Origin of the sequence: Corynebacterium sp., from assembly GCF_030532965.1 — a bacterium.
GTDB lineage: Bacteria > Actinomycetota > Actinomycetes > Mycobacteriales > Mycobacteriaceae > Corynebacterium.
The window spans coordinates 57,672-173,014 of sequence record NZ_JAUNKC010000003.1 but is presented as its reverse complement, the minus strand read 5'-3'; the positions used below and the strand labels follow the sequence as shown (position 1 = coordinate 173,014).

At 56.3% G+C, this 115,343-nt stretch carries 98 protein-coding genes and 1 tRNA gene (2 of these 99 cut by a window edge); 54 read left to right on the top strand and 45 right to left on the bottom strand.

All coding sequences use genetic code 11. From position 1 onward, the window contains the following. From Q4D85_RS02925 to Q4D85_RS02910, 4 genes are all read left to right on the top strand, one after another. A protein-coding gene (locus Q4D85_RS02925) for a hypothetical protein (RefSeq protein WP_303198082.1) crosses the window boundary here: on the top strand, window positions 1-1,975 show its 3' portion. Its footprint begins 533 nt before the window's first position; only the last 1,975 of its 2,508 coding nucleotides appear in the window; its start codon lies beyond the left edge, outside the window; the stop codon is at window positions 1,973-1,975. 57 nt (window positions 1,976-2,032) lie between these two features. Then, window positions 2,033-3,874 carry an HSP90 family protein gene (locus tag Q4D85_RS02920; protein WP_303198081.1) on the top strand — a complete coding sequence of 614 codons (1,842 nt, stop codon included), beginning with the start codon at window positions 2,033-2,035 and terminating at the stop codon, window positions 3,872-3,874. A 10-nt stretch (window positions 3,875-3,884) separates the two neighbouring features. Next, a complete protein-coding gene (locus tag Q4D85_RS02915) occupies window positions 3,885-5,027 on the top strand; it encodes a hypothetical protein (RefSeq protein WP_303198079.1) in 1,143 nt (380 codons plus the stop codon). Between the two features lie 168 nt (window positions 5,028-5,195). Further along, window positions 5,196-8,597: a pyruvate carboxylase gene (locus Q4D85_RS02910; protein ID WP_303198078.1), complete on the top strand. Its 3,402-nt coding sequence runs from the start codon at window positions 5,196-5,198 to the stop codon at window positions 8,595-8,597. A 368-nt stretch (window positions 8,598-8,965) separates the two neighbouring features. Here the strand turns inward: Q4D85_RS02910 and Q4D85_RS02905 are convergent, their stop codons facing one another. The 4 genes from Q4D85_RS02905 to Q4D85_RS02890 all read right to left on the bottom strand — a co-directional run bounded on the left by Q4D85_RS02905 (window position 8,966) and on the right by Q4D85_RS02890 (window position 13,897). Further along, entirely contained in the window at window positions 8,966-9,406 is a 441-nt protein-coding gene (locus Q4D85_RS02905) for a hypothetical protein (RefSeq protein WP_303198076.1), read from the bottom strand. Between the two features lie 233 nt (window positions 9,407-9,639). Next, window positions 9,640-10,281, bottom strand: a complete 642-nt coding sequence (locus tag Q4D85_RS02900; protein ID WP_303198075.1) for a TetR/AcrR family transcriptional regulator — start codon at window positions 10,279-10,281, stop codon at window positions 9,640-9,642. Further along, a complete protein-coding gene (locus tag Q4D85_RS02895; RefSeq protein WP_303198073.1) occupies window positions 10,281-12,032 on the bottom strand; it encodes an ABC transporter ATP-binding protein in 1,752 nt (583 codons plus the stop codon). Before Q4D85_RS02895 ends, Q4D85_RS02900 begins: the two co-directional genes overlap by 1 nt. A gap of 5 nt (window positions 12,033-12,037) precedes the next feature. Then, entirely contained in the window at window positions 12,038-13,897 is a 1,860-nt protein-coding gene (locus Q4D85_RS02890) for an ABC transporter ATP-binding protein (protein ID WP_303198072.1), read from the bottom strand. A 630-nt stretch (window positions 13,898-14,527) separates the two neighbouring features. On the opposite strand from Q4D85_RS02890, the gene Q4D85_RS02885 reads away from it, so the two are divergent. The 7 genes from Q4D85_RS02885 (at window position 14,528) to Q4D85_RS02855 (ending at window position 21,378) form a co-directional block, all read left to right on the top strand. After that, entirely contained in the window at window positions 14,528-15,580 is a 1,053-nt protein-coding gene (locus Q4D85_RS02885; RefSeq protein WP_303198071.1) for an SPFH domain-containing protein, read from the top strand. Between the two features lie 3 nt (window positions 15,581-15,583). After that, window positions 15,584-15,775 carry a hypothetical protein gene (locus tag Q4D85_RS02880; protein ID WP_303198070.1) on the top strand — a complete coding sequence of 64 codons (192 nt, stop codon included), beginning with the start codon at window positions 15,584-15,586 and terminating at the stop codon, window positions 15,773-15,775. A gap of 33 nt (window positions 15,776-15,808) precedes the next feature. Next, entirely contained in the window at window positions 15,809-16,849 is a 1,041-nt protein-coding gene (locus tag Q4D85_RS02875) for a hypothetical protein (protein WP_303198069.1), read from the top strand. A gap of 69 nt (window positions 16,850-16,918) precedes the next feature. Further along, complete coding sequence (locus Q4D85_RS02870) at window positions 16,919-17,461, top strand: hypothetical protein (protein WP_303198067.1); 543 nt, start codon at window positions 16,919-16,921, stop codon at window positions 17,459-17,461. A gap of 31 nt (window positions 17,462-17,492) precedes the next feature. Continuing rightward, window positions 17,493-18,695, top strand: coding sequence for a DUF6620 family protein (locus Q4D85_RS02865; RefSeq protein ID WP_303198066.1), 1,203 nt, complete (start codon window positions 17,493-17,495; stop codon window positions 18,693-18,695). A gap of 491 nt (window positions 18,696-19,186) precedes the next feature. Beyond that, the gene (locus Q4D85_RS02860) at window positions 19,187-19,708 is read left to right on the top strand and encodes a hypothetical protein (protein WP_303198065.1); all 522 of its coding nucleotides are present in this window, start codon (window positions 19,187-19,189) and stop codon (window positions 19,706-19,708) included. 152 nt (window positions 19,709-19,860) lie between these two features. Then, window positions 19,861-21,378 (top strand): hypothetical protein, encoded by a 1,518-nt coding sequence (locus Q4D85_RS02855; protein WP_303198063.1) that lies wholly within the window; start codon window positions 19,861-19,863, stop codon window positions 21,376-21,378. Between the two features lie 8 nt (window positions 21,379-21,386). On the opposite strand, the gene Q4D85_RS02850 is transcribed toward Q4D85_RS02855, so the two are convergent. After that, window positions 21,387-22,055, bottom strand: coding sequence for a hypothetical protein (locus tag Q4D85_RS02850; protein WP_303198061.1), 669 nt, complete (start codon window positions 22,053-22,055; stop codon window positions 21,387-21,389). Window positions 22,056-22,229: 174 nt separating this feature from the next. Here Q4D85_RS02850 and Q4D85_RS02845 point away from each other — a divergent pair, with 174 nt between their 5' ends. From Q4D85_RS02845 to Q4D85_RS02835, 3 genes are all read left to right on the top strand, one after another. Continuing rightward, complete coding sequence (locus Q4D85_RS02845; RefSeq protein ID WP_303198060.1) at window positions 22,230-22,415, top strand: hypothetical protein; 186 nt, start codon at window positions 22,230-22,232, stop codon at window positions 22,413-22,415. Window positions 22,416-22,488: 73 nt separating this feature from the next. Continuing rightward, complete coding sequence (locus tag Q4D85_RS02840; RefSeq protein ID WP_303198059.1) at window positions 22,489-23,154, top strand: hypothetical protein; 666 nt, start codon at window positions 22,489-22,491, stop codon at window positions 23,152-23,154. Next, on the top strand, window positions 23,139-24,296 hold the full coding sequence (locus tag Q4D85_RS02835; protein ID WP_303198057.1) for a hypothetical protein: 1,158 nt from the start codon (window positions 23,139-23,141) through the stop codon (window positions 24,294-24,296). The genes Q4D85_RS02840 and Q4D85_RS02835 overlap by 16 nt, the downstream gene beginning before the upstream one ends. 66 nt (window positions 24,297-24,362) lie before the next feature. Here the strand turns inward: Q4D85_RS02835 and Q4D85_RS02830 are convergent, their stop codons facing one another. The 9 genes from Q4D85_RS02830 to Q4D85_RS02790 all read right to left on the bottom strand — a co-directional run bounded on the left by Q4D85_RS02830 (window position 24,363) and on the right by Q4D85_RS02790 (window position 31,475). After that, complete coding sequence (locus tag Q4D85_RS02830) at window positions 24,363-24,713, bottom strand: hypothetical protein (protein WP_303198056.1); 351 nt, start codon at window positions 24,711-24,713, stop codon at window positions 24,363-24,365. A 71-nt stretch (window positions 24,714-24,784) separates the two neighbouring features. After that, a complete protein-coding gene (locus Q4D85_RS02825) occupies window positions 24,785-25,060 on the bottom strand; it encodes a winged helix-turn-helix domain-containing protein (RefSeq protein WP_047261337.1) in 276 nt (91 codons plus the stop codon). A 1-nt stretch (window position 25,061) separates the two neighbouring features. Continuing rightward, complete coding sequence (gene feoB / locus Q4D85_RS02820; RefSeq protein WP_303198054.1) at window positions 25,062-27,023, bottom strand: ferrous iron transport protein B; 1,962 nt, start codon at window positions 27,021-27,023, stop codon at window positions 25,062-25,064. A 77-nt stretch (window positions 27,024-27,100) separates the two neighbouring features. Next, window positions 27,101-27,382 carry a FeoA family protein gene (locus Q4D85_RS02815; protein ID WP_047261339.1) on the bottom strand — a complete coding sequence of 94 codons (282 nt, stop codon included), beginning with the start codon at window positions 27,380-27,382 and terminating at the stop codon, window positions 27,101-27,103. Window positions 27,383-27,627: 245 nt separating this feature from the next. After that, window positions 27,628-29,190: a polyamine aminopropyltransferase gene (locus Q4D85_RS02810; protein ID WP_303198053.1), complete on the bottom strand. Its 1,563-nt coding sequence runs from the start codon at window positions 29,188-29,190 to the stop codon at window positions 27,628-27,630. Further along, entirely contained in the window at window positions 29,178-29,678 is a 501-nt protein-coding gene (locus tag Q4D85_RS02805) for a DUF350 domain-containing protein (RefSeq protein ID WP_303198051.1), read from the bottom strand. Before Q4D85_RS02805 ends, Q4D85_RS02810 begins: the two co-directional genes overlap by 13 nt. Window positions 29,679-29,732: 54 nt before the next feature. Next, window positions 29,733-30,167, bottom strand: a complete 435-nt coding sequence (locus tag Q4D85_RS02800; protein WP_052844510.1) for a DUF4247 domain-containing protein — start codon at window positions 30,165-30,167, stop codon at window positions 29,733-29,735. Between the two features lie 34 nt (window positions 30,168-30,201). Further along, window positions 30,202-30,813: a DUF2617 family protein gene (locus Q4D85_RS02795; protein WP_303198050.1), complete on the bottom strand. Its 612-nt coding sequence runs from the start codon at window positions 30,811-30,813 to the stop codon at window positions 30,202-30,204. Next, entirely contained in the window at window positions 30,813-31,475 is a 663-nt protein-coding gene (locus Q4D85_RS02790) for a DUF4178 domain-containing protein (RefSeq protein ID WP_303198049.1), read from the bottom strand. Before Q4D85_RS02790 ends, Q4D85_RS02795 begins: the two co-directional genes overlap by 1 nt. A 347-nt stretch (window positions 31,476-31,822) precedes the next feature. On the opposite strand from Q4D85_RS02790, the gene Q4D85_RS02785 reads away from it, so the two are divergent. Next, window positions 31,823-39,223 (top strand): exonuclease domain-containing protein, encoded by a 7,401-nt coding sequence (locus Q4D85_RS02785; protein ID WP_303198048.1) that lies wholly within the window; start codon window positions 31,823-31,825, stop codon window positions 39,221-39,223. Between the two features lie 318 nt (window positions 39,224-39,541). Here Q4D85_RS02785 and Q4D85_RS02780 read toward each other — a convergent pair whose 3' ends face one another. Both Q4D85_RS02780 and Q4D85_RS02775 read right to left on the bottom strand, forming a co-directional pair. Then, window positions 39,542-41,323, bottom strand: a complete 1,782-nt coding sequence (locus tag Q4D85_RS02780; RefSeq protein WP_303198047.1) for an acetyl/propionyl/methylcrotonyl-CoA carboxylase subunit alpha — start codon at window positions 41,321-41,323, stop codon at window positions 39,542-39,544. A 209-nt stretch (window positions 41,324-41,532) separates the two neighbouring features. Then, window positions 41,533-42,483 (bottom strand): sulfurtransferase, encoded by a 951-nt coding sequence (locus Q4D85_RS02775; protein WP_303198046.1) that lies wholly within the window; start codon window positions 42,481-42,483, stop codon window positions 41,533-41,535. Window positions 42,484-43,134: 651 nt separating this feature from the next. Here Q4D85_RS02775 and Q4D85_RS02770 point away from each other — a divergent pair. Together Q4D85_RS02770 and Q4D85_RS02765 are read left to right on the top strand one after the other, a co-directional pair. Then, the gene (locus Q4D85_RS02770; protein WP_303198044.1) at window positions 43,135-44,193 is read left to right on the top strand and encodes a Cj0069 family protein; all 1,059 of its coding nucleotides are present in this window, start codon (window positions 43,135-43,137) and stop codon (window positions 44,191-44,193) included. A gap of 439 nt (window positions 44,194-44,632) precedes the next feature. Beyond that, window positions 44,633-47,008 carry an acyltransferase family protein gene (locus Q4D85_RS02765; RefSeq protein ID WP_303198043.1) on the top strand — a complete coding sequence of 792 codons (2,376 nt, stop codon included), beginning with the start codon at window positions 44,633-44,635 and terminating at the stop codon, window positions 47,006-47,008. Here the strand turns inward: Q4D85_RS02765 and Q4D85_RS02760 are convergent. From Q4D85_RS02760 to Q4D85_RS02745, 4 genes are all read right to left on the bottom strand, one after another. Further along, entirely contained in the window at window positions 47,005-47,946 is a 942-nt protein-coding gene (locus Q4D85_RS02760) for a pirin family protein (protein WP_303198042.1), read from the bottom strand. The two genes, Q4D85_RS02765 and Q4D85_RS02760, sit on opposite strands and share 4 nt — an antisense overlap. After that, window positions 47,946-48,353: a DUF3151 domain-containing protein gene (locus tag Q4D85_RS02755; protein WP_303198039.1), complete on the bottom strand. Its 408-nt coding sequence runs from the start codon at window positions 48,351-48,353 to the stop codon at window positions 47,946-47,948. Before Q4D85_RS02755 ends, Q4D85_RS02760 begins: the two co-directional genes overlap by 1 nt. Window positions 48,354-48,388: 35 nt before the next feature. Beyond that, the gene (locus Q4D85_RS02750) at window positions 48,389-49,030 is read right to left on the bottom strand and encodes a nucleoside triphosphate pyrophosphatase (RefSeq protein ID WP_303198037.1); all 642 of its coding nucleotides are present in this window, start codon (window positions 49,028-49,030) and stop codon (window positions 48,389-48,391) included. A gap of 89 nt (window positions 49,031-49,119) precedes the next feature. Next, window positions 49,120-50,103, bottom strand: coding sequence for a polysaccharide deacetylase family protein (locus tag Q4D85_RS02745; RefSeq protein ID WP_303198036.1), 984 nt, complete (start codon window positions 50,101-50,103; stop codon window positions 49,120-49,122). 324 nt (window positions 50,104-50,427) lie between these two features. Here Q4D85_RS02745 and Q4D85_RS02740 point away from each other — a divergent pair, with 324 nt between their 5' ends. After that, entirely contained in the window at window positions 50,428-51,864 is a 1,437-nt protein-coding gene (locus tag Q4D85_RS02740) for a cytosine permease (RefSeq protein WP_303198035.1), read from the top strand. A 27-nt stretch (window positions 51,865-51,891) separates the two neighbouring features. On the opposite strand, the gene Q4D85_RS02735 is transcribed toward Q4D85_RS02740, so the two are convergent. From Q4D85_RS02735 to Q4D85_RS02700, 8 genes are all read right to left on the bottom strand, one after another. Continuing rightward, on the bottom strand, window positions 51,892-52,824 hold the full coding sequence (locus Q4D85_RS02735; protein WP_303198033.1) for a ribokinase: 933 nt from the start codon (window positions 52,822-52,824) through the stop codon (window positions 51,892-51,894). A gap of 197 nt (window positions 52,825-53,021) precedes the next feature. After that, entirely contained in the window at window positions 53,022-53,966 is a 945-nt protein-coding gene (locus tag Q4D85_RS02730; RefSeq protein ID WP_303198032.1) for a D-ribose ABC transporter substrate-binding protein, read from the bottom strand. Window positions 53,967-54,200: 234 nt separating this feature from the next. After that, complete coding sequence (locus tag Q4D85_RS02725) at window positions 54,201-55,115, bottom strand: ABC transporter permease (RefSeq protein WP_303198134.1); 915 nt, start codon at window positions 55,113-55,115, stop codon at window positions 54,201-54,203. Window positions 55,116-55,195: 80 nt separating this feature from the next. Next, window positions 55,196-56,827, bottom strand: a complete 1,632-nt coding sequence (locus Q4D85_RS02720; RefSeq protein WP_303198031.1) for a sugar ABC transporter ATP-binding protein — start codon at window positions 56,825-56,827, stop codon at window positions 55,196-55,198. A gap of 5 nt (window positions 56,828-56,832) precedes the next feature. Further along, window positions 56,833-57,906, bottom strand: coding sequence for a LacI family DNA-binding transcriptional regulator (locus Q4D85_RS02715; protein ID WP_303198028.1), 1,074 nt, complete (start codon window positions 57,904-57,906; stop codon window positions 56,833-56,835). Window positions 57,907-58,863: 957 nt separating this feature from the next. Next, window positions 58,864-59,124, bottom strand: coding sequence for an acyl-CoA carboxylase subunit epsilon (locus Q4D85_RS02710; protein WP_303198026.1), 261 nt, complete (start codon window positions 59,122-59,124; stop codon window positions 58,864-58,866). A 94-nt stretch (window positions 59,125-59,218) separates the two neighbouring features. Next, window positions 59,219-60,850, bottom strand: coding sequence for an acyl-CoA carboxylase subunit beta (locus Q4D85_RS02705; RefSeq protein WP_303198025.1), 1,632 nt, complete (start codon window positions 60,848-60,850; stop codon window positions 59,219-59,221). A gap of 573 nt (window positions 60,851-61,423) precedes the next feature. Continuing rightward, window positions 61,424-63,064 (bottom strand): acyl-CoA carboxylase subunit beta, encoded by a 1,641-nt coding sequence (locus Q4D85_RS02700; RefSeq protein ID WP_303198024.1) that lies wholly within the window; start codon window positions 63,062-63,064, stop codon window positions 61,424-61,426. A gap of 297 nt (window positions 63,065-63,361) precedes the next feature. Between Q4D85_RS02700 and Q4D85_RS02695 the strand changes: the two genes are divergently transcribed. From Q4D85_RS02695 to Q4D85_RS02675, 5 genes are all read left to right on the top strand, one after another. Further along, a complete protein-coding gene (locus Q4D85_RS02695) occupies window positions 63,362-64,168 on the top strand; it encodes a biotin--[acetyl-CoA-carboxylase] ligase (RefSeq protein ID WP_303198022.1) in 807 nt (268 codons plus the stop codon). Between the two features lie 61 nt (window positions 64,169-64,229). After that, window positions 64,230-64,838, top strand: coding sequence for a PH domain-containing protein (locus Q4D85_RS02690; RefSeq protein ID WP_303198020.1), 609 nt, complete (start codon window positions 64,230-64,232; stop codon window positions 64,836-64,838). Window positions 64,839-64,952: 114 nt separating this feature from the next. Next, window positions 64,953-66,239 carry a 5-(carboxyamino)imidazole ribonucleotide synthase gene (locus Q4D85_RS02685; RefSeq protein ID WP_303198132.1) on the top strand — a complete coding sequence of 429 codons (1,287 nt, stop codon included), beginning with the start codon at window positions 64,953-64,955 and terminating at the stop codon, window positions 66,237-66,239. A 27-nt stretch (window positions 66,240-66,266) separates the two neighbouring features. Beyond that, window positions 66,267-66,767 (top strand): 5-(carboxyamino)imidazole ribonucleotide mutase, encoded by a 501-nt coding sequence (purE, locus tag Q4D85_RS02680; protein WP_303198019.1) that lies wholly within the window; start codon window positions 66,267-66,269, stop codon window positions 66,765-66,767. Window positions 66,768-66,781: 14 nt separating this feature from the next. Next, window positions 66,782-67,255, top strand: coding sequence for a YdcF family protein (locus Q4D85_RS02675; protein ID WP_303198017.1), 474 nt, complete (start codon window positions 66,782-66,784; stop codon window positions 67,253-67,255). Between the two features lie 41 nt (window positions 67,256-67,296). On the opposite strand, the gene hypD is transcribed toward Q4D85_RS02675, so the two are convergent. Further along, window positions 67,297-68,439, bottom strand: a complete 1,143-nt coding sequence (gene hypD, locus Q4D85_RS02670; RefSeq protein WP_303198015.1) for a hydrogenase formation protein HypD — start codon at window positions 68,437-68,439, stop codon at window positions 67,297-67,299. A gap of 172 nt (window positions 68,440-68,611) precedes the next feature. Beyond that, window positions 68,612-68,878 (bottom strand): HypC/HybG/HupF family hydrogenase formation chaperone, encoded by a 267-nt coding sequence (locus tag Q4D85_RS02665; protein WP_303198014.1) that lies wholly within the window; start codon window positions 68,876-68,878, stop codon window positions 68,612-68,614. A gap of 472 nt (window positions 68,879-69,350) precedes the next feature. Here Q4D85_RS02665 and Q4D85_RS02660 point away from each other — a divergent pair, with 472 nt between their 5' ends. Next, window positions 69,351-69,683: a hypothetical protein gene (locus tag Q4D85_RS02660; protein WP_303198013.1), complete on the top strand. Its 333-nt coding sequence runs from the start codon at window positions 69,351-69,353 to the stop codon at window positions 69,681-69,683. Window positions 69,684-69,988: 305 nt separating this feature from the next. Further along, window positions 69,989-71,083 (top strand): hydrogenase expression/formation protein HypE, encoded by a 1,095-nt coding sequence (hypE, locus tag Q4D85_RS02655; RefSeq protein ID WP_303198012.1) that lies wholly within the window; start codon window positions 69,989-69,991, stop codon window positions 71,081-71,083. Here the strand turns inward: hypE and Q4D85_RS02650 are convergent. Next, window positions 71,080-73,458: a carbamoyltransferase HypF gene (locus tag Q4D85_RS02650; RefSeq protein ID WP_303198011.1), complete on the bottom strand. Its 2,379-nt coding sequence runs from the start codon at window positions 73,456-73,458 to the stop codon at window positions 71,080-71,082. The two genes, hypE and Q4D85_RS02650, sit on opposite strands and share 4 nt — an antisense overlap. Window positions 73,459-73,640: 182 nt before the next feature. Between Q4D85_RS02650 and Q4D85_RS02645 the strand changes: the two genes are divergently transcribed. The 7 genes from Q4D85_RS02645 (at window position 73,641) to Q4D85_RS02615 (ending at window position 80,042) form a co-directional block, all read left to right on the top strand. Beyond that, window positions 73,641-73,994, top strand: coding sequence for a hydrogenase maturation nickel metallochaperone HypA (locus Q4D85_RS02645; protein ID WP_303198010.1), 354 nt, complete (start codon window positions 73,641-73,643; stop codon window positions 73,992-73,994). Between the two features lie 109 nt (window positions 73,995-74,103). Next, window positions 74,104-74,958, top strand: coding sequence for a hydrogenase nickel incorporation protein HypB (gene hypB, locus Q4D85_RS02640; protein ID WP_303198009.1), 855 nt, complete (start codon window positions 74,104-74,106; stop codon window positions 74,956-74,958). 48 nt (window positions 74,959-75,006) lie between these two features. Further along, window positions 75,007-75,237, top strand: coding sequence for a hypothetical protein (locus Q4D85_RS02635; RefSeq protein WP_303198008.1), 231 nt, complete (start codon window positions 75,007-75,009; stop codon window positions 75,235-75,237). A 120-nt stretch (window positions 75,238-75,357) separates the two neighbouring features. Then, complete coding sequence (locus Q4D85_RS02630) at window positions 75,358-76,554, top strand: hydrogenase small subunit (protein ID WP_303198006.1); 1,197 nt, start codon at window positions 75,358-75,360, stop codon at window positions 76,552-76,554. Between the two features lie 6 nt (window positions 76,555-76,560). Next, window positions 76,561-78,306, top strand: a complete 1,746-nt coding sequence (locus Q4D85_RS02625; protein WP_303198005.1) for a nickel-dependent hydrogenase large subunit — start codon at window positions 76,561-76,563, stop codon at window positions 78,304-78,306. Further along, complete coding sequence (gene cybH, locus Q4D85_RS02620; protein WP_303198004.1) at window positions 78,303-79,514, top strand: Ni/Fe-hydrogenase, b-type cytochrome subunit; 1,212 nt, start codon at window positions 78,303-78,305, stop codon at window positions 79,512-79,514. Before Q4D85_RS02625 ends, cybH begins: the two co-directional genes overlap by 4 nt. Continuing rightward, on the top strand, window positions 79,515-80,042 hold the full coding sequence (locus tag Q4D85_RS02615; RefSeq protein ID WP_303198003.1) for a hydrogenase maturation protease: 528 nt from the start codon (window positions 79,515-79,517) through the stop codon (window positions 80,040-80,042). It abuts the gene before it with no gap. Here the strand turns inward: Q4D85_RS02615 and Q4D85_RS02610 are convergent. Then, window positions 80,039-80,416, bottom strand: coding sequence for a hydrogenase maturation nickel metallochaperone HypA (locus tag Q4D85_RS02610; RefSeq protein WP_303198002.1), 378 nt, complete (start codon window positions 80,414-80,416; stop codon window positions 80,039-80,041). The genes Q4D85_RS02615 and Q4D85_RS02610 overlap by 4 nt on opposite strands. A gap of 59 nt (window positions 80,417-80,475) precedes the next feature. On the opposite strand from Q4D85_RS02610, the gene Q4D85_RS02605 reads away from it, so the two are divergent. Together Q4D85_RS02605 and Q4D85_RS02600 are read left to right on the top strand one after the other, a co-directional pair. Beyond that, window positions 80,476-81,645, top strand: a complete 1,170-nt coding sequence (locus tag Q4D85_RS02605; protein ID WP_303198001.1) for a nickel-dependent hydrogenase large subunit — start codon at window positions 80,476-80,478, stop codon at window positions 81,643-81,645. A 14-nt stretch (window positions 81,646-81,659) separates the two neighbouring features. Continuing rightward, window positions 81,660-81,881: a HypC/HybG/HupF family hydrogenase formation chaperone gene (locus Q4D85_RS02600; protein ID WP_303198000.1), complete on the top strand. Its 222-nt coding sequence runs from the start codon at window positions 81,660-81,662 to the stop codon at window positions 81,879-81,881. A 44-nt stretch (window positions 81,882-81,925) separates the two neighbouring features. Here the strand turns inward: Q4D85_RS02600 and Q4D85_RS02595 are convergent, their stop codons facing one another. Further along, a complete protein-coding gene (locus tag Q4D85_RS02595; RefSeq protein ID WP_303197999.1) occupies window positions 81,926-82,150 on the bottom strand; it encodes a hypothetical protein in 225 nt (74 codons plus the stop codon). Next, entirely contained in the window at window positions 82,137-82,487 is a 351-nt protein-coding gene (locus tag Q4D85_RS02590) for a hypothetical protein (protein WP_303197998.1), read from the bottom strand. Before Q4D85_RS02590 ends, Q4D85_RS02595 begins: the two co-directional genes overlap by 14 nt. Before the next feature lie 120 nt (window positions 82,488-82,607). On the opposite strand from Q4D85_RS02590, the gene Q4D85_RS02585 reads away from it, so the two are divergent. After that, window positions 82,608-83,207, top strand: a complete 600-nt coding sequence (locus Q4D85_RS02585; protein WP_303197997.1) for a hypothetical protein — start codon at window positions 82,608-82,610, stop codon at window positions 83,205-83,207. Window positions 83,208-83,220: 13 nt separating this feature from the next. Here the strand turns inward: Q4D85_RS02585 and Q4D85_RS02580 are convergent. The 8 genes from Q4D85_RS02580 to Q4D85_RS02545 all read right to left on the bottom strand — a co-directional run bounded on the left by Q4D85_RS02580 (window position 83,221) and on the right by Q4D85_RS02545 (window position 92,094). After that, a tRNA-OTHER gene (locus Q4D85_RS02580) sits at window positions 83,221-83,313 on the bottom strand. Window positions 83,314-83,364: 51 nt separating this feature from the next. Continuing rightward, on the bottom strand, window positions 83,365-85,191 hold the full coding sequence (locus tag Q4D85_RS02575; protein WP_303197995.1) for a hypothetical protein: 1,827 nt from the start codon (window positions 85,189-85,191) through the stop codon (window positions 83,365-83,367). 56 nt (window positions 85,192-85,247) lie between these two features. Beyond that, entirely contained in the window at window positions 85,248-85,886 is a 639-nt protein-coding gene (locus Q4D85_RS02570; protein ID WP_303197994.1) for a pentapeptide repeat-containing protein, read from the bottom strand. Between the two features lie 117 nt (window positions 85,887-86,003). Continuing rightward, window positions 86,004-86,828, bottom strand: coding sequence for a carbohydrate ABC transporter permease (locus Q4D85_RS02565; protein ID WP_303197993.1), 825 nt, complete (start codon window positions 86,826-86,828; stop codon window positions 86,004-86,006). Next, entirely contained in the window at window positions 86,821-87,876 is a 1,056-nt protein-coding gene (locus tag Q4D85_RS02560) for a carbohydrate ABC transporter permease (protein ID WP_303197992.1), read from the bottom strand. Before Q4D85_RS02560 ends, Q4D85_RS02565 begins: the two co-directional genes overlap by 8 nt. Window positions 87,877-87,987: 111 nt before the next feature. Further along, window positions 87,988-89,262, bottom strand: coding sequence for an ABC transporter substrate-binding protein (locus Q4D85_RS02555; RefSeq protein WP_303197991.1), 1,275 nt, complete (start codon window positions 89,260-89,262; stop codon window positions 87,988-87,990). A 94-nt stretch (window positions 89,263-89,356) separates the two neighbouring features. Then, complete coding sequence (locus tag Q4D85_RS02550) at window positions 89,357-90,370, bottom strand: ABC transporter ATP-binding protein (protein WP_303197990.1); 1,014 nt, start codon at window positions 90,368-90,370, stop codon at window positions 89,357-89,359. Window positions 90,371-90,504: 134 nt separating this feature from the next. Next, complete coding sequence (locus Q4D85_RS02545) at window positions 90,505-92,094, bottom strand: LCP family protein (protein WP_303197989.1); 1,590 nt, start codon at window positions 92,092-92,094, stop codon at window positions 90,505-90,507. A 124-nt stretch (window positions 92,095-92,218) separates the two neighbouring features. On the opposite strand from Q4D85_RS02545, the gene Q4D85_RS02540 reads away from it, so the two are divergent. The 3 genes from Q4D85_RS02540 (at window position 92,219) to Q4D85_RS02530 (ending at window position 95,070) form a co-directional block, all read left to right on the top strand. Continuing rightward, window positions 92,219-93,136: a glycosyltransferase family 2 protein gene (locus tag Q4D85_RS02540; RefSeq protein ID WP_368502242.1), complete on the top strand. Its 918-nt coding sequence runs from the start codon at window positions 92,219-92,221 to the stop codon at window positions 93,134-93,136. Between the two features lie 88 nt (window positions 93,137-93,224). Beyond that, window positions 93,225-94,298: an NDP-sugar synthase gene (locus Q4D85_RS02535; RefSeq protein ID WP_303198131.1), complete on the top strand. Its 1,074-nt coding sequence runs from the start codon at window positions 93,225-93,227 to the stop codon at window positions 94,296-94,298. Window positions 94,299-94,770: 472 nt separating this feature from the next. Next, window positions 94,771-95,070, top strand: a complete 300-nt coding sequence (locus tag Q4D85_RS02530) for a WhiB family transcriptional regulator (protein ID WP_303197987.1) — start codon at window positions 94,771-94,773, stop codon at window positions 95,068-95,070. Window positions 95,071-95,273: 203 nt separating this feature from the next. Here Q4D85_RS02530 and Q4D85_RS02525 read toward each other — a convergent pair whose 3' ends face one another. Then, a complete protein-coding gene (locus tag Q4D85_RS02525; protein WP_368502239.1) occupies window positions 95,274-95,840 on the bottom strand; it encodes a metallopeptidase family protein in 567 nt (188 codons plus the stop codon). A gap of 101 nt (window positions 95,841-95,941) precedes the next feature. Here Q4D85_RS02525 and Q4D85_RS02520 point away from each other — a divergent pair, with 101 nt between their 5' ends. The 4 genes from Q4D85_RS02520 (at window position 95,942) to manA (ending at window position 100,371) form a co-directional block, all read left to right on the top strand. Further along, window positions 95,942-96,316 carry a DUF3499 domain-containing protein gene (locus tag Q4D85_RS02520; RefSeq protein ID WP_303197986.1) on the top strand — a complete coding sequence of 125 codons (375 nt, stop codon included), beginning with the start codon at window positions 95,942-95,944 and terminating at the stop codon, window positions 96,314-96,316. Between the two features lie 296 nt (window positions 96,317-96,612). Next, the gene (locus Q4D85_RS02515; protein WP_303197985.1) at window positions 96,613-97,998 is read left to right on the top strand and encodes a phosphomannomutase/phosphoglucomutase; all 1,386 of its coding nucleotides are present in this window, start codon (window positions 96,613-96,615) and stop codon (window positions 97,996-97,998) included. 120 nt (window positions 97,999-98,118) lie between these two features. Beyond that, a complete protein-coding gene (locus Q4D85_RS02510) occupies window positions 98,119-99,135 on the top strand; it encodes a hypothetical protein (RefSeq protein ID WP_303197984.1) in 1,017 nt (338 codons plus the stop codon). Window positions 99,136-99,177: 42 nt separating this feature from the next. After that, window positions 99,178-100,371, top strand: coding sequence for a mannose-6-phosphate isomerase, class I (gene manA, locus Q4D85_RS02505; protein WP_303197983.1), 1,194 nt, complete (start codon window positions 99,178-99,180; stop codon window positions 100,369-100,371). Here manA and Q4D85_RS02500 read toward each other — a convergent pair whose 3' ends face one another. After that, window positions 100,372-101,061, bottom strand: a complete 690-nt coding sequence (locus Q4D85_RS02500; protein ID WP_303197981.1) for a hypothetical protein — start codon at window positions 101,059-101,061, stop codon at window positions 100,372-100,374. A 510-nt stretch (window positions 101,062-101,571) separates the two neighbouring features. Here Q4D85_RS02500 and Q4D85_RS02495 point away from each other — a divergent pair. The 9 genes from Q4D85_RS02495 (at window position 101,572) to secA (ending at window position 112,863) form a co-directional block, all read left to right on the top strand. Next, window positions 101,572-101,934: a DUF4259 domain-containing protein gene (locus Q4D85_RS02495; RefSeq protein ID WP_303198127.1), complete on the top strand. Its 363-nt coding sequence runs from the start codon at window positions 101,572-101,574 to the stop codon at window positions 101,932-101,934. Between the two features lie 182 nt (window positions 101,935-102,116). Beyond that, the gene (gene ahcY / locus Q4D85_RS02490; protein WP_303198125.1) at window positions 102,117-103,592 is read left to right on the top strand and encodes an adenosylhomocysteinase; all 1,476 of its coding nucleotides are present in this window, start codon (window positions 102,117-102,119) and stop codon (window positions 103,590-103,592) included. A 59-nt stretch (window positions 103,593-103,651) separates the two neighbouring features. Beyond that, window positions 103,652-104,266, top strand: coding sequence for a dTMP kinase (locus tag Q4D85_RS02485; RefSeq protein ID WP_303197979.1), 615 nt, complete (start codon window positions 103,652-103,654; stop codon window positions 104,264-104,266). A 223-nt stretch (window positions 104,267-104,489) separates the two neighbouring features. Then, window positions 104,490-105,164 carry an MtrAB system response regulator MtrA gene (gene mtrA / locus Q4D85_RS02480; RefSeq protein ID WP_047261395.1) on the top strand — a complete coding sequence of 225 codons (675 nt, stop codon included), beginning with the start codon at window positions 104,490-104,492 and terminating at the stop codon, window positions 105,162-105,164. 74 nt (window positions 105,165-105,238) lie between these two features. Continuing rightward, the gene (mtrB, locus tag Q4D85_RS02475) at window positions 105,239-106,807 is read left to right on the top strand and encodes an MtrAB system histidine kinase MtrB (protein ID WP_303197978.1); all 1,569 of its coding nucleotides are present in this window, start codon (window positions 105,239-105,241) and stop codon (window positions 106,805-106,807) included. After that, complete coding sequence (gene lpqB, locus Q4D85_RS02470) at window positions 106,807-108,549, top strand: MtrAB system accessory lipoprotein LpqB (protein ID WP_303197977.1); 1,743 nt, start codon at window positions 106,807-106,809, stop codon at window positions 108,547-108,549. Before mtrB ends, lpqB begins: the two co-directional genes overlap by 1 nt. A 30-nt stretch (window positions 108,550-108,579) precedes the next feature. Continuing rightward, window positions 108,580-109,257: a ComF family protein gene (locus tag Q4D85_RS02465; protein WP_303197976.1), complete on the top strand. Its 678-nt coding sequence runs from the start codon at window positions 108,580-108,582 to the stop codon at window positions 109,255-109,257. Window positions 109,258-109,395: 138 nt separating this feature from the next. Continuing rightward, window positions 109,396-110,052: a ribosome-associated translation inhibitor RaiA gene (gene raiA, locus Q4D85_RS02460; protein WP_303198123.1), complete on the top strand. Its 657-nt coding sequence runs from the start codon at window positions 109,396-109,398 to the stop codon at window positions 110,050-110,052. Between the two features lie 234 nt (window positions 110,053-110,286). Beyond that, on the top strand, window positions 110,287-112,863 hold the full coding sequence (gene secA, locus Q4D85_RS02455) for a preprotein translocase subunit SecA (RefSeq protein ID WP_303197975.1): 2,577 nt from the start codon (window positions 110,287-110,289) through the stop codon (window positions 112,861-112,863). A gap of 17 nt (window positions 112,864-112,880) precedes the next feature. Here secA and Q4D85_RS02450 read toward each other — a convergent pair whose 3' ends face one another. Beyond that, window positions 112,881-113,309: a hypothetical protein gene (locus tag Q4D85_RS02450; protein WP_303197973.1), complete on the bottom strand. Its 429-nt coding sequence runs from the start codon at window positions 113,307-113,309 to the stop codon at window positions 112,881-112,883. 182 nt (window positions 113,310-113,491) lie between these two features. On the opposite strand from Q4D85_RS02450, the gene Q4D85_RS02445 reads away from it, so the two are divergent. The 3 genes from Q4D85_RS02445 to Q4D85_RS02435 all read left to right on the top strand — a co-directional run. Continuing rightward, entirely contained in the window at window positions 113,492-113,902 is a 411-nt protein-coding gene (locus Q4D85_RS02445; RefSeq protein WP_303198120.1) for an HAD-IA family hydrolase, read from the top strand. After that, a complete protein-coding gene (locus Q4D85_RS02440; RefSeq protein WP_303197971.1) occupies window positions 113,902-114,408 on the top strand; it encodes a hypothetical protein in 507 nt (168 codons plus the stop codon). The genes Q4D85_RS02445 and Q4D85_RS02440 overlap by 1 nt, the downstream gene beginning before the upstream one ends. Window positions 114,409-114,557: 149 nt before the next feature. After that, window positions 114,558-115,343, top strand: partial view of a ferredoxin reductase gene (locus tag Q4D85_RS02435; protein ID WP_303197970.1) — the 5' portion only. Its footprint extends 279 nt past the window's final position; the window shows 786 of its 1,065 coding nt (coding positions 1-786); the start codon lies at window positions 114,558-114,560; its stop codon lies off the right edge, out of view.

Genomic DNA, 115,343 nt, shown 5'->3' with positions numbered 1-115,343 from the left:
TCTGGTGGAAATGTATTTTGGGCGCGGCGACATCGATGCGGCGATTAAGGCGGGGGAGCGTGGGCTTTCTGACCCGGAGAATTTCTGCGACTCGCAACCCGAAAGCCTCTATGCCAGCATGCTGGAACCATGGCTGCGAGCCGGACGCGACGATAAAGCCTGGCCAGCCTTCGTCAAAGCGATGCAGAAACACTCCCGCCGCAGCGCTTTTATCGATCATTTCCCAAATCACTTCCAATACTTAGGGTTATCGGCGATGGCGGGGCGGCCGCAGCGGTGGCAACGTGGCATGGAACTATTCACCCGATTTTTGCCGTGGTGGCGGGAAACCGAAACCCCACGCATCCTGTTAAGCGTTGCTGCGGCGGCCGCGTTTTTCTTCCGCGTGTATCCCGACCAAGACGAGGTAATACCGGTTACCTTGCCTGGCGACGATTTACGGTGGATCACGGCACCGGTCGTGGAAAACCCAACCGTGGCGCAGGTGCACCAGTGGTGCACCGACATGGCGCTGGAACTCGCTGTCCAATACGATAACCGCCCCGGCCTTGAAACCCCCTATATGGTGGAGAAAGTCCGCCGCGATATTTTCGACGTGCAGCCGGTGCCGGAGCTTGCGCCGGAAGGTGACATTCCGGATGTTTCCGGGCAGTTTGCCCCCGCCCAGATCGACTACGGATTGGCGAACCACGGTAGAAGTGTTGCCGACAGCGACCTGGTGGTTATCGACACAAATGGTCAGTGGCGCGGCTTCGACGATGCGCAACTTGCCGCAGCAGCTCAGGAATTGAATTCGAGGGTTCCGAGCATCTACACGCTGCGAACCGGCGGTTGGTTGCTTTCCCAGCGGCTATCGGCGGGTACCGAGCGGGAACCGGCGCGGGAGATGATCGCTGGCGCGTTGGCGGAATACGATGCAGGCAATATGCGGGAGGCAGCACAGCTGGCGGATACCGCCATTCATACGGAATCCAAAGAACCGATCGGGGTGCGGCTCCAAGGGTTATACATTTTGGCGCGGGCGGCACAGGCAGCTGGGTACCCGGACGAAGCCAAAGCGTCCGCTAGGCATTGCCTTAACCTCGCTGCCGCCTGCGGGTTATTGAATGTGCGGTTGCAAGCTGCGGAGATTCTCGTCGAGGTGTTGTGCTCGCAGCGGGAGTTTTCCGAAGCTGCCGAGGTGGCAGACATCGCCGTCGCGGCCGTGACCAATGCCGAAAACCACACCGTTTCCGAGGTAGAGCTTTCCTTGCGGCGCGGCCTCATCAGCGCCCTAGATGCATTAGATATGGATGCCGCGGCTGCCGAGCACGCCTTGACCTTGGCGTCGCTGACTAGCAAGCCGAAGGAGAAAATAGAGGCCATTGAATCCGCCATCCGCGGGTTCAACGCCGATGGCGAATACGATCGCGGTGCCCAATTGGCGGACTGGATCGTCGACATTGCCGCCGCCGGGCTGGAGGAAGCACAAGAAACCGACGACGCGGAAGCGGCCACAGCGGCCGCCACGGAGTACGTCGAGCGGTTAAGCAATGCGGCGTGGGTGCGGGTGAGTCGACCCGGCTACGTCTCGGACGCGGTATATGAGCAGGCGGAACGCCTGTTTGAAAGTGCATTTGAAGCGAAAAAGAATTACGGTTTGCTCGGCGATGCGCACCCGCAGGGGGTGGACGCGAAGTATTGTCACGAACGCGCCCAGGCGGCCAGTGAATGCGACCGGCATGGCGAGGCCCAAAACTGGTTCGAGCAGTCCCGCGATTTGTTTATCGAAGCAGGTGACGAATTATCAGCCGCGTATTGCAGTATTGATTTGGCCACGATGTTCGTACAAATCGGTAGGATAGCGCAGGCACGGGAGGTGGCCGTTCCGGCCTGGGAGCAGATTGCAGGCACTAAAAACCAGTTTTCGATGCGATTCCGGCACGCGAAAATGTTGATGGAATTTTTAAACACGGAAGAAACCGACGATAATTAGCGCATTGCCACTCATTGTCAATTGTGGTGATAGAAACCTTTAAGGAAGAGATTTCGAGTGTCTGAGTTTAATGCTGACCCCCACGCCGCCATCCCGCCTAGCAGCAATGGTGGTTCATTCCAGGTCGATTTGGGTGGAATCGTGGAGTTGCTCAGTAAGAACCTCTACACCAGCGCCAATGTGTACGTCCGGGAATTGTTGCAAAACGGCGTGGACGCGATCACCGCCCGACGCGACATTGACCCGGAGTTCGATACTTTCGAGCGCCCCAAAATCCGGTTCATCGTCGAACCTCGGATGCTTCGGGTGATTGACAATGGCATCGGGCTGAACTACCAGCAGGCGCAGCAATTGCTGTCGACGATCGGCGGTTCCTCCAAGCGTGACGAATTCGGATTGGGGCGAAGCGATTTTCTCGGGCAATTCGGAATCGGTTTATTGTCGTGTTTCTTAGTCTCCAACGACATTGTTGTCTACTCGGCGAGCTCGGATGCGCCCGCCATCAAGTGGCATGGAAAATCCCAAGGCACCTGGACGGTGACGGAGCATGAACCCCCAATGCTCCTGCATGGCTGCGGCACGTTGGTGGAATTGCAGGCTATTCCGGGGGAACCAGACTTCGATATGTTTAGCCTGTCGCGCACCATCGAGCACTACGCGGCGTTTTTGCCAGTAGAAATCACCATCGAACGCGCGGTCAACGGCGTGTGTTCCGGCGAGGCGACCACCTTAGGTGGGCACAAGCCCGTGTGGGAAACCCCAATCGCCGCCCAGGCCACCTGGTGTCGGGACAACTTTGGGTTCGAACCGCTGGCGGCCATTCCATTGGATGTTCCGATTGCGGGGCTCCAAGGCGTTGCGTTTGTCATGTCGGAAGGGGCGCATCCGGGGCGGACCGCCAAACACCAGCTGTATTTGCGCCGGATGTTGCTGAGCAAGAAAAACACCGACATCGTGCCGGAATGGGCGTATTTTGTGCGGATCGTGGCCGACGCGGAATTTCTGCGGCCCACCGCGTCGCGGGATGCGCTGGTGGAGGATTCGCTTTTCGACGAAACCAAAGAAGCCATCGGCCACCAAATCCGCGGCTGGATCAATAGCCTTAATGAACAGGACTTTTTACGGTTTTTGAGCCTGCACATGGCCGGGCTGAAGGCGTTGGCGGTTTCGGATAAGGAAACCCGCGAATTGGTTACCAGGTGGGTGCCGTTTGAAACCAGCACCGGGCGCAAGACCCTCGACGAGTTGTTGAAATCCGGTGGCATTCGCTACTACCGCACCGATCAGAAATACCAATCCGTGGTCCCCATCGCGCGGGCGAACGAGCTGACCGTTTTGAACGCGGGTTACGCCTACGACCAGGAGATCTTGGAGCAATTGCGGTTGGATTATCCCGATCATGTGATCGTGGAAGCCAGCGTGCACGACGTGATTGGGGTCATGGGTGTTTTGGGGCCAGACCAAGAAGCTAGCTTCTTGCCGTTGATGCGCATCGCCCAAGAGGCACTCGTGGGCCAAGACGTCTCGGTTATCGTTCGGGATTTCCAGCCCAGTACCGTTCCGGTTTTGTTCCTGCCAGCTGAGGAGGCCGACTACAGTTCGATTGAGAAGGCCGCCCGCGAGGCGGAAGGCGAAAGCTCATTGAGCGGATTGCTCGACAGCATGGATTCCATCATGCCGTTGCATGTGGTGGACAATACCGCGCAGGTGGTCTTCAACGTTCAATCGCCCCTGGTGCATCAATTGCTCGCGGCCGTTGGGATGGGCAATGACGTGCTCACTCAGGCGATCCGAGGGCTGTATGTCCAGTCGTTATTGGCTGGCCACCATGCAATGAATATCCAAGCACGAACCTGGGCGTCGGAAATGTATTCCACCCTGATCAGCAAATTACTGTAACGGGGGAAGCATGGATTATTCCGATACCGAGTTGGAGCAACTCATGGAAACCGCATGGGCGACAGACGATCCCGTGGAACGCGCAACATTATGGGAACACGCCAGCATGTGCGCTCGGTCCGACGACAACACCGATGACCTGGCAGTGTGCCTATCAGAACTGGTGGAACTATACATCGCCGACCGTCATACGCAGTTAGCCATTGGGTGCTTCGACGAACTGGTTGAGCTTTATCTCAACCAGGATGTGGAACAGCGCGTGTACTTCGCCCGAGTTATCTGCCGAAATTTCAAACACATTATCCACGGTCAGTTAGATAATCCCGACGTCTCGGTGGCGAAACTGCATATCCTGTTGGAACGCTACCGCCACATGCTAGAGCGTAGCTCTAACACCCTGTCGGACTATTACCTTCGGACATACTACGTGCGCCACTGCATTGGCGATTACGACGGCGCACTGGTGGCTTTTGAACAGTGGCGATCAAGCCAACCAGACGAGCAATTTGGGGAATGCCCCTGTTCGGCGCCGACGATTGAAGCGGAAATCCTTCATCAATTAGGTGGGGCCGATAATGCCCGCGAGGTTGGGGAGGCCGCGCTGGAAGAAAACACCAGCCGTTGCCGGGCCCACCGACGCGATTTAGAAATGACGCTGCTACCGGCATGGATTCGGTCGGGCCAACCCGATAAAGTGCGGCGAGCCCGGCGGATTCATCGCAAAGCACTCGTGCGCACGCTCAAAAGCGGAGCCACCCCACGCAGGTTCGCGCAGCATTTCGAGTACTACGCCTTGCTTATCGACGCCGGACTGTCCGCAAAACCCCGGTGCGGCCTGTGGCTGCTACCAATCATGTTGGAAGAACTTTCGGCCAACGCCTCCCAATATGAACTGATGCTGGGCTTAGCCGCCGCCGCCGGTTATCTGCATCGGGTCCCGCAACAAAACCGGAAACTGAAGTTTTCCCTCTCCGCCAATGCCTTGCCCCGGATTTTCACCCCAGCTCTGATCCAGCCCACGGTCGCCGAGGCCGCCAAGTGGTGTGCCTGCAACGCGTTGAATATTGCCAAACAATACGACCACCGACCCGGCTTGGTGCGGCCCCATACGGTCGCGGATTTACGTGATCGGATTTTTCCGCGTCCCGCATAACCCGACGATAGCGGCGAAAAAGTGAATCAAATTAGTGAAAAACACATGAATTTTGCGTGGTTTTCTGATAGCGGACTCACGGGGTATTAACATAAAGGTACATACCAAATAAGTGACTGGTGTCACTAATTTGCTGTACTGGCCCCCGCATAGGAAGAACATCCGTTTATGTCACAAACCTCACAGCTTCCAACCTTTAACAAGGTTCTTGTCGCAAACCGCGGCGAAATCGCAGTGCGTGCCTTCCGCGCCGCATACGAAATTGGAGCTAAAACGGTCGCGGTATACCCCACCGAAGACCGAAATTCATTGCACCGATCCATCGCCAATGAATCCTGCCGAATCGGTACAGAAGGCTCGCCCGTCAAAGCCTATCTTGATATCGACGAAATCCTAGCCGCAGCCGAAAAAACCGGCGCCGACGCGGTTTATCCTGGTTATGGCTTCCTCTCCGAAAACGCCCAACTCGCACGCGAATGCGCCGAGAACGGAATCGTCTTCATCGGGCCGACCCCGGATGTGCTGGAACTAACCGGAGATAAGGCAGCAGCGGTGGCCGCAGCGCGGCGCGCCGGGTTGCCTACCCTTGATGAATCCGAGGCCAGCGACGACATTGAGGTTTTGCGCGCCCAGGCCGAAGGCCAAACCTTCCCGTTGTTTGTGAAAGCGGTCGCCGGTGGTGGTGGGCGCGGCATGCGGTTTATCCCCAGCATTGAGGAATTGCCGCAGCTAGCTGCGGAGGCCTCCCGGGAAGCGCTCAGCGCTTTCGGCGACGCCCGCGTCTACCTTGAGCGCGCGGTGATTAACCCGCAGCATATTGAGGTCCAGATCTTAGGCGACCACACCGGCGACGTCATCCACCTATACGAGCGCGACTGCTCGGTGCAGCGGCGCCACCAAAAGGTCGTGGAAATCGCACCGGCTCAACACATTGACGCCGACCTTAGGGAACGCATCTGTAGCGATGCGGTGAATTTCTGCAAAGAAATCGGCTACACTGGCGCAGGCACCGTGGAATTCCTCGTGGATGAAGCCGGAAACCACGTCTTTATTGAAATGAACCCCCGCATACAGGTCGAACACACGGTTACCGAAGAAGTAACCGGGGTGGACTTGGTTAAAGCACAAATGCGGATCGCGGCGGGTGCGACCTTGAAGGAACTTGGGTTTAGCCAAGAGAACATCCACACCGAGGGCGCGGCACTCCAATGCCGCATCACCACCGAGGACCCTGCCAATGGCTTCCGGCCGGACACGGGTTTCATCACCGCTTACCGCAGCCCCGGCGGTGCGGGCGTGCGTCTGGATGGTGCCGCCCAACTGGGTGGGGAAATCACCGCCCACTTCGATTCCATGTTGGTGAAACTCACCTGCCGTGGCGCGGATTTCGCCGGTGCGGTTGCCCGTGCCCAGCGTGCGCTCGCGGAATTCACCATTTCCGGGGTGGCGACCAACGTCGGCTTCCTGCGGGCATTGCTGCGTGAACCAGACTTCCTGGATACCCGCATCGCCACCTCGTTCATCAGCGATCATCCGTGGCTGCTGTCCGCCCCGCCCGCCGACGATGAGCCGGGCCGGATCTTGGACTACCTCGCCGATGTCACTGTCAACCGGCCGCATGGGCTGCCGCCTGCGGTAGGGGCCGCCGTCGAAAAGCTCCCACCGCTAGGCACGCTGCGGCGCGGATCGCGGGATCTACTGCGCGACCTCGGGCCAAAGAAATTCGCGGAACACCTCAAGAATCAACGCGCGTTGGCCATCACCGACACCACGTTCCGGGACGCCCACCAGTCGCTTTTGGCAACCCGGGTGCGCTCCGCCGCGCTTGTCGACGCCGCCCGGCACGTCGCCCACCTGACCCCAGAGCTTTTATCTGTTGAAGCGTGGGGCGGGGCAACCTACGACGTTGCCATGCGCTTTTTGCACGAGGACCCCTGGGAGCGGCTGGACAACCTGCGCCAGGCGATGCCCAATATCAACATCCAAATGCTGCTGCGGGGTCGCAATACCGTCGGTTACACCCCGTATCCAGATTCCGTGTGCCGGGCATTCGTCGACGAAGCGGCCCGCACCGGCATCGATATTTTCCGCATTTTCGACGCGCTTAACGACGTCTCCCAGATGCGGCCTGCCATCGAAGCGGTCCTTGAGACCAATACCGCGGTGGCCGAAGTGGCAATGGCGTATTCCGGCAATCTGGTCGACCCCGGCGAAAAGCTCTACACGCTCGACTACTACCTGAAACTAGCCGAGGAGATCGTCAACTCCGGGGCGCATATCCTCGCCATCAAAGACATGGCCGGACTCATGCGGCCAGCGGCCGCGACGAAGCTGGTCACCGCGCTGCGCAAAGAATTCGACCTGCCGATCCACGTGCACACCCACGACACCGCCGGTGGGCAGCTGGCCACCTACCTAGCGGCTGCCCAGGCGGGGGCGGATGCGGTCGATGGCGCATCGGCACCGCTGTCCGGCACCACCAGCCAACCCTCCTTGTCCGCCATTGTCGCGGCGTTCGCCAATACGCCACGGGACACCGGCATTCCGTTGTCGGCCGTCACCGACATGGAACCGTATTGGGAAGCTGTGCGCCAGATGTACGCCCCATTTGAAACCGGAACGCCAGGACCGACCGGCCGGGTGTATCGCCACGAAATCCCCGGCGGCCAGCTGTCGAACCTGCGGGCCCAGGCGGTGGCGCTGGGGCTTGCCAACCGCTTCGAACTAATCGAGGAATACTACGCCGCCGTCAACGACATGTTGGGTCGCCCCACCAAGGTCACCCCGTCCTCCAAAGTTGTCGGCGACCTCGCGCTCTACCTGGTTGGCGCTGGCGTCAAACCAGAAGATTTCGCCGCCGACCCGCAAAAGTACGACATTCCGGATTCCGTCATCGCCTTCCTCAACGGTGAACTCGGCACCCCACCAGGCGGCTGGCCGGAACCACTGCGGGCTAAAGCGCTGGAGGGGCGAAGCGTCCAGCCAGCGGCCAGCGAGGTGCCGGAATCTGAGGCGGAGGCCTTGGCATCTTCCGATGCCGCGACCCGGCGGGGCGCACTGAACCGGCTTCTGTTTGCCAAGCCTGCGGCTGAATTTGCCGAGCACCGACGTCGGTTCGGCGACACCTCGGTGCTCACCGACCGGGAATTCTTCTACGGTCTGGTGGAAGGAAAAGAAACCGTCATCGACCTTAGCGATAACACCCACATGCTGGTTCGACTCGACGCGCTTTCCGAACCGGATGAAAAAGGCATGCGCACCATCGTGTGCAATGTTAACGGCCAGATTCGGCCGATGCGGGTGCGGGACCGGTCTGTTGAATCCATCGTGGCGACGGCGGAGAAAGCCGACCCGAATAACTCCGGGCATGTTGCCGCACCGTTCGCGGGTGTGGTTACGGTTACCGTCGCGGTCGGCGATACCGTGGAAGAAGGCCAGGCAGTGGCTGTTATCGAGGCGATGAAGATGGAAGCAACCATCACCACCCCGATCTCCGGCACCGTCAGCCGAGTGGTGCTAAGCCAGGCCACCAAGGTCGAAGGCGGCGACCTGCTGCTCGTGGTGGAATAACCACCCTTTAACAAAAACCGGCGCTGGGTTTTACCAACTCCGCGCCGGTTTTTATTGCCCAAGCGCTAGCCCTGTCGGTCACCATTGTGGGCAGTATCATGCGTGGCGTGTTGGCCTGGAGCTTTGGCGATTGTGGGCGGGGCTTTTTCTGCGTGATTTTTCTTGAGCTTAGGTTTCACGGCTGCGCCGCACAGTGACCGTGAACTTGGGTGGCCATGACCCAACTCGACGTATTCGTCTCCAACGCCACGAAATCAAATACCACACCGCGTAAAGGTCGAGTTGCCTTTGAAAATCTGCGCCCAATGCCCGTCTAGCTGCAAATTTTTCTGCTTAATCCCACAACATCCGCAGGAATGTGTCGTAAGTCAGGCCGGTTTTTCTTTTTGCTCAAGTGTCAGTAGACGGATGTTCTCTGGCTTGCTGATGGGGATGGCAAAGGCGAGGCCCTCATTGGCTGCGATAACGTGGTCTTGTGTCACCATCGCGTAAGTGATGGGGTTGATGACGGGGGATGCGAACAACCATTGCACCTCGTCATCTCGGTCGGCGAAATATACAACACCATCGCTTCCCCACGACCCCTCCCCGCAATAAACCGTTCCCTGATAAGACTCTAGCTGTGGTGTCGCCCAGTAATGAGCCACCCAATCGGTGACGTCCATGGCATCAATGGTTGTGGTTTTTGTGAGGGTTAATTGATTGTGGTGGAGATCATCCGCGAAAACATAGACGGTGCCATCGGCTACATACAGTGCGGTTGCGATGGGAAATTTCTCTTCCGCCACCAGCTGGTTCAGAATTGCCATCGCTGCTGATCGTAACAGATGGTGCGTGTGGAGAAGCGAGAAACCAGCACCGCCATTATGGATTGCGAAGCTAAAAATAGGGAAGAAATATGGACGACATCTAGCGGTTGTGAATGTATTTATTCCCATATGGTTGATTTTGCTACTTGCTAGATGTCGTTATGCAAAATTTCTTATATGTTGTGAGGTTGCATCTCAAGCGATTGTCGTTCGGCCGCCACACCTAAAAGCAGCTACGTTTCCAGTTCGTTGGCTAGCCCGGTGATGATGAACTCCAGCTTCTTGTCCAAAAAACCGCGATCGGCCCATCCTTCATCTGGTTGAAATACAGCGTCGTCGCTGGTGTGGGCGAAGATCGTATCCAATTCGCGCTGACCGGAATCGTTGATATTGCGCATGGCGGAGATCCCGATGTGGGTGGTAATGACAGTGTCGCCGATGAAATCAATGGCGAAGGCCGCACTCTCCTGGGGCAACCCGGCTGCGGTGAGAAACTCAACGAAACGCTTGAAATAGTCCTCCATGTGGATGACGGCGCTGGGGTGCTGCAGGATCGTCAGCGACAATCCGGGGTAACGCTCATACGTCGCCCAGCAACGGTCCGCCCACAGAAGCAAGGCTTCCTGCCAGGATAAATCAGGATCGAAGGTGGTGGCGATCTCCGCCGCAGCACGACTTAAGCACGCGTGAACCAGTTCGTCGCGGCTGTCAAAGATTCGATACACCGCCGACGTTGCCACGGAAAGTTGCTGGGCAACCTGGGCGAGGGTGAAATCCGCGATGCCCACGGCAAATGCCGCGTCGACAACGTCGGCTTTACTGAACTTTGGTTTGGGGCCGGTTTTCCGGCCGCCGCGTGCTGCAATCATAGTCATTAGGTTAATTGCCACCCTTGTGCTTGAGCACGTTTATCCCAAAAGGCGCGGTAGGTACCGTTGCGGTTAAAGAGCTCGTCGTGGGTACCGATGTCCTCCAGACTGCCGTCGGCGCGTAGCGAAATGATGCGATCCGCCTTCCGGATGGTGTCGAGTTTATGCGCGATGACCAAGACGGTTGCGGTTTCCCGCAGCTTTTCGACGGCTGCGACGACGTTTGCCTCATTCTCCGGGTCAAGCGCGCTGGTGGCTTCGTCGAAAAGCACAATCGGCGCGTTCTTGAGTAACGCCCGCGCAATAGCAACCCGCTGACGTTCCCCACCGCTTAAGGCGCTGCCGCCTTCGCCGACCGGTGTGTGCCACCCGTGCGGAAGCCGGGCGACGATTTCGGTCACACCTGCTAGCTGGGCGGCCGCGGTAATCTCCGCCTCGGAGGCGTCCGGGCGGCCGATGCGGATATTCTCGATGAGGGTGTCGTCGAAAAGGTACACATCCTGGAAGACCATGGATAATTGGTTCATCAGATCCGCCATCTTCAGGTCGCGCACATCCACCCCGCCTACTTTGACCGCGCCGGAATCGACCTCGTAGAACCGGCTCACAAGGCGCGCCACCGTGGTCTTCCCGCAGCCCGAAGGTCCCACGAGAGCCACCATGCTGCGCGGAGAAACGTCGAAACTCACGTTCCTGATAACCGGCTTGTCAGGGGCATAACCAAAGCTAACGTTGGAAAACTCGATGGCACCGGGGTTGGTATAGGGCTTGGAATCCTCCGGTTCCGGCAATGGTTGTGCCGTGAGGACTTCATCGATGGATTCCAAATACGGACGCCTGGTTTCCAATCCCACCGATGCTTCGGTGAGAAACATCAGCACCTGGGCGTACCGCAACGCCAAACCGATATAGGCTATGGCCACAATCGGCTCAATGGCGCCTGTCACCGCAAGCTGCGCTGCGACGACGATGAGCGAAATCACCACCAACTGGGTCATCGTGCCGCCGACCATATTCGCAGCCAGTTCAAACCACAACTCCGTTTTCTTCGCTTTTCGCCACTGCGCGTTCGCCGACAGCAGCGGCGGGTAGCTGGTGCTTTGGCCACAGGAACGAAGAGCGGCCTGGCAATGGGTGAACTCCACCACCCGATTACTCAGCTCCAATTCCGTGGGCTCCGAGATCCGCTTACCCTTCCGGCTCAGCGAAGCCGAGATAGACAACAAAACCAAGTACAGCGGAGTCGAAATCGCGAGAATGAGGCCGAGCCGATAATCCCAGATCACGCTCAAGACCAAAATGGTGATGCTAAATGCAATGCGGCTTAGCAGTGGGGCGAAAAGGTGGGCTATCAATTCCGCGGCAACCATTAACTCCGCCGACACCATTCGAGACAGCTGACCCGCGACCGGGCGGTGGAACCAGCCGAGCGGCAAACTGGCAACCTGATCGCCGATCTTTCGGTGGATATTTTGAATCAAATCCATCCCGGTGGCGTAGCCCTGGCGGGTATAAAAGTAGCCGAAGATGCCGGTGAAAACCGCCACCGCGATGCAGGCGAACACCCAACCTGAAATCCCCAACCCCCACACCGGTTCGTCGGTTGCCAAGGCGGTGATGGCCGGGATCAGGAGGAATAGCGAAATGGCCTCAGCAATTCCCATCACCATGCTCATCCAGATAGCGGTAGTGACCAGCGCTGGCCGGGCCAGCATATTGCGGCACATAGGAAGAAGCGAAAACAAAAGTGGTTTCATGATGATTAGTCCTTATCCGAGCGAACAAGACCACAGTGACCGCCGGTCACGTGAGATCGGGAAGCCATGAGCTGTTGGTATAGCGGTTGATCCGTAAGGTCTTCGTGGCGGCCCGCCGCAATCACCCTGCCGGTGTCAAGAATGACGATCTGATCCACGCCCAGGATTGATTCGGGCCGGTGGGCGATAACCAACACCGTGCGGCCGGAAACCAAAGTTGATAATGCGGCTTGGATCTCCGCCTCCGACTCGGGATCCGCGAATGCGGTCGCCTCATCCAAGATCAGCACTGGGGCGTCGATAAGCAATGCCCGCGCGATGGCCACCCGCTGGGCTTGCCCGCCGGAAAAATTCGTCTCCGCCCCAACGATCGTGTCGAAACCGTTTGGCAGCTTTTCAATGACATCCAGAATATGTGCGGCCCGAGCAGCTTCGATGATCTCCGCTTCGGTGGCATCTGGTTTGCCAAGCGCGATATTATCCCGCACAGAAGTGGCGGTGAGCTGGGGGTTTTGTAGAACGAACGCAACCGTTTGATAGAGCTGGCGCGCCGGGAATGTACGAATATCGACCCCGCCCACAGTGATCGTTCCGGAATCGGGGTCGTTAAACCGCGCTAATAGCATCGCCAGCGTGGATTTACCGGAACCCGATGGGCCGACCAATGCGGTCACCGTGTTTTCCCGCAGCGTCATGCTTACGCCATCAGCGGCGCGCGTTTCACCGTAGGAGAAGCTCACATTATCGAAGACAACTTCGTGGCCGTTGGGGTGTACCAGTTCATCGCCGTATTCCAGCGCCGGGGTTTTGAGCGCCGCGGTCACCCGTAACGCGGCGGCCCCCGCCACCTGGTAAGACCACACCATGCCGGTGAGAACCTCAATGGAGGACGGGACCATGAGCCCGATCAGCGTGGTCGCGAGTACTTCGATGGGGCTGACCCACCCAGCGGCGACCATCAACGCACCGCCGCCGATATTGATGGCAAGGAGGACGGGAATAGAGATAGCCGCATTCGCCATGGCCGAGCCACGCAACAGGGGAGTCACCCACGCTTCATAGAACCTGCTGAAATCGTCGGCGGCGTCCTGGTAGCGGCGGTGGGACTTACCGACGGTTCCGAATGCCTTGACCACCGAGATGCCCGTGAAGAATTCCACCATTGTGGCAGAAACTCGCGCTAGGTGGGCGTCCATGTGTGCGGTTTTTTCACCCATGCCCTGCATCATCCATACGGTTGCCGCGCCGTACAGCGGCAACGCCGCTATAGTCAACAACCCAAGCCGCCAATCGACGGTAAAAGCGTAGGCGACCAGCGCGATCGGGGTGACGATCGCTTGGGTGACGTCTACTGGCTGGTGGGCGATAAGCGTGTGAATCTGTGTGATGTCATCGTGTAATGCTTTGCGAATCTTGCCTGCATTTGTTGTGCTAAACCACCCCAGCGGTGCCTGTGCCAAGCGGGAAATGGTGAGTTCTCGGATGATGGCCGCGATTTTAATATCGGCGAAGTGGGTAACCCCTAAAGCCACGCCAACGACGAAAAGCCGCAGGCAAAACGTATTGATGAGGAGAAAAATAGCGCGCCACACTGCTGCGGAATCGATGGGGCTATCGGTGAGATACGCGGAATAGAGAAGATCGCCCACTTGCACCAACGCCACATAGGGGGCGATGGCGAGGATGCCTGCTATCACCGCTAAGAATTGCCCCACAAGCAATCGGCCACGCACCGGTTGTAAGAGCTCATTGAGAGCCTTCTTTCCCGCAACTCGGGGATCCTGCTGCGGCGGGGACATTTCGCTGGGGGCAGTTGTAACTTGAGTTGCTGGACCGTCGGAAGCCATATCGTCTCCTTCGCTCATTTGGCCGGAATGTGCGTCCTAGCTGCATCTCCCGGTGCCACCTTGTGTTTTGCCTACTAAATGACCTAATGGCCGCGACGAAGCGGGGTGTCTGTGGCCGCTTCGTGTGCCGGAACATGGTGAGTGCCGGGCCTTTTTCCGTATTGATTATATTAGGATTGGGTAACTTAATGATGAACTAAGTTTAGTATTAGTAGGGTTCGGGGGAGTGGTCAAGGGGTTCGGTCGAAAATCTGGGAATGGTGTCCGGTTGTGCGTGGCGGTTGAGGCGCTGTCGTGCCTTTGTTGGCTGGAAAAACGATGGGGGCGGCAATGGGGGTGGGAACGCTGAAAAAATAGTAATAAAAGATTGTGTACTTGGCGTGTCGACGGCTGGTGGCGCGGTGGGGCGGAATGGGTTTGGTGGCGCACGTACTTCGATGGTTAACGTTGGGTAATATTTATCGACAGGGTCGAGCAGGGGGCTTTATGCAACGGTTATGCAAAGTCAATGCAATTAAAAATCTTTGTCGTTTATAAGTTTTGGGTTATCGCGAATCGGATTTCGTCATCTGATGTCTGCCGTGGGTGCTAACGTTTTGCGCAGGCAGTCTCCGCCGTACATTTTTTCAGCAGCGTGAAAGGTGACCAGTGGCTCTCCCGTGGATAGACATTATCGAGTGTGTTGACCCAGACCCCCAATTGGTGATGTGGCAATGGCCGCCACATCAGGGTCAAATTAAAAAAGGTGCGCAAGTTATCGTCCGGGAGAATCAGGCAGCACTGATTCTGTCCCACGGCGTAGCGAGTGAAGTCTACGGCCCTGGTCGGCACACCCTTCCCAGCGAAAACGTCCCGATCTTAGACCAGCTTAAAGGCTGGAAATACGGCTTCGCCTCACCAAACGTCTACGACGTGTTCTACATGGTCACACGTCAATTCGTCGACCTCAAGTGGGGTACCCCAGCGCCGGTGATGATGGCCGATCCGAAGTTCGGACAGGTTCGGGTCCGCGCATTCGGCTCCTATAACGTCCGCATCAGCGACCCGGCGAAGTTCTTCCGGGAGTACGCCGGTTCCTTCCCGGTGCTGTGCGTGCGCGACATTGAGGTGCAATTGCGCGACTATATTGCCGCCAAGTTCGGCGAGATCATGGCAACCTCTGGCATTAGTGTCATGGACTTTGCTGCGAACCTGAGCTCGGTCAACGCCCGGCTACAGCCAGTAATCGCGCCGTACTTTGAGGATCTTGGTGTCTCGGTAACCCAATTCTCCATCGTCTCGGTCACATTGCCAGACGAGGTTAACGAGTACTACGACAAGGTCACCGGTATGAACATGATCGGCGACATGGACAAGTTCCAGCGGTTCAATACCGCGCTTGCAACCGCCGATGCCCGCAATACCGTAGGCGCCGGTGCCCAAGAAGGTATCGCGATGGGGCTTTTGGTTGGGGAAATGAACACCCAGGCGGCACAGGCACAAGCACAAGCGCAATCACAATTGGCGCAGTTGCAGGCCCAGCAGGCAATGCAGGCTATGCAGCAGCAACAGCCACCAGCTCAGCAACCACCGGCTTACCAGCCTGCGGCAGCGGTAGATCCGATGGAGAAACTCGCCAAACTGAAAAAGATGTTTGAAGCGGATCTCATCACCGAGCAAGAGTATGCCGCTAAACGCGCTGCCATCCTAGAGGAGCTTTAAGCAATGGCAAGCTCATTCGCGGAACGGCTGCGTAAGAAATCGCAGGAATCGAAGAAATCTTCAGTCGAGTTTGAAAAAGAAACCGCAGGTGCCAAAGCGCGAATCTGCCCAGGTTGTGGTGCCGGGCGCGCGCTGGATCATGGTGTCAAAGAGTGCCGCTACTGTGGATATGTATTCATTACAGCTGACATCTAATCTGCGACGGCTTTCATTATTCAAGGAGCTTTCATGACCAATGAACTACAAGAGATTCTCGCCCTGCGGGATCGTCTCGATGTGTTCCTACCCAAGCTGAAGCAACGCTGCCAAGAATTCGGTGAGGATTCTAAAAAAGAAGCTGCAGAGATGCGGGCGGATCAATCCGACGAGGGTAAACAGTCTTTCGGGGTATTTACCGCCGCCGTGATTCGGCAAATCATGGCCGTGGGCACTAAAGCGGAACGCACCTTTGCGCAGCATTTCGAGAAGTTCGAAGACACCGACAACGATGCAGTCGATGCTGAGTACAAGCGAAGCGAGCAGCGCGTCGACGCGTTTTTGACGTGGTTGGAAACCTACACGGATCACCTTTTCGACGACGGCTGCGGCGACGAAGCCGAGCAGATGTACCAGCAAGCATTGCGGGACTACGAACAGCTGAAAAACAGCTTCACCTGTTCCCAATGTGGCGCGCCGGTTCCCGTGGACAAGATGTACTACACATCGCAGTACCTCACCTGCTTAGGGTGCGAAACCCAAACGACGTTCACCCCGACCGAAGCGATGCAGTCATTGCCGCGGCTGGCGGAGGACCTGGCGGATTCCCGCACCAAGCACCTTGAAAAGGAGCTTGATGATCTCGTGCTCAAGCACAACCTGTACCACGGCGAAATACTGGTTCGCCACGTCAACTACTTGCTGGCGCAGTACCGCGTGATGCACGAAATCCTGCCGGAATACGCGGAACAAAAGCGCCACCAGTTCATCACCAGCGCGGTGGTGGAAGCGACACAAAAGGCCCACACGGATCTCGAACCAGCGGGAACCTTGATCCCGGACGTGAGCTACGTCAATGTGATCGGCGGTTTCGGCGATGGCCTTATCCTGCTGCGTCAGGACAACGACACCCTGATTGCTGCGCTCCTGGAGGACATTGTTCGTGCGTTGGCCCGCCCTGGTGACGGATTGGCTGAGGCAGTGCTGGCCAATACCTACAACAATGAGGTGTGGGAACAATACGCTGCCATTGCTCAGCAAAGCCCGCAACGCGAAAGCTATAACGGCCTTTAAAAACCGCAGTCACTCGTTCGATGCGGGTGGCTGCCATAACGTTGAACTCATAAATTAAGGATATTTTCCATGCTTGAAAAACTTCTTGCCCTACTTGGCATCAACAAGACCCCAACGGTCAACCAGAACTCCACCCCCGAGGAAATTGAGAAGGTCTTCCAACAGCGCAGCGCGCATCGGGTGGAGGAACTCAATGAGGCAATGGCTGATGAGGACACCCCGGTGGGGCACATCGCCAGCCTTATTCTTAACATAGAAATGATCCGTTACCGGGTCCTGCATGAGGCAAATCCACAGGAAACCGAGGCGCGGCGTAATGAGCTCGCTAAGGAAATCGTGCAGAAAATACGCAAGGCGCCGCGCACCACCTTGGAGCCAGCTGGTACCTACGAGCCTGATGTAACGTATGTCAACATCATGGGTAACATGGGTGACGGTTTAATCATCTTGAAGAAAGAACGCGACAAAGTAATGGTTCCGCTTTTGGAAGAGCTGGTTCGCGAGTTCGCGCGCCCAGGCGATGGGTTAGCCGCCGCCATTCTTAACGGCACCTACGATGAGGATTTGTGGGAAGAATACGCCGATAAGGCACAGGACAGCCCAGATTTCTAAAACCTTATCGTCATAGAAAAGGCATTACAGAATGTTTGACAAACTTCTTGGCATGTTCGGAAAGAAGCCAAGCGACGCTACCGCGATGGTGCAAAACGTCGCGGCCAAGGCTGGCATCAGCAACTATTCCGAAGAAGAAATTGACCGGATCGTCGCGCAGCGCTGCGAAGAGCGGGCCCAAGAGTTGCAAGAAATGATCGACAGTGGCGAGGGGTTCCACGTGGGACACCTGGCGATTGCGGTCGTTAACCTTGAGATGAAGAAACTGCGGCATACGTTCGAGCTATCGCCGGAGTTGGCTTCTGCACGGTTTAACCAGATTGTTCAGGACGCGGTGGCGAAGTACCGCACAGCGCCGCATACGGTGCTCGAACCTGCTGGTACCAACATGGCGGACGTGACGTACGTCAACATCATGGGAAGCTTCGGTGACGGTCTGATCCAATTGCGGCGTGAGGGGCCGAAAATTATCGCCGACGCGTTGACGGAAATCGTGCGGCAAGTTGGTCGCCCAAACGATCCGTTGGCTGCGGCGATCATCGATGGCACCTACAACGATGCCTTGTGGGAGCGGCATGCCGAGATCGCCCAGAGCCAGCCGGAGGATGAGTCCGCAGGCTTCGACGAGAACATGGTTTTCACTGGCCAGGAAGCGGAATTCCAGGCTTATACTCAAATGTTTGCCAGCGTTGATACCTCCGCGCCGGAATTGCAGCCGATCGCGGGTATTACGCTGCACGACTATGTTGCGGCTTCTGCTCTCATGCACGGCGGCACCTCGGCTAACACCATCGCGGAACGCTTAGGCGTGGAACGTCCCCAGTGGGATGAGGCGGCTGCTGGCTGGTTGCAGCGCATCACCGATTACCCCATGTCGGTGGGCATGCAGTACACCACGTTGATGCACGAGCCGCACCCAGTTCTCTCCGGTGACGGTGCCGGCGGCACGACATCTGGTTCGAATGCCGAGAAGCTGAATTCCGATCGGGATTTCTTCTGCGAGGTATATGCCGCGATGCTCGCCGTTGGTGAATTTGGCGAAGATGCGGACGGCTACGTTCAAGAGCACTACGGCGTGACCATGGCGGAGGCTAGCGCCGCTGGTACTCGCTGGATGTCCGATCCGCGCCACATGACCCAGGTCATGTCGATTGTGCAGCGCCGTCAGGAAGAAATCACGGAAGATCTGCGCAAGGAGTTCGGCGGCGGCATCGCCGACGACATTGAGTTCTAAAAGCACCGACAGGTGTCCTAAGGAAGGAGGATTCCGCATAGGGGTTCTCCTTTGTGCTTGTCGACGCCCCACCGTCGCAGGTAACAGCTCGTGGTAGCGGGCTGGGCGGGGTGGCGTCGATAAGCACGAAAGGTACCGGATGGGAATCGAACAATACTGTGTAGCTTTGGTCGACGCGGTGCACCGCCCGAGCTTGGTAGACGACATTTGGTCTGGTGGCGCACCAGAACATGCCGCAGCCAGCGTCACCGAACCGGCCATCGCCGATGTTCTGGCGAAAGCTACCCAGCTTAGCGAGAATCAACAGTGGGCCGAACTCTGCAGTATTGCCGAAAAGTTCTTAGCCGATGCGCCACAGCTGGCCGAGCTTACTTCGCTGAAACTGTTGTACGCCCGCGCCCTCGTGCATACCGGGCGAAGCGAGGAGGCCGGGATTACAAGCTGCGGCTGCGGCGGTAAACAGTGGCGCCGACGATGTCGTCTTTGCGGCGTTGGCTTTTGCCCAGGAATGCTTCCAGCACTACGACGACGCTGCTGCTTTCGGCTGCGCCCGGTACTACGTCGACCGCGCGGTGGTGCGGCTGCATCAAGCCCCGTCGGACCCGTCGGCGTTGGAGTTTATGGCTACCGGGTTGCGGAATCTGGCTTATGCACTCCAGGAATGCGCCGAGGACCGGATGCATCCTGGGGACGTGCCAGCGATCCTGACACTCTGGGAATGGCTTTTATGGGTTGAGCTGCGCCGCCATGAATTTTCTGGCCAGCGGTTTCCCGATATGGTCACCGATTGTGTAACCGCCCAAGCGTATTGCATGAGTTGTCTTTTGCAATATCAGTTGGCGGCTCACTTATATGTCACGGCGGCGGAATTGCACATCGAATTCGGTGATATTCCAGGAGCGATTTCCGTTTATTCCCAGTACATCGAAGCTATGGGGGAATGGCCTAAGCGCTACGATCGCCGCGTTCAGTACCAAGAAATATGCATGAAACTGTGGGAAGACCTGCGCTAACTGGTCAATAATGCATCAACGTAGCTGGTCGTGGCCAACAACACCCCGGGCCCGTTCCGGCATGGCGTATTTATGCGATACCGCCTATGACAATCAGTCCTGGGGCTACACTTGAGATAACGCCGAACAGCCACCTAAAAGGAGCAAATCACATGTCGCGCATTCGGTTTGAATTGACCGAGGACACCACCACCAATAATTTCGGGGAAACGCTCTATCGGATACGCGCGACCGAGGACATACCGGCGCGGTTCGTCGCTGCGGGCGACCTCGGCGGTTGGGTCAGCAGCACCCACACCGAGTCCGGGAAACCGCGCATTGGTAAAAACGCCTGGGTGGAAGGTGATGCTGAGGTTTTCGGTCAAGCGCGGGTGACTGGGCATGCCCGGGTGAGTGACCGCGCCCAGATTTACGGCACCGCCAGGGTCAAGGGCCGCGCCCGGGTGCAGGACGACGCCCAGGTCAAAGACGATGCCACGGTGAAGGGCAGCTGTCTAGTGCAAGGGGAGGCGCGGATCGGGGACAGCGCCACTGTTAAAGGTTCGGCCCAGGTGCTCGGCGTGGTCGAAGGTAACGCCACGGTGAGTGGCCGGGCGGTTATTTCGTCTGGCACCATCAACGACCACGCAGTGGTTACCGGTGCCGCTACCGTGAGCCGTTCCTATGTCACTGGCTCCGCCAAAGTTTCGGGAAACGCGGTGGTAGGCGCCGATAGTTTGATTTCCGAGGACGCGGTTATTGCTGGTCAAGCGAAAATTCGCTTTTCGACGATCGGAGGTACCGCCCACATCACCGCAGCGGTGCCCACCCATGCGACGGTGACCGGGAACGCAGAGATCACCAGTTCGTGGCATTGCTTCAGCTTCGGTCCGATTGGGCACACCGATAACCTCGCCACGGTGTATCGCTGCGTTGGCGATGAGATCGCGGTCGAATGCGATACCGAAGTTACCGAGGAATACCAGCCGGTTATTGATGTCGCCACCGAGCAGATTCGTCGACAAGCGGAACCGGTGGCGGACTTGTGCTTTGAATTGACCGACGAAACCAAAGAACTTGCTGATGGCACGACCGTATTCCGGATTCGGGCGACCAAAGATCTGGAAGAGCTAGGAGTTACGGTCGGCGATCTGGGCGGCTGGGTCAGCTCTCTTTTTACCGACAGCGGGCGGCCGCGCCTTACTAACGCCTGGGTAGCCGACGAAGCTATCCTGCGCGATAATGCTTTATTGGCGGATCAGGCGATCGTGGAGCACTACGCGGTGGTCAAGGATAATGCGCAGGTGACGGGCTCCAGCGTGATTAGTGGACGAGTCACACTGGCCGGGGACACGACGGTTGCCGCAATCTGCCATATCGGCGGTGACGGCGAATTGCGTGGTCGATCCTGCGTGCATCCGGTGGTGCACATCAATATTTCGGACATCATTGCCGACGCAGATTTTTATGACTCCAGCGACTACGCCTTTTTCGGCCCGCTTGACGACGGCCGCCTGGTCACGGTGGCGAAGCTGCGCGACCGCGGTTCGCTCATCACCGTGACCGAAGCAGAAACCGGAAAACACCACAGCACCACCGGGGCGAAGTTTTTAAAGAGCAATCAGCCTGATGTAGGCGATCTGCGCGCGGAGGTCATTGAACTCCTCCGCGAGTGGGAATTGGCCCGGTAATGGCGGCATTAATCGCCCAGTTCCGGTGTGGTTACATTGATAAGCCAGGTGGAGTCTAACAGCTCTTTCAGCTCCTGCTCTGAATAAGCTTCGACGGGGCACGCGTAGTTGACTGTCATGGCGCTCGGCGGATCGTCGCGGGTAAACGCCCGTACCCATGCCGTGGAGCGATAGTTGCGGTGATTGACTCCGACGTAATCAATGTCCACTCGTAGCATTTCGATGGGTTGCGATCCTGGGCCGCTGACTTCGCTGGATTTGTGGAACGTCCCCTTAGCACTAGTCATTTGTCGTTGGAAGCTAGCTATCCGGTTTTCCGCCATGTATCTCGTTTCGATATGGTCTGGTGCTGGTGTTCCGGCAGTGAGGTCAAAGATGCCTTGGGTAGTGGAATACTGGCAGCCACGGGAATTTTCGATGAGGTTTACGCCTTCTTGGTCGAATATTTGGAGACGCCAACCTTCAACATCGGTTGGAAACCCCCAAATGGCCGTTTTCCCAAAGGGGTCATTATCTGGGGTGGAGGTGGGAATGGGGGCCGCCTGACTGCTTACTTCGATGCTTGCGGTTGGGCTTGTGCGCGCTATCATGCGTGCAGGCGGCAACGGTAGAACGCATGCAGTGAGACCCACTGCGCTGATGATGAGACAAAAGGCTGCTTTAACGTGCGGTTTCATACCACTCCTACTTCCCGGTTTTGTGGCCTAATGAAAACCTGCACGTACCGATGCGAAAAGTTTTCGCCACATCGAAGATCGTCGTTTTGGGTTACTACTGATCGTAATGTAGAAGAGGGGCTAAAATCTGGGTTTTTCTATTAATTCCTCTGATTATTTTCATGCACTGTGTAGGTGTCATCGATAGCGAAACCATGGCAGGTTCCTGGGCTGAAAATCGTCGACAAGCGACAATCGAAGGATTCTGGCTCCTGGTGGTGGCTGGTTGTGGATGTGGTGCTAGATGCCGCGCACCTCGTCTCTATCCCGCTTACAGTTATTTTGACAGTGTTGGCTGTCAGAGCCGGGAAAATGCTTTAGCTTTTCGACGCGCAGCGCGGCACGACTGTGATTATTATTGATGCGACGCACCGAGCGATAAGTGGGGCACAGTATGACAACATTGCGGTTCGAGCTCACCGAAGACACGACCACGAATAGTTTTGGGGTGCCCCTGTATCGGATACGGGCTACCACCGATATCCCAGAGCAATCAGTTTCCGCAGGCGATGCCGGTGGTTGGGTGAGCTCAACTCATACCACTAACGGTATGCCGCGAATTGCAGACGACGCGTGGGTGGCGGATGAGGCCGAAGTATTCGGCGAGGCGCAGGTAGCTGGGACCGCCACGGTAAGCGGTCGCGCCCGGGTGTATGGGTATGCACAGGTGGCGGGGATGGCTTCGGTGGAAAATGATGCCCAGGTATTTGACAATGCCCGAGTATTAGACGGCGCCCTGGTATGCGGGAACGCGCAGGTAAGCGGCGACGCCACGGTTGGTGGGAATGCGATTCTCGTTGGTGCGGCCAACGTAACCGACGCCGCAGTTGTCACGGCGGGACACTTATCCGGGGTGGTCGCCGGTACCACCACGATCGACAAACCGCCCGGATCTGGCCTTGATTCAGGTCTTCTGGTGACGTTGTGTGATGATCGGTCCGTGCTAACAACGCCCATCGCCTATGAGCTGGCACGAATGCTCATGGCATCTTATCAAGCGCAGCCGGAATACATTACGGCAGTCGATTGTGGTATCTCGACGTTATGTCGGGGTTTGTAGCGGTGTATGACTATTCCCGACTGCGGAAATACGTTGAGTTTATGGCGCGGTTATACGAAAAGGCGGGTGCGCTTGATAACGCTTTCGACCTGTATTGGAACGAGGCGGATGTCTACTTCGAACTGGGGTTTGCTGCCTGCGAGGTTGGTGATACCGGCGGTATTCGGCTGGTGGAAAACCGAGTGCCGGAGCTTTTAGCCGAATGCGACAGACTGGCGCAGCGTATCGACGCACATAAGGAGGCTAATGCCACCGAATCGGCTGGGACGTGTCAATCAGAAGCGGAACGGCTGCGCGGCGTGTATGCCAATGTGCAGGCTGAAGTGGGGAAATCTACGTGGTTGAGCGGGATGATAACCGAAAAATCCCAGCCGAAAAACTATCACCTGGTAGACGGACTGCGCCCAGCGGATACACCTGTGAATCCTGAGTTTTTAGCCGCCGATGGCGAAGCGGTTACAGTTTTTGCGCTGGCAGAATATGTGCTCAACCAGCAGCCTAACGGCAGATTACTGGCACAATGGCACAGCGATAAAGAGGATTTCATCTACGCATTATGCGTTTTACAGTCTCACGAAGAGTCCGAAGGTGACGTGATGGGCAGCGTAGTGGATCCGGCGTCCTGCATTCAGTTGTGTGAGAAGTTACAGGCGGCGTTAACAGCGATGAAACCAACATGCCCGGAACTGCATGAACTCGCGATGACGTTGCTGCAGGCGCACCGTGCGCTCATCGCGGGCGACTATTCGGAGGCGATATCGCGTGCCGAGCGGGCACAACACCAGGCGGACCGCCTGGGCCTATGGAGTATTCGGGGTCTTAGCACCAGGTATCTCGCCTATGGGCTGCACAAACACGGCGCGCCGCGCGATGCGGTACGGAGCCTCGTTACCGCGTTGGCGGCAACCGGCGGCAGCTGTCAGATAGACGCCATGCGGCAGCAACTCACCTCGCTTTTAGCAAATGAGCCTGATAGCTGCGCGGGGATCATGGATGCGGTCACAATCGGAGGAACCGATAACCACGTGGTGCCGCGGATCTGCGCCATCGCTTGTAACCTGTGGCGTTCTGCGCCGCAAGAAATCCGGGAAGAACTCCACGGCAGGTGGCTTGCCGCAACCGCAGGTCACGGTGACCCTTAAGCTTCCAAACGGGACACCTCAACGCGATGCGACCAACAGGTCAGCAAGCCACCCGGTAATGGTTTGTTACAACGCCACGGCCACCCAGCGTTCGATGACTCCGCGCCCAGCCTCAGCCGCGTCGGCAACCGACTTCGGCGGGAGAACCGGGTCGTTGGGGAGGATGCGCGCCGGGTCGCCAATAGGAGTGGTGGTGATGGTCTTCGTGTCGTGGTTGTAGTGGCCTAATGCCACCATGTCGACGTTGGTTTGTTCACAAATCGCCCAGCAATAATCGCTTGTCGACGCCCGCATCGTGGCAATAAAATCTTCCGGGTCGTCGACGATCGCGGCTAGTGCGGGGCGGTCGTCGATCCGGTCGTCGTCGTGCAGCGGGCGCAGATAAAACCGACCGCCGTTTAATTCCATAACATCCATGCACTCAGCATAGAATGCGAACTTAAACGGCGTTTAATTTTGTCGGTTTTTAGTTCTGGCACCGCTAACCCTTAGCCGGTCGCATCGGTGGCGCGTCGAAAAGTAGGCGTTGCCACCAACGTCAACGTGGTAAGCCCTTGGCCGCACTGCCCAGAGGTGGTTTTACACCCCATGGAACAATTCTGGCAGGCCAACATATCATTGCTGTTTACAATCCACCCCATTCGCGTCAGGTGCTCCAAGGCGGCGGCAACCGTCGACAGTGACAACCCGGTTTCGGTGACTATCCTCGGGGCGGTGGTCGCCCCGTTTCTAATCGCTGCGGCTACTGCTGATAATGGGCGCATGCTAGAACCACAACTTCAAAACGTTGAATACTGCAACCGCCAACACCCACGCTGTTGCCAACTGTAGGCCGACACCAATCAGCGTCCACTTCAGGCCAATCTCACGCCGTTGAGCGGCAAGCGTAGCCACACACGGAGTGTATGCAAGCAGGAAAACCATAAACGCCCACACCGCTGCCAACGGATGCCCACCCGAAGTCGTGTTGAAATCTTCCCGCACCGCCTGTGCCAATTGGGAACGCCCCTGTTCCTCCGGCTCCGCATCGCTGGGGTCTTCCAAGTTATAGGTCTGCGCCCAGGTCGCAATAACCGCCTCTTTAGCTACAAAACCCGTAACCAAAGTGCCGGTAATCGACCATGAACCAAACCCGGCTGGGGCGAAAATGGGGGCAACAGCACCAGACATGACACCGTAAGCGCTTTCCTGCGGCGGGAGATTCTCGTCTGCGAAACCATACTGGCTGCTCGTTGGGGTCGATTGCAGCAAGAACACCACGGCAACCGTGATGACGATAATGCCACCGGCGGTTTGAAGGAAACCTTTAAGCCGAATCCGCATCACCGAAAACGCCAACCGTGCGCCGGGAAGCTGGTATACCGGGAGATCGATCACCAGTGGGTCGGTTCCCATTCGGCGCCATAGCGTATGCTTCATCGCGAAACCGACCAAAACAACTAGGCCGATGGAAATCAAATACATGACAAACACCACGGTGCCAGCGTTATTGGGGAAAAATGTTGCGGCCAGCATGACGTAGACAGTCAACCGGGCCGAACACGAGGTAAACGGAATCAGCAAGGCGGTAAGCAACCGTTGACGTGGCTGGCCCAGGACGCGAGTCGCCGAGATTGCCGGAACGTTGCAACCGAAACCAACAATCAGTGGGATAAACGCTTTGCCCGGAAGCCCAATGGCTTTCATTACCCGGTCAGTGACCACCGCTGCACGGGCCATATATCCAGAATCCTCCAGCACTGCTAGACACAAGAACATTAACGCCATGAGTGGTGCGAATGTGAGCACCATGCCGACGCCGCCGATGAGGCCGTCGACAAGCAAGCCGGAAAATAGTGGGTGGTTAAGACCTAGTGTCTCCAATCCGCCGCGAACGAAATCACTGATGGGGCCAGTGAACAGTCCATCCAAAAAATCTTGGAACGGCGCGGCCACTGTGGTGGTGATTTGGAAAACCAACCACATGGTCGCCAAGAACATCACTGGGCCAAAAAACGGGTGCAGCGCCACCCGGTCGATCTTCTCCGACCAAGACGTCGACATAGTGGCTTTCGTGGTAAGCGCTGCCGCAGTGGCTGATTCAATCCACGCGAATCGATCATCGGCCAGGGCAAACTCGTCATCGGTTGTAACTGCTTGTCGACGCACCGCCTTCGGTCGCTGTAATTCTTCGGCGACAACAGCAGCGACGCTATGCACATTGGAGCGGTGGCGTGGATCGACCTCTACCACTGGTGCTCGCAGCGCTTTCGATAAAGCTGCGACATCAATATTGTCGCCGTTGGTACTGGCGATATCGGATTTGGTCAAAACGATAACCAGCCGATTTTCAAGTTCGGCCAGCTGGGAAACCATATACAAGCTGCGGGATAGACTCGACGAATCAACCGCCACCATGACAAGATCTGGGCGTTCGTCCACTGCGCAGTCGATAACGAGTTGTTTCGTCAGTTCCTCATCAGGACTCATCGGATCCAATGAGTAAGCACCAGGAAAATCGATAACGTCGTAGACCGCATCCGGGGTTTTCCATGCGCCGCGACTGACTTCGACTGTGGTGCCCGGCCAGTTTCCCATTCGGGCTTTAGCGCCGGTCAAACTGTTGAATAAGGTGGATTTTCCGGCATTGGGCGCCCCGACGAGTGCGATAATGGGGGCGCCTTCCGGAGCCACTGCCTGCCCATGGGACTCGCAGTGGCATGTTGTTGGGGTTTTTGAAGTAGCCATGAGAATTACCAAACGTAGGTGAAATAGTGACGATAGCCGTGTCGCAGTTAATGACATTGAAAATCATTGCGCACAAGTTATTGCGTGGTGGTTACATGCACACTTTTTGCCGTAAGTCCATCCACTGCATAACGAGTGCCGCCAACCTTCAAAACGCGGCCACCATTAGCCGTTTTTTGGGTTACCAATACAACGATTCCCGGGCGTAATCCCAGCTCAGCCAGGCGTCTGCGCATGGGTTCAGTAATCATTGGGCCCATGAAATCACTAATTACGCACTGGTTGCCAATAGGAACGGCCGACAATGCAAAATGCTCAGGGGCAGTAGTAGTGGTTGTAATTTTCGGTAGTGTCGCCATGAGATGCAACCTCCTCGGTGGAGCGCACATAACCGTCGGCTAAATAATTAGTAAGGCCTGCTCCACAATAGTGAATTGGTTAGTCTAGCTTTAGTAATTATCAGTCGGGCTAAGCACATAACACAAGGGTAATGTGTTGCCTAACCTTAGATAGGGGTGGCGAAAGCGTGAAGTGACAAGGGGTTTTATATCCATATGTGGGAAATGCCACACGGCATAGGTGAATCCTGGAACAACCAACTCACTTATTCGCCGGCCTGCCGGTACCCACGCCTGCGGTCTGCAACTATATATTGGTGATCTAACGTGTTCGGCTCAATCCTACGAGGCAGATTATCAGCGCCGAAAACCCCAGCGGCAGCCAGAACCTCTTTGTTGAGAAACCTGGGTGGAGGTGAGATGGACTCGGGCATTGTCAGTGTGGCGTTTCGTGGTGCGCACTGATTAAACCCCCAATCCCCGAATGTGGGAACGTGCACATGGTAGGGCAAAACCACTGGGCAACCAGCAGCATAAAGGGTGGAATACACCCTGGAAAAGACATCAGGTGTGGTAAAAGCACTACCCGATTGCACGGTCATTTTGCCGCCGTCCCGTAACCGTGCCCGCAGCATGGAATAGAACTCTTCCGTGTACAACCGGCCAATGATTTCATTATCGGGATCAGGAAGGTCGACGATGATGGCATCGTAACGCTCATTATTTCCTGAATCACGAACCCAGGAAAATGCATCCTCAATCAGCACAGTAACTCGAGGATCAGTCAACGCACCGCCGTTATCTTCACGCAGCACAGTATTGGCGGCGGTAACCATATCAGAATCCAACTCCACCTGAGTGATAGCTTTAACCTGCGGAAACTTCAACAATTCCCGGGCAACCAAACCATCGCCGCCACCAACCACCAACACCTGGGACGTATCCGCAGCAATCACCGGATACGTTAATGCTTCCGTATAGCGGTACTCATCCCGGGTTGAATACTGCAGCCCACCATTGAGATATAACCTACGATCCTTACCCAATTCCGTGACAACAATTTCTTGGTAAGCACTCTGATGGAAATACACAATCGGAAATTGGTACAACCGCTGGCGGGCGGTGGTGACCAGGCCAGCACTAAAAACGAAAACGCCCAACAACACCGCCAGCACCGTCGTGAGCCCAACCGTCACCGAGAAAAACTGGCGGCGGGGTAGATCACGGCGCAACACAATCACCGCGATGACCATCGCCGCACCGATATTCAACAATCCCGCAGCAAGGGTGCCGCGCACCAACCCCAAACCCGGAAGCAGAATAAACGGCCAAGCCAACCCACCTAACAACGCGCCCAGGTAATCCGCCGCGTTTAAGGTAGCAAGAACCGAGCCGGACGTGGCGGCGTCGACAAGCTTGCCGCGCTGAAACAACGTCATCAGAAGCGGCAATTCAGCCCCCACCAACATCCCAATAACCAATGTTGCCACGCCCAACACCGCAACGGAACCACCAATGGAAGCAAAAACCCAATACAGCAGCAACGCGCTTAACCCACCAACCAGACCGAGGAGTGTTTCCACTAGCAAAAACGAAATTTCTGGACGGTTAAGCAGAGGTTTTGCTGCCAAAGCGCCCAGCCCCAACGCGGCGACGAAGCCGGAAACAATAAGGGACGTCTCCACAATCGATCCACCCGCAAGCACCGCAGACAACGAGATTAGTGCCAATTCGTACACCAAACCCGAAGCAGCGCAAATCGCGACGGAGAGCAACAAGAGGAAACGACGCGCTGGAGACATAGCTGGCTGCATAACTAGAGCAGACATGCCGCGTTAATAGCACCGACCATGATAAGGAAAACACCACCGACCAAGGCGCTGGGGCGTAATTTTGTATCTTCGAAAATATCGCGCAGTCGATTCGGGGTGAACAACTCCAACAAAACCAAAAACACTGTTTGCAGCAACAACCCCACCAGCGAATACACAAGCGTAAACAACAAACCAGGGCCGATCTCATCCGGCGACAATGCAATCGCAGTAGCAATCACTATCCCCAACGCAATGGCCTGACTGGCGGCGAGAACACATGCATTGGGCAAATTATCAATGAAAATCTGCTTCCGAAAGTGCCCGGGGGTTAACCAATCTTGGACTTTGAAACCAAGAATAAAGATTGCTAAAGCTAGCGCGAAATAGGCGATTGTAGAGATCACTCCTGACGGAAAACTGGCAGCATGCACATCAATGGCTAAAACATAGGTCGAGGTAGAATCTAATGTCGGCGTTGCTGCGAAAGTACTTACTGTAATCACGGTCACTCCTTGGTTACACATGCTTAGGATAATGCGGTTAAAAAGCTAATTGAGCTACTTCACGCCACCACCCGAACCGGAAGAACCACCACTGGAGGAACGCGGCGACGACGGGCCAAAACCCGGACCCAAGTACACGAAATGCCCACTACGCAGCCGGGAATGATCTTCAATGCTGGCCTTAGCCGTACCATCAGTATTGTCTTTGACACTGACTAGGTACTTCTTAAAACGAAAATAATAAGTTCCGGTTCCACTGTCATGGGTTGATTCTTCAACCTGCCCAGTACGGTGAAAATCGAACCAAAAGTCAGCAGCACGTTTAGAGCAGTTATACACCTCAGCAGGCCCCTCCTGCCCCTGCTTGGTACAGTGCTTCTCGATATACCACACAGGCCCCTCAGCCTCCGCCTTTGCGCCATACACGCCGAAAGCAATCCCGATGATAATCAGCAAAACCCCTACGGCAATCCAATGTTTATAGGTCATTGCGATCCCTCTATAGAATTCCTAACTAGAGCCGTTACGAAGCCCCGTCTAATACCTGGGATGGTGGTACCCACATCGATTCAGTTTGCACTATTGTCCTTTCTTGCGGATACAGATGAAAAGTAAGCCACAACCACCTATCGCCTTGCCAGCGGCCATGTAACGCGGTGATGTGAAACTCACCCTCACCCGGAAACCGGCCTACCAGCCAATCCGGGCTGAAACCCGCAACGACTTTCTCAGCTGTGCTGTCAAAACTTTTGTTCGTGAAACGCTCAGTGGACATGGAAAACCAGTAATCACCGGCAGGAAAGCTTCTATGGAACTTAAGATTTCCGTCCTCAAGCCCTAAGACAACCTGCGGGGAAGAACACCACGAAACCTTCACCGCAGCCAGATTCGATGGACAGGCCGCCAAGCACGACACCTCCTCCCGAAAAACCGGGACATCGGACATGGGTAAGGAAACATCAACCATATGCGAGGCGCCAATAATGCCCATGCTTAACGACGAATCACCCGTAACCACCGTACGCCGAGCCAGCAACGGCCGACTCGGGCCATTAAGTAGCACACCCAAAGCGTGCGCGGAAACATCAGCGGGCGGGATCATGAGATCCCGAATGAAAGAACCAGACACAGTCACTATGAACTCCCTGTTTCCGGCGGTGCTGGGTAAATGACCACCTCGCCCGGCTGGATTATCTCCCCGAGCGACACCTCCCACGGGGCATCAGGGCCAAATTGTTCCAAGGTCAATAACCGTCCGTTCGGCCCAGCGTAATCAACGTAAGTCATTTCACCGCTAGCGGGTAATCCAGTAGTGCCAATGCTTGTAAAAGATGCAGGACCGCGTTCCGTCTCCCGAAACTCCATCCCCATATACGTAATTGTGCCCATCGGCCTAAGCTGCGCCGAACGCTCGGTATGCCACAGAACCAAATTCAACTGCCCCTCATCGACCTCGACCTCAAACCAACCAGGTTTACCACCGCCATCGATAAGATGCTCATGCCACACATAGGGCCCCTGCTTACAGGTAAGAGTGCCCCGGACGACGTAGTCAACACCGCCACGACTAATGATGGCACCCGGAGCAAGCGACTCTGGACTAAACGGGCCAGCGTTAGCCACAAACGCCAACGGGTCGGAGTACTTCTTCTTTTCTTTTTTCTTTCTGTGCCCCCACGACACCGCCGCAATATAAATAATGAAAACGCCAATCATAATCAAATAAAAGGCTATCTCGTCCATGGCGCTAAACCCTTCCGGAACTACAAGATCGCGAGAAAAACCAAACGGTGGCATGGTCAAAAGTATATCCAACAGAGGTTTCACTCAATGTGGTATTGGGGTGGGGATGAAAGCAAAACTTCTGATGTTCGAATTTCGGGGCTGCTTAATATTGTGCGTTTAGATTCGTTGATTGAAATCGGAGCATGCTCTCGTTTTAGGACACCGCATTGTTTTATATTTCCCGGTTGTTGTCCATCATGCTTGACCCTGTATTGCGTTGCGATTTGGAGCTTAACAGTGTCGGGGGGATATAGGTTCCCCCTTTTTCTAAAATTCTATCGATTTACTGATGTCTATCTTAAAATCTATTTGGCAATAATTTGGATTTTATTTATGGCAACGAAAGTGAATTGGTTCGCATGACGCGGAAAACATCTCTTTTTGATTCTGTCAGTATTGAAATTGATAACTCGGTCACCATTGATATTCTGTATCTCAACGCGACCAACTTGGCTTTGGCTCACAATCGCATCCCAGTGGTTCACTTTATTCAGTGTGAGGTAAGTTCCGAAGCTGAAGATGATTTCGCTTTTTCAGGTTGTGAGGTTGTCATCCAAGCAGAGGTTGAAGGGAAGAACCTATTTGACCCAATCACAATAAGCGTTCCTCCGCTGAGCAAGAATGCTCGCCCAATCCAGCTTGATGTAACCCGTGTATCTCAAGTCGAGACAGGAAAAGTAGCCCACTATAACGAATCTGTTGATGGATCTTTGAAAATTAGGATTGATTTACGAGTCGACGGGCAATATGACAGCAAAACAGCTGTTGGTGAATTCCGGATTCTTGCTGCCGACGAATGGTTTAATTCGGCTCTCTATTACGAATCACTTGCGGCTTTTATCCAACCTAACTCGCCGGAAATCGAGCGGTTATTAGCCGAAACGTCAAAAACACTAGCTGAAGCAACTGGTAACTCAGCCATTGAAGGGTATCAACGTGGCGGCGACAGAGCCGTACAGATCGCTGCGGCAGCGTACGAAACTATGAAAAACGCTGGCCTTTTCTATTCCGAACCGCCAGCTTCTTTTGAAAATACTGGTCAGAAAATTCGTTCCAGTTCCCGCGTTTTTGAGTTTCAGACAGGTACATGCATTGATTTAGCCCTCGCTTATAGTGCTTTGGTGGAACAAGCTGGGCTAAATCCCGGTATTCTGTTGATTCAAGGACATGCTATGACGGGTATTTTCGCTACAGAAAAATCCCGATCTGAACCCGTGATCTACAACTCGCTGGAAATCCGAAACTTAATTTTGTCCGGTGAGTTTATTCCGGTTGACATCGTCGCAGCCACCGATAAGGAATCGACTTTTGCAAGCGCTGTGGCAAAAGCTCAGGCGATCATGGAAGACGCTCCTGGGTTCGGACTCGTCAGCGTTAAGGACGCGCGTCGGGACGGCATTCGTCCATTACCGTTGAAGAAATTGGCAAGTCAAGAGCTAATTTCTGTATCGGAAACTACGAGTCCACCGCAAGGCTCAAGTACGGGTGGAAAGCCTAATTTTTCTAGCATTGGCCAAATCAAAGTCAAAGATCTGATGCCATTTAGAGAATCCGAAAACGGTGAACACCAACGAATCGTTGCCGACAATACGGTACCGACGAGGATTCTAAACTGGAAACGGGAACTTCTTGATTTATCGCTGAATAACCGACTTCTCAACCTGCGTCCTGGGCCGGAGGTCCTCCCAGTGATGCTTCGGCCGGGAATGTTAAGCGAGCTTGATGATCTCATTCATGCAGGGACGTCACTGTCGTTGTATGCGCTTGATGAAGTCAGTGACAATAATAAGCTTCGTGGCATACAAAGCGTGAAAATGCTGCCGGATTCTTTCCTTATGGAAGCATTGATTGATTCAAAACGGGTGTTTATTGATCAAACAGAACGGAGTTATAAAACTTATCTCAACCGGTTAATTCGGACAACTCGAACGCTGCTGGAAGAAACTGGTGCGGCGAATCTCTACCTTGGATTAGGGACTTTCATTTATGAGCGTAACGGTGATATTAAGCTTGCTCCACTTTTCCTAGTTCCCATTAGATTGAAAAAAGCTAAGGGCAATGCACATTTCACGTTTGAAGTTGATTCTGCAACCGAGGCTAGCCCTAACTACTGTTTGGTTGAGTGGTTAAAGAACACCCATGGGCTGACGATCCCTGCCTTATCGGAGCCAAAGTTGGATTCCTCAGGCTTAGATATCAACCATGCCATAACTGAGATTTCCAGATACCTGGTCGAAGCAAATCTGCACTATACAGTGTCTGAATCAGCTCATATATTAATTACTAAATTTTCTACATACGGCATGTGGAAAGATCTAGAAAATCATTGGCAGGAATTTGAGTCAAGTCCCGTATTCCATCATATTGCGCACAATCCGGGTACCTCCTTTATTGACCCCGCTGTAGCGAATAATGACATAACAGATATTCGTGATATCAAAGTTGCTGAGGAAACTATAGCCCTGCCAATTCCCGCTGATGGTGCCCAGCTACAAGCTATTATTGCTGCAGGGGAGGGGCGTAGTTTCGTTCTTGAGGGCCCTCCTGGTACCGGAAAATCCCAAACAATTACCAATCTAATTGCTCATTGTCTCGAAAAAGGCAAGACCGTTCTTTTCGTCGCAGAAAAACAGGCTGCGTTGGAGGTAGTGAAGAAGAGACTCAAAGCAGTTGGCTTAGCTCCATTTACACTGGATCTACACGGCAAAGATCAAAGTCCAGCTAGTATCAGGCAACAGTTAAAAGAAACGATTGACGCCGATATACACTACGACGAACATCGTTGGAACGCACTCATGGCAAAGCTTGCTGATCGACTAAGGCCGTTCATTTCCTACCCTGGTGTTGTTCATACTCCTAACGGAGTAGATCAATCTCTGTGGACTGCGACGCTCACTTTGGCCGGGTTAGGTCAGGGGCCAGTTGCTGAAGTTTCTCCGAGCTACGTTAAGGAACCAGTATGTACTGCCGAGCGGTTAGAAGACGCGTTTGAACAGTGCATTCGTCTTTCCAAATCGCTTGATCCGCAACTACTAAGCGGATACGAATTCCTTGGGGTGAATTTCCTCAACACTGAAGAATCTGAATTCAAATCCGCATGGAATACGCTGGCGGATTCTTATCGAGATTTATGTGAGTACCCATCATGGCAAGAGGTTATCGAAACAGAAGACCTCCAAACAGCGGTGGATACAATATGCACTATTCCTCTGTACGACAGGCTAGATTTAGTACAGCTATCTAAAGTACGTTTCGGCATTCAGGAGCTAGAAAATCTAGCACATGAGGCATCAGCCATTTCCCGGCAAGCTGCACCGTTTTTGAAAGAATTCTCTCTTGCGTTCGTCACTAGTGGGGACATCAATCCCATCGTTGAAGCAGCACAGGGAGCAACCAGTGGAATCTTTGGTAGGGGTAAACGCCTGCGGGCTTACGAAGCGGCGTTGAGAGCGGCATTGCCGGATCCTACTGTACCTATGCTTGACCTTAATGGCGCTTATTCCCCGCAACGGGTTATGTCTTTGTTGCCAGCGCTTGTTCCGCTGCGCCAGGCAGCTGAAACATTAATGCGCAAAGTGCAGGAATCCCTATGGGCGAAGCAATTCCAGACGGGTACCCCCTTCGATTCCACGCTTGAGCATCAACTTATAGACCGGACAAAAAAGCTACAGTTCCAGTTTGAATGTGCTGAAAGCTGGCCCGTCTTATTTGGTATGGATCGAGACCAGTTGGCGCAATTGCCTCAGAAACTTGAAAACACGGAGAACGCGTGGGAACAATGGTGCAACCTTATTGATGCGCCACACGAATGGGCGCGATCCTCCTCTGGAAAAGAACAACTTGAAAGTTTTTTCGAATCGTGGAACGAGGTGTTTTCATCAAAGCCTTTTTCTCAATTGCGACTAGCTGCGCAGTTCCAACAAGCAGCATTAGTTCTTAAAGAAGCGCACTGTGAGAAACTAATTGAACAAGCAGTATCCGGCCACTTCAAGCCAGAGGATTCTCAACTTGCAATAGCACGAGGTTTAGCGACTGCGAGCGTGCATGAGCGGCTTGAGCATGCAGGATTAGAGTCATTTGACCCGGCAGAAAAGATGCTGCAACTTGAAAAACTGCAAGCGGCAATTAATGATGTTCAGGAAGAAGTGAAACTTGCGCTGCCTGCACGTCTTTTGTCCAAACGGCCTTATAAGGCGGGAAGATTAACGGGAAATGTTGCCCAATTGCGGAGGTTGCTGGACGCTCGTCGTAACGCACGGTCATTCCGGTCGTTGCTGAGCGAATATCCTTCTGAAATTACCACCGTTGCGCCATGTTTCCTTGTGAGCCCGGCATCGCTGGCGACCTATGTCGCGCCGGGTGCGGTTCAATTTGACGTGGTCGTTTTTGATGAGGCCTCCCAGGTTACTGTTGACCAAGCGATGGGCGCTCTGGGGCGCGGTACTAGTGCGGTTATCGTGGGTGACTCTAAGCAAATGCCGCCAACTCGATTTGGAAAGGCAGGTCCCCAGTCTTTCGATGATCTTGAAGATTTAGAAAACCAGCCGCAAAGTGAGGAATTAGGTCCAAATGTGGATGATTTGGAGTCTATTCTTACCGAAGCCGTAGAGTCTGGGCTGCCTCGATTATCGTTAACCTGGCATTATCGATCGCATGATGAATCGCTCATTGCGTTTTCCAACGAGAGATATTACGAAGGAAAACTCGCGAGCCTCCCATCTCCTAAGATGGGTGGGGCTCAAGGCGTAACCTTCCGTAGGGTTAGCGGACAATTTTGTCGAGAAAGAGGAAAGTATCTCCGTACGAACCTCATAGAAGCAGAAGCGATTGTCGCTGAGGTGTGTCGTCGGTTAAATGATCCTGCCACCGCCGAAGAATCGTTGGGCATTGTGACCTTTAACATTCAACAGCGAAATCTCATCCTAGACTTGCTGGAAGACTGCAAGGATCCGCTCGTTATAAGAGGTCTTGAAAGCGGCGTCGAATCGATCTTTGTCAAAAACCTGGAAAATGTTCAGGGTGACGAACGCGATACAATCTTGTTCTCGGTGGCTTTCTCCAAGAAAGAAGAAGGAGGAGCTTTACCGCTGAATTTCGGTCCATTATCAAATAATGGAGGCGAAAAGCGTCTTAATGTTGCCATTACCCGTGCGCGTAAATCTGTGGTCATTTTCTGTAGCTTTGACCCAACAGACATCGATCTTTCTCGTACAAATTCCAAAGGTACTGCTGATCTGCGTGGCTACCTAGAGCTGGCGAGTAGAAATCAGGACAACAAGGGCTTGGAATCCTCACCACGCCGCAGCGTCCACATCGAGACAAACCATGTCCGAGATGATATCGCCGCGCGACTGCGTGAACGCGGGTGGATTGTCGCCACTGACTATGGAATGTCCTCCTTCACACTCGATCTCGTAATCCGTCCGGAAGGCGACAGCCGCTGGCATGGATGTGTGCTTCTTGATGGGCCACGGTGGGCGGCTATGCCTACGGTTTCTGATCGAGATCTCACCCCTGAACTTCTGGGCCCGCTCATGAAATGGGCATCCACTATCCGGGTATGGCTACCAGAATGGATTTCCGATCCAGAATCGGTAATCAGCAGGATCGAGAAGAACTTGGGTGATGCCAGAAGCGTAATCGAAAAATGGGACCAGAATGAGCGTGAGCAGAAACAACTGGTCGCACAACGTATTGCTGACGAGCTTCACGAATCCGCTAGGAAAAAGGCAGAAGAGGATTCCATCGAAGACCTTGACATCAATTTCAATTCTTCCATATATGAACTGGAAGAACAGCTACTGCCTCCTGCTAATTTTGACCTTGGTGTAGCAACTACGACAAAGGAAAGAGCAATAGATCCTTTCGGGGCAGGCGAAAATGCTGATGTGCATTCGAAAACTCCCGATTTAGAAAATCCATGGGAAGAAGGAAGCCAACACATCCCAACGAGTGTGAAATACGTTCCATTCGAACTTCCGGCATTGGGCGAGCGAGACGAACTCGAATCACCTTTCAATCCGCAACGGAAACAAGAGCTGCAAAATATTATCGTTCAATCCGTAGGACAATACGGACCAATTTCTTTGGATAAACTGCGGATTCACATCCTTCAGGCTTTCGGACGCCAAAAGGGAAACAAACTAGTCGATGCGCAAGCAGTTTCGCTGGTTCCAGAGGACATGCTTGTGCCTGAGGGCAGCTCGCGCGTACCGTTTGTTTGGCCCCGTGGAATCGACCGACACACATGGAGTTCTTACCGTGTGCCGAGCGGTGATCGGAACGCTACCGATGTTTCGATTGTGGAGCTAGCCAACGCAATGCGAGCTCTTCCGCTTTTCGCAGAGCTTGCCGAGGATTCAGATGATGGTCTGAAAGAAGAAATCATCCGAGATACAATGAAAATCTTTGGTTTTAAGCGTCTATCAAGTAAAACGAAGTTTCACTTCCAGGAGGTTATAGATTTCCTGTTTGATGAGCCTAAGAATGTGGGCACCGTTATTGAGACATCAACGCCAGAAAACCAGGTTACTGAGGAAACTAAGTTTGTAGTTTTGGACCTCGAAACAACAGGATTCAGCCGTCACGACCGTGTGATTGAAATCGCGGCAGTTATGCTGGATTCTGGTGGCGAAATAGTAGACAAATGGACGACTCTAGTTAATCCTGATCGTGGCATTTCAAACAGCCAAATCCATGGTATTAGTTCCACTGATGTAGCGTTAGCTCCTCGTTTCGCTGAAGTAGCAGACGACCTCGCAGCTTTACTCAACGGCAAGATCATCGTTGCTCATAATGCCAGATTTGATACGCGTATGTTGGCTGCCGAATTTGAACGTGTTGGAATTGAAATAGTTGGTTTAGAAGAAGACTTTATTTGCACGCTTAAGCTAGCACAGGACATTCTCGACTTACCGTCACGGAATCTGGGAGCATGCTTGGAGATGGTGGGAATTCAGAATGATCGCTGGCATGCTGCGCTTTCTGATGCCACAGCTACGGCCAAACTGTTTACTCACTTCTGGAATGAACGTCCAACACTTTCGCAATTGGGATCTCCAGTAATCGTGCGGAGCGAGCTCAAACCTCGCAATACACCAAAAGTTGCTCGCGAAGGTGTAAAAGTTTCTGACGAAAACTGGATTCAAGAAGCCCTGCGTGAGATGCCGGCATCAGAAGATCCAGTTACTGATGAATACATGCAACTATTGGACTTCGTCATGCTTGATTTCGAAATATCTTTGCTCGAGCGACAACAGCTAATTTCTGCTGCCCAAGAGCTGGGGCTGAGTTTCGCCGATGTTCACGCTCTACACATTCAGTATTTGCGCAAACTGGTTCGAGTAATGCTCTCTGATCGGATTTTGAGTGAAGACGAAGAAGCCAATCTAAGAAAAGCGGCTCAAGCATTGCATATTGAAGATCATATCGTTGAAGAATTGATCTATGATCCCGCATTAATTGGGGACTCGGCAGAAGCTGTAAGTGCGCTTCGTCTTGAGGTGGGCGATCGTATCGCGATTACTGGACAGACATTATTGTTGCCGAGGTCAGAATGGGAACAACGTGCGCGCGCTGCCGGACTGCACGTGGCTGGTGTTGCTAAAGCCACTATTCTGGCGGTTGCCGCCGATGTGAATTCGTTCAGCAGTAAGGCCAAGAAGGCGCGTGAATACAGGATTCCGATCATCTCTGAACAACATTTCAAAGAGCTTTTAGAGGTACTGGAATCGCGTTTGAACAGCGTCACAGAAAGCTAACTACTTCTCCATCACCAAATAAGGCGTCCTTGGGCGATTTAACCAAGGACGCCTTATTGATAACTGATAGAGGCCAGGTCCAAACCCGCTTCGAAACTGCGACCAAAATACTGGAGGACCAGGGCGGATGATCTTTTAGGACTGGAATTAGCGAAGAAGCGGATGCGCTTTGCTATCCGGCACGGGTGTCAAATGAGTGAGTGTAATATTGCGTGTACGTCGGTTCTGACTAGGGCAGGGTCAAAAACAAAACAAGAAAACGCGGGTTGCAGCCCACACAAGGGGCTACAACCCGCGTTGGAAAAGACGGAAAACTAATTACTTCAGTTCCATCATAACGGAGCCCTTGGTCACGCCTTCGCCTGCGGCGACGGCCAGGCCGGTAACAACGCCGGACTTGTGAGCCTTTACTGGGTTTTCCATCTTCATGGCCTCAAGGACAACCACGACGTCACCCTCAGCGACTTCCTGGCCTTCCTCAACGTTGACCTTGATAACGGTGCCCTGCATTGGTGCGGCTACTGCATCACCGGAGACGCCAGCCTTGGCACCGCCAGAGCGGCGCTTCTTGGCCTTCTTCTTTGCGCCACCGGCACCGCCACCACCTAGGGCGAGGTCGCCCGGAAGTGCGATTTCGACGCGACGGCCGTCGATTTCCACGACAACCTTCTGGTTCGGGGTAGCTTCTTCGGCTTCCTCAGCGTCAGCTGGGTCAACGTATGGCGGGATTGGGTTATCCCATTCTTCCTCAATCCACTTGGTGTAGACGTCGAAGCCGTTTTCGTCGCCAACGAAGGCTGGGTTTTCCACGATGTGGCGGTGGAATGGAATGGCGGTTGGCATACCCTCAACGATGTACTCGGCCAGGGCGCGGCGGGAGCGCTGGAGGGCTTCTTCGCGGGTTTCACCGAAAACGATTAGCTTGGCCAGCATGGAGTCGAATTGGCCACCGATAACGGAGCCTTCAACGATGCCGGAGTCCATGCGGACACCTGGGCCTGCAGGCTCAACGTACTTGGTGATGGTGCCTGGTGCTGGCATGAAGTTGGAGCCAGCGTCTTCGCCGTTGATACGGAACTCGAATGCATGGCCGCGTGGGGTTGGGTCTTCCTTGATGTGGAGTTCCTTGCCCTCAGCGATGCGGAACTGTTCGCGAACCAGGTCCAGGCCGGTGGTGGCTTCGGTGACTGGGTGTTCCACCTGGAGACGGGTGTTGACCTCAAGGAAGGAGATCAGGCCGTCCGAGCCGACCAAGTATTCAACGGTACCTGCACCGTAGTAGCCAGCTTCCTTACAGATGCGCTTTGCGGATTCGTGCAGGGAGGTGCGCTGTTCGTTGGTGAGATATGGGGCAGGGGCTTCCTCGACAAGCTTTTGGAAGCGACGCTGCAGGGAGCAGTCACGGGTACCAGCAACGATAACGTTGCCGTGCATGTCGGCCAGAACCTGGCACTCGACGTGGCGGGCTTTATCCAAGTAGCGTTCAACGAAGCATTCACCGCGACCGAAGGCTGCGACAGCCTCACGGGTGGCAGATTCGTACAGCTCTTCAACTTCGTCCATGGAGTAGGCGACCTTCATGCCGCGGCCACCGCCACCGAATGCAGCCTTGATGGCGATTGGCAGGCCGTATTCCTTAGCGAAAGCTACTACCTCAGCAGCGTCTTTCACAGGTTCCTTGGTGCCTGGTGCCATTGGTGCGTCGGCGCGCAGCGCGATGTGGCGGGCGGTTACCTTGTCACCCAAGTCGCGAATAGATTGCGGGGATGGGCCGATCCAGATGAGGCCGGCGTTGATTACCGCCTCGGCGAAGTCGCCGTTTTCGGAAAGGAAGCCGTAGCCTGGGTGGATAGCGTCGGCGCCGGACTTCTTCGCAGCGTCGAGGATCTTGTCAAAGACCAGGTAGGACTCTGCGGAGTTCTGGCCGCCGAGGGCAAATGCCTCGTCAGCCATGGTAACGAATGGGGCATCCGCGTCTGGTTCTGCGTAGACAGCAACGCTGGCAATGCCTGCGTCACGAGCGGCGCGAATAACACGGATGGCGATCTCGCCGCGGTTGGCGACGAGAACCTTTGTGATCTTCCTGGATTCCACAGTCACGTGAAGCTCTCCTGGTTCGTTGATGTAATCATTTGGAGTTTTAGTTGTCAGCTGTCGCTTCGGTACTTCACCACTAAGTCGGCAGTGCCGGGTTGTGGCGATATGTGATTGTGGGATTGGAACAACCCATACAAAAATTGAAGCGCTTGGCGTTAAACATTCTTACACATTTACGCCCGGCATAAAGCAAAAACTGCGAACTAAAAAATTTACCGATGCGTGGTGCTGTTCCATTCCAATGACATTTCGAGGTTGTCTGGGTCTTCACCTTTCCGAATCGGCATCCGGACCATGTTTCCCCATTCGGCCCACGATCCGTCGTAATTGCGAACATTTTCGCACCCTAGCAGGTACTTTAACACGAACCAGCTGTGCGCAGCCCGGTGCCCTTGATAGCAATAGACGATTGTTTCGTCTGCATTGATAGCCGGTTCAAAAGCCGTCTCTAGCTCGGCGCGAGAGCGGAATCGGGAGTTCGGGTAGACTGCGTTTTCCCACGCGACGTTCACCGCGCGGGGGATATGTCCCTGGCGTAATACCCCCGTATTGGGGGTGTTGTCCGGGGGTGTCCCCATATATTCCTCCGAACTACGAACATCCAGGATTGTTGCGTCGGTGATGCGCCGTGCCTCCGGATTGTATTCGCCAGCCGGTGGTTCGCCGATAATGTCGGAAACGAAGGCGCGGATTTCGTCGTCTCGTCGGTCCACGACCGGATAATTGGTGGCAGGGTAGTCGGGAACAACGTAGTTGGTGTCCCGTTCTTCCGCGATCCAGGCATCTCGTCCGCCGTTAAGTAGGCGGACGTCTTTGTGTCCAAATAATTCAAAAACCCAGAGGGAAAAAGCGGCCCAAGTATTTGATTTATCGCCATAGATAACCACGGTGTCGTCGCGTGCGATGCCTTTTTCGTTCATGAGCTCGGCGAATCGTTCTGGGCTTAAAAAGTCGCGCGAGAGCGGATCGTTAAGGTCGCGGTGCCAGTCAATGCGTACCGCCCCGGGAATGTGCCCGATGTCGTATTGGCGGGGGTCTTCGTCAGATTCGACGACGCGGAGCCCCGGGGTGCCGAGTCGGGCGGAAAGCCAAGAGGCTGAGACTAGCCGTTCCGGGTGGGCGTATTCGGCAAAGTGCGGATCTGGGTCAAATGGCGCAGGCATATCGAAGATAAGGCCTTTCTGTCTATCGCATTGAGTAAAAATCTTGATTTCTTTTCAAGGGTAGTCCCATTTTTGGTTTAAACGTGGGCAACCGATGTGAAAATTTGCGTAAGTTGCATTCGTAGAGGGGCGGCGTGGGACATTGGTGCCGTCGGCGATGGGCGAAAGAGGTGAAAGGAGGGTGTGTTGCGTGGGGCGAGGTGACGTGTGGACTGAGGTTTGGAGCGCGGTGGATCTATTCGGTCAATGTGGGAGTGTGTGAAAATAGGGGTGGAAATCTAGGTGCACAGTTGTGCGGCTGATGGGGTGCAGCGATGTGGGAAGCTGGGGGGTGGGGTTCGTTGATCTTTTAACAAGAAGCGGTGGTGTGTGGCATTGGTTACCTTTTGGTATTGAAGCGAGCGGCGCCACGTTTTGTTGACTAAAATATTTGGGGTGTGCTTGGTTATGTAGCACTTCGGCCTGATCGCCATCGTCGCTGTTAAAGCGGGTTTTGGCGGTGCTTTTCGACGACACCTGGTGGCAGTTGATCACCATCGTGGAAGCGGTATCGAGGGTTGGGTTTTATCTACCAGGCAGGCATTTCCATCATCCATAGTTCGTGCTCGTACCAACCTAATGAGCATTTGATTCCCGCGAAAGGGCACCACCGTGCATAAGAGCATTGTTGTATTTGAGGTCGAAGGCGGCTCCGATAAGTTCATCGATGGGCACCGCAAAGACACCATGCCGATTGTCAATGCCATCAAAGAAGCAGGCTGGCATGCAGAGGTAGTGTACTACCGTCCGGAATGGGCAGAAACCCTATTTGACTACGTTTCCAAGAATTTCGATGCCTATATCTCCCGCGTTAATCCTGGCAATATCCCGGGCGGCGAAAAGGGGTATTTCGACCTGTTGACCAAGCTCAGCGATGCAGGCCTGGTTGGTATGTCCACCCCGGCGGAAATGATGGCTTATGGTGCCAAGGATGCGCTGGTCAAGCTAAACGACACCGACCTGGTTCCGGCTGATACCGCCGCATACTACGATGTTGAGACCTTCCACAACACTTTCCCGACCTCCATTTCCTACGGCGAGCGCGTGTTGAAGCAAAACCGCGGTTCCACCGGCGAAGGCATCTGGCGCGTGCAGCTGGAGGACAAGGAACTGGCTGCCTCGGTCACTCCGGGTACTGCCCTTCCGCTGGACACCAAGTTGCGGTGCACCGAAGCTGTGGACAACCACACCGAAATCCGGGAGCTGGGCGAGTTCATGGACTTCTGCGATCAGTACATCATTGGCGACAACGGTATGTTGGTTGACATGCGGTTCATGCCTCGCATCGTTGAAGGTGAGATCCGTATCCTCTTGGTTGGCCCGCACCCTGTATTCGTCGTTCACAAGAAGCCTGCAGAGGGCGGCGACAACTTCTCCGCAACCCTGTTCTCTGGCGCGAAGTACACCTACGATAAGCCAGAAGCATGGCAGGACTTGGTGGATATGTTCGCTGAGGCTCGACCAGTTATCGCTGAGAAGCTCGGCGGCGACAATATCCCATTGATTTGGACGGCCGACTTCATGCTTGCTGATGCTGAGGATGGCTCCGATACATACGTTCTCGGCGAGATCAACTGCTCGTGTGTAGGCTTCACCTCCGAGCTGGACATGGGCATTCAGGAATTGGTTGCGAAGGAAGCCATCGGCCGGGTTGAGGCTAAGCACGCATAATTTGCAATCTTCCACCTAAAAACTACAGGTCACGGTTGTTTCCACCACACGAATAGGGTGGGGCAACCGTGATTTTGTGTTTCGTGGTTTATAATTCTTTCTGCCGCAACATGCGTGGCAGTCTATGGTTTGGTAGAAGGTGTACACCATCGTATTAGATGGCGCCTTTCGGAATTTAGAGGTTCAAAAAATACACGGGCTGTCGCTTATGTTGTGGCTTTTGTGCTTTTTAACGAAAGCTAGAAAATGAGCTATCTATGACGCAAATCTCACCATAACCCCAGGCGTGTGAGGGGTTGGGGTAGCTATTTGAGCAGAGGAAACCCCCGGCCTATTGTGGGAGGGACGGTTCGAAGTTGTGGGTCAAACACTGCGGGCCGTCGAGTGTTGTGACGCCACCATGGCTAATGCAATGGGTTTCCAGTGACTGGGGAGATTGATGGATCAGCTTAACGCGAGTAAATACCGCTATGACCTCGACGGTCTGCGCGGTCTTGCTATTGCTTTCGTTGTCATCTTCCACGTTTTCGTCGGCAAGGTTTCCGGCGGCGTCGATGTCTTCCTCTTGCTTTCAGGCTATTTCTTCCTCGGTGCCCAGCTCCGTTACGCTACCCGCCCTGGCGCTAACCTTAATCCGTGGTGGCCGATATGGCGCACGATTCGCCGCCTGGTGCCGTCGTTGGCGGTGGTGCTGGGCGCAACGGCGCTCGCGGTGGCGGTTTTCACGCCAGAGCTGCGGAATTTAAACCTGGCGCGCCAGCTTGAGGCGTCGATTGGCTATTACCAGAACTGGGAATTGGCCACTCAGGGCGCGGAATACGGTGCGGCAAGCACCACCGTCAGCCCGTTGCAGCACCTGTGGTCGATGGCGGTGCAAGGGCAGTTTTATGTCGGGGCGATTGTGTTCGCCACGATCGTCGCGCTGATAGCGAAGTTTCGCTTCGCTGCGGATAAGCCGGTGAGCGCTGCGCGGTTGGCCGCGCCGATTCTGGCGCTGGTAACGGCCGCGTCGTTGGGCTACGCCACGTACCTGCACGGCGAGAACCAGGCGCTGAATTACTATTCGACGTTCACCCGCCTATGGGAAATGACTCTCGGCGCGCTGCTGGCGCTGTTTGCTACCCGGGTGCATTTGAATATCAAGTTACGGCGCGCATTCGCGATTATTGGTGTGGTCATGGTGCTCACCACCGGCCTGCTTTTCGACGGCGCCGCGTTGTTCCCCGGCCCGGCCGCGTTGTATCCCCTCGGTGGTGCGGCGCTGGTGGTTCTTGGTGGCGGTGCCGGTTCGGGTTGGTTAGCCAGTCGGTTTATGCGGTGGCTCGGCCAGGTTGCCTATCCGCTGTACCTGTGGCACTGGCCGCTGTTGATCGTATCCACGGTGTATCTGAATATGCCCTCGCCAAGTGTGTGGTTGGGCATTGCGGTGATCGGCGTATCGCTGGTGTTGGCCGACCTGACGCACCGGTTTATTGAGGAACCATTAAAACAACACGGCAAGCGGCCCGTTGCTGGTGAAGCCCGTGTGTGCCAGGCCCGGGCCGGGTTGCGCACATCGTGGCCGCCTCGGTTGCGGCTGGCAGGTGGCCTCGTGATCGTGGCCATGGTGGCGTCGTTGGTGTATGTGCCGCAGCTATGGCGGCAGCAGGTGGCCGCCTTGGCTGACGCGCGGCTGGATCCGGTGCTGTATCCGGGCGCCGCGGCGTTGGGCTTGAGCCGGATTCCGGCGGCTAAGCCGATGCCTGATCCCTACTTATTGGCCGATTCGGTCTCCCCAGCATGGCAGGACGGCTGCATGTCGTTTTTGCACGATAACCCCGAGGAATTGGTTATCGACCGGGAGCCAGGCAAGTGCATCTACGGCGATCGTGACGCCGACAAGCTGGTCTATGTTATCGGTGGATCCCATGCCGAACAGTGGATGGCCGCGCTTGATCTATTAGGAAAGGAACATGGGTTCCGGGTAGTCCCCATTGTTCGCCAGGCGTGTCCGGCGTATGTGGAAGAACGCGACGATAACTTCAGCGCGGACTGCTCTGCGTTTAATAAGAAGCTTTTGGCCCGGATCAAACTGGATAAGCCGGATGTTGTGATTAGCAACTCGACCCGGCCGTTGTTGGAAAAGGCCCGCTTTGTGGACGAAGCCCCGGTCTCGTACCGTACCCTGTGGGACTTCTTGCAGCGGGAAGGGATCTCATTCGTCGGTTTGCGGGATAATCCGTGGTTCCTGAATCCAGACGGCACCGGGCAGATGGTGTCCCAGTGCTTTGAACAGCATCAGGATATTACTAAGTGTGGTCGCACTCGTGCTGAGGTGTACGCCCCGGTTGACCCGGCCGCCCAGTACCTGAACGCGCCGAATCAGGTGGCGGTGGATACCGCCGATTGGTTCTGCCCGAATGGGCATTGCCCGCCGGTCATCGGCAATATTTATGTCTATCGCGACGGCAACCACATGTCGGATGATTACGTTCTTTCGCTAGCGCCGTTGTTATGGGAAAGCATGAAAGACGTGGTGCTCAATGCCCCAGTGCGGGAGGCGGAACGCCCGGCTTCGGCGCGTAAATACGGTCATAAGGCCGGGGCTGGCACCGCATCGGCATCGTCGCAGCAGAAGTCGACGTCGGGGGTGACGTCGACAAGCGAAGCGGAAGCGGAAACCAGCGAGCCAGAGGCAGCGCTGCTGGAACCCGACCAGATTTATCCCCGCACCTTCTATAACGACAACTACGGGGCCTACGACCCGACGGACGAGGGCGTGGGATTTACCTCCATCGAAGAATTTGAAAGCTACAACCGTTCGGTTCTGCGCTAACCGGCGGGGGCGTTCTTGCGTGGTCGCAGTCGGGTCATCGGCGGCGGAGGTGCTGGAATGCGCGTCGTGGTGCCGCCGTAGCCGCTCACTGTGCCGAAGCGTTGTTCCCGACGCTGCGGGTCTTCCCAATCGTTTCGCATGGCAAGGACGTCCGCATGGTCCCGACCGATGAAATTCCACAACATCACGATCTCTTCACCCAGCGGCATACCGCCGAGGAGAAGAAGATGGGCTGGGCCGGAATCCGCGGCGATTCGCAATTCTCGACCGCCGGTTGCCGAGGAATCACCGACTGGTACCGCATCGCAGAACCATAAGCTGCCATTTGAGAGGGATTCGCCATTGATGCTGAAATCCGTCTCGTTGGCTAAAACCGCGTATTCGCAGTCATCACGCAGCGGCAAACGGATAAGGCCACCGGCCGGAATGCTTATCTCCGCCCCGATCGCATCCAATGGCGCTACCACGGGGGATGGGCTAAAACCTGCGATTTCGCCCAGGAACACCTTTATCGTTGCCTCGCCACTGTGCTCCGCCTTGGGCGTATAGCGCTGCAACCGTGGCTGGGGGTTTATCGTTTCGCGTTCGGCCACCGGATGCGTTAACCATAACTGCGCCCCGTGCAGATCGCCGGGCTGCGATTCCTCGGAATGGACGATGCCATTTCCGGCTGTCATCATGACGAGCTCGCCGGGGCGAATGGTTTCGTGGAAGCCCGCGGAATCGTTGTGCCTGATTTCTCCGCTAAACAGCCAGCTCACTGTGGACAGTCCGCAGTGTGGGTGCGGGGCTACGTCCATCGATTGCGTCATCGGGCCGAAATGGTCGACAAATACCCATGGCCCCACCGAGGTGCGATCGCGGTGCGGCAAGGTGCGCCGGACGTTGAGAGATCGTAGTCCGCCAAGCGGGACTTCGCGCGGTGTGAGGATTGGCATTATGGCAGCAGCTTTTCGACGCAGGCCGGGTCGGCGTCGACAAGCATCGCCCGGCACCGTTCATACTCGCCGTCGTCACCGATTAATGCGCTGGCCTTCGCAAGCGCTGCGATTGCCCGCAGCACGCCTTGGTTCGGCTCATGGTCGAACGGAACCGGACCTTGACCTTTCCAACCATTAGCGCGCAACCGATCCAAACTGCGATGATAGCCGGTGCGGGCAAAAGCATAGGCCGTCGCTACCGTATGCGCCGCTGCGTCGTCAGCGCTAGCCGCAGTGATCGCATCTTCGGCTAATATCGCCCACCCCAGCGGGGAATCCGGGTGTGCTAGCACCACCGCTTCGGTCACGGGGGTGGGAATGTTGTCAACAGGGAGCAGAACCGGTGGTGGGGCGAGAAAATTCATCAGCTGTGTCCTTACGGTGGTGGTATCAGGTTGTTCTATTTAACCGGTGCGGCGTTGGCAGTATTCCAGAATTCATGCACCTGGTACCCAAAATGGTACAGCCCCTGCCTAAGAACTGGCAGGGAAAGACCGATGACCGACGACGGGTCGCCGTCAATGCGGTCGATGAACCAGCCGCCGATCGCCTCTAACGTAAATGCCCCAGCGCACGGCAACGGTTCACCAGTAGCCGCATAGGCCGCAATATCAGCATCCGTTACGTCCGCGAAATGCACGGCGGTTGCGGAAGCGGCCTGAAACTCCCCGCGTGGCGACACCAAGCAGTGACCGGTAATGAGTGTTGCTTTCTTGCCGCGTTGAGCCTGCCAGCGGTAAATGGTCTCTTCCACGGTGTGGGGTTTGCCCTGGAGTTTTCCATCAAGCAGCAGCATGGAATCCGCCCCGATGACAACGTCGGTCGGGAACTGCGGTGCAACTGCCGCGGCTTTTGCCGCAGCGAGGGCAACCACCACCTGTTCCGGGTCGGCGTGCGCCAACCCGGACAACAGAGCGTCTTCGTCGACATCGGCTGGTGCGATGATCGGATCCACCCCGGCTGATTGCAAAATCGACAATCGGGAAGGGGAGGAAGATGCAAGCACAATGCGCGGGGAATCGGATTGGTAAGCGGTAGTCATAACCACACAGCTTAATAAAAGGGGGTGCCTGTGCTGTACCGCACCAATCCGCAACCAGCACTGTCGTGCTTTAGCGCCGAGGCCGCAGGTTAGCGATTCGGCCGATCTTCCGGGCTGGCGGGTCGAGGAACTTGCTCAATAAACATCTTTGCAATATCAGTGCGCCGCATAAACACCACACCCTCTTGAGCCTTTGCATACTTGATAAATTCCGCAAGCCCCGAAATACGCGCTGGATGTCCGGTGATGCGGGGGTGAATGCCGATGCTGAGCATCCGGCCGCAATCGTCGCCGTCGTCAAGCAATTGGTCCAATGCCCGCTTAGCATAATCGACGAAATCGCTTGGGGAGCCAAAGCCAGTACCCATGATGTAGCGGCAGTCGTTGGTGACCAATGAATACGGAACCACCAGGTGCGACTTGCCTCCGATAAACGTCCAATATGGCAGGTCATCGCCGTAGTAATCAGAGTCGAAGAGGAACCGGCCGTCCTCGACCAATAACTCCCGGGTATTGGTGCTCATCTCCCGGCAATACCACCCCTCCGGAACCCGGCCGAGCGTGCGTTGGAAGGATTCCATCGCCAGGTTGATAAGCTCCTTTTCTTCTTCGCGGGAATAGTTGTAATGATCGATCCAGCGGTAGCCGTGCCCGACGATGTCGTCGCCGCGTTCATTCATCTTCTTGGCAACTTCCGGGTTGCGCTCCAATGCAACCGCGGCGCCAAAGACGGTCACGGGCACCTCAAGCCGGTCAAAGGTGCGGAACATCCGCCAAATCCCCGCACGGGAACCGTATTCGTACATGGATTCTTTGGCCAGGTCACGTTGGCCTTCAACGTCGAAGGGCAATTCGTACATTCCGTCGTTCATGCCGTCGCCCATGGCGAAGGTCAGTTCGGAGCCCTCCTCGTAATTGATGACGATGTTCACCGCTACCTTGGCGCCGTTTTCCCACCGAATGACGGGCGGGGTGGGGCCGTAGCCGATGATCTCCCGGTCCGGTCCAGGGACGCCCGGGATGTCATCGTTGCGGAACCAATGGTTCTTTGGCACCTGGATATGGTCAGTCATTTTCAACCTCTCCTTTTCTGTCGAAATAATGCGGAAAATGACAGTTTAAAAACCGAATGTAAATATCAAATATGCTGGATTAAATATGGTCAATGTAGGAATGTAACCCAGTTTTGCTTCATATATTAATATGCGCTTAATAATTTAAATTAAGGCCGAAACCCACTAATTTTGACCACCTAATTAGTGTAAGCTTAGCAATGATAAATCGAAATCGCAATAGAAAAACGCTGATTAACTGGACACATAACCAGCGTGATTGCGCGATATTTTAGGCACAAACGCAAGGACTTCAACGCACATATTCGATTGAAAGGAGTGACAATGAGCAATCTGGCCAAAGCCCAAACCCCCACGCATGACGATGACCCCGGCCAGCACGAAGAATATATGCTCGAACCAGTCCCGTGGCATGCCCGCCGCAGCTGGTGGGCGATGTTCGTTATCTGGGTTGGGTTTGGGTATGTTCCCACCGGGTTGATCGTCGGCGGCCAACTCGCCGGACAAGGCGGAACCCCCGGAATGACCTTCGGTGAGGCGCTATTTTCCATCGCAGTAGGGGAGGGGCTGCTTTTAGTGTTGACCTTCCTGCTGGGCATCGCCGCTATGCGCACCGGCCTGAACCTGTCGCTTATCTCCCGCATTTCCTACGGCAAAAAAGGCATGATTCTGCCCATGCTGATCATGGCTATGCTGACCCTCGGTTGGTTCGCCTCCATCGTGGGAATGGTGGGCGCGATCTTCGACGTGGCGGTGGGCGACCTAACCGGCATCATCGTCATTAACGACCTAACCCTGGAATATGTAGTGCTGTGCCTCTTCTGGGGTGCGGTGTTCACCTGGTCGGCGTGGAAAGGTATTAAAGCTATTGAGAAAATCAGTGGCTGGGCAGCGCCATTCGTGCTGGTGGTGGCCATCGTCGCTGCGGTACTGATGATTACCGAATTTGGTGGTTTCGGCAACGTCCTAACCGAGGCGGACACCCGCAACGGAATGAGCTACGGCACCGGCATCACGATCATGTTGGGTGCCTGGATCGCCGGTGTGATCATGGGCGTGGATATTTTCCGCTACGCCAAAACCAAAAATCACGTATTTATCGGGGCGGCGGCGTGTTTTATCCTCACGAATCCGCTGCTTAACATCGTCGGCTACATTGGTTCGATCGCAACGGGCGATTCCAATTTCATCACGTGGATGACCACGAAGGGGGCGCTGCTAACCGCCCTCGGCGTTATCCTGTGGGTGCTGTCGTTATGGACAACCAACATGTCCGAATTGTATTGCAACGCCCTCTACGTGGGACCCGCGGCGGAAAGCGCCGGTAAGCGGATACCTCGCGGTCGAATCGTGATCGTCGTGGGAACCATTGGCACGATCCTGGGATCACTCGGGTTCTACTCCTATTTCTTCGCCGATTTCATCACCGTTTTAGGTGCGGCCTTCGTGCCACTGGCTGGGCCGATCCTGGCGGACTACTTCATCATTAGGCCGGGCGAATACGAAACCGCAAACCCCAATGACATGCCACCGGTGCGCTGGCCTGCCATAATCTCGTTCCTGGTAGGTGCGGTTTTCGGAATCACCACCCAATACTGGGTTGAACTTCCATTCGACTTCCCAGCCGGATTCGGCGCGCTGATCCTCACCTTCGTGTTGCACATCATTTTGTCCAAGATAATGGCACACCGTGCGGAGCAGCGGCAGGTGGTAAGTGAGGGGTTTGTATCGCCAGCGCGCGAAAAAGCGCCGTGGCACTAACCCGATCGGGACGACAAGATTCTTATTCTAACTAGGCAAAACATCGGATGCCTGCGGATAAGAATCTTGGGCACCCCAGCCCTGCACCGCGAATGCGCCTACTCTAACCGCGAACCTGGCGGCGTCGACAAGCGAAGCGCCGGAATCGAGCTGCGCCACCAACGCCCCGGCGAACGCATCACCGGCACCGGTGGTGTCCACTGCGGATACCTGAGGTGCCGGAATCGTATGGGAGTCATCCGCCATGGCGACAATGCAACCAGCGGCCCCGAGGGTCATGACCACCGACCGGAAACCGGCGGCGATCAAGTCGCGCGCTAGGTCGGCGGGTTCAGCGTCGGTGACGGTGCTGTTAACCGCATCGGGATGTAACTGACGCAACACCAATTGTGCCTCGTGCTCATTGACGATCAACGGATCTGCTTGGCGCAATGCCGCCGGGTCTACCTCGACAACCGGGGCTAGATTAACTACCACCCGGCCTGTGGCGGCTGCGACTGCGGCGGCGAAACCATCGGCCGGGATTTCACCTTGCAGAAGCAGAATCGACGCGGACGCAATCGCATCAGCATGGCGGGAAACATAGTCGGCGGTTACATGGGCGTTCGCGCCTGGAATCACGATAATGCAGTTCTCGCCGTCATCGGACACCGTAATCACCGCTAACCCGGTAGTATCGTCCACTTCAGCCACCCGGCTGAGGTCAACGCCGGAAGCTTTCAGGCGGCGCAGCGCTGGCTTGGCATAAGCATCGCCGCCGACCGCCCCGACAAATGTCACCGTCGCGCCCAGCAGCTGCGCCGCCACCGCTTGGTTTGCACCCTTGCCGCCGGGGCTGATGCTGCCACCACTGCCGAGAAGGGTTTCACCCGGGTTTGGGTGCCGCGCCACCCGAACCCCCAAATCCGCGTTAATGGAACCAACGACGACAATACCCACGCTCAACACTCCTTTTAACATTGCACTGTGCAGCCTGCACCCTGATGGAAAGACGGTGGTCAGCACCCGGCTGTTTCCCATTATCAACGAAAGAAGCCTCCCAGAAAGGGAGGCTTTTTAGGCTCAACCTGCAATCGCACCGCCCGTACCGTCAACTATATGCAATAGCACTGACACGGCGGGGAGAGCTGATGCCTGTGTGCGATTACCGGAGCTGATTACTGGAATTCCGCCAGGTTTTCCTTCGTCACTGTGATAACTTCCACCGGAACTTCCTTGGTGGCGGCATCACCCTTGAGTAATTTCGCAGCCTCTTCCACTGCGCGGCTGCCTAACTTCTCCGGCTGCTGAGCGATGGTCGCCAACATGCGGCCATCGGCGATGGCAGTCAAGCCGTCCTTTGTGCCGTCAAAGCCAACCACGACGACATCCTTGCCAGCCCGATCGCCTAGGGCTTCAATCGCGCCTAATGCCATTTCGTCGTTTTCCGCGAAAATTGCCTTCACGTTCGGGTGCGCCTGGAGCAAATTAGTGGCCACGTCTAGGCCCTTCGTCCGGTCGAAATTGGCGGTCTGTTTTGCCGCGATCTTCACATTGGGGAATTCCTGCAGGCCCGTCTCAAAGCCCTTGCCCCGATCCCGGGAGGCGGAAGAACCAGCGATACCCTGAAGGATGATGATTTCGCCCTCACCGCCGATAGCTTCCGCAAGTACCTTGGCGGCCTGGGTGCCGCCGGCGATGTTATCGGAAGCAATATAGGAGGCGATATCGCCGCCGTTGGCGGAACGATCCACCGCCACCACCGGGATATTCGCGGCATTAAGCGATTCCACGGCAGGCACGATAGCGTCGGAATCCGTTGGGTTGACGATTACCACACCGGAGCCCGTGGTTGCGGCGTTGCTGAGCTGATTAACCTGCGTGGTGGAATCGTCCGAGGCGTCTTGGATATTCAGCGTTACGCCCAATTCCTTGGCTTTTTCTTCAGCACCAGCCCGAAGCTGGACGAAAAACGGATTGGTTTGGGTGGATAACGCGAAGGTGATGGATTTACCATCCGGGCTGGTGGAGGTACTGGAATCACGGTTGCAGGCGGTCAATCCCACGACCAAGCCCAGCGATGCTACTACCGCGATTGTCTTGCGCATTGTGGTGCGAAACATCGAAACGGTCCTTTCTTATCTAACGAGAGCTAAAAAATCAACGCGTTGCGCGAAAACCCCTTAAAACCGGCAACCGCTTATGGTTTTAGGTCACGAGGATTGCTAGCGATGGAATGCGAGGATATGAAATTTTTAGGTAAAAATCTTTAGACGCCCTGCCAGCAAAACCGCCACTTTTTGGTCTATCCACGCGACGGTCTCCGGCCGCGGCAGGGGTGTTCGTTCAGTATGGAATTAGATGGCTGTTTTATTGCGGATCACGTCGAAACCAACCGCCACCGCGATAACCAGGCCGATGACAATTTGCTGCCAGAACGACGACACATTCAAAATATTGAGGCCGTTGCGGATCACCGCCAGCAGGATCGCGCCCACAAACGTTCCGGAGGCTTTGCCGGTGCCGCCCGCTAGCGAAGCACCACCGATAACAACGGCGGCGATTGCATCAAGCTCATAGCCCAGCGCCGTCTGCGGTTGCGCCGATGACAGTCGGGCCGTGATAACCAAACCCGCCAGAGCTGCGAAAAGCCCCGACAGTGAATAGACGATCACCAAAATGCGCTGCACCGGTATGCCAGATAGCCGTGCAGCTTCCACATTACCGCCAATAGCGTACATGGAGCGCCCGACGACCGTGCGGGAGAGGATAAACCAGCAACAAAGCCCAGCTAGCGCCATCATGACGATCGGCATGGGCAGGTGAAAATAACTCTTCCCCAGAACATTCACGGCGGGTGCGGAGGGGATCGGCGCGCCTTGGGAGATCACCAGTGTCGCACCGCGGGCGATGGACATCATAGCCAGCGTCGCGATAAACGCAGGCAAACGACCATAGGCGATGGCGATGCCGCAGATAGCACCAGATAGAAGACCGATCAGCAGACCGATGATGAGGGTAAGCCAGCCCGGCAACCCCACTTCGGAGAAGAAATACGCTGAGGTCATCCCGCCGAATGCCGCAACCGAACCCACCGACAAGTCGATACCGGCGGCGACGATAACAAAGGTCATGCCGAAGGCCAAAATAGCCACGGTTGCCGCCTGAATGCCAACGTTGATGAGGTTGCCAATGGTAAGGAAGTGCGGCGTTGCGATGAACAACGCGATGCACAAAATGATCAGGCCCACCAGCGCGCCGTTGTTAAGCATCCAGTGCAGCACGGGGTGCGGTTTCGCTCTTTTCGACGCCGGGGCGGGCGTAGCTGAAACGTTTGCTGAAGCCGGGGAAGTCATCGGGTCTCCTTCGGGCAGTGGTGTGATTCTTCGTTCAGGGGTGCTGCAACTGACGGCTTAAGCGCGTCATCGACGTTGGCTACCGCAAGTTGCATGATGTCATCCTGGGCGGAACCGGCAGGGAGCTCGCCCGCAATCCGGCCGCCGGACATCACAAGAATCCGATCGGACATGCCAATTATTTCTGGTAGTTCCGAGGACACCATCACGACCGCGCGACCTGCGGCGGTGATTTCATTGATGATGGAATAGATTTCAACCTTGGCGCCGACATCGACGCCCCGGGTGGGCTCGTCGAGAAGCAAAACCTTGGAACCCGCCAGTACCCACCGGCCAAACACCGCCTTTTGCTGGTTACCGCCGGATAGGTCCCGGATAGGTTGGTCGATAGAGGCCATCCGAATGCGAAGCTTATTCGCCACTTGTTTGGCGCGTATGCGCTGACCACCGCGATCAACCAGGCCATATTTACTGGTCGACTGCATTGTTGCCAAGCCGAGATTCTCGCCGACGGTGGCTGAAAGCACTAGCCCCTGCGACTTTCGGCTTTCCGGCACATGGCCGATGCCGTGGCGAATCGCCTCCGGTATGTCGTGGGACTTCAGAGCTTTGTCTACTACCCAAACGACGCCTGAATCAATCGGATCAACGCCAGCTATGGCCCGAATCACCTCGGTCCGGCCAGCGCCGACCAGACCTGCGATTCCGACCACCTCACCGGCATGAACCTCGAAGGAGATGTCCTCAAATTTTCCGTGGCTGCTGAGCCCGGACACCTTTAGCAAGGGTGGCCCCGGCTCCTGTGCCTGACGGGGGTATTGGTTATCGATGGAACGACCAACCATCAATCGCACTAATTCGGGTTCCGGGGTGGTGGCGGGAACTTCCGCGATAAATTCACCATCACGCAACACGGACACCGAATCGGCGATCGCGGCTATCTCATCCAGGTGGTGAGAGATGAACACCATGGCCACTCCGGCCTTTTTCAGATCGGTAATAACCGAGAATAATTGCTCGATTTCGTGATCCGTCAAGGCGGCGGTCGGCTCATCCAGAATGAGAATCCGGGCATTCATCGACAACGCCTTGGCAATCTCCACCATTTGCTGCCGGGCGATTCCCAGCGAGCCGATGGTGTCGTCCAATTTGACGTCAACGCCGATGAGATCCAACGCCGCCTGGGCGCGCGCCCGCAACTTCTTGTAATCAACCAAACCGAACCGGCTCGGTGCCCGTCCCAACATGACGTTTTCCGCCACGGTCATGGTGGGCACCAGATTTAGTTCCTGATGAATGGTGGCGATCCCCAGTTTCTCTGCTGCCTTGGCATTGGGCAGTAGCGTCACCGTGCCGTCGACGATGATCTCGCCAGAATCGGGCTGATAAACTCCCGACATCATCTTGATCAACGTGGATTTACCAGCGCCGTTTTCGCCGAGCAACGCCAGCACGTGGCCCGGACGAACATGGACCGTGACGTTATCAATCACTCGCACCGGCCCGAAGGACTTCGACGCATTGCGCAGCGTCAATATTGGTTCGCTACTACCTTCCGGTAGCGAATGCGTCGAGTTCGGTTGCGGTGAATCATTCACCGGATCGCTAGGCGGTAGTGCAGCAGACATGGTGGCTAACCTTTGGACTTCTTGGTTTTAGTAGTCGATTTAGTTTCAGCCGTGGCGCTGAAACTGCTGGAACCACGCCGCTTGAAAGTGGTTGGAATGACCATGCTGTCAGGAGCGTCACCGGACATGATGTACGTGTACAACATATCGAAGGAGTGCCGCCCCATCGTTTCAACATCCTGGTCAATCACGCTTAGCGGTGGATTCTGAAGCAAGAACACATCCGTATCGTCGAAGCCGATCAGGGCAACATGCTCGCCGATGCGGAGGTTCTTCTCGTGGAGTGCTTGCAATGCACCGATGGTCATCATTGAATCACCGGCGAGAATGCAATTCACCCCGGATTCTAGGAGCTCCAACGTTCCGGTGTATCCGGCCTCTTGCTGGTAGCCGCCATAGAACACGGTAGGGGTTGGCATGGCCAAATCACTGGCAGCGGCCATGACGTGCGCCAACCGCTGTTGGCCTGTGGAGGTATCTTGCGGGCCGGCCAAATAGCCTAGCCGCGCGTCGGGCAGATTCTTGATCTCAGTCAGTGCCTCATGAATCCCTGGCCAGCTATCTGAGGTGACTGATGGTATTTTCGGCTGCGGCAACGACCGGTCCGCGGCAACCATGGGGATGCCGGTCTCGATCAAATCGGCGATCTTTTTGGTTGATTGGAAGTGCGGGACGACGATGATGCCGTCGACACGCTGCCGCCCGAGCATTTCGAGGGCGGCGTTGAGCCGATCCGGGTCTTCTTCCGAGTGCGCCAACACGATGGAATAGTCTTTGCTCAGTGCCTCTGATTGAATCGCAGCTGCTAGCGCTGAGAAATACGGGTTTTGGATGTCAGGGACGATGACGCCGATGATATTGGTGCGGGCGCTGCGCAGCGCCCGTGCTTGGGCGTTAGGGCGGTACTTGAGTTCGCGTGCCGCCTTTTCGACGATTTCCCGGGTCGTCTCCGGGATGACTGGATTGCGTGCCAATGCACGTGAAACCGTACTTACGGACAGCCCAGTTGCCGCCGCAATATCTTTAAGTGTGGTGCTTTGACTTCGGCGCCCATTACTGGGGTTGGCTTTCTCCGCCATGATAATCAGCTTCCTTCACTGTTAATCCCATTGTATGCAAAATTTGTGCAAACGATTGCGCATACCACTAATTTCAACCTACCTATGAAAAAAGCCAATAACAATCAATTTATGCCAAAAAGTGAAACTGAAGGCGCCTGAAGTGGCAAAAACTAGCCATTTCCTGCCCGTTTTCCAAGATTAAAATACATTCATCTGCGGGATATGGGGGTGCGATGGGGTATCGGATAATTAATATTAGCTAACTAATGGCATGAAAATATAGCGGACAAAATTACCGATTCTTAATAAAAACCGCACCCGCATCTCACATTTACAACCATATCGATTGATCGCGCGCGATGATATTCGTCTCAGTTCAGCGCGGTAATTCCGGTGCCATTTTTGCCGTGAGCGGCAACAGCTGGCAATGGAGCTAGCCCACCCAATCGCGGGTTCTAGTTCCTGAAAATTTCCAGCAGGCCCAGTGCGCCACCAACGGCAAGCAAACCAACGCCAAAACTCTGCGCCCCAATGACCACACCGCTGGGCGCCACATAGAGCACAATCCCCACCACAAGAACACCGATCAGCCCGCCAGCATTCCTTCGAGGAGTTCTACAACGAAAAACCACGAGGGATCCGACCTCACAACCAGCAAAACGCCAAGAACAGACAGTCCTCGGGTGGCGACCATAACTCCACCTGCGTCTGCAACCACTCCAAGTGGTGCTAGGAGCTACCAGAAAGGTCTTTAGCATATTTGCTGCATTATTTTTTCAGCTATAGCGACGCGCACCAGTGGGAGCTCGTTTAACAGCGCAGGTGAAAGAAACTCGCCGCCTGGTGGCCGCTCGCGGCGTGGTGTGTGTCGAAAAGCGGGGTCGCCGCACACAGGGTGATGTTTTGTGGCATGCAAAAACCGGGGTGTGCGCACCTTTGGTTGTGCAGCACACCCCGGTTGGAAGAATGTGAAGACTAGTAGAAGCTTACATTCTGGAAAGCAGTTGGGTTGTATGTGGTTGGCCGCTGTAGGCGTTCTTCCACGCTGCCCCACATGTTGCGTTCGCGTTCTTGCTGCCCAGCGCCAGCGGCATTGCTTGCCATCGTGGCAAACAGGGCAGTCAGAGTGGCCACCTGCACATCATCTGGGTTTCCCTTGACGACGGTCAGGAACGGCTTTTTTACCTCGGGTGTGGTTTCGACGCCTTCGGTCGACGCCTCGGTGTTGTCAGACATTGCTGGTTACCTACGTTTCTTTTCGGGGAAGCAATCGGGCATGTAATGCGGGGCGGGGACAGCTTTTACCATCCCCGCTTAATGCTTCGCGTGATTACAGCGGAATGTTACCGTGCTTCTTGGCAGGAACGTTGACGACCTTGCGATCCAGCAGGCGTAGACCTTCGATGATCTGGCCACGGGTCTCAGAAGGTGGGATAACCGCGTCGACGTAGCCGCGCTCAGCAGCCATGTATGGGTTAACGAGGGTGGTTTCGTATTCCTTCTCGTATTCCTTAGCAACCACGGCGACATCCTTGCCCTCAGCTGCGGCAGCCTTGAGCTCCTTGCGGTAGATGAAGCCCACCGCGCCTGCGGCACCCATGACGGCGATTTGGGCGGTTGGCCACGCGAAGACGAGGTCAGCACCCATGTCCTTGGAACCCATCACGCAGTAAGCGCCACCGTAGGACTTACGGGTAATAACGGTGATCTTGCCGACGGTTGCCTCAGAGTAGGCGTACAGCAGCTTCGCGCCACGGCGGATGATGCCGTTGTATTCCTCGTTGGTGCCAGGGAGGAAGCCTGGGACGTCAACGAATTCGATGATTGGAATATTGAAAGCATCGCAGGTGCGGATGAAGCGGGCAGCCTTTTCGGAAGCGCGGATATCCAAGCAGCCAGCGAATTCGGTGGGCTGGTTTGCCACAATGCCGACCGAACGGCCTTCCACTCGGCCGAAACCGATGATGATATTGCCAGCGTAGCCTTCCTGGATTTCGAAGAAGTCGCCGTCGTCAACGACACGGGTGATGACATCCTTCATGTCGTATGGCTGGTTCGGTGAATCCGGGATCAAGGTGTCCAGCTCAAGGTCGGAGTCGTTGATGTTTTCCTGGATGGAACCGACCATGATGTCTGCATCTTCGCGCGGTGCTTCAGCACGGTTATTGGAAGGCAGGAAGCCCACCAAATCCCGAACCCAATCAAGGGCGTCCGCATCGTCGGCGGCGGTGTAGTGGGAGGTACCAGAGGTTGTCATGTGGGTGTGAGCGCCACCGAGTTCTTCCTGGGTGACCTCTTCGCCGGTAACGGTCTTGATAACGTCTGGGCCGGTGATGAACATCTTGGAGGTCTTATCCACCATGATAATGAAGTCGGTCAGTGCCGGGGAGTAGACGTGGCCACCAGCGCAGGCGCCCATGATGAGGGAAATCTGCGGAATGACACCCGATGCGAGGGTGTTGCGGTAGAAGATCTTGGCGTAAAGACCCAGGGAGACGACACCTTCCTGGATACGAGCGCCAGCACCTTCGTTGATGCCGATCAGCGGCACACCGGTCTTGATGGCCAGGTCCATGACCTTGACGATCTTTTCACCATAAACCTCACCGAGAGCACCACCGAACACGGCGCCGTCCTGGGAGAAAACGCACACCTTGCGGCCGTCGATCGTGCCGTAACCGGTTACCACACCGTCGGTGACTGGACGCTTGGCGTCCAGGCCGAAGTTCTTGGAGCGGTGACGCGCCAAGGCGTCGATCTCAACGAAAGAACCATCGTCGAGGAGGTACTCGATGCGCTCACGGGCGGTTTTCTTGCCAGCATCGTGGATTCGCTCCACCGAAGCTTGTCCCATTGGCGCTTGGGTCTCGGCAATGCGCGCCCGAAGGTCGGCGAGCTTGCCTGCGGTTGTGGTCAAATCGGGTGCTTGGGCACCTGCATCAGTGATCGTTGCGGCAGTCATAACTTCACAGTTTAGGGGGTAGTCGAAAATTTTGTGAAGTGTTTGTTATTTTCTTTATTTCTCGGGAAAAATTACCGGGTTGTGGGGGTGGCGCAATTTTCACTTTTCGCAGGTTTCGCCCAATTTGGGGGTGTGGTTATGGGGGTACTGGCGCATGCGGCTCGGGCGGGGAATAACAGGGGTGGTGCGCAGAAAGTGCACCCACATCGACTGTGCGTCACCCCCTGTGAGAGCTCGTGTGGGTGGAACGCCAAGTGGGTGGAACGTGAATAGTTGGGAAACGGCGAAGACTCAGGAGATAGGGGAACCGGCGAAGACGCAGGAGATAGGGGAGACGGGGGAGATAGGTAGGAAAAGATATGCGGTGGCTCGCCTTCAACAATCACTTGTTAGTCGTAGTCAAAGATATAACCCCAATGCCGTAGCAGGGATTAGGTGCTACGGCATTGGGGTTAACCGGATATAACGCTGTTACGGCTTTCCCTGATCTTGAGGCAACATGCCAGCGTTATGGGTTAGGGGGTTGTAATTTCTCGGGAAGCTGTTTCGAGAAATTACAAGTATAGGGAGGATTTATAGTGGGATATTTCCGTGCTTACGGGCAGGCCGTGTCACGTGCTTCTTGCCCAATAGCCGGAGGTTACGGGCGATCTGACCACGGGTTTCCGAAGGGAGGATCACTGCGTCGATAAGCCCACGCTCGGCGGCCAAGTACGGGTTGAGCATGTGGTCCTCGTATTCGCGTTCAAAGGACTTCTGTAGTTCCAGCAGTTCGGATTCGCCCAAGCCCTTGTCCTTTGCGGCGGCAAGTTCCTTACGGTGTAGGAATCCGACGGCACCAGCAGCACCCATGACCGCGATTTGGGCGGTCGGCCAGGCGAGGTTGAGGTCGGCCCCCAAGCCCTTGGAACCCATCACGCAGTAAGCGCCGCCGTAGGCTTTACGCATGGTGACAGTGATTTTCGGAACGGTGGCCTCACCGTAGGCGTATAGGAGCTTTGCCCCGCGTCGGAGAATGCCGTCGTGTTCTTGGCCCGCGCCGGGCAGGAAGCCGGGGACGTCGACAAGCATGACGATGGGGATATTGAATGCGTCGCAGGTGCGGATAAACCGGGCGGCCTTCTCGGAGGCGTCAATGTCGAGGCAGCCTGCCAGGCAGGTGGGCTGATTGGCCACGAAACCTACCGATTGCCCTTCCACCCGGCCGAAGGCGATAACGACGTTGGCGGCGCGCTCGGCCTGGATTTCGAGGAAGTCGCCGTCGTCGGTGATGGATTCGATGACGTCGCGGACATCGTAAGGAACGGTTGGGGAATCCGGAATGATGGAGTCGAGCTTCAGATCATCGGGATTCATGTTCTCTTCTAAGGAACCCTCTTCAATGTCATAATGCGTGCGAGGGGCGGATTCCCGGTTATTGGACGGAAGATAGCTGACAAGATCGGCGACGAAATCGAGGGCGTCCTCATCGCTGGCGGCGGTGTAGTGAGAATTGCCAGCTAGATCCATGTGGACGCCTGCGCCACCGAGTTCTTCCTGGGTGATTTCCTCAGAGGTGACGGTCTTAATAACATCCGGGCCGGTGACGAACATCTTGGAGGTTTGGTCCACCATGACCACGAAGTCGGTAAGTGCTGGCGAATATGCGTTACCGCCAGCGCAGGAACCCATGATGACCGAAATTTGCGGTACGACGCCGGAGGCGTTGATGTTGTGGTAGAAGGTCTGCGCGATAAGGTCGAGGGAAACGGCGCCGTCTTGGATACGGGCACCAGCGCCTTCATAAAGGCCGATCAGCGGGCGGCCGGTCGTGACTGCTAATTCCATCAGCTTGCACATCTTTTCGCCGTATACTTCGCCGAGCGCGCCGCCGAATACGGTGCCGTCTTGGGAGAAGATGCAGACTTCCCGGCCGTCAATGGTGCCCCAGCCTGTAACAACGCCGTCGGTGGCGGGGCGCTTGGAGCGCATGCCGAAGTCGTGGGTGCGGTGGCGGGCTAACTGGTCTATTTCGACAAAAGAGTGCGGGTCAAGCAGGTAATCGAGACGATCGCGTGCAGTGAGGCGGCCATTGGCGCGGACTTTTTCTTGAGCGACGGTCCCGACTGGGGAAGCGGCATCGATGCGGCGTGCTTTAAGGTCGGCGATTTTGCCGGCGGTGGTGCTGACATCGGGGAGGGAAGCAACGTCAATCAAAGGTGAGGAAATAGTCATGTTTTGAGATGATAGATGAAGTTTCCTAAAAGTTTCTAGAGAAAAACGAAAAATGTGAGGAATTGTTCATGTTTCTAGTTGATGGCCGATAAAAACCCACTGCTTGACTGTGGTTTTGTCGAGAAAAGTAATTTATTTCACATTTTTCTCACCCGCGTTTCGCCCGGGCGTGTCAACTCAGGCGTGTCGACCCAGGTGCGCCAACCCGGAGCGCCACCTTGCGCGGACGGACGTGTGTGGGAAACCGCGACCCGGCAGACGTCGCAAAGCGGCACATGGACAAGTAGCATTACCTGCATGACCGATGCACGAGAGCCCCTGAACATTTCTTACCTGCGCCAACAGCTTATCGACGCCGGACCGTATGCCCGCATCGAGCACAGCATGGAAACCGGCTCCACCAACACCGACCTGGTTGCGGCGGCGCATGAGGGTGCCCCTGAGTGGACCGCGTTTCTCACCGAGCATCAAACCGCCGGTCGCGGCCGGATGGGGCGTAGCTATACCGCGCCACCGGGTTCGCAGCTGCCGCTTTCCGTGCTTATTCGCCCGCCGTATGAATCCATATCGCGGCTGGGCACCATGCCGCTGGCGACCGGGCTTGCGCTTGTCGACGCCATAGGGGCCGAAACCGGCGTCCGTCTGAAATGGCCCAATGACCTGGTGATTGAGGGGCGTAAACTCTGCGGAATGCTTGCCGAAGCAGTCTCCCTTACTGAGGAACCTGCGGTGGTTATCGGCCTCGGTCTTAATACTTCACTTCGCACCGACGAGCTGCCCGTGCCCCATGCGACATCACTCGAATTGGAAAACATCCCCTACGAACGAAACGAATTGGCGGTGCGGATCTTAACCGCACTGCATCACCGGCTGACGCAATGGCAAAACAACGCGCCAACGCTGATGTCCGATTATCGGGAGGTAAGCGCCACCATCGGGGAGGAAGTCCGCGTGATTCTTCCCGGCGACGTCGAATTACTGGGCACCGCCACCGGGGTCGGCGACGACGGTTTGCTGGAAGTCCGCGACGCAGCCGGGAAGCAGCATCGGCTCGCGGTCGGCGATGTTATCCACTTGCGGCTGCAAAACCCGGCAACCTTCTAGGTGGTCGCGCGATAGCTGCGAGCTAGTGGCAAATATCGGTGATCCGCTAGGCTTAGGCACTATGTCAGATAACCCCTTTGACAACCAACGCGACACAGAAAAGGTGCTGGTGGACGTCACCAGCCCATTCAGTGCGCTCACCCACCCGGTTTTAGAGTTGATCGTCATCACGGGTGTGTTGTGGATGATTATCGGATATATCGACGCCCCCGGTTCCGCGTGGGCAGACAACCTCATGCTGCGCAATGGCCTCGTCCTCGTGTGGGCACTGCTGGCGCTATGGCGCTTCGTACTGCCCGTCATGCGGCTGCGCAGCCGCCGCCTGGTGGTAACCAATCAGCGGGTTACCATCCGCATTGCCGGACTCGGGCGCAGCGTTCACACCTTCCCCATGCATGTAGTGCGCGACGTGGCGCGCAAGCGTTCCACCATTTACCTTGCCATCAGCGGCAACGACCGCCCAGTTGTTATCAACGATGTGCCGCACGCCAAGCGCGTGTTACTGGAAATCCAAAAAGCGATCGCTGAGCAAGCGCACCGGCGGGAACACGGACTACCCGCAGTTAATCCTGGCCAAGGAAAATTCGGTGGCTACGTGCAGCCAACCACCACATTGCGGCACCACGACCAGTTCGGCATGCCGGGCGACGGCGGTGGTTATTTCCGCTAAGCAGGCATGGCACGCCACCATGACCGTTGACATACAACCGTAACGACCACGCCCGATACAACGATCCGGCGTGGTTTTGCATCCATCCCGCCGCTGCTTAGAGTGGTAGAGGTGATGTTAACCCCACCTCCTTGTAACGAAACCCCACCAAAGTCCCAGACTACTGCGGCCACCCGCCCGGCCCATGCACCCGGAATGCCGATTATCAGCGTGATCGGTGATGGCCAATTAGCGCGCATGATGCACACCGAAGCGATCGAACTTGGGCTTTCGCTGCGGGTATTGGCAGGATCAACCGACTCCGCCGCCGCCCAAGTTGCCGCCGACGTTGTGGTGGGGGATTACACGGATTTTGATGACCTTCATCGCGCCGCAGCCGGCGCCGCCGTTGTCACGTTCGATCACGAACACGTACCCACCGATCATCTTCACGCCCTATGCGACGCGGGCGTGAACGTGCAACCTGGCCCCGCCGCGCTGGTGCACGCCCAGGACAAACTGGTCATGCGGCAAAAACTTGCGGATATAGGGGCACCAGTTCCGGACTTTGCCGCCCTGAACAGCATTGCGGACGCGGAGGAGTTTTGGGAACGGGTATCGGGCCAGGTCTGTGTGAAAGCGCGCCGGGGTGGCTACGACGGCAAGGGGGTGTGGTTTCCGCAGACGAAAACTGAACTAGTCGATCTATGTAGCACGCTTTTCGACGCCGGTACGCCGCTGATGGCTGAACGCAAACTCCCGTTACTGCGCGAGCTTTCGGCAATGGTGGCCCGCCGACCATCCGGCGACATCCAGGCGTGGCCGGTTGTGGAATCGGTCCAAACCAACGGGGTGTGTACGTTAGCCATCGCGCCCGCCCCGGGGTTGGATGCGAAGGCGCAGGTGGACATTCAACAGCTGGCGGCGCGGGTAGCCACCGAATTAGGCGTCACCGGGGCGATGGCGGTGGAACTGTTTGAAACGCGTGACGAGTCGGGTCAGACCCGCATCTTTGTCAATGAATTAGCGATGCGCCCGCACAATACTGGCCATTGGACACAAGACGGCTGCGTCACCAGCCAATTTGAACAGCACCTGCGGGCGGTCATGGATTGGCCACTAGGGTCGGTCGCCCCAACCGCCCCGGTGACCGTCATGGCTAATACCCTCGGGGCAGCAACAGATCCAGATATGCCCATGCCGGAACGGATGGAAAAGGTGTGGCAGAAAATTCCGCACGCAAAAATCCACCTCTACGGCAAACCGCACCGCCCCGGCCGCAAAATTGGGCACGTGAATGTTTCCGGCACCGATGGTGATAAAACCCGCGCTGATGCCGAAGCCGCCGCGCATTTCATCGTGCACGCCACCTGGCCCAACGGATACACTGATGAAACATCGGCAGTAAACCCGACGCCATAATTTCTTAACAATAAGAGGAGAGACATAGTGAGCGCACTCGTAGGCCTAATCATGGGTTCCGATTCCGACTGGCCAACGGTACAACCTGCGGCGGAAGTGCTGGCGGAATTTGGCATTCCCTTTGAAGTCGGGGTTGTATCGGCCCACCGCACTCCCGAGAAAATGCTGGCCTACGCCAAGACTGCCCACACTCGTGGTTTGAAATGCATCATCGCCTGTGCCGGTGGGGCGGCGCACCTGCCAGGCATGGTGGCCAGTGCGACGCCGCTGCCGGTGATCGGGGTGCCGCGCGCCCTCGACACCCTCGATGGCATGGATTCCTTACTGTCGATCGTACAAATGCCAGCTGGGGTTCCGGTGGCAACGGTATCTATCGGCGGGGCGAAAAATGCCGGGCTTTTGGCGGCGCGTATCCTCGGTGCGGGTGACCCGGAATTGGTGACCAAAATGGCGGATTATCAGGAGAAAATGCGCAAGGAAGTAGAAGCCAAAGACGACAACCTACGCAAAAAACTCTTGGGCGAGTAAGCGCCCATCCTTCCATGACGATCGTGGTGCTAGGGTGCGAGGTGTATAACCGCCGCCCCGGAAAGATACTCACCAGTAGGCTCGAAACCGCCCTTGCGGTGGCAAACGAATGCGACGACCTTATCATCGTCTCCGGCAAGGGCGAATCGGTGCCGATGTATCGCTGGCTGGTGGAACGCGGCATCGAACCGCTGCGCATATGGTGCGAAGACCACGCCACCAGCACCAATGAAAATCTAGAAAACTCCTATGCGGAATTGCTCAAGGCACCTTTTCCCGCTGATCTGCCAATGAAAGTGGTGACCAGCGATTTTCATAAATTCCGCACCCATGTGTGGGCCTGGCATCTAGGCATTCCGATCACGGTGACCACCGCGATGACACCGGCGCCGTTTCGGCAGCGGGCGTTTCTGAGGGAACTGTCCGCCCTGCCGCATTCCGCGCTTCGTGTCATCTGGCGTAAGTTTCGACGCTGGTTATCTGCCTAAAAATGGCCAGTAACCAGGCCGCAGACCTGTGGCTTTCGTTTCTAGCCGACGATTTCGACGGTGAGTTCGCGATCGATGCGGCCGAAGTTATAGTAGGCGGCGCAGGCACCCTCGGGGGAGACCATGCAGGTGCCGATTGGGGTATCGGGCGTGCACGCGGTGCCGAATACCTTGCATTGCCACGGCTTAATGCGTCCGGTAAGAACCGAGCCGCATTCGCAGGCCTTGGGGTCTTCGACGTGTTTTCCGGGCAGGCTGAAAATCCGTTCCGCATCGAAATCGGCGTACTCCTCCGATAGCGCCATCCCGGAATTCGGTAACCAGCCCAGCCCGCGCCATTCGAACGAGTCGCGGATCGTGAACACTTCTGCCAGTAGTGCTTGGGCTTGCGGATTGCCCGTCTTGCGCACCACCCGGGCGTATTGGTTAAACACCTGGGCTTTTCCGGCAGCAATCGCGCCGGAGGTGAATTGCTCAAGCAATACCGCTACACCCTGGAGGATATCGAGCGGCTCGAAGCCGCAGACCGCAACCGGCAGGTTGTGTTCGACGGCCAGGAAGTCAAAGGCGGTGGTTCCCACGACGGTGGCGACATGACCAGGGCCGATGAAGCCGTCGACAAGCGTGTGCCCGTTATCGGCGATGGCGCGCAACGGTGGTTCGATGGTGACATGATTGGAAAATACCGAGAAATTACGGATGCCGCGCTCTTTGGCGGCCTTGATCGTCACGGCCGTTGACGGGGTGGTGGTTTCAAAACCCACCGCGAAGAAAATGACGTGCTTATCGGGGTTGTCGGTGGCGATTTTCAGGCAGTCCAACGGCGAATACACAAACCGCACGTCACATCCTTGGGCCCGCGCCTGTAACAGCGATCCGGTGGTGCCCGGCACCCGCATCATGTCGCCGAAGGTAGTGAGGATCACGTCGGGCTGGTGTGCCAACCACAATGCGTCATCAACCCGGCCCATCGGAATGACGCACACGGGACAGCCGGGGCCGTGTACTAGGTCGATGGAGTCGGGGAGGAGGTTTTCTAAACCATAGCGGTAGATGGTGTGGGTGTGCCCGCCGCAGATTTCCATCAGCCGTAACGGGGCATCCAGAAGCTCCGCCTGTGCGGTGATCCGTTCGATGAGGGTGCGGGCGGCGCTTGGGTCGCGGAATTCGTCAACGTATTTCATGGTGAGCCTCGGTGAAATTAAAAGTAAAGGTCAAGATAAAGGTGAGAAAAGCAAAATAGGAGCCGTAACCATAAGGGCGGCAACGGGGGAACTGGGCTGGTGCTATAAAACCTTACGATCGTAAAAGTGTGAAGATTTTACAGCTGTTAACTGAGGGGAAGTTTTACGGGTGTCAAATATCCGAGGATTTGAAGGATTCCACTTCGTCCTCAAAAGTGCCGCCGCCTAGCTGCCGGATTTGTTGCAGCGTTGTTTCTGCTTCGGCTTCGTCGATCTTGCTGAGCGCGAATCCGACATGAACCAGCACCCATTCTCCTTCGATCAGGCCGTCTGCCATGAGAAGGTCGGTGGAAATTGTGCGGGTCACCCCGTCAATGCTGACCGTGGCTCGGGTGGGATCGATAATCTCCACCACTTGGGCTGGGACGCCAAGGCACATTTATCTGCTCCTTAGAAGATAGCGGTATGGGTCGAAGTCGGCGGCACCTGTGGTGGCCGCGTGCTTGTATGGGCTGGTGGTGTAGAGCACGCGGTATCTCAACAAAACCACGGGTTGCCGTTTCTTTACATTCTAGGCCGCGTGGGATTTATGCCCGTGTTTTTGGCTGTGCTGGGGGCGAATCTGGCACCGCAATCAAGAATGATGAATAGGATTCACTTTTAAGTGACAAATTCAACAAAAGTTTTTCCTTGAAACGGGCATTCGTGGAAAACGTGTTATGAGCAGCATAAATTCTCCCAATGCTCCACGAATATCGCGATGGAATTGGCGGTGGCAGGTCACGGTAAGCGCCGTAACTAGTGACGCGGGCGCGCATATTGGGTAGGTTCGGGGGCGAAACCTTCGGCCATCTGCTGTGGGTCTCGTAATGCTTCACTCGCACTATCGTTCCAACCATTAAGGAGCCGACATGAGAAAATTCCGCATTCCAGTACTCGCGCTGGCAACGTCCGTGGCCTTATCCGGCATTTCCGTCGCCCATGCGAACGCACAACTGCCACCGGCACCACCTGTTCCCGCTGTAGAATCCGCACCTGCTCCAGTGGCTGGCGAGCCACAGATTAACCAAACCGGTTCGATTTTAGACTTGTCAACGGAAATCTACTACATGCTTCCAGGTGATCCTCAGACGAAGAATGGTGCAAATGCGTTGTTCTTTTCGTTCTCAAATGGGGTAGTTGGCTTGGCGGCGCTGGTTCTTGCCGGGCTGGTCTTTTTACTCAAGCCGCTTTTTAACCGCTAAAACAACGGCAACAGCAACGGCCGCCAATAGTGAAAGTTCACATATCCGGCTAAAACTGTTGACTAGTTGAGTAGCAGACTCTTAAGCTCTGTTGCTTAACCCGTTCTTACTGGGAGAGCTCGTCGGTATCATGACGGGCTCTCCCAGAAGTCGTTAGAGGGGGTTATTTCCTTGCTAAGCTTGCAGAGGAGATAAAACAGCACGTCATAACCGGGATTCGTGTGCGTGGTCGGCCCTAGTTGGGGACGTTACCGCTACCAGGAATCCCCACTTGTGCGTCAACCAATACTACGACGGGAGCAACCGTGGACCCGAAGAACCGCCTTAATGCCAACGAATCTAACGTCAACGATACGATTTCCCAGGTTCGGCGGCGACCTGGCCGGTTGAAGGATACCCACATCACCTTGTCGCATGGGGCGGGCGGCAAAGCAAGCGCAGCATTGGTGGAACACGTATTTTTCGACGAATACGGCAACGACATTTTGCACCAGGCGGGGGACTCGGCGGTGGTTCCAGTGGACATGGCAGGTGGCATGCTGGCATTTTCCACGGACTCGTATGTGGTCAATCCCATTGAATTCCCGGGCGGATCGATTGGCGAATTAGCCGTCAACGGCACGGTGAATGACCTGGCGGTCGCCGGTGCTGTGCCACATTACATATCGGCGGCTTTCATTCTGGAAGAGGGGTTGGAGATCGAAACGCTGCGCCGGATCGTGGCCGATATGCGCCGGGCAGCTGATGCAGCAGGGGTGCGCATTGTCGCCGGTGATACCAAGGTGGTGCCGCACGGGGCGGGGGATAAGGTCTATATAACAACGGCCGGGGTGGGTGTGATACCCGAGGGCAGAACCGTTGGTCCGAGCCAGGTGCAGACAGGCGATGCGATTATCGTGTCCGGTCCGATCGCCGACCACGGCATGAGCGTGATGCTAGCGCGCGGCGATCTGGCGATCGAAGCCCCCATCGAATCCGACACTCGCGAGGTAGCGTCGCTGGTCGCGGCGTTATTTGCCGCCGTTCCCGACGCGCGGTGGTTGCGGGACGCAACCCGGGGTGGGGTGGCGACGGTTGCTAATGAGCTGGCGGAAAGCACTGGTTTCGGGGTGGTTTTGGAAGACGAGAAGATTCCAGTTCGCCCGATGACCCGCGCCGCCTGCGACATGCTGGGGATCGACCCACTATATGTCGCCAACGAAGGAACTTTCATCGCGGTCGTACCCCGCGAATCCGCCGAAGCCGCCTGCGCCGCTCTCAATCGGGCAGGTGCCCCAGACGCCCAGGTCATTGGCCGGATAGTGCAAGAACCTGCGCGGGCGGTTGTCCTGGTCACCGGCTTTGGTGGTACCCGCATGGTGGATAAACTCGTCGGCGATCCGCTGCCACGAATCTGTTAGGCAAAGTTCAACCGGCCATAAACTGCCTGCCCAAGGCTGAGGCCGCCATCGGTTGGCGGCACGACCCGGTGGGTCAGTAGTTCGTAACCTTCCGCCGCGCACAGCTGGCTCATATCCGCCACAAGCAGCCGGTTAAGCGCACAGCCGCCGGTGACCCCGATAGTGGTCGTCCCCGCAGCACGAGCGGCGGCACACAGCTCGGTGGCAATGAGTGCTGCAACATCTTGGTGAAACTCCCGTGCCCGAACCGGCCGCGGTACATCCTGGCGCAATAGCTTTTCGACGACCCCCGCCACGCCAGTAACAGGGGTGAAATCTGCAGGCAACCGCACGTCGCGGGCGCATTGCTCCACCAGCATGGCGGCTTGGGCTTCGTAAGTGACGTGGTGTGTGAAATCCATTAGGCTCGCGGCGGCGTCGAAAAGCCGACCCACGCTGGACGTCTCGACCACGCCCACCCCGGAATCCAACTGGGATGCAACCAGCCGACTATGGGCCTTCGGAACGCTTGCAGGCGGCTGAAAATCAATGCCCAGCCGGTGACATAACCCGGCCGCCTGCCGCCACGGGTGCAGCGCAGCCACATCACCGCCGACGAGCGGAAACGTCGGCAGATGCCACAACCGTCGCATGGAAGCGTCTGCGGAAATCTGCACAATCTCCCCGCCCCAAATCGTGCCATCGGTACCAAAACCGGTGCCGTCAAGGGCGGCAATCACCCCCACCACACCTGAACCACCTGGGGAAAACCGGTGGTGTTCGGCCAAAAGCGATACCGCATGCGCATGATGATGCTGCATCGACATCAGCGGAATATCGTGCGCTTCGCAAAAACGCTGTGCCCAATTGGTTGTCGCATAATCCGGATGAAGATCGCACACCACCACATCCGGAACCGTATCCTGAAACGATAATTGCTGAGCAACGGCCCGCTCAAACGATTGCTGCGCCGCATAGGACCCCATATCACCAATATGGGACGAGATATGTGCAAACCCACCGCGCGCCAGGCAAAACGTATTCTTCAACTCCCCACCCACCGCGAGAACCGTCGGATTCTTAGCCGTTTCCACCACATCCACCGGCACCGGTGCCAAACCCCGCCCCCGGCGCGCCACGGTGGTTGACACCACGACGGAATCCTCCACCGGAACGTGAATCTCCCGATCGTGGCAGAGCAGGCCGTCGACGATTCCGGTTTCTAGCAACTGACGGTGTGCCAGATCATTGGTGAAGATCATGGGTTCACCGGAGATGTTTGCGCTGGTGGCTACCACAGGGCGGTCGACCAGCAATAGGTGCAGCGGTGAGTACGGCAGCATGATGCCAATTTCGGTTAGCCCCGGCGCTATCTGCGGGTTATGTGTAAGGAAGGAGTCCTGAGCGGCCACCACCACCGGGCGCGCCGGGGAGGTGAGTATTTCTTCCTCGGCGGCAGTAAGCCGCGCGATGCGGCGTGCGGTTTCTATGTCTGGCACCATCACAGCGAAGGGTTTATCCGGGCGGTGTTTGCGGGCGCGGAGCGCTGTGACTGCCTGGGGATTTAACGCATCGCACATGATGTGGAAGCCGCCGATGCCGCGCACTCCGAGGATTTTCCCGGCGGCCAGTAGCCGCTGGGCTGCAGCGATGGTTGCGTCGGTTGCCGCGCGCGGTGCGGCGGTGGGTGCGCTTGCCCCCGCTCCGGTTGCTTTTGGGCCGTCAGAGTCGAAATCACCGGGAACAGGTTGGAATGGTACTGGGCTAGGCGCAGAATCGTCGGCGGTAGGTTCACCGAGCGAAAGCCATAGCGTGGGTCCACACTGGGGGCAGGAGATGGGTTGGGCGTGGTAGCGCCGGTCGTGGGGGGCGGTGTATTCCTTCGTGCAGTCTGGGCACAGCGGGAAGTTTTTGAGCGTGGTGCGGGGTCGATCGTAGGGGAGTGCTTCGATAATCGATAACCGTGGGCCGCAATTAGTGCAGGTGGTAAACGGGTAGCGGTAGCGGCGGTTCCCCGGGGCGGTCATGTCGGCTATGCAGTCAGCACAGATGGTGACATCGGGCGGGATGAGGGTTTTGGGTTGGCTTGTCGCCGTGGCGGAGTCCTGTGTGGGGACGGATGAGACGATGCGGAACCCGGTTTCGGCTTCCCGGGTGGGGATTTCGGTGATCGTGTGGCTGGTTAACCGGGCAAGTGGCGGCAGCGATTGCAGCAAGGTGGTGTGGAATTGGTTGAGGATATCGGTATTGCCTTGCACTTCGATGAACACTTCGGTGGCGTTATTGCCGCAGAACCCGGCCACGGGGAACCGGTTGGCGAGGGTGGCGATTACCGGCCGCATTCCTACCCCCTGGACAATTCCGCGCAGGGTGATGAGATACCTGGTGTCCGTCATGGTTATTAATGCTAATCGGCTTAAGTCCAGAGAGGTACGTACCGACTAGGCAACAGAGGTGCGTACCTGCTGGGAATGCTGTGTGGTGTGGGGGTTGCTTGTCGACGCAGGCACGGGTCGCTGCGTAATCGGGGCGTGGTTACGGCGCGTGGTGGTTGTGAAAAAGTGTTAGTGTCAGATTCGTGCATGAAATTGCGTTATCGACGTATATCGCCGATATTGTTTCTCGGGCCGCAGGTCGCCGCCGCGTCGAGATCATCCGCCTTGAAATCGGGGCGTTACGCCAGGTGGTGCCTAGCTCATTGGAATACGCGTGGGGATTTGTCACCCGCGATACTGCGCTTGCGAAGTCCCGATTGGACATCAGGTGGATTGATGCGGTCGTGGAATGTGATGCTGGGCACACCACGGTTTTGGACGCGGCGGAGTACCTGTCGATGGCCTGCCCGGTGTGTAGTAAACCGGTGACGGTGGTTGCGGGCAATGAATGTCGGGTGCGCGATATTGAGGTTGCGGGTGCATACCCACCCGGCTAACCGCACGACGGGCCGAAGCACGCGCCATGGCGCAGCCTTGGGGGCGTCGAAAAGCTCTATGAACAGCACGGTTGTAGAAGTAACGAACAGAAACGGAGTGTGACCAGCCATGGGACGGTTCCACCGGCATGATGGAACAGAACACCATCACCACCATCACGATCACCACCACCATCACGATGGGCATCATCACGATCACGATCACTCGCATCTGCATGACCACGATCATGAGCACCCGCTGCGCTCCGGTGATGCAGCCGCCACGGCGGAGGTTGGCGATCATTCGGGTTACGCCACAGGCCGGGAACGCATCATGGTGTTGGAGGATATTTTCGCCGAGAATGATAATCGGGCGGCGGCGAACCGGGCCGCGTTCGATGCCCATGATGTTGTCGCCATCAACGTGATGAGCTCGCCGGGTGCGGGGAAAACCACGCTGCTGGAAAAGACACTGGCGCATTTCGCCGATACCCATCGGTTGGGGGTTATTGAGGGCGATATTGAGACGGCGATCGATGCGGATCGGCTCCGGAACCTAGGGGCCCAGGTGTCGTTGCTTAATACCGGCCAGGGTTTCGGCGGCGAATGCCATTTGGATGCGCCCATGGTGTCGGCGGCGTTGCAGCACTTGGAGTTGGCTGACATAGACGCGGTGTTTATCGAAAACGTCGGCAATTTGGTGTGCCCGGCGGAATTTGATGTGGGGGCGCACCACAAGATCATGGTGGCTTCGGTAACCGAGGGTGAGGATAAGCCGCTGAAATACCCGGTGATGTTCAGGTCCGTTTCAGTCGTGGTGATTAATAAAGTCGATTTATTGCCATACCTGGATTTCGACATGGAGCTGTTTGAAGCCAATATCGCCCAGGTGAATCCGGAGGCAACGGTGTTGAAGGTGTCGACGAAAACCGGCGCCGGGTTGTCTGATTGGTACGACTGGGTGGCCGGGGTGATCGGAACGTAAGCAACTGCCCGAAATCACCCCCAAAATGGTTGTGTGGAAAGCTAGTGGGTGTGGTTTTTCCGGCGGTCGTGGTGGGGCGGATGGGTGGGCGTATGGCTGCGTTTTTTGCTTGTCGACGCCCCAGGTCGCCGCAGCCCCGGTGTCATTTTCGGGCTGGTCGCTGCGGGTTTCAGCAACAGCGGCATGGCTGCTGTAACTGAATGGATTTTCCCGGCGGCAGCACGGCTGCGGCGGAGACATACAAAAGGCGGAGCCGAGCGAATACGTGCTGTGGATTGATACTGTAATAGGCAACGAAAGCGTCAGGTGACACCGGATTTCATCGTGTTTGAAAAGTGGCGTATTCACCAAGCCGCCGGTGTATCCGGGCATCTGAATTGTCGACGGTGAGGACACAGCATGCATCTGCTTGATACGTGGCAAGGCGGCACTCTTGCGGAAAACCTTGAACGTAAAGGCGTTAAACGGCGCGATTTTATGAAGATGTGCGCCGGATTGGCGGCCGTTTTCGCCACCGGGGTGCCGCTTGCAGAGAAAGCCTCCGCCGAGGAGGCCGAAAAGATCGCCAACGCCTTAGGTAATGTGACCAAACCGAATGTCGCCTGGTTGCAGCTGCAGGAATGCACCGGCTGCATGGAGTCGGTTCTGCGTTCCGGTTCATCCACGATCGAAGATCTGGTGCTGAACCAATTATCAGTCAATTACAACGAATTGGTTATGGCGGCGTCCGGCGAAGCCGCCGAGCACGCGCTTCATGAGCTGAACCAACAGCCGCATATTTTGGTGGTGAATGGTTCGGTGTCGCTGGCCGAAAACGGTGTGTACTGCATGATTGGCGGTAAAACCTCAGAACAGGTGCTGCGGGAGGCCGCTGAAAACGCAACCGTTATTCTCGCCGTCGGCGCGTGTGCCGTGTACGGTTCGGTTCAAGCCGCCCGCCCTAACCCCACCCAGGCGGTGGGGGTGGAAGATATCATTAAAGACAAGCCTATTATCAACGTCTCTGGCTGCCCGCCGATCGGTGAGGTTATCACCGCCACCATCACCTACCTGCTTACTCACGGTCGTGCCCCGAAAGTCGACGCCGAAGGGCGGCCGCTGTTCGCCTACGATCAGCGGATTCACGATTCCTGCCCACGGCGGGCGCATTACGACGCGGGTCAGTTCGTTCGGACTTTCGACGACGAAGCCGCCCGCAACGGTTGGTGTCTCTACGAGGTTGGGTGTAAGGGACCGTCGACGTTTAGCCCCTGCCCGATCATTCAGTGGAATCTTAAATCCGGCTGGCCGATCGGGGCAGGGCACCCCTGTATTGGCTGCACCGAGAAGCACTTCTTTGACAGGTTCACCCCGTTCTATGACACCCTGCCTGATTTCACCGGTTTCGGCATCGAATCCTCGGTGGAGACGGTCGGGTGGGGACTTGTCGGCGCTGCCGCAGCGGGAGCCGTCGTCCACGGTGGCGTCACCATGATTAAAGAGGTCGCCATTAAGCGTTCCACCGGCGAGATTGAGCCATTGGCGGCGTTCGGCGATGATCCAACACCGAACGCTGCTACCGAATCATCCCCCAAACCCGGCGAAGGTGAGGTTTAACCAGCCATGGCAGTTGAACGAATAGTTGTAGATCCGCTCACCCGTATCGAGGGTCACCTTAGGGTGGAATTGGAAGTCGACGATGGCACCATAACGAACGCGTGGAGCGAAACCACACAATTTCGCGGGATAGAAACCATCTGTGAAGGCCGCGACCCGCGCGACGTGTGGGCGTTCGTGGGCCGGATCTGTGGCGTGTGCACCGGCACCCACTCCCTGGCGTCGGTCGCCGCGGTGGAAGACGCCATCGGCTGCGACATTCCGAAACAGGCGCAGCTTATCCGGGATTTGGTGTTAGGCAGCCAAGAAATCCACGACCACGTGGTGCATTTCTACCACCTGCACGCCCTGGATTGGGTGAACGTGGTCTCGGCGGCTCAGGCGGATCCGCTAAAAACCGCCGAATTTGCTCGCAGCATCGGATCGACGTGGAAGGGTAACACCCCGGAACAATTCGCAAAAGTAAAAGAAACCATCACCGGGGTTTTGGAATCGGGACAGCTTAGTATCTTCACCGGCGGGTATTGGGAACACGAGGATTATCGACTGCCGCCGGAGGCGAACCTCATGGCCGTGTCACATTATCTCGATGCCCTGCAATTCCAGCGGTCGATCATCCGCATCAATACCGTCTTCGGCGGTAAGAATCCGCACCCGAATTTCCTGGTCGGTGGCATGGCGTGTTCCATCGACCCGGATAAGTCGGAGACGGTCAACCAGGTTCATGTGGATCAGATCAAAGGCTGGATTCAAGAGATCGAAGACTTCGTCTACGGGTGCTATCTGCCAGACGCCATGGCGATCATGAAGGTGTACTCGGACTATTTCGACATCGGAAAATCCGCCGATACGTTCCTCGCGGTGGGAATGGCCGGGGCTACGATTGTGTCTAATAAACTGCAGCGGTCCCTTTCCTACGCGCATCCAGAGATCAAACCGGGGGTCATCCTGGACGGGGACTACACCACCCTGCACCCATTGGACCCCAAGAAGATCGAAGAATACATTTCTTCCGCCTGGTACGAGTATTCCGTGGGCAAAGACAAGGGGCTGACACCCGATGTGGGCGAAACCACCCCGGCCTACACCGGACCGAAGCCGCCCTACACCTGGCTAGGCGACGCGGAGGAGTATTCGTGGTCGAAGAGCCCCCGCTATGACGGTCGCCCCACCCAGGTCGGCCCGGTCGCCCGGGTGCTTTTGGCCTATATCCAAAACGAACCCGCCACCAAACGCATCGTCGACGACGCCATGAAGGAACTGGGCATCACGGTAGATAAATTCAATTCCACCGGCGGTCGCACCCTCGCCCGGGCGGTGGAGGCGGTGACGACCGCAGAAAACCTCAGCCACGTGTTGCTGCCGGAATTCATCAATGGGCTGAAAGCAGGCGATTTTGATGTGTTCAATGCCCGCACCTGGGAACCTAGCAGCTGGCCGAAAGAAACCTCCGGCTTTGCCATGATGGAAGTAGCCCGGGGCATGTTGTCGCACTACATCACCATCAAGGATGGCCGCACCGAACGGTACCAAGCCGTGGTTCCCACCACCTGGCTCGCAGGAGGCCGCGACCCCAAGGGCCAATTGGGTCCCTATGAATCCGCACTCGCCAACGGTATGCATCCGCTGGTTGATCCCACACAACCATTAGAGGTGCTGCGCACCATCCACTCCTTCGACCCGTGCATGTCCTGCGCGGTCCATCTGCTCGATCCGTCGGGTGCGGAATTAATGCAGGTGATGACCCAATGACATCCACCCAGCCTGCCTCAGCACAGCAACCATTCAGCCAGGTCGACCACACCCGCATGAAAACTGTGCTGAATGTCGCTGCCAGTATCCCCGTCGCAGATGTGGGAAGCGAGACGTTGATTAGGTTGGCGGGTGTTTCCCCAGCCGGGTCGAACGATCCGGTCGACCACGCGTTATACCGCGCCATCGGGGAAGTGCCAGCGGCTGAATACTTCGATTACGCCACACAGGACCGGCGGTTTTCCATCGCTCATGTAAAGGGGGTGGAATTCGGCGGCGAGGTCCACGACCTGGCGGTGATGCGGGGCGACATTACAAGCGTGTTGGAAGCCGCAGATGCAGACCCCGGCGTGAAATCCTTGGCGCTTCGCAACGCGAATGTGATGCGCAAACTGGGGCGGCGCAGCCTCGGAGTCGCCATCGCCCCCTTGGTTGGGGATACGGCCGGGGACTTTAAATTCCAGGGATTGGTGGCCCTGTCGGTTGGAGGACAGAAACGGATCCGGGCACACACGCGGGGCGGATACACCCGGATACAGATGTGGCCACGGGCACTTCGGATTCAACACTGGTTGAATATGCTGCTCATCATCGCCTTGTCGGTGACCGGCTACTACATTATGAATCCGTTTTTTGGCGCCGAGCTATCGCAGGATACTGGCTACCTCATGGGGATTATCCGCTATATTCACTTCGTCTCTGGCTTCGCCTGGATTGCGGTTGCCGCGTGGCGGCTAAGCCTTACGGTTTTCGCCACCCAAAAACACATGCGGTGGCGAAGCTTGTGGCCGATTTACGGCAAAGACGACGTGAAGAAAATGTGGGCGACCGTGCAATACTACTTGTTCTTAAAAGAAGAAGGCCCGCACTATGTCGGCCACAACGTATTGCAGCAATTAACCTATTCCACCATCTACGCGCTGTGCACTATCCAAATTCTGTCCGGTTTGGCGCTATATGGCCTCTACGATCAGTACAACCTGGTGTGGCAGTTCTTTAGTTTCCCGATCCATATCATCGGAGTGCCGATGATCCGGATGATCCACACCGTGATCATGTTCCTGCTGTTCGCCTTCGTGATTCTGCACGTCTACCTGGTATTTAGGGCTGATTCCATCGAAAACCACGGTGGGGTATCCGCCATGATTAACGGCGGCGTGTGGCTGCCTACTGGTTCTAAACCAGTTGACGCTCCGGAGATCGAATAGATGCTGCGGATAGTCGTCTTAGGGATCGGTAATCCCATCATGGCCGATGACGGGATCGGCCTGGAACTTTTGGCACGCCTGAAAACAATCGGCCCCGCCGAAGGCATGCACAGCCAGGTGGAATTGCTCTATGTCGACGGCGGCACCTCCGGAATGGAAGTCCTACCCGATGTGGAGGATGCCGATTGGCTCATCGTGCTCGACGCCCTGGCTGGCCCCGGCGCGCCGGGTACGATCCACACCCTGATTGGCGATCAGATCCCTCGACTACTGCAATCGAAATTGAGCCCGCACCAGGTTGGCCTATTGGATTTACTGTCCGTGGCCCGGCTCGGTGGGAATGAACCAACCCGGGTCGCCGTGGTCGGCATCGTGGCGGAAACAGTCACCCTGCACGTCGGGCTGAGTGCAACGGCAGAAGCCGCGCTGACCCCTGCCGCCGAAACGGCCCGTAACCTGGTGCAGGGGTGGCTGGACGAGGCCACCACCAACCCGGCCTCGGCCGGTGACAGTACGAAAGCGGGCTAATGATCGGGTGTCTTACAATCCGAACAATCCGAATCGGCGTGAACATCCACCCATTCCAGCCGAAACTCGGTGCCGCTGCGCAGATCGGCGGTGGGAGTTGCACATACCGGGCAGACAAGCGCGAAGAACTCGTCTACTTCGTGGCAGGTGGCGCACTGCGGGCAATACACCGTGGCGGGAACGAACATGATGTCCAACCTGGTGGCGGCGCATTGCGGGAAATGTGCCTGGGCTATCGGCCAGGCAGCCTGCAACGCCTCGGCTATGACCCCGCTGCGGGCACCGACCGTGAGCCCAATCGCAGTGATGTCCCGACCTTGGGCCGTGGACACAGCTGTTTCGATCACGCTGGTCAGCAGGGAAAGTTCATGCACAATGATTAAGAATAACCGACGACGAGTATCATGCGGCCACGTTGAGTCTTGGAGTGGATATGAAAATTAACATTTCCGAACTAGTCGACCCACATTCCGCCCGGGTCGTCGTGCGCCGCGACCCAGACGGCGCAGTCGCAAGCGCCCGGTTCGATATTCGGGGCGTGCCCCGGGTGGATGGGATGCTGCTGAACCGCCCCTTGGCCGAAGTCCCGGCGCTTATCACCAGACTGTGCGGATTATGCCCGGTCACGCACCATCTCGCGGGGATCGCCGCATTAGATAGTCTTTATAACCACCAGGTTTCCGCGCCCGCTCAGGCGGTGCGGGCATTACTGCACCACGGGTCGGTTTTAAGCGTTATGGGGCCGAAGCTTTTGCACTATAGCGCCGACCCCACCATCGCGCGGCGGGTTCAGCGCCTCGGGAAAGACGCCTGCGCGACCGCCGGGATGACCGGGCATTTCCCCGCCGTGGCGGTACCCGGCGGGGTGGCGGTGACGGTGCGCCCGGAAGACGTCGAAAAGCTCCACCGTGACGCGCTGACCTGCCGTGCCGACGTGCGAAACCTCGATGCGGGGCAGTCGCCACAGTTCGAGTTTTCCGGCTACAACGTTTCGCTTGTCGACGCCACCGGGCGATGGAACCCACTCGGGGACACCGTACTGGTAGCTCACGCCGCCGACACTGACCAACCCAGCAGCATCTTTCCGGTGGCCGAAATCGCAGACCGCATCAGAGAAACCGCGCCGGGCTCGGTCACCCCCAACCCGCAGGTGCGTATCGGCGACACCTGGCAGCCGTACCGGGTAGGGCCAGCCGTGCGGTACCCGGGACTAACCCCCGCGCAGGCTCAGCTAGAAAGCATCATCGACTCCGTGACTGCGATCATCACCCTGTGCGAACACGATTCATTATCTACCGAGGAAAAGCAACCAACACCTGTCATCGAGGCGGCAACCGGCACCGGCATCGGCGCGGTCGACGGCCCGCGTGGCTTGCTCATTCATCGGTATACGGCGAGTGACGGTAACCTGGTGGACTGTCAGATTCTTAACCCCACCGCCCAGAACGAACCGTGGTTGGCGCAGACACTGCACCACCTTATCGCACACGGCGAGGTCGAATCAGTCGAGGACGCAATCCGTGCGGCCGACCCCTGCCTACCGTGTACAGCGGCACCTCGGGGTCTGATGAACGTTGAGATAGTGGAGGAACCATGTGCCTAGGAATACCCGCGAAGGTGATCCGAATCGATGACGCTTCACAGCCCATGCTCATGGGGGAGATCGACGTGTTGGGGGAGCGCCGTCCTTGCTGTTTCGCCTACCTGCCGGAAGCCCAACCGGGCGATTTCGTATTAATCCAAAATAGTTTCGCCATGACACTTATCGACGCCGCCGCCGCCGCCGAAACCCTCGCCGCCATTGATCAGTGCCACCCCGACGGCCTTAACAACCGCTGACCTGCACTGGCAACAGCTACGCCGCCGAAACCCCGCCCGACCTACTACCGACGCGACCTCAGCCACCGCCATACGCTTACCGTTGCGACCACCAGCACCACCGCGCCCAGCGGGATCCACAGGCTCGGGGCGGGGCGGGCTAAATTCACAACCGACAAAATTACACTCAACGCCGATACCACTACCAGAACCGGAAACATTCGCCGTACCGTTTTCTCCGGTGTCGTTTTCGGCGCAGCGGACCCTACCTGCGGTTTATTGCTGTCCATGAGCATCTATCCGATACTTTCGACTACTACGCCACAACACCACGACAAGCACCCAACAGGCGATCAGCAACACCAGATGCACGAAACTTGGCTGAGCGGAAACGAACCGATACCCGGTTTCAATGCCTAGCATCACCCCGAAAAACCCAAACAAACCCGCACCGGTTTCGTAAATAAGCTGCGGCCGCGATGCTGCCGAGCGCGACGCCGGGGTGGCCGTAGCCTGTGCCGCATCCGCGACATCGGTGGCGTCGGAGACGGCAGAAAACCCGCTTTTGTTACTTTCCTCACTAAATTCGGGTTCGGTGCAGTTCACGGCGGGATCGGTCTGGGACATACCGACGATTATAGAGGCCGATTATGCGGCAGGGCGCATGCGTTTCGGTAGGGTCGCTACAAGAAGCCAACGATGTGTGACACGGAAAGAACCGACACGACAGCCACATAAGGAGGCACCATGTTTCAGATTCGCCGCCCCCGCCTGCTCGTGATAACTGCAGCGCTTACCATCGCAGTGCCCCTCACCGCCGCGTGTACCGACAGCGGAAACAACAATTCCGCCAGTGACACCACGCCGAATATCGCCACCGCGACCCGACCACAGCAACGCGACGGTAAAACGAGTGGCACGAATGGTGCTGCTGGAAACCAGAGTGGAACCGACCCGGTGGTCGAGGCCCTTGCCGAGCTTGCCGCCGATGAAACCGCAACCGGCATTGTCACCAGCGCGGATAAAGTCGATGGCGACGTGGTGGAGATCACCGTGTACGAAGGCACCGAAAAAGCCGAATACGACGCTGGTCCGGGCGGGGAGATCACCGAGCGCAGCCGCGAAGCCAAAACTGACACCGACGATGAAGTGGTTGCCGCCCGGGCCGCAACGGTATCCGCGATGGATGCCCTAAGCCAGGCGGTTGCGCAGGAGCCGACCCTCAGCGTCGATAGCATTTCGCTTGCCGACGACCACAATGCCGACCTGCAATGGAAAGTGGAGTTTACCGATCCGGCCGGTGGGGCCGGAACCACCGTGTTTATCCCGGCACTTGACCCCCGCTAAGAACAAAAAAGGGGGAAGAGACCTGGATTCGAACCAGGAACGAGTCGGATAATGTGTGCCAACTGCTCTACCGGGCCACGTACGTGGCTCATTGAGCTACCTCTTCCAAGAAGGAAGAATAACACATGCTAAGGCTAGTAGATGCGGGATTCAGCCGTTATGATTTTCCGGCGAACCAGCCTGCTTTACGCATCCAACGCGCTGCCACCGGATCGCTGACCATGATGCCGTGCACCAAATCGTAGGTCGGGCGGGTTACAGCCAATTCGGATTGGCGATATGGCAAAGTCCAGCCCGTGGCATCCGGATCAATACCGACCTCAGCGCAGGCGTTTCGCACATCCGTAGCGGTACATTCCTTGGTGCCCAAAACAACCTCCCACGGCAGTGGCAGCCGCTGAAAAACGTGCACATCGTGGTGCGGTTCGTGCTCACCCACATGGTGGTGCCAGGCGGCAACGTCACCGGCGATCAAAGAGGGTACTTTGCCAAAGCAGAACTCGGTCAGTACGTCGTCCCAGTGCGCACAAACGATCACATTGAACCAACCGGTGCGCATCTGATCCCAGGCGCGGGCGGCCGCGTTCCAACGGGAGGAATTATCGCCTTTCCGCATGACCATTGTGCCGGTGCGCCAGCGGGGATTCCACAGCGTACTAAGCTGGGTTGCCAACCACTCCACCTGGGCGAAATAGGTGGTGGCAAGCCGCACCTTGGCGGCGTCGTCAAGCAATGCAACGATCATGGGCGGGCAATAGACACACGCGATCACCTCTGGCCGAACATTTGGATCGGCCAACGCCCGGTCAAGTAGCAGTTGCGCGATGTGATCCATCGGGCGATCCTGCGACCCCACGGTGAATAACGTCCGCAGCTTCAACCGCGCGGTGTAGTAGGCGACAAACTGCGCGGTGGCCGGGGATTTCTTGAAAGCGTCCCGATCGATCAAAAACGCAAGCCGCGTCTTTCCCAAGTGGATAGCGCGTGCGTAATCCGCCGCAGCCGCAGCCGTTAAGGCGCGTTTATGCAGGTGAAGTAGCGCGCGAACCGCCTTGCGGTACCGCCGCACCGACACGCCGGGGAAGCGGTGAGCTAGTTCTTCTCGGTTGAGCCGCTGCCGGAAATCCGCGTGGCCGCCGTTGCGGTGACCAGACCGCGCTTTTCGACGCCGGGTGGTTACCGCCACCGATTGAAACCCGAGTGCCTCAAGGCAGGCCTCTACCCAGTCGACGGTTTCATGGTGGGAGCCTGTATCCGCCGGTGGGGTCGGCAAACCGGGAAACCCACGGGTAAATCCTTCGGTCCGTTCAACAAGACCGGTTAAATCCGGTGCCGTGATGAAGCTCGTGGGCATCAGTGAGCACGGCTTCGCGATCAAATCGTAGGCGGCTAGTCGAAAATCCGCTGGGAGGGACGAGTCAAGTTTCACGATCGTGGCGAGGACTTCTTCCGGGGTAGCCCGCGCAGTCAGGCCGTCGAAAAGCATGTCCAACAACGCATTGGCGGTTTCCGCGCTTGGCACCTTACCTACCTCGCCGAAGACTTCGATCACCTTGAAATCCACCCGAATAATCACCGATGAATCCCTGATAATGCGGGGATAACACATTCCCCTAAACATCGGTTTCTGCCAGGTTTCCCGCGCCCACTCCTTCCACGCAGCCGGGTCTTTCGGCCCGTCAGTGTCTGTAAGATCGGCGGCCGTGATCGAGCCGAAACTACTCGCTGAAACACCAACCACCTCCACCGCGCAGACTGGGGTGCCTGCGGAATCACGGAGCACAAAAACCTTCTGCAGCTGTAAATAAGGGTCCACACCCACAAAATCCGACAGCGGGTACTGCTTCGACTTCGGGAAAAACAGCGTGCTAATCGTGCCGGTTTTAATGCGCTCGACCCGCAGGTCGTGACACTGGGCATTGTTTGGACTTATTGCCTGTACGCGGCCGTCGCTGTTTTCTTCCAGGAGAAACCGAAACACCATGATGGTTATGGTAACAACACCTTGACCATGGTGGTGGCGGAAGTTGAATCTAGGGGTTAGTCCTCTTTCCCGGGGGTGCCGATTCCGGTTCTGCCGCGCCTTAAGCGGGAGGAGTATTTTTTGGTGAGGAGTTCTTCAAAAGTATGGCCGCGTGGTGGTGTGGAGCGGGATAGGTCGCAGCCTTCGAAGATTACGTATTCGCCGAAGTGGGCTTTTGAGAAATCGATGCTGTGAAATAGGTCGTCAAATTGTTTTTTGTCGATGTCGTCGTAGAAATTGTTGTAAAAAACAATCTCCGCGAGATGCCCAATTATCGTGCAATTTTCGAAATAGCTAGCGCGGGTTTCCAGGCCTTTCATTCTGCATTTATCAAAGGTGCAATTATAGAATTCGGGCTCGTAAAAACTTGTCCGCTGGAAATTGCAGCCGTTAAACACACAATCCCGAAAAATCCCGGTATGGGCACCTATGGTGACCCCGCGTAAGTCCACTTTGTCAAAGACACAATCGTAAAAATCGCAGGAATAAAGCCTGGCGTCATCCAAATTGCACTTTCGAAAAATGCAATTTTTAAACGTCACATTACTAAAGATAGGGTGGTTGAAATCCGTGCCGGTGAAATCTATGTCTTCATAGACGCGGTTTCCAATTCGGGCTTTTTCTCTCCAGGTCTCGGTATAGGTTTTCTTTTTCATAAGTAGCTGTGGGTTCATTCCGTTGCGCGAAGAATCTGAACAATTATTTTCCTGGAAATGCCGTAGCGGTTAGTGGGCTAATTGCTACGGCGTTGAGTTTTTGGGCCTACTAGCCAGCTAGGCTTTCACGCCACCGGCGGTGAGGCCGGAAACGATGCGGCGTTGGAATGCGAGAACCATGATTATCAGCGGGATGGTGACAAGCGCGCCCGCTGCCATAACGGAAGCATAGGGGTATTCGAAGTGGCTGTCGCCGGAGAAGCGGGCAATCGCGACCGTGACTGGCTCCGTGGCGTTGGTGGACAGTTGATTAGCCAGCATAAATTCGTTCCAGGTGGCGATGAAGCACAAAATCGCGGTGGTAAAAAGCGCCGGTGCGGCAAGTGGCAGCAAGACGGTGCGGAACGCCTGGCCGCGGCTTGCCCCGTCCACCCGGGCGGCTTCTTCCAACTCCCAGGGCAGCTGCCGGAAAAACGACGTGAGCGTGTAAATCGTCAGCGGCAAGGCAAAGGAAATATTGGGGATAATCAGCGCCCGGTACTGGCCGATCCAGCCGAGGTCGCCAAATAGTTGGAACAGCGGGGTGACCAAGGCGATGCCGGGGAACATGCTGGCCCCCAACACGATTCCGGTGACTATGCCCTTGCCCCGGAAATCTACCCGGGCCAAGGCGTAGGCGGTGAATACCCCAACGGTGACCGCGATGAGGGTGGTGAGAAACCCGATCAGCAGCGAATTGCCGATGGCGTTGAGGAAGTCGTTTCCTTTGTTCGTTGCCAGCGCGTCCTTGAAGTTTTGCAAGGTGACATGGGTCGGCCACGGGGTGGTGTCAAAGGTATGGCGTTTATCGCGTAGCGCGGTGACCACCATCCAATAAAACGGCGCCAACCCCCAGATCAGGATAAGGATGACCCCAATGTAGTTGCCGATTGTTTTACGCATGGGGTTCTCCGATCGTGACGAGGGGCTGGTTGGTGGTGGGTTGCTTTTCGACGCGTAACGGGTGGTCAGCTGCCTGCTGCTGGGCTTCTTCCCGGCGTTGAATCTTCTTTAGCTCGCGTTTCTCGGCGTTGCCAGATACGTCTGCGCCGAGGAAGCGGATCATGATGAAAGCCACGAAGAAGATCAACAGGAAGATCATGGTGGATAACGCCGAGGCGGAATTGAAATTGTTTTGCCGAACGTCGGCGACCACCAATTGCGACACCGTGGCGGTGGGGGAGTTAGCCGAGGAGGAAATCAAAATTACTGGCAGGTCGTACATTCGCAGGGCGTCTAGGGTGCGGAAGAGGATTGCCACCATTAACGCCGGTTTGACCAGCGGCAATGTGATAAGCCAGAACTGTTTCCAGGTGGATGCGCCGTCGACCTTGGCGGCCTCATAGACATCCTTCGGGATCATTTGCAGCCCGGCTAAGATCAACAGCGCCATGAACGGGGTGGTTTTCCAAACATCGGCGATGATGACGGCAAACCGGGCGGCCCACGGGTCGGTGGTCCACGAAATGGGGGTTCCGAGCAGGGAATTAATGATGCCGCGATCGGCGAAGATGAATTGCCAGAGCTTAGCGGTCACGGCGGTGGGGATTGCCCACGGGATGAGGACGGCGGCGCGCAGGAAGGCCCGACCCTTAAATTCCCGGTGCATGACCAAAGCCATGAGCATTCCCAGGACTATTTCCAGGCTGACCGTGACCACGGTGAAGAAGAGCGTATTGCCTACTGCGGGCCAGAAGTCGGTGGATAAAACGCCGGGCGGGCAGGCGCCGATTTCGCCCGACGGGGTCATGCATCGCTGGGTAAGCCAATAAACGTAGTGGTCAAATCCGGCGAAACCGCCTTGAACGAAAACCCCGGTTTCGGGATCAAGGTGCTTATCGGATTGGAAGGAGAGGTAGATGGCGCGGATAATCGGATAACCGATCACGACCGCCAAGACAACCAGCGACGGCACAATTAGGTAAATGGCGGCACGTGAGTTTTTGACCACGGTTTCCTCATCTTTCGTTAGATGCAAAACACCCAAAACCACTGCCCGTAAAATGGGTAATGGTTTTGAGTGTCAGCTTAGCAGCACCACCTGGGTGGATTTGCCGAGTTTTTACTTCGCAGCCTCAATAGCGGCCTTCATGTCGGCGGTGGCGTCGTCCACGCTCTTATCGGCGGTCAGCGCAGCGTAGGAGTTATCCTGGACTGCCTTGGAAATAGCCGGGTAGAACGGGGAAGCTGGCCGTGGAACTGCGTTTTCCAGCGACGTCTTCAGTGCCGGGAAGAATGGGTACTTCTCAATCAGCGCTTCGTCATCGTAGATGGAAGCCAGTACTGGTGGGAAGGAGTTCTCCGCGAAGTACATCTGGTTTTCTTCCGAGATGACGAACTCGATGAAGTCGTGGGCGGTGGCCTTGTGCTTGGAGTTGACATTGATGCCGTTGTTGAATCCGCCCAGGGTGGATACACCAACACCATCTTTGCCGACCAGCGGCTGAACCTCAAACTTATCGGCTACCTTGGATTCCTCGCCCTTGGCCAGGTCATACATGTACGGCCAGTTGATTGCGTAGGAGGTTTCACCACCGGTGAATGCCAAGTGGGTTTCCTGCTCGGTCGCGGAGGTCGAAGCCTTGGAGATCACGCCGTCCTTGTAGGCGTCCACCAAGGTCTGCAAACCTTCCTTGGCTTCTGGGGAATCCACGACTGGAGCTCCGGACTCGTCCAAGACATGTCCGCCCCAGCCTTCAATGAAGCCGAGGGTGTTTACGGTCAGACCTTCGTATTGCTTCAATTGCAGAGTCAAACAATCAACGTTTGCTTCCTTCGCCTTTTCGCAGGAGTTCTTCAAATCCTCGAAAGTCGTCGGTGCATCAGGCTGGATTTTGGTGTTACGGAAGAGCAATTGGCCATTGGTGTTCTGCGGCAGTGCATAGAGCTTGCCGTTGTACGTACCGGAAGCCACGGTAGGCTGCAGCAACTTGCTGGTGTCCACCGCCATGTCGCCTTCCAGCGGCTCCAACCACTGGTTAGCGGCGAATTCTGCGGTCCAAACGACATCAAGCGCCATGACGTCTACGTCGTCATTGCCTGCCTGCAAGGTCTGAACCAGGGAATCGCGTTGATCGTCGGACTCACCGGCCAATTCCTTGAACGTCACCTTCTCGTCTGGGTGGGCTTCATTCCACTTGTCAATAACATGGATGAGCTTTTCGGAATCCACCTTGCCCATAGCGTAGGTGATGGGGCCGCGGCCTTCTTCTGAAGATGCGGAACCCGCGGAATCTGAACCGGAGGTTGAGGAGCCAGTGTCGCTACAACCGGTGAGGATCAGTGCGCTGGCAAACCCCAGTGCGGCAATAGACTTACGAGTCAATCGAAGTGCCATAAAAGTACAACCTTTCTAAAAATTAGTTGCTTACCCACAAAATGTAGTAGTGAAATGTCTGTTTTGGGGCGAATTAAGCAAAAATTGTGGGGTTTTATTGCCGAATCCCAGTATCCGCATCGAAGTGATGGGCGGAATTCGGATTGAAACTCAAGGTGATTTTTTCGTTCGGTTGTAGCCGTTGATTGCCGCGCAATTTAGCCACCAAGGTGGTGTCATCGGCCGTTGTGGCATACACGTAGCTTTCGGCACCAAGCTCTTCGACAATAGCGACCCGGGCGGGAATACTTGCCCACCCCGGTTGGGGGTGGCTGACCACCAGCATGTGTTCCGGGCGAACACCAATCGTGGTCAGTGTTCCATTCACGTTACCCGGGAACAAGTTCATAGCCGGGGATCCGATGAAACCGGCAACGAACGCGTTCGCTGGGGCGTCGTAAAGCTCACGCGGGCTGGCTACCTGCTGCAATACGCCGTCCTTGAGCACCGCCACCCGGTCACCCATGGTCATCGCCTCAACCTGGTCGTGGGTGACATACACCGTGGTCACCCCGAGGCGCCGCTGCAGCGCGGCGAGTTCCGTTCGGGTCTGCACCCGCAGTTTCGCATCGAGATTCGACAGCGGTTCGTCCATCAGAAAGACCTGCGGATTGCGCACAATCGCCCGTCCCATGGCGACCCGCTGGCGCTGACCACCGGATAGATCCTTAGGCTTGCGGTCAAGAAGATCCGATAATCCGAGAATCTCAGCGGCCTCGGCAACTTTGGCGTCGATCTCGGTTTTGGGCAGCTTCGCTAATTTCAAGGGGTAGCCGATATTTTTACGCACGCTCATGTGCGGATACAGCGCATACGTTTGAAACACCATAGCGATGTCGCGCTCCGCCGGTTCCAATCCGGTGACGTCGGTATCGCCGATGAAGATCTTCCCCTCCGTCACTGGTTCAAGCCCGGCCAATGCCCGCAACGACGTAGATTTTCCGCAGCCAGAGGGCCCCACCAAAACTAAAAACTCACCGTCGGCGATCTCTAAATCGAGCTTTTCGACGCTCGGCCGCGCCGCGCCAGGATAGGTGATGGTGACATTAGCGAAAGTAACCTGTGCCATGGCTACCAACCTAACAGTAGACGGCGGCAATAGTGGAAGTTTTGCTAGTTCTCGTAACACCAGTCGCCACTTGGCCAGAAACGTCAGCCTCATGCGCTACGGATCGCATGGGGCTGACGTGTAGGTTATGCGCGCTAATTCACGCAACGTGGGCCGGTGCCACCAGCATCAATAACTGGCGATAGCTGTTCTTCTTCTAATTTGGAGCCAGCTTGGCCAACGGTCTTGCTAGCCGCAGCAGACTGCGACGTAGTAGAGGGCTTCGCGGTTCCGGTCGGGCCATTGTAGTCGGCTGCGGTAACCACCGCGATGGTATTGGCATCAAGGGAGGCGCTGGCGGCAACTGGAAGACCGCCGAGTTTTTGGGCGATGGCTAAGGCATCGGGGTTGGTGGTGTCCGCCGCGAGAACCTGCGACTGGAAATACAACCCTTCCTGGGCATTGGTGGTATCCGCGATCTGGTACCCGGCATCTGATAGGAAACCACCAACGCTGGCAGCCAAACCAGAGGTGGTAGAAGCGTTAAGCACCAAGACTTCAACATTGGGGTTGACCGCTGGACTGGTCGGGTTGGTTGGGCTGGTCGGGTCGTTTGATGGGCTCGGCGGAACCGGCGGCGGGGCAGTGCCAAGCAGCTCATTGAAGTAGTCGTGTACTTCGTCGACGTCGACGGTGACCACGGATTCGCCGTAGTCGCCCACGCCGTCGATCGATGTCACCGGAATGGTATTGAATTTCACGTTGCCACCGGCGAGGTTTTGCAGTTGGATGGCGAAATTCATCACATCCCAATCCTTGTCGATGGTGACCGATCGGGTGACCGCATCGCCCAAACTTGCCAACTTACCCGGCGAGGCCAATGTGCCTGACGACAGCACCTTAGCCACCAGGGAGGCCATAAACGCCTGCTGACGAACGATGCGGTCGAGGTCGCCGCGGGGCAGACCATGTCGCTGCCGCACGAAGGCGAGGCCTTGAGCACCATTGAGAGTCTGCACGCCGGCTTTGAAATTCGCGCCGGAATACTCGTCGGATACGTCGTCGTTGAGGCAAACTTCCACACCACCCACGGCATCGGTGAGCAGGACGAACCCCAACAAGCCCACCTCGGCGTAGTGGTCGACGGTGATGCCGGTAAGGTCACTGACAGCCTGAATGAGTCCTTGGCGTCCGGCGTCTTTGGATTTTTCCTCTAACTCCCGTTCGTCGACGTTTCCGGTTTCAAATAGCCGTTCTTTTTCAAAGGCTTTGTGGTGGGAATAAACGCCGTTGATTTTCAGGTTTCCGATTGCGTCGTCGTGAACGTAGGTATCACGTGGAATGGAAATGGCGGTGGCCGAAGAACCGTCGTTAGGAATACGAATCACCATGATGGTGTCGGTATTATCGGCTTCTTCATCGCCAGCATGAAGCAGGTCGATTTCTTCTTGGGTAAGGGGATTGCCCTGGGCGTCGGTGCGGGAGTCGGAACCGACGAGCAGAATATCGGTAGCGCCGTCAGCAGCTTCTTTGAGCCCTTGGTCGCCGCCCAGCTCCAAGGTGCCCGACGATACGCTGGTGTCGATCCGGCCGACGGTCCAATAGCCGACGCCAGAAACGACCAACACGAGGGCAGACAAAAACGACACCAGCGCCTTAACCGCAGCTGGGCCTTGTTGATGGGTGTCGGGGCCGAGCTGCGGTCGCGCCTGAATGTCGCGCGTGTGGCGCTGATGTTCACTCATTGGCTACCGGATTCTCCTTTTCGCCTAAGAATAACCGAAGTGTGTTTAAGAATATCTTGTTCTTCGGCAGGAAACACTTTGACTAAGAGGCGTAAAAGAGACTTATAGCGCCTGACACAGTAAAATCGACGAGGTGAATAACGAGGTGAATACACTAAAAAAGCCCATTGCCGTAATAACTGTCACGTACTCGCCGGGTGATTATCTCCGCAGCTTCCTGGATTCTGTGTCTCATGCCACAGTTTTGCCGACGCGGGTTTTTTTAGCCGATAACGGCTCCACCGATGGGGTTCCTGAGAAAGCGGCACAGGAATATGACACCGTCGAATTCTTAGCAACCGGCGGCAACGTGGGTTACGGGACTGCCATTAATATCGCGGCGCGCCGCATCGCGTCGCTTATCGACGCCGACGAGGTCGACCCCGACTACTTCGTGATTTCCAACCCTGATGTCGTCTTCGATCCGGGCAGCATCGACGAAATGCTGGCGTGTGCGAAGCGGTGGGCGGATCGCAACGTGGCGGATGTTGGCCCCTATATCCGTCAATCGGATGGCTCCGCGTATCCCTCGGCCCGGGCAATCCCTACCCTTAGGAACGGGATTGGGCATGCATTGTTTTCGGGGATATGGCCGTCGAATCCGTGGTCGCGGTCCTATCGGGATAACGCCGTCATGGACGTTGAACGCACCGCCGGCTGGCTGTCTGGTTCCTGTTTATTGGTGAAATGGGATGCCTTTAATGCCATCGGCGGCTTTGATGAACGCTACTTCATGTATATGGAAGACGTTGACCTGGGCGATCGATTCGGCCGGGCAGGTTTTTGCAATGTGTTCTGTCCAACAGCGCAGATTACCCATGCGGTGGGGCATTCGGCTGGCAAGCACCCGGAGAAAATGCTGCCTGCTCACCACGCGTCGGCGTATCGGTTCCAGGCGGATCGGCATCCACATTTATGGCAGGCACCGATTCGGGTGGCACTAAAAGTGGGATTGAAATTGCGTGCGGCTATCGTGGTTGCGCTGGCTAAGATGAAAAAATGATTGTGGAGTGGCTTATCGAGCCACAGTTGGTAAAAAATTAAAAGCTATCAATACATAAGCCAAGGAAAAGCGAGTGAATACCCAGCACATGACATCTAATACTGATGCGGTTATTTTGGTCGGCGGCAAGGGGACCAGGCTACGCCCGTTGACAGTTTCAACGCCCAAGCCCATGCTGCCTACCGCCGGTGTCCCATTCCTGAGCCACTTACTGGCACGGATCAAAGCCGCCGGAATCACCCACGTGGTGCTGGGAACCTCATTCCACGCAGAGGTTTTTGAAGAATACTTCGGAAATGGTGAGGACTTAGGACTCGAAATTGAATACGTCGTCGAAGACGTAGCGCTTGGCACGGGTGGTGGCATTCGAAATGTCTATGACAAGCTGCGCGGCGACACGGTCATGGTTTTCAATGGCGATGTGTTAGGCGGCACAGATTTGACGGGCATTCTGGCGGCACACCATGAGAAGAACGCTGATGTGACGCTGCACTTGGTGCGGGTTCCCGATCCGCGTGCCTTTGGCTGTGTGCCAACCGACGAGACGGGACGGGTGCAAGCGTTTTTGGAAAAGACCGAAGATCCGCCGACGGATCAAATCAATGCGGGCTGTTACGTATTTCGGCGGGATTTGATAGCTGAGATCCCGGCTGGCCGGGTGGTATCGGTGGAGCGCGAAACCTTCCCGAAGTTATTGGAAGAGGGGCGTGCGGTCTACGGCTATGTGGATAATTCGTATTGGCGGGATATGGGAACCCCGGCGGATTTTGTTCGGGGCAGTTCCGATCTGGTGCGCGGCATCGCGCCTTCGCCGCTTCTGGTAGGACGAACTGGAGAATCGTTGGTTCATGATTCGGCGATGGTTAAAGATGGCACACTGTTGCTAGGCGGCACGGTCATTGGTCGCGGCACCGAAGTTGGACCAGGGTGCCGTCTTGATGACGTGGTGGTGTTCGATGGCGTGACCATCGAACCGGGTGCGGTTATTGAGGACTCGATTATTTCGCATGGGGCTCGCATCGGTGCCAATGCCCGAATTCGGGGGTGCGTAATCGGGGAGGGGGCACATATTGGTGCCCGATGCGAATTGCGCGATGGTGCTCGGGTGTGGCCAGGAGTGGAAATTCCGGACAATGGAATTCGCTTTAGCTCCGATGCTTGAGTATCTTAAATAAATCAAAATATCCGCTTGTCAGCACATATGCAGCAAGCGGATTTTTAAGTTTTTTACAGGGTTTTGCGCTTGTTGCGCACGATTTTGACCATAACACTTCCATATTGTTATCCTTGCGTTATTTTTTGGGGGTATACACAACATATAGTACCCCCGCCGAGTACCCCGCCTAGTGACGCAATGTGAAGGATGTGACTGGTGTGATTAACCAACTGCGGAAATGAATTTTGCCCGGAAAAATCATGGCGTTTAGCTTGACGACATATTGTGTTTACGTGTTGAATCGCAGTTGTGTAATTCGCAAAGCGGCTCCCGCATCTCCCCTGTGGGATAGGCGGTACCGCATCATATAGATGTAAACATCGCTATTGTCGCTAGGTGAGTACTTAAGTAAGTAAGTGCCTTAAGCTTTTAACTTTTAAGTGATGGGCAGAAGTAGCAACGAGGAGAGGAGTGTGGCGTGGAAAACATGGCAAGTAACGCCGCGCCTCGCACTCGGTCAGCGCTTGCAATGACCCTTGACGACCTGTTTGGCGCGGTAGAGCAGGAATGGCAAGAGCAAGCGTTATGTGCGCAGACCGACCCGGAAGCGTTCTTCCCCGAAAAGGGCGGTTCCACCCGTGAAGCTAAACGTATCTGTCAGGCATGCTCCGTAAGGGACGAATGCCTGGAGTACGCGCTAGAACATGACGAGCGCTTCGGTATCTGGGGTGGCTTGTCAGAGCGTGAACGTCGTCGCTTGAAGCGGGATATTGTGTAATTCGACTGCGGTTGCTTGTAGGTGCGTCTGTGCGTGCATCAGCGGCAGTAGGAAAGTCACATGGCTAATTCCAGTGTGTTGTCAGTCTTTCTGACATCGACTGGAATTTTTTCTTTCCTATCCGAAGTATCGTTAGCTAAAACTAATGTGTTACACGAAAAATAAAAATTTTTGAAAATTTGTTTAGCTGTTGCAGAAAAAACCTACAACGGGCGGAAATTCGGATCAATATCTTCCGGCGCCACATTCAAATAATGTGCAACAAGCTGCGCCAACACCATAGTTAACAACTCTTGGCGCTCGGCGGCATCCCGACACCGCTGTTCAATGGGCATCCGAAAAAGAACAATGCGCGCCCGGGTGGGACGACCGTGGGAATCAATACCCGCTTGGATCACCCGGCCCAGCGGCACCGGGCCATCGGCGACGATCTCCTCCGGGAATGAATCCACATCCGCATTCAGCCGCATCCGGGGGATCGTGTCAACAGCGATATCCAATTGACTTAAGTTGTCGGCGAATCGATGCTGAATAGGCGCGTAGGCTTCTAACACCGCGGCGTCGAAAATCTGGGTGCGGTTCCGAAACCGGGGGACCTCAAAGGGGAGGATGGGCCCGCGCAGCCCGCGCCCGTGGCGGTCGCGGGGGCGTCGATTCCGTCCGCCGCTCGCTCGGTTCCGCCCACTTCCGCTACCTGGGGTTATGTGGCGCACCTGGCCGTTGGAATCGGCGGAATCGTTACCTGTGGACGGGGAATCGTTTTCTCGCATATCTGATAGCCTAAACTCTCGGTTCCAGACAGGGGGAATGTGGCGCGCCGAAGATGCCCTAGGTATCGAAAAACCTCATGATTATGTCTAAACTTTGTTGCGTGAATCAGTTCCGTCGTTGTTCTCGCCCCGGTTGCGGCCAACCTGCCGTTGCGACGCTTACTTACGCATATGCGCATTCCACCGCATTCATCGGACCGCTGGTGAGCAACGACGATCCGCACAGCTGGGACCTGTGCGAACGGCACGCCTCGAAGATTACGCCGCCCCTGGGTTGGGAATTGCTGCGGGTAACTGACGTAGAAGATGACGAAGATCTCACGGCCTTAGCCGAAGCGGTGCGGGAAGCGGGACAGACTACTTCGGGGCTCATGGAATCGGAAGAGCACGTGCCCAATCACCCGGTGCGCAGGCCACCGCATAAGATCACACGTCGCGCGCATTTGTCCGTTGTGCCCGACAACGACGAGCAATAAAAACCCAGTAACCAACACTTTCACGCTAAATCGTCGAGCGCGTTGACAAACAGCCGGGCGGTTACTTGGTTCGCGGAGTTTTAAAACGGCGTTTTCGTTGAAGTTATCGTCGGCATTTTGAGTGGCAGCTGTAGGCGTGGTTGCTGGTGCAGACTGGGGGTGTTGGTTTAGGTTTTAAAAATCGGTGGCGCGATTATGCATCGTGCAATCAGGTGGGTGCGGGAATTACCGGTTGAACCGGGTAAAATTATTCCAGTTGTGATTTATCAACTTAATTGGATACTTGTTAGGAAAATATGCGCACCCGTGAATCTGTCACTGAAATCATTAAAGCCTACGATGTTCGGGGCATAGTGGGGGAACAAATAACCAGCGATTTTATCTACGATGTCGGCGCCGCCTTCGGCAACCTTATGCGGGCTGAACAGGAGACAACGGTGGCGATCGGGCACGATATGCGCCCCAGCTCCCCGGAACTTGCCCAGGCCTTCGCTGATGGGGTGCGTTCCCAAGGTTTAGATGTCGTCATGGTGGGTCTTAGCAGCACGGATCAGCTGTATTTCGTTTCCGGCGTGCGGGATATTCCAGGTGCGATGTTTACCGCTTCGCATAATCCGGCGGAATACAACGGGATCAAAATGTGCCGCTCGGGGGCACGCCCAGTGGGGCAAGAAACCGGGCTGGCTGCCATCATCGACATGCTGGTTGCGGGCGTTCCGCTTTTCGACGGCGAGCCAGGCGGGCAGGTCGCCGAGGACTCCTTAGCCGCCTACGGTGAGTTTTTGCGGTCCCTGGTGCCGCTATCCGATATTCGACCGCTGAAAGTTGCAGTTGATGCCGCAAATGGCATGGCAGGCCACACCGTCCCGGAAGTTTTCCGTGGATTGCCATTAGAGATCATTCCGCTGTATTTCGAATTGGACGGCACGTTCCCGAACCATGAGGCTAATCCGCTTGATCCCAAGAACCTAGTCGATCTTCAGAAATTCACCGTGGAGGTCGGTGCGGACATCGGATTGGCCTTCGACGGCGACGCCGATAGGTGTTTCGTGGTGGATGAAACCGGCAACCCAGTAAGCCCGTCGGCGATTTGCGGGCTCATCGCCCAACGCTATTTGGCGCAGCAGCCCGGGGCAACCATCATCCATAACTTGATTACCTCAAAGGCGGTTCCAGAGATCATCGGTGAATCCGGTGGCCAGGCAGTTCGTACCCGCGTTGGGCACTCGTTTATCAAAGCTAAGATGGCTGAGCACAATGCGTTATTCGGTGGGGAGCATTCCGCGCATTACTACTTCCAGGATTTCTTCAACGCCGACTCCGGAATCCTCGCGGCCATGCACGTCCTTGCGGCGTTGGGGCAGGTGGATCAACCCCTCAGCGAACTCATGCATCAGTACGATCGATACCACGCTTCAGGTGAGGTGAACTTCCGGTTGGATTCGGCTGACCAACAATTAGAGCGCACCGCAGCTGTCCTGGAGGCGTTTGCGGATCGGACGGATAGCGTCGACAAGCTCGACGGGGTAACCGTCGACCTGAAAGATGCGCCTACCTGGTTTAACCTACGTGCCTCTAATACGGAACCGTTGCTGCGGTTGAACGTGGAAGCGAAAACGCCGCAGGCCGTGGCTGCCCTTGTTGCGGAAATTAGTGAGATCATTCGTCCCGCCAGCCACTAGGCATTCGGTCTAGTCAGCGGGGTCGGCGCGCCGGGTGTTTGCCAAGGTTATGCGCATGGCTAACCCCGGTTTTTATAGCGCAACGCGCTCATGTCGCAGTGATGCGTAGGATAGCAAGGTATGAATGGATATGACCCTCTTGCGGTCGCGTTTTACGACATCGCCCACGAAGGAGCACAGATCCGAGCGATCGCAGGCGCAATCGAATCCTCTATCGACCCAATCCCTGATGCATTCGGGGTGACTCGTCCGGGCCTGGCAAGTCTGGCTGGGGTGCGCGCCCGCAGCATCATCTTGTTGTGCGCCGATGATCTCAGCACCAAATGTGCGCAGCTAGCGGTGACTATGTCGCAACCATTGGCGGTGCCGTTAGTGGTCACAGACAGTCTGCCGGGCTATATAGGTGCGCTTGATGTACTGATCGTCTTGAGTGAAAAAGGCGAGGACCACGCCATTGCCCGGGCTATGTCCCATGCGGTGACTCGTGGCGTGCCGACCATCCTGGTGGCACCGGGGGAGTGCCCGTTAGCGACCAACGCGCCCAACCGAGCCATTATCGTTCCACATTTGCCCAATAGCGTAGGCCCAAGCCCGATGCGCGGTTTGTGCGCCGTGCTCGCCGTGTTGGAACTAGCGGACTTCGATGCGCTGCTTGTGGTGCAGAAACTTCATGACTGGGCAGCGGCGGTTGATGAGGAGCTGGAAAGCTGTTCCCCTGAACGCGATCAAGTGGTCAACCCTGCCCGGCAATTATCCCAGTTGACCGGCACTATTGTGCACAGCGCGCTTCACCCAATTGGGCGTGCGGTGGCGGACGTGGTTGCCACGTTGTGGACGATGAACGGTCGGGTGGGTTCCGTGCTTTCCATGCCGGAATTAATTCAAGCGCAACGTAATTTTCCGCAGGCACAAACCGATATTTTCTACGATCCGTTACTCGATCCACGCCCCGGCCTGCTACCGTTGAAGGCCGTTGTGTGGTGCGCGCCGGATAACCAACCGCCTGGCCCGCCAGGTTCAGTTTCGGTGACGATGTCGTCGCCGCTTGCCCCTAGCAGCGTTTTACGGCTGTTAACGCGAGCATTCGCCGCCACCGCATTTTTTAGTGTCGACAGTGCCGATTCCGCTGAATACTAGCCGGGAACGTACTGGAAAAAGTAGAAAGACTGACGTTTTTTCATGTTGCTTCTTCGTCCACGCACGCAAACCTACCCGTGGGGTTCAAAAGATCTCATCGCCGGTTTGCGCGGGCGCACAGCCGCCTCACACCCCGAGGCAGAGCTTTGGTATGGTGCCCACCCTGGCGGTTCAGCCACCGTTGACAACAGGTCACTCACCGCCATTATCGCCGCCGATCCGGAGTACCATCTTGGGGCTTCGGTGCGCCAGAAATACGGCGACCGGCTGCCGTTTTTGCTTAAAATTCTCGCCGCTGCCGAGCCCTTGTCACTTCAGGCTCACCCTTCGCTGGATCAAGCGAAAGAAGGCTTCGCTAGGGAAAACGACGCGGGCATTGACGTTCGGGCACCGCATCGAAACTATAAAGACGATAACCACAAGCCGGAACTGATCGTCGCACTGACCAAATTCCACGCCATGGCGGGATTTCGGCCGCTTGCCCGCACCCATGAGCTTTTCGACGCGTTAGGGTGTCCCACCCTCGATCGGTGGGTCGGAATTGCCGAGGGGGAGGGCAGCGAAACCGATCATTTGCGCGCCCTTTTTACCACCTGGATTTCCATCCCCGCGACCGTGCGCAAAGAGCTTATCGACGACATAGTCGCCGCCGCCCGTCGGGTGGTGGACACATCCGAACGGGAGGCCACCGGCAGCAAATCGTGGATCATTGACACGTTGCGCAACATCATCGAACTTGATGCCCGCTATCCCGGCGATGTCGGGGTGCTCGGAGCTTTGTTGCTGAACTACGTAGTGATTGAACCCGGGGAAGCTGTGTTTTTACATGCGGGCAATCTCCACGCCTACTGCCGGGGCTTGGGTGTGGAAATCATGGCCAATTCCGATAATGTGCTGCGCGGCGGATTGACCTCTAAGCACGTTGATGTCCCAGAGCTGGTGCGGGTATTGGATTTCCGCGCGGTGTCAGATCCCCGGATTGAAAGCACGGGCGGATGGTTCCGCACCCCGGCCGAGGAGTTCGCCCTGGCCAAACTGGATGTTGACGGCACCGCCGAATTATCCTGCCGGGGGCCGCGGATCGCATTGTGTACCGCTGGCGAAGTCTCGGTAGCGGTCGGGGATGCCACGGCACAATTAAACCCCACCCAGGCTGTGTGGATTGCCGCTGGTGAAAGCGAGCACATCACAGTTTCTGGACGGGGTCAGTTGTTTATCGCAACCGTGAATGAATAGTTAATTCAGATCCGTCGGCTCCGCGTTAGTCGATGGCATTGCCTCCGGCGCGGGTTCCCAACCGCCGGACGGCTGCACGGCATCGGAATTACTTGTCGATTCCGTGCTGCTTGGCCCTGGGGTCGATGTTGGCGGAACGGGTTCGTTAGGAACGTTGTTTGGTGGAACCGGCGGCTGTGGCGCTGGCGGAACCGTTGTGGTTGTCGGCGACGGTGTCGCCTGCGGTGCCGGGGGTTCTACCCGATCCGTGGTGGTAGTCGTCGGTTGACTATCACGATTACCAGGCTTCGGATTCTCACGATTATTCTGCGGTGAGCGCGCAACTGATTCGGTTTCAATTGCAACCGGAGGAACAAACGTGTTTACCGTGGTGGTGGCAGATGGTTGGGAAATGCGCTCAGGGGCGATATACGCCCGAGGAGGCAGTAGGGGATCATTGACAACATCCTCGCTCAAATTAGGCGTGGCAACCGGGGTCGGCTTTTGTGGCTTCTTTTCCGGTGCGGAAGATGCAGTCAATTTTTCAGGATTCCCCGCAACCAACGACGGAGCAACACCTGCTTCATTGGCCGTGGTAGATGACCTAGTTGCAATGCTACTTTGCCATACCACAAGCCCAACAAGTGCCGCGATTGCGAATCCGGTAGACACGATCGCAAAGAAACGGCGGGTGGTAGACCCACTATTCATAAGCGCCTCTGCTTCCTTCAAGTCGCTGTCTTGCTAGTGCGAAGTGATCATTTTCGTAAATTTTGTTAACTCTATTGAAAGCTGTCACTAGGAGTGGCAGCAGATGGAGAATGAAACCTGTGTGAACTTTGCGAAATAAAGCGCAAGTTTTCATTTTCCACTGATCGACCTTAACACAAACGTTATAGAACGGGGGGAAGAAGATTGGCTGCTTTGATAAAAATTAGCTAAGAAAATCTTCCCTGTGAGGTCGGTCTATATTGTCTATAGGGCTGGTCAGGCTGGGCGTTACGGTTGTATAAAGGGCTATAGGGAGATTTGTGCAACAAAAACGCAACGACTAATACGCAAACGCAGGTCATTCAGTGGAGGTGCGGCTGCAGATTATATGTAACATGAGTTCTACTAACGTCGAAAAGCTCGATACAACGACACAAACAATCAAACTACTTCCGCAGAAAACATGCAGTAATGCAGGCGGATTCGGACTAACTGAAAGCGGTGACCATCATGGCTGCCTGGGACATTGAAGTCTTTAGCAGAGAAACAAATGTAGATTTTTTGGACGACCTGGCCAACCTCGATTCAGAAGATATTGTTGAGGCAGTAGAGGACGCCTGCCAACTAGTGGTTAATGGTGATCCCACTGCGGAGGAAATCGATAATGGACAGTGCGCGGCAACCATCGCCGCTATCTGGGCGGGTGCCCCGTTCTCCGCGAGCGAAACCGCCGATGAATACCCATTTATCCGTGAACTAGTGGGAAGTACGTCCGAAGAACTCGCCGAAAACGCGTTAGTCGTACTGCAGGCTGTAGGTGACACGGACGATGAAGACATTGATGTCGAAGCGTTCATTGAAGCCGTAAGCTAGGTGCCGCACCTGTGCGGATGTGCGCAGTTTCCACCTGCGTTGGCGTCGACAAGCTTGCTAAGGTCACGCTGCGGTAGTGTGCACGCGTTGGGCGGTGCAGACTATAGTGATTCAGCGAAGCAAATAGCGGCAATCGCTATCATCCGCAGCTAAAAACCATGAGAAAGTCGAGCCGACGCGCCATGAGCACCACCACCGCAGAATCCAGCCCCCGCGATCACTCCAAGAAGGACTTCAAGGTCGCTGACCTCTCACTCGCTGAGGCTGGCCGCCACCAGATCCGCCTGGCCGAATACGAAATGCCCGGACTCATGGCGTTGCGTGAGGAATACGCCAGCGAACAGCCGCTCAACGGTGCCCGGATCGCCGGTTCGATCCACATGACCGTTCAAACGGCAGTATTGATCGAAACCCTCGTCGCCTTAGGCGCTGAGGTCCGGTGGGCTTCCTGCAATATTTTCTCCACCCAGGACGAGGCGGCGGCGGCGGTCGTTGTCGGCCCTACCGGCACCCCGGACAACCCGCAGGGCGTGCCGGTTTTTGCGTGGAAGGGCGAAACCCTCGACGAGTATTGGTGGTGCATCAATCAGATTTTCAGCTGGGGCGAGGGCGTGTTGCCGAACATGATCCTCGACGACGGCGGCGATGCAACCATGGCTGTTATTCGCGGCAAGCAGTGGGAAGAAGCCGGGTTGGTTCCGCCAACCGAGGCGGGCGACTCGGACGAATTCATCGCCTTTAAAAACACCCTGCGCGAAGTTCTCGCTGCCGAGGGCCCGAAGTGGGCCGCGATTGCCGAAACCGTCAAGGGTGTGACCGAAGAAACCACCACCGGTGTGCACCGGCTGTACCACTTTGCTGAGGAAGGCGTGCTGCCGTTCCCGGCCATGAACGTCAACGACGCGGTCACGAAGTCGAAGTTCGACAATAAATACGGCACCCGCCACTCGCTTATCGACGGCATCAACCGCGCAACCGACATGTTGATGGGCGGAAAAAACGTACTCATCTGCGGTTACGGTGACGTTGGAAAAGGCTGCGCGGAAGCGATGGCCGGTCAGGGTGCCCGGGTGAAGGTGACGGAAGCGGACCCGATTAACGCCCTGCAAGCCTTGATGGATGGCTTCCCGGTTGTTCAGGTGGAGGACGCGATCGCCGACGCGGACATCGTGATTACCGCCACCGGGAACATGGGAATCATCACCTTTGACCACATGCTGGCGATGAAGGACCACGCGGTATTAGGAAACATTGGTCACTTCGACAACGAGATCGACATGGCATCCCTGCTGCACCGGGACGATATTTCTCGGGTAACCATTAAGCCACAGGTAGACGAATTCCACCTGCCCAATGGTCGGGCGATTATCGTCTTGTCGGAAGGCCGCCTGCTTAATCTGGGTAACGCCACCGGCCACCCAAGCTTCGTCATGTCCACGTCCTTTGCGGATCAGACCATCGCACAGATCGAACTGTTCCGTAATACCGGCCAGTACCAGAACGAGGTCTACCGACTACCGAAGATTCTGGACGAAAAGGTCGCCCGTATCCACGTGGAAGCCCTCGGCGGTGCGATTACCGAATTGACCAAGGAACAGGCCGAATACATCGGGGTGGATGTCGCAGGCCCGTACAAACCAGAACATTATCGCTACTAGTTAGAAGCAACACCGTAGATGTTGCAGCATGTCAAACGTGTAGGTTTGGTGGCTTAAACGTGATTATCGCTATTGAAGGAATCGACGGCGCGGGAAAGAATACGCTGGTTACGGCGCTCGTCGAAAAGCTCGATGCAACCGTGACCTGTTTTCCCCGCTATGCGGATTCCATCCACGCCCAGTTGGCACAGCGCGCCCTCTATGGGCAGATGGGTGACTTAACGGATTCCGCCTACGCCATGGCGACGTTGTTTGCCTTGGATCGCCACGAGGCGTTGCCGCAATTGCGCCGGTTCGCCCACGCGCCTGAGGTATTACTGTTGGATAGGTACGTTGCCTCCAATGCTGCCTATTCCGCCGCGCGCACCCGTAACGCCGAAATGGTGGATTGGGTGGCGGATCTGGAGTTTAACCAACTCGGGTTGCCCGTGCCGAACCTGCAAGTATTGCTCAATACCCCGCCGGAGCTTGCAGCGCAGCGGGCGAGCGTGCGCGAGCAAGAGGATGAAACCCGAACCCGTGACCGTTATGAATCCGATTCCGGATTGCAGCAACGAACCGCAGGCGTCTACCAGACCCTCGCGGAGAGCAATTGGTATTCGCCGTGGATTATTGCCCGGCCGGAACAAGACGTTGCTGAGATTTCGGAACAGATCGTCGCGGCGGTGTCGTAACCCAAGGTCGGTGCGGCCTGGTCGGCCACGTTATGCTAATACGGGCGTTCATATATAAACTCCATAGATAATGAAATAATTGCATAATTAATCACGTGGCTTGGTTGAACGCCTTTTAAGCGCATCACGATAACGTGCGTCGGTGCGCTACAGAAGCGTTTGGCCCAGCCGCGGGGTTAATTGCCCCTAATCGACATCTTCGTCTTATCCGGTGGAAGGAACCATGCCTCAAAAGATTCTCGTTGTTGATGATGATCCGGCAATCTCCGAGATGCTCACGTTGGTCCTGAGCACCGAAGGGTTTGACTACGTTGTAGTAAACGATGGTGGCCAGGCCGTGGGGGTTTTCCAACGCGAAAACCCCGATTTGGTGCTGCTTGACCTCATGTTGCCAGGAATGAACGGCATTGATATTTGCCGCGCTATTCGCCAAGAATCCACTGTCCCAATTGTCATGTTGACGGCAAAGACCGACACCGTCGATGTGGTGTTGGGGTTGGAATCCGGCGCCGACGATTACATCTCCAAACCATTCAAACCAAAGGAATTGGTTGCCCGCGTGCGTGCCCGGCTGCGCCGCACCGAAACCACCGCCACCGGCAGCATTGAGGTGGGGGATTTACTTATCGACGTCCCAGGCCACTCCGTCACCCGAGGCAATGAAGAGATCTCTCTCACCCCGCTGGAATTCGATTTGCTTCACGAACTCGCCAGCAAGCCGGGCCAGGTTTTCAGCCGCGAAGAGCTGCTGCAGCGGGTATGGGGTTACCGTAACGCTTCCGATACCCGCCTGGTGAATGTTCACGTGCAGCGCCTGCGGGCAAAGATTGAGAAAGATCCGGAAAACCCACAGATCGTGCTCACCGTTCGGGGAGTGGGCTATAAGACAGGGGAGTAATCACTATTTTTACTTCTCTCACCGAGCCGCTGGTTAAACTACGATCCCGGTTTGTCACCCGCTGGCGCAGGTCCTTGCAATACCAAGTCATTGGTTCCATCTTTGCTGCCTGCGCAGTGGTGATGATTATTCTGTCCTACGTTCTGGTGTCGTTGGTGACGCAGCGGCTTATCGACGCCAAACTAGACATCGCCAACGCCGAGATCGATCGCGCTCGGGTGGCGGTGGAACAGCAAATCGAAGCGACCGCTACATCATCTAGCGTTCAGGTTCGGTTGAATTCCGCCCGCACCGCGCTGACCGCCCGGTCGAATAACGCCGCCGACGTACAAGCCGCCTACGAGCCGGTTTTGGTGGTGGAAACCCCGGACAATTCCGTGATCGTCGCGCCGGAAAACTATCGGATTCCGGACCGGTTACGCAGCTTCGTCAGCCAGGGACAGATTTCCTACCAATTTGCCACCATCGACCGGATCGATGGCACCAGCTACAAGGCAATGATTATCGGTTCGCCCACCCAAACCGATATTCCTAATCTTCAGGTCTATCTGGTGCTGTCGATGGAAAGCGAACAAGCCACACTATCGATGCTGCGCGGTGTGTTCTCCGCCGCGGCCATTGCCCTAGTGGTCATGCTGGTGGCTATCACCTGGCTGCTTATCCAGCAGGTGATAACGCCGGTTCGCTCTGCAAGCCGCATTGCGGAACGCTTCGCCTCCGGCCACCTCCGCGAACGCATGGGGGTGGATGGCGAACACGAAATGGCCCGACTTGCCATGAGTTTTAACTCCATGGCTGAATCGCTGTCGAAGCAAATTAACCAACTGCAGGAATACGGCAATCTGCAGCGCCAGTTCACCTCGGACGTATCCCACGAGCTGCGTACCCCATTAACCACGGTGCGCATGGCGGCCGACATGATCAATGACCAATCGGAGGAACTCAACCCCGCACTGCAACGCGCGAGCGAACTCATGGTGCGGGAATTGGATCAATTTGAAAGCTTGCTCAACGATCTGCTGGAGATTTCCCGCCACGACGCTGGCGTCGCCGACTTGGCGGAATCGACCCTTGATATTCGTTCCTGTGTCGACTCCGCGTGGGACCAAACCTCGCACCTGGCTGACGAGCTCGGGATAACGGTCAATATCGACATGCCGGAGGAACCGGTCACGATCACCGGTGATCCGCGCCGAATTGAGCGAATCCTGCGTAACCTCCTGGCCAATGCCATCGACCATTCGGAAGGCAAGCCAGTGGACGTGAAGGTTGCGGAAAACGACGATGCCGTCTCCGTGGCCGTGATCGACCACGGGGTCGGGTTGAAACCCGGCCAGGAGGATTTGGTATTCAATCGGTTCTGGCGGGCAGATCCATCCCGGGTGCGGCATTCCGGCGGCACCGGATTAGGATTGGCGATCTCCCATGAAGACGCCCAACTCCACGGCGGAACCCTGGCGGCGGCCGGTAAACCCGGATTGGGTTCCTGCTTCCGGCTGACCCTGCCCCGGGTGCCAGGCAAACGCTACGACGAAGACCCACTGCCGCTTTCCGACAAAAAACCTGATATCAGCGAACAACCGACCGAAGAGCTGCCACTCGTGGTGTTACGCGGCGTGGAGCTTGCCAAGGAGGACGGCTAGTGAAATCGCAGCAGATAGCGCCGAAGATAAAACGAACGGTAACCGGGGTGGCCCTGATCGCGTCGATAAGCACGGTCGCTGCCTGCGCATCGCTGCCCAGCTCTTCCGAGCCGCAAGCGCTGCGCAGCGTCGAAGCCGCCAGCCCCACCACCGACCTTGGGCCGATTCCGGGCCGGGAACCCGACCTATTGTTGCGGGACTTCTACGCGGTAAGCGCCAGCCCATCGCAGCAGTATCAGCAGGCCCGCAGCTTTTTAAGCGACAACATCAAACAAGAATGGTCGCCGGGCCCCGAAATTGTCGTCTTGGATCGCATTGACATGAGCTCCAATCCGAGCACCGATGCCAATTCTGTCTCCTATACGGTCACCGGTACCGTGGTGGGCACCATCGCCGAAGGCGGTGCGTATAACCCCAGCAATGACGAGTACCGCGCCACCGTCACCTTAAGCAAGGCTGACGGCGAATGGCGGGTCTCTGATCTGCCCAATCAGGTTGTGGTGGAACGCACCGAATTGCGGAACCGCTATACCCCGAAGAATCTCTACTTTTTCGACCCGAGTGGCACCACCTTGGTCTCCGACCGCAGGTGGATTTACTCCGGGAATAAATCGTTGGACTCCGCCCTCATTTCACTTCTGCTCGCTGACCCCTCCGCTGTGCTGCGGCCCGGCGTTCTTAACGAATTCCCCGAAACGACAGCGTTTACCGGCATGGAAGACGGGGTGTACAAATTCACCGGCGGTTCCACCATGGACGAAACGCAGCGGCGTCGACTGGCGGCGCAATTGGTTTGGACGCTTGCGCTTGCGGATATTTCCGGGCCGTATCGATTCGAAATGGACGACGAGCCGCTTGTCGGGGAAAGCGGAAATACGCAACTGACGGTGGAGGACTTCCCGGAATTCAACCCGCAAGCCCCCGGCGCATCCTCAGGCACGTTGTATGCATTGACGGGCGGCAAGGTTTCCCGGTTTAGTGGCGGCAACGCGAAACAGCTGTCCGGCTTCCTTGGAACCACTGGAAATATCGAGTCCCTGGATGTGTCCGCCACCCTCGACGTTGCGGCCGCGGTGGTTGCCACGGGAGAGCGGGAAAACAAACGTTCGCAGTTCCACATCGGGCCAATCGAAGGCCAGATCACAAAGCTACTAGAAGCAACCACGCTGTCTAAACCCACCTTTGAAGGCAATACCCAAGCGGTGTGGACCGTCGTCGACGGCACCACGGTGCTGCGGGTGGCGCGCAGCGCATCAACCGGTGAGATCGCCCAAACGGAAGTTGACACCACCGAATTGGGTGAGCAACACGGCGACATTTCCGTACTCCGGCTCTCGGCAACAGGCGTGCGGGCCGCCTTCATCATCGACGGTCGGGTCTATACCGCCACCGTAACCCGCCCGACGGCTGGCGAACGCAAGCTCACCAACGTTCGGGAATTAGTGCCGGTGGTGGGCGATTCCGCCATCACGCTGGAGTGGGCATTAGACGATTCGTTGTTGGTAGGCACTGCAAGCGCGGACACCCCGGTGTGGCGCGCTGATGTCGATGGCTCCTCGGCAATAGCCCTGTCGTCGGGCAATATTGTCGCCCCGGTGGTGTCTGTGGCAGCAAACGGTTCGACCATCTTTATCACCGATGCTCGCGCGGCCCTGCAGTTGGGAACCGCCGGTTCCACCGACTACTGGCGCGAAGTACCAGGTTTAGAGGGGTCCCGCAGCGTCACCATCGTGCCACGCTGACGATAACGAGGCAAAAGGAGTGCGACGTCGGTGTTGGGAGACCGAAATGGCCGAAGCCTCCGAGGGCACCTGGCAGCCGCCGTGGAATTGCTCCTGCCCCGCAGCTGTGCTGGTTGTGCGGCTGCCTACTCCCCAGAGTTCGGCTCGCTATGCCGCGCCTGCCAGCAACAATGGCGGGCGTTACCGCAACGGATTTCCACCCGGGTTGATCCATTAATACCGCTGTGGTCATTGGGTGCCTTGGGTGGCGCGCGCCGCCAGACCATCATCAACCTCAAAGAACACCATCGCAGGGACGTAATCCCGGCCATCGGCGCGGTTCTGGCCGCGGCAGTAGCCTACCTGCAGGCGCGAGGTGAAGTGGATCCAGAGATCGTCCTTGTTCCCGCGCCGACGAAACCCTCGGCGGCCCGCAAACGTGGTGGCGATGTGGTGGCGGCCGCCTGCCGTGCAAGTGGCATCCCGGTGGCAGAATTGGTGCACACCACGGAGTCGGCGCGAGAATCGGTGGGGCTGAGCGCGATCGAGCGGAAGCATAATCTTTCGGGGGCGGTTCGGGTGGATATGCAAGCTGTGAAAAACCTAACTGGTCATGTCCTGCTTATCGACGATGTTGCGACAACGGGGGCGACCATTTCCGCGACGGTTATGGCGTTGAACTGCGCCGGAATTAAGGTTCGGGGGGCACTAACTTGGGCGCATGCCTAAGAGGGTGAATAGAAGCATGGCACAAATGTTATGACCAGCGTATGCTTGGGAGTGGAAGTTGAACCCGCCACTGAAGGTGGGGTGAGTAATCCCACTCATATTCCTACCGAGGCGGCCGACACAGGAAGGCACGTGATTATGACCACGCCTGCTGGTAACGAGTCCCTGAGCCCAGACGTCAAGGTGACCATCACCGGACGTAACGTTGAGGTTCCGGAGCACTTTGCGGAACGGGTACACAATAAATTAGCCAAGATTGCACGGCTAGACCCGACCCTCACCTTCTTCCACGTAGAGCTACAACACGAGCGTAATCCGCGTCGCGCAGACGAAAGCGACCGGATTCAGATCACGGCAACCGGCAAGGGGCACATCGCCCGCGCCGAGGCAAAGGAAGATTCCTTCTACGCGGCGCTCGAAACCGCACTTTCTCGGATGGAACGGTCCTTGCGCAAGGTGAAAGCTCGTCGATCCATTTCTTTGTCCGGCCACCGCACCCCAATCAGCACCGGTGAGGCAACCGCCGGTCTGGTCATGGAGGCCGAGGAAGTCCGCGCTGAAGGTCAGTACGATCACGATCCGTATGCGGACCAGGTGGAAGATGTTTTGCCAGGCCAGATTGTTCGTACCAAGGAACACCCGGCTAACCCAATGAGCGTTGACGATGCCTTGTCGGAAATGGAATTGGTGGGACACGACTTCTACCTCTTTATCAACGAGGAAAATGGTCAGCCCTCCGTGGTGTACCGGCGTCATGCCTTTGACTACGGTCTGATCTCCCTGGTTACCGAATAAAAAACTTTCGATGCGCCGATTGGTGGAAGTGAGAATGTTGGATTCTTATCGTTAGCTTCCCGCCAGTTGGCGCATTGAAAAAAGAATAAGTGCTAGATCCAAGCTGAGTGAAACTGAAGTAACCAGCTTGGGTTCTTTCTTTTGTGCTTCTTAAGCGTACAATGAAAAAGTTATTGTTAACTGCTAGAAAATCGAAGCAAAAAAGACGCTCTAAGACCAAGTAAAGGATTACTCGTGTTTGGACTTTCCAAGATGCTCCGAATCGGTGAAGGTCGCAAGGTTAAGCGACTGCAAAAGATTGCGGAAGACGTGCTTGCCCTCGAGCCAGAATATGCAGATCTGACTGATGCGGAACTCAAGGCGAAGACAGCTGAGTTTAAAGAGCGAATCGCCGCGGGCGAAACCATCGACGACCTCCTGTTGGAGGCGTTCGCCGTGGCGCGGGAAGCCTCCTGGCGCGTGCTCGACCAGAAGCACTATCTGGTTCAGGTCATGGGTGGTGCCGCCCTGCACTTCGGCGGTGTTGCCGAGATGCGTACCGGTGAAGGTAAGACCCTGACCTGCGTGCTGCCCGCTTACTTAAACGCCTTGGAAGGTAAGGGCGTTCACGTGGTTACGGTCAATGATTACCTGGCTAAGCGCGACGCGGAATGGATGGGGCGTGTCCACCGGTTCCTCGGCCTTGAGGTCGGAGTCATCCTTGCCAATATGAACCCGGATGAGCGTCGAAAAGCGTATAACGCCGACATCACTTACGGCACCAATAACGAATTGGGCTTCGACTTCTTGCGTGACAACATGGCGCATTCCCTTACGGATTTGGTGCAGCGTGGGCATCACTACGCTATCGTCGACGAGGTTGACTCCATCCTTATCGACGAAGCCCGCACCCCGCTTATCATTTCCGGCCCGGCCGACGGCCCCTCCCACCTGTATTCCATCTTCGCTACCCTCGCGCCGAAGATGCGGGAAGGAATCCACTATGAGGTGGACCACCGCAAGCGCACCATCGGCGTGAAGGAAGAAGGCGTGGCCTTCGTGGAGGATCAGATCGGCATCGATAACCTCTACGCCCCGGAAAACTCCCAATTGGTCAGCTACCTTAATAACGCCATCAAGGCGAAGGAACTGTTCACCCGCGACAAGGACTACATCGTCCGGGCTGGCGAAGTCATGATCGTGGACGATTTCACCGGTCGTGTCCTAGAGGGCCGTCGCTACAACGAAGGCATGCACCAGGCCATTGAGGCGAAAGAAGGGGTGGAGATCAAGAGCGAAAACCAGACTCTGGCAACCATCACCCTGCAGAACTACTTCCGCCTCTACGACAAACTCGCCGGCATGACCGGTACCGCCGAAACCGAAGCGGCTGAGCTGTACCAAATTTACAAGCTCGACGTGGTTCCGATCCCGACCAACCGCACCCCACAGCGTGAAGACCTCACCGACCTGGTGTACAAGACCCAGGAAGCCAAATTCGCGGCAGTGGTCGACGACATTGCCGACCGCGTGGCCAAGGGGCAGCCGGTTCTCGTGGGTACCACTTCCGTGGAACGCTCGGAATACCTGTCGAAGCTCCTGCAGCGAAAGGGCATCAAGCACAACGTTCTCAACGCGAAATACCACGCGCAGGAAGCCCAGATTATTGCCAAGGCTGGACTGCCGTCCGCCGTCACCGTGGCGACCAACATGGCTGGCCGCGGTACCGACATCGTGCTTGGCGGTAACCCCGATATCATCGCCGATATTGTGTTGCGTGAGCGCGGGCTCGACCCGATCGAAACCCCCGAAGAGTACGAAGCAGCCTGGGACAGCGAGCTGGCAAAGCAAAAGGCCAAGTCGGAAGAACTGGCGGAAAAGGTACGCAAAGCAGGTGGCCTGTACGTCCTAGGCACCGAACGCCACGAATCCCGGCGTATCGACAACCAGCTGCGGGGTCGTTCCGGCCGTCAGGGCGACCCAGGCACCACCCGGTTCTACCTTTCCATGCGCGACGATTTGATGGTTCGGTTCATGGGCGCAACCCTGGAGCACATCATGAACCGGCTCAACGTTCCGGACGACGTTCCGATCGAAGCAAAGATGGTGGACAACTCCATCAAGGGTGCTCAGACCCAGGTGGAAAACCAGAACTTCGAAATGCGCAAGAACGTGCTCAAGTACGACGAAGTTATGAACGAGCAGCGCAAGGTCATCTACCGGGAGCGGCGTGAGATTCTGGAATCCGCCGACATTGCCGACAACATCCAATCGATGATCGACGAAACCATCTCCGCCTACGTCGACGGCGCTACCGCCAACGGCTACGTGGAAGACTGGGATCTCGAAGGCCTGTGGAACGCACTGGAATCCCTCTACGGTCCGTCCTTCCAGGTGGAAGAACTCATCGAAGGCACCGATTACGGTGCGGCCGGTGAACTTTCCGCCGACCAACTACGCGAAGCCATCCTCGCCGATGCTCATTCGCAGTACGAAGAGTTGGAAGAGGCCATCACCATGATCGGTGGCGAGGCGCAGATGCGGAACCTGGAACGTCAGGTTATCTTGCCGGTGATCGACCAGAAGTGGCGGCTGCACCTGTACGAAATGGATTACCTCAAAGAGGGCATCGGGCTGCGCGCCATGGCGCAACGCGACCCGTTGGTGGAATACCAAAAAGAAGGCGGCGACATGTTCAACGCCATGAAGGACGCCATCAAGGAAGAAACCATTCGCCAGTTGTTCATGCTGCGCAAGCAATTCCAAGCACAGGCTGAAGCGATGGCGGCGCAACGGCTGGCGGAAGAAAACGGCGGGACGCTAGAAGCCTAGACGACGGTTACAGTGGCCTAGACTATCCGCAGACTTTGCATGTGAAATGTGGTGTCTGCGGATTTTCGCAATTTCACCATATAGGCGCAATTCTTGTCGCCGACCGTCACACAACCATAGACATCAATGACCGAATACGTGTCCGTCTCGGCACCTGGTTGCGGGTGAAAGTGGAATGAATTAATGCACAGTTCCTTGCCCCGTACCCCCTCACCTTGGCGCAATCGGGCTGCGACATGGCGGCGGACCTGATCGCTGTAGAGAGTCGGGCGCAACACGCTGAGCGGACGTAGACCAAAAGCACACGACAGCGCAACTGTGATTAATGCACTTGATGCGTGGCGAATGTCGAATGGGACTAATTCCGGTTCTGCGATCTTAAGAATTGATTTAGGGGCAGGTGAAAAAGACTTTAGAGTCGATAGTCCCGGAATGGGTTCGTACATGATGTCCTTCAAAAGATCAGAAGGCTTTCATGCGTGGCAGATGAAATGGAAGAGCTTATTCTTCCACCCCCGAATGTGAGGGTGCTGTACACACTAAAACTGTGCAACAATGAATACCAGTAAATAGGTATTTTTATAAATTGTAAGCCAAAAACTATTGATGCGTGAGGAGATTTGAAGCGGTGCGGGGTTTGATTGTTGATTACGTCGGTGTTCTTGATGGAACCGATGAAGATCAGCGACGGTGGCGCAACGTGTTTGCGGCCGCCCGGGCAAACGGAATCGCGACGGCAGTGCTGTCGAACGATCCGGGCGGCCCGGATGCTGATCCCATTCGGGTGTTAGCCACCCAGGGCATTGTCGATGCTGTGGTCTTGTCGGGTGAAGTTGGTGCTGAAAAGCCAGAGACTGCTGCGTTTCAGGCGGCGGCGGATGCTATCGGCTTGCCGATGAATGACTGCGTGATGGTGGATGATTCCATCGTGAATGTCCGGGGTGCAGTTGAGTCGGGTCTGGTTGGGGTTTACTACCAGCAATTCGACCGCGCCATCGTGGAAATTACTGGGCTATTCGGGATCAAGGGCGATTTCTAGTGCGGGTTTATATTCCAGCGACATTCGAGATGCTGAAGGAACTAAGCGACACCGGCGCGGTGCATGCCCGATCCGGGTGGGGTTTCGCGCTTACCCCTGCCTTGCGGGAATTTTTCATCGAAGGTGACGATGAAGACCTCTCGGAGATTGCTTTCGACGACGCCTCCCGGGCCTCGCTGCGGCTTCTTGCTATCGGCGACGAAACCGCGTTTCCGCACCGCCGGGTTGTTATTTCCGCTGACGTCGATGATGACGTCGTGACGCTGGAATCGGATATGGGGGACTCAGTAGTCAAACTCAAGTCCACCGCCATCGACCTGGAAAAAATTGCCGCCATCCATGTTGATGTTGAATCGAGTGAGCAGGCTACCGCAGCCGCCATCGAAGCAATCGACGCCGCCGACCTTGGTGATGAAGACGCCGAGCTGAAAGTGGGCGACGCCCTCGATAATTTCCTCGCATGGTATGACCCATCAGAATTAAACATCTTGGTCGAATTGATGTAACCATCGACGTAAGACAGCCGCTATCCCGTGCTCCTGTGTGTCAGGAGCACGGGTTTTTGGTTTTCTTCCTGAAAGTTCTTGCGCATCTAGTTACGTAAGCGTAAGCTACGGAGCGGTAAGTTTTGGGTTCAAAAATAGCAAGGGCTTCCATGACACATACAACCACTGACCGGCTAGCCGGGCTGCGTGGCCTACTGAAACGCTTCACAACACCGCTGCTGCCGGATGACTATTCAGTGATGCTCAATCCACTATGGTCCACCCGGGAGCTACGCGGAACGATTAATTCCATTCGCCTTGATGGTGAAATCGTGCACTTGGAAATCACGCCGGGTTGGGGCATGCCAACCATGTTTGAGGCGGGGCAATACATCGGGATCGGAGTAGAGATTAACGGCCGCTACACCTGGCGCAGTTATTCGCTCACGAATACCCCTGGTCAACGCGATGGTCGGCTGTCCATTTCGGTTCGTCCGGTGGAAAAGGGCAAGCTATCAAATCACTTGGCAACCTCCACGCCAGCAGGAACCACGGTTCGCCTGGCTGCCCCGGCAGGTGATTTCTATTTGACTAATCCGCTTCCGAAGAAGCTGGCATTCATTACGGCGGGCACGGGAATCACCCCGGTAATTTCGATGTTGCGCACGCTGGCGGAACGAAACCAGTTCGCGGAAACTGATGTTCAGTTGATCCACTCGGTGCATTCGGAGACGGACTCGTTCTTCGTCACGGAATTACGCGAACTTGAGCGCCAGCACCCGCAGTTGAGAGTGCATATTCAAATCACTGCGGATAGCGGCCGGGTAACGGCGGACAATATTGCGCAGTTCTGCCCGGACATCACCGAACGCACCGTTTATGCGTGCGGGCCGACGCAGATGCTGGACGATTTCCAAGAGTGGGGCAAAAACAATGATGTCCCCGTGCGGGTGGAA

Bases quoted from the DNA above. Each gene is read 5' to 3' on its own strand.
- Q4D85_RS02915 (WP_303198079.1), top strand. From the start codon at position 3,885: ATGGATTATTCCGATACCGAGTTGGAGCAACTCATGGAAACCGCATGG.
- Q4D85_RS02910 (WP_303198078.1), top strand. From the start codon at position 5,196: ATGTCACAAACCTCACAGCTTCCAACCTTTAACAAGGTTCTTGTCGCA.
- Q4D85_RS02905 (WP_303198076.1), bottom strand. From the start codon at position 9,406: ATGGCAATTCTGAACCAGCTGGTGGCGGAAGAGAAATTTCCCATCGCA.
- Q4D85_RS02900 (WP_303198075.1), bottom strand. From the start codon at position 10,281: ATGACTATGATTGCAGCACGCGGCGGCCGGAAAACCGGCCCCAAACCA.
- Q4D85_RS02895 (WP_303198073.1), bottom strand. From the start codon at position 12,032: ATGAAACCACTTTTGTTTTCGCTTCTTCCTATGTGCCGCAATATGCTG.
- Q4D85_RS02890 (WP_303198072.1), bottom strand. From the start codon at position 13,897: ATGAGCGAAGGAGACGATATGGCTTCCGACGGTCCAGCAACTCAAGTT.
- Q4D85_RS02880 (WP_303198070.1), top strand. From the start codon at position 15,584: ATGGCAAGCTCATTCGCGGAACGGCTGCGTAAGAAATCGCAGGAATCG.
- Q4D85_RS02875 (WP_303198069.1), top strand. From the start codon at position 15,809: ATGACCAATGAACTACAAGAGATTCTCGCCCTGCGGGATCGTCTCGAT.
- Q4D85_RS02870 (WP_303198067.1), top strand. From the start codon at position 16,919: ATGCTTGAAAAACTTCTTGCCCTACTTGGCATCAACAAGACCCCAACG.
- Q4D85_RS02865 (WP_303198066.1), top strand. From the start codon at position 17,493: ATGTTTGACAAACTTCTTGGCATGTTCGGAAAGAAGCCAAGCGACGCT.
- Q4D85_RS02855 (WP_303198063.1), top strand. From the start codon at position 19,861: ATGTCGCGCATTCGGTTTGAATTGACCGAGGACACCACCACCAATAAT.
- Q4D85_RS02850 (WP_303198061.1), bottom strand. From the start codon at position 22,055: ATGAAACCGCACGTTAAAGCAGCCTTTTGTCTCATCATCAGCGCAGTG.
- Q4D85_RS02840 (WP_303198059.1), top strand. From the start codon at position 22,489: ATGACAACATTGCGGTTCGAGCTCACCGAAGACACGACCACGAATAGT.
- Q4D85_RS02835 (WP_303198057.1), top strand. From the start codon at position 23,139: ATGTCGGGGTTTGTAGCGGTGTATGACTATTCCCGACTGCGGAAATAC.
- Q4D85_RS02830 (WP_303198056.1), bottom strand. From the start codon at position 24,713: ATGGATGTTATGGAATTAAACGGCGGTCGGTTTTATCTGCGCCCGCTG.
- Q4D85_RS02825 (WP_047261337.1), bottom strand. From the start codon at position 25,060: ATGCGCCCATTATCAGCAGTAGCCGCAGCGATTAGAAACGGGGCGACC.
- feoB (WP_303198054.1), bottom strand. From the start codon at position 27,023: ATGGCTACTTCAAAAACCCCAACAACATGCCACTGCGAGTCCCATGGG.
- Q4D85_RS02815 (WP_047261339.1), bottom strand. From the start codon at position 27,382: ATGGCGACACTACCGAAAATTACAACCACTACTACTGCCCCTGAGCAT.
- Q4D85_RS02810 (WP_303198053.1), bottom strand. From the start codon at position 29,190: ATGTCTGCTCTAGTTATGCAGCCAGCTATGTCTCCAGCGCGTCGTTTC.
- Q4D85_RS02800 (WP_052844510.1), bottom strand. From the start codon at position 30,167: ATGACCTATAAACATTGGATTGCCGTAGGGGTTTTGCTGATTATCATC.
- Q4D85_RS02790 (WP_303198049.1), bottom strand. From the start codon at position 31,475: ATGCCACCGTTTGGTTTTTCTCGCGATCTTGTAGTTCCGGAAGGGTTT.
- Q4D85_RS02785 (WP_303198048.1), top strand. From the start codon at position 31,823: ATGACGCGGAAAACATCTCTTTTTGATTCTGTCAGTATTGAAATTGAT.
- Q4D85_RS02775 (WP_303198046.1), bottom strand. From the start codon at position 42,483: ATGCCTGCGCCATTTGACCCAGATCCGCACTTTGCCGAATACGCCCAC.
- Q4D85_RS02765 (WP_303198043.1), top strand. From the start codon at position 44,633: ATGGATCAGCTTAACGCGAGTAAATACCGCTATGACCTCGACGGTCTG.
- Q4D85_RS02760 (WP_303198042.1), bottom strand. From the start codon at position 47,946: ATGCCAATCCTCACACCGCGCGAAGTCCCGCTTGGCGGACTACGATCT.
- Q4D85_RS02755 (WP_303198039.1), bottom strand. From the start codon at position 48,353: ATGAATTTTCTCGCCCCACCACCGGTTCTGCTCCCTGTTGACAACATT.
- Q4D85_RS02750 (WP_303198037.1), bottom strand. From the start codon at position 49,030: ATGACTACCGCTTACCAATCCGATTCCCCGCGCATTGTGCTTGCATCT.
- Q4D85_RS02745 (WP_303198036.1), bottom strand. From the start codon at position 50,103: ATGACTGACCATATCCAGGTGCCAAAGAACCATTGGTTCCGCAACGAT.
- Q4D85_RS02740 (WP_303198035.1), top strand. From the start codon at position 50,428: ATGAGCAATCTGGCCAAAGCCCAAACCCCCACGCATGACGATGACCCC.
- Q4D85_RS02735 (WP_303198033.1), bottom strand. From the start codon at position 52,824: ATGTTAAAAGGAGTGTTGAGCGTGGGTATTGTCGTCGTTGGTTCCATT.
- Q4D85_RS02730 (WP_303198032.1), bottom strand. From the start codon at position 53,966: ATGTTTCGCACCACAATGCGCAAGACAATCGCGGTAGTAGCATCGCTG.
- Q4D85_RS02725 (WP_303198134.1), bottom strand. From the start codon at position 55,115: ATGCTTAACAACGGCGCGCTGGTGGGCCTGATCATTTTGTGCATCGCG.
- Q4D85_RS02720 (WP_303198031.1), bottom strand. From the start codon at position 56,827: ATGTCTGCTGCACTACCGCCTAGCGATCCGGTGAATGATTCACCGCAA.
- Q4D85_RS02715 (WP_303198028.1), bottom strand. From the start codon at position 57,906: ATGGCGGAGAAAGCCAACCCCAGTAATGGGCGCCGAAGTCAAAGCACC.
- Q4D85_RS02710 (WP_303198026.1), bottom strand. From the start codon at position 59,124: ATGTCTGACAACACCGAGGCGTCGACCGAAGGCGTCGAAACCACACCC.
- Q4D85_RS02705 (WP_303198025.1), bottom strand. From the start codon at position 60,850: ATGACTGCCGCAACGATCACTGATGCAGGTGCCCAAGCACCCGATTTG.
- Q4D85_RS02700 (WP_303198024.1), bottom strand. From the start codon at position 63,064: ATGACTATTTCCTCACCTTTGATTGACGTTGCTTCCCTCCCCGATGTC.
- Q4D85_RS02695 (WP_303198022.1), top strand. From the start codon at position 63,362: ATGACCGATGCACGAGAGCCCCTGAACATTTCTTACCTGCGCCAACAG.
- Q4D85_RS02690 (WP_303198020.1), top strand. From the start codon at position 64,230: ATGTCAGATAACCCCTTTGACAACCAACGCGACACAGAAAAGGTGCTG.
- Q4D85_RS02685 (WP_303198132.1), top strand. From the start codon at position 64,953: ATGTTAACCCCACCTCCTTGTAACGAAACCCCACCAAAGTCCCAGACT.
- Q4D85_RS02675 (WP_303198017.1), top strand. From the start codon at position 66,782: ATGACGATCGTGGTGCTAGGGTGCGAGGTGTATAACCGCCGCCCCGGA.
- hypD (WP_303198015.1), bottom strand. From the start codon at position 68,439: ATGAAATACGTTGACGAATTCCGCGACCCAAGCGCCGCCCGCACCCTC.
- Q4D85_RS02665 (WP_303198014.1), bottom strand. From the start codon at position 68,878: ATGTGCCTTGGCGTCCCAGCCCAAGTGGTGGAGATTATCGATCCCACC.
- Q4D85_RS02660 (WP_303198013.1), top strand. From the start codon at position 69,351: ATGAGAAAATTCCGCATTCCAGTACTCGCGCTGGCAACGTCCGTGGCC.
- Q4D85_RS02650 (WP_303198011.1), bottom strand. From the start codon at position 73,458: ATGACGGACACCAGGTATCTCATCACCCTGCGCGGAATTGTCCAGGGG.
- hypB (WP_303198009.1), top strand. From the start codon at position 74,104: ATGGGACGGTTCCACCGGCATGATGGAACAGAACACCATCACCACCAT.
- Q4D85_RS02630 (WP_303198006.1), top strand. From the start codon at position 75,358: ATGCATCTGCTTGATACGTGGCAAGGCGGCACTCTTGCGGAAAACCTT.
- Q4D85_RS02625 (WP_303198005.1), top strand. From the start codon at position 76,561: ATGGCAGTTGAACGAATAGTTGTAGATCCGCTCACCCGTATCGAGGGT.
- cybH (WP_303198004.1), top strand. From the start codon at position 78,303: ATGACATCCACCCAGCCTGCCTCAGCACAGCAACCATTCAGCCAGGTC.
- Q4D85_RS02615 (WP_303198003.1), top strand. From the start codon at position 79,515: ATGCTGCGGATAGTCGTCTTAGGGATCGGTAATCCCATCATGGCCGAT.
- Q4D85_RS02605 (WP_303198001.1), top strand. From the start codon at position 80,476: ATGAAAATTAACATTTCCGAACTAGTCGACCCACATTCCGCCCGGGTC.
- Q4D85_RS02595 (WP_303197999.1), bottom strand. From the start codon at position 82,150: ATGGACAGCAATAAACCGCAGGTAGGGTCCGCTGCGCCGAAAACGACA.
- Q4D85_RS02590 (WP_303197998.1), bottom strand. From the start codon at position 82,487: ATGTCCCAGACCGATCCCGCCGTGAACTGCACCGAACCCGAATTTAGT.
- Q4D85_RS02585 (WP_303197997.1), top strand. From the start codon at position 82,608: ATGTTTCAGATTCGCCGCCCCCGCCTGCTCGTGATAACTGCAGCGCTT.
- Q4D85_RS02575 (WP_303197995.1), bottom strand. From the start codon at position 85,191: ATGGTGTTTCGGTTTCTCCTGGAAGAAAACAGCGACGGCCGCGTACAG.
- Q4D85_RS02570 (WP_303197994.1), bottom strand. From the start codon at position 85,886: ATGAAAAAGAAAACCTATACCGAGACCTGGAGAGAAAAAGCCCGAATT.
- Q4D85_RS02565 (WP_303197993.1), bottom strand. From the start codon at position 86,828: ATGCGTAAAACAATCGGCAACTACATTGGGGTCATCCTTATCCTGATC.
- Q4D85_RS02555 (WP_303197991.1), bottom strand. From the start codon at position 89,262: ATGGCACTTCGATTGACTCGTAAGTCTATTGCCGCACTGGGGTTTGCC.
- Q4D85_RS02550 (WP_303197990.1), bottom strand. From the start codon at position 90,370: ATGGCACAGGTTACTTTCGCTAATGTCACCATCACCTATCCTGGCGCG.
- Q4D85_RS02545 (WP_303197989.1), bottom strand. From the start codon at position 92,094: ATGAGTGAACATCAGCGCCACACGCGCGACATTCAGGCGCGACCGCAG.
- Q4D85_RS02535 (WP_303198131.1), top strand. From the start codon at position 93,225: ATGACATCTAATACTGATGCGGTTATTTTGGTCGGCGGCAAGGGGACC.
- Q4D85_RS02525 (WP_368502239.1), bottom strand. From the start codon at position 95,840: ATGCGAGAAAACGATTCCCCGTCCACAGGTAACGATTCCGCCGATTCC.
- Q4D85_RS02515 (WP_303197985.1), top strand. From the start codon at position 96,613: ATGCGCACCCGTGAATCTGTCACTGAAATCATTAAAGCCTACGATGTT.
- Q4D85_RS02510 (WP_303197984.1), top strand. From the start codon at position 98,119: ATGAATGGATATGACCCTCTTGCGGTCGCGTTTTACGACATCGCCCAC.
- manA (WP_303197983.1), top strand. From the start codon at position 99,178: ATGTTGCTTCTTCGTCCACGCACGCAAACCTACCCGTGGGGTTCAAAA.
- Q4D85_RS02500 (WP_303197981.1), bottom strand. From the start codon at position 101,061: ATGAATAGTGGGTCTACCACCCGCCGTTTCTTTGCGATCGTGTCTACC.
- Q4D85_RS02495 (WP_303198127.1), top strand. From the start codon at position 101,572: ATGGCTGCCTGGGACATTGAAGTCTTTAGCAGAGAAACAAATGTAGAT.
- ahcY (WP_303198125.1), top strand. From the start codon at position 102,117: ATGAGCACCACCACCGCAGAATCCAGCCCCCGCGATCACTCCAAGAAG.
- mtrA (WP_047261395.1), top strand. From the start codon at position 104,490: ATGCCTCAAAAGATTCTCGTTGTTGATGATGATCCGGCAATCTCCGAG.
- raiA (WP_303198123.1), top strand. From the start codon at position 109,396: ATGACCACGCCTGCTGGTAACGAGTCCCTGAGCCCAGACGTCAAGGTG.
- Q4D85_RS02450 (WP_303197973.1), bottom strand. From the start codon at position 113,309: ATGTACGAACCCATTCCGGGACTATCGACTCTAAAGTCTTTTTCACCT.